The organism is Micromonospora sp. CNZ295 (genome assembly GCF_004217535.1).
Genome location: NZ_SHKZ01000001.1, coordinates 2172767 through 2284329 on the forward strand (window position 1 = coordinate 2172767; position 111563 = coordinate 2284329).

The following is a 111563-nucleotide window of genomic DNA, read 5'->3' on the forward strand; positions in this document are numbered from 1 at the left end:
TGTTCACCGAGTTCGCCCTGGCCGGTGGCCTGCGCTTCGCCGACCCGTTCGACGCGAGCGCCCCGCTGACCACGCCGAGCCGGCTGGCCGTCGACGACCCGCGGGTACGCACCGCGCTCGCCGACGCCGTCCGCAAGCTGGCCGGCATCCCGCTCGACGCGCGTCTCGGTGGCGTGCAGAGCGAGCCGCGCGGCGGTGAGCGCATCCCGATCCACGGCGGGCGAGCCGAGGCCGGGGTGTTCAACATGATCATCGGGGTGTTCGAGCCGGGCGTCGGCTACCCGAAGATCCGGCACGGCACGTCGTTCCTGATGGCCGTCGAGCTGGGTCGCAGCGGGCCGTCGGGCCGGCAGATCCTGACCTACTCGCAGTCGGCCAACCCGAACTCGCCCTGGTACGCCGACCAGACCCGGCTGTACTCGGGCAAGGGCTGGGACACCATCAAGTTCACCCAGAAGCAGCTCAAGGCCGACCCGAACCTGGTCACGTACCGGGTGGGGGAGCGCCGCCGCTGACCTGACCGGCGGGGTCGGCGCGCTGCCGGCCCCGCCGCGCTCCGGGTGTCACCGGCCCGGCGGCTGGTACGTGACCGGCAGCCGGGCCGCCTCGTCGATCTCCTCCGGGGTGATCAGCGGCACGACCCGCGCCTCGGCCCCGCCCGCCGCCCGGACGGCGATGCCCAGGGCGGCGGCGGTCACGTTGTCCGGCAGCTCGCCGACCACGTAGAGGTCGTACTCGCCGAAGGCGAAGTACAGCACCTCCACCCGTCCGCCGGAGTTCTCGATGAGAGCCCGGACGATCTCGGCGCGGGACGTGCCGCCCTGCTTGCCCAGTCCCGCGATCCCCTTGGTGGTGTACGTCGCCTTGACCAGGAACTTCGCCACGCTGGCACCGCCTTCCCCCGCGTTCCCCGGGCCCGGCCGCGGGTACCCGCTTCCCGCCCGGCTACGCCTCCCGGCCGCCGGCTCAGCTCGAAGGCTCAGCTCGGCGGCCGGAGGAGGGCTCAGCTCGACTGGTCGTGGAGGGCTCAGCTCGGCTGGCCGAGGAAGGCGAGGGTGACCGCGGCGAAGAGCGGGGAGGCGAAGAGGTCGTAGTGGGTCAGCCCGGGCAGGATCGCCAGGGCGTGGCCGCCCTTGGGTCGTCCCTCGCCGGCCCAGCCGCCGTCGCGGAGCCCGCCGTCGAGCAGCTTGAAGACCTCGACGTAGTGGCTCGGCGGCGCCATGTCGGCGTCGGCGGCCACCACCAGCGTCGGCATCCGCAGGCCGCGTACCTCCTCGCTGTAGTCGAAGTCGTGCGCCATCGCCTCGCCGATCTTGTCGAGCAGCCGGGGGAAGTCCTCCGGGCGCGGCGCGACCCGCTGGTAGAGCTCGTACATCGGGGTGCCCTTCATGAACTCGGCGGCCGCGCCGGTGACCTGGCCCTGCTGCGCGAGCATCTCCGGGTAGATCGCGTCGCGGCGGATGTTCGCCGAGGCCATCACCAGGCGGCCCACCTTGTCCGGGTGCCGGACGGCGACCTGGAACGCGACGCCGCCGCCGAGGGAGTAGCCGACGACGTCCGGCTTGTCCAGCCCGAGGTGGTCGATCAGGGCCGCGACGTCGTCGGCCATCAGCGCCACGTGCAGCGGCCGGTCGACGTCGGCGGTCCGGCCGTGGCCCTGCAGGTCGACCAGGATGACCTGGTGCCGGTCGGTCAGCGTGGGCAGGATCGGCGCGAACATCTCGCCCGACCCGAGGCCGCCGTGCAGCAGGATCATCGGGCTGCCGGTGCCGTGCGTCTCGTAGTACAGGTGGACGCCGTTGACGTCGGCGTACTGTCCGGTGGTGGCGGTCTCGGCGGTCGTGGTCATGGCCATCTCCTCGGCTGTGTCGTCGGATGCTCTGGTGACCGGGCAGCCGCCGCGGACTCATCGCCGGGGCCGACACAAATTTCCGCGGGACCGGGACTGTCGGGGGCGCGGGTTAGATTGGTCCGCGTGAGTCACGTCGCCACCAGCCCATCCATCGAGTCGCTGCTGGAGCCGTACCGTCCCGAGCTGACCGGCTACTGCTACCGGATGCTGGGCTCGGCCTTCGAGGCGGAGGACGCCGTCCAGGACACCTTCGTGCGGGCCTGGCGCAGCTACGAGCGGTTCGAGGGCCGGTCGGCGCTGCGCACCTGGCTGTACCGGATCGCGACCAACGTCTGCCTCAACATGCTCGCCAGCGCGCAGCGCCGGGTGCGGCCGATGGATCTCGGCCCCGCCGGCTCCGGCGACGCCACCCACCCGGGCGAGCCGCGCCCCGACGAGATCTGGGTCGGCCCGGTGCCGGATGCCCGGGTCCTGCCGGAGGGCAGCGATCCGGCCGAGGTGATCGCCGGCCGCGAATCGGTCCGGCTGGCGTTCGTCGCCGCGCTGCAGCACCTGCCGCCACGGCAGCGGGCCGTGCTGATCCTGCGCGAGGTGCTGGCCTGGTCGGCCCAGGAGGTGGCCGACCTTCTCGGCACCTCGGTGGCCAGCGTCAACAGCGCCCTGCAGCGGGCCCGGGCCACGCTCTCTGCCACCGACACCGCCGCCGATGTGCACCAGCCGCTCGACGAGGAGCAGAAGGCGCTGCTGGCGCGCTACGTGCGCGCGTTCGAGGCGTACGACCTGAAGGCCCTCACCACGCTGCTGCACGAGGACGCGACGCTGTCCATGCCGCCGCTGCCGCTGTGGCTGCGCGGCCACGACGACATCACCGCCTGGATGGCCGGCACCGGGAGCGGTTGCCGGGGCTCCCGCCTGGTTCCGGTGGCGGCCAACGGGATGCCGGCGTTCGGGCAGTACCGGCCCAGCCTCACCGGGTCGGGGCACGACCCGTGGGCGCTGATCGTGCTGGGGATCTCAGCCGGCCGGATCGCGGCGGTCAACAACTTCCTCGACACGGCCCGCCTGTTCCCGCTGTTCGGGTTGCCCGACCGGCTCGAATAGCACGCCGGCCAGGCCGAGCAGGTCGGCGACCTCCCGCAGGTCGGCGTCGGCGCCGCGGACCACCAGCCGCCAGCCGTGCCGCCGCGCCGTCAGGCTCAGCCGGGCCAGCGCCTCCACGGTGACCAGGTCGGCGCGGGTCAGCCCGGACACGTCGCAGACCACCACGCCGGGGGCCCGGCCGCACAGCGCCTCGGCCAACTCGCCGCAGAGAGCGGGGATGTCCGCGCGGGTCGGCGTCCCACCGACGGCGAAGGTGGTCGTGAAGGTCGTCACACGGGTACGACCGCCCGTCGCCGCGGGAATCATCTGCCGCGGCGACGAGCATACCCAGCAATGATCAAGGTGCCGTGCGCTCCGACCGCAGCCGGTGGTCGGCGGCCGGCTGGCGCCGCAGGTGTACGGCCAGCAGGGTGAGCCAGAGCAGGCCGGTGACGATGGTGACCCGCTGGTAGAGGCCGGCGAGGTCGACCAGGGCGGTGGCCTGGGAGAAGCCGAGGCTGGAGACGAGGAACCCGGCGAGCACGACCAGGCCGGAGAGGGCCGAATACCCCGCCCACCCGCGCCGGCGCTGGCCGGCGAACCGGCGGGCGAGGACGAAGCAGGCCGCCACCAGCGCCGGGAAGCCGATCAGCGCCGCCGCGTCGTGCAGCGCGCCGGCGGTGCTGAGTCGAGCCGGCGCGTCCGGGGTGCCGGGTGGGTAGCCGCTGACCGGGTCGGTGGTGAAGACACCGGCGGCGATCAGACCGATCGCCCAGGCTCCGATGAGGATCGGTCCCCAGGTCGTCGCCCGGCCTGGCCGCAGCGCGCGGCGCGCGCCGACGGCGAAGGCGAGGGTGAGCAGGCCGCACACCAGGAAGGTGGCGGTCTGGGTCCAGCCGCGCTCGCCGAGGGCGAGCGAGCTGACCGCGTGCCGTAGCGGGTCGTAGTCGTCGCGGGTCGCGCCGTTGACCAGGAACGCCAGGACGAACAGCGGGCCGGCGACGACGCCGCAGCCAAGCAGGATCCGGGTGGTCCGGCTCGGGCGCGGGGCGGGGGGCGTGGCTGCGGGCAGGAGGGTGGTCGTGGTCATCGCCGGATTCCTCCTTGGGTGGGCGATGCGGATGCTGTCAACGTACGTTGACAGCACAACCCGTGTCAACCAAGGTTGACGCAATTCGGTTGGCCGTCACGTCTTCGCCGCTTCCGCCGTCAGTACGATTGCGCGCCGCCGGCGTGACGTGGCCGTCCTCACAACGACGTCTGCTGGGCGCTAAAGCGGCGGCGGAGTGTCGGTGGAGAGGACTACTCTGCCCTGCGGGCCTCGCTCCTTCGCATGTCGAGCCCACCTTCCGGCAGGGCGCGGGCTCGCCGCCACCGCTCACCCGTACGGTCGATATCCGACGTCAGGAGATTTTGTGACACAGCAACCTGTCGCGTCACCGCAACCGGCCGCGACATCGGAGAAGCTCGACGCCGCGGTGCTCAAGGTTGCCGGCGTCGTCGTGCTCGGCGCGATCATGTCGATCCTCGACGTGACGGTGGTCAGCGTCGCCCTGCCGACGTTCCAGAACGAGTTCGACGCGTCCTACGCCCGGGTGGCGTGGACGATGACCGGTTACACCCTCGCCCTGGCCACGGTCATCCCGCTCAGCGGGTGGGCCGCCGACCGGTTCGGCACCAAGCGCCTCTACATGATCGCTCTGGCGCTCTTCACGATCGGGTCCGGTCTCTGCGCCACCGCCGACACCATCGGTGAGCTGATCGCGTACCGGGTGCTGCAGGGTCTCGGCGGCGGCATGCTGATGCCGATCGGCATGGCGATCATGACGCGGGCCGCCGGCCCGCACCGGATCGGCCGGCTGATGGCCGTCCTCGGCATCCCGATGCTGCTCGGCCCGATCAGCGGCCCGATCCTCGGCGGCTGGCTGATCGACACGGCGAGCTGGCACTGGATCTTCCTGATCAACCTGCCGATCGGCGTCATCGCGTTGATCTACGCGCAGCTGGCCCTCCCGAAGGACAGCCCGGAGCCGTCGGAGTCGTTCGACTTCCTCGGCATGCTGATGCTCTCGCCCGGTCTCGCCCTGTTCCTGTACGGCGTCTCCACCCTGCCCGAGGCCGGCACCTTCGCCGACGCCGAGGTGTGGGGGCCCATGCTGGTCGGCGCCGCCCTGGTCGTGGCGTTCGTCCTCTACTCGTTCAAGCCGCAGCACCCGCTGCTCGACCTGCGGCTGTTCCGCAACCGCAGGCTGACCATCGCGGCGCTGAGCCTGTTCGTGTTCATCATCGCGTTCATGGGCGCCGGCCTGCTGTTCCCGAGCTACTTCCTGCAGGTGCGCGGCGAGTCGACCCTGCACGCCGGCCTGCTGATGGCCCCCCAGGGCCTCGGCGCCATGGTCACCATGCCGATCGCCGGCATGCTGGCCGACAAGGTGCCGGTCGGCCGCACGGTGCCGTTCGCGCTGGCGTTGATCGTCGCCGGCCTGTTCACCTTCACCCAGGTCGGCACCGACACGTCGTACGTGCTGCTCTGCGGCTCGCTGTTCGTCATGGGCCTGGGCATGGGCGGCACGATGATGCCGATCATGACCTCCGCCCTGCGGACGCTGACCGGTCACGAGGTGGCCCGCGGCTCCACGCTGGTGAACATCCTCCAGCAGATCGGCGGCTCGGTCGGTGCCGCCGTGATGTCGGTGATCCTCACCAACGAGCTGAACGACTCGCGGCCGATCCCCGGCGTGACCGACCCGCACGGCAACCCGGTCACCGAGGCCGGGCTGGCGATCGCCGCCCAGCAGCAGCCGGAGCTGGCCCAGCAGGTCCCGGATCCGTCGCTGATCGAGCGGGGGCTCGACTTCGCCGCCAACTCGTTCGCCTCGACGTACTGGGTGGCGTTCGCGCTGGTGATCGCGACCTTCATCCCGGTCGCGTTCCTGCCCAGGCGGCGCGAGCGGTCGCACCTGCTCGACGACCAGCCGGGCGAGCCCGGGGAGCAGCCGGGCGAGCCGAGGACGCCGGTCGTCGTCCACTGACCGACCGTCGGGGGCCGCCGGGACACGTCCCAGCGGCCCCCGACGCTCGTCCGAGGTCAGATACCGGGCGGCGTGTACGCGAACCTGTCCCGAACCGCCTTGTCGACCTCGTCCGGCGTCAGCACCGGTGTGACCCGGGTGTCCAGGCCGCCGGCGGCCCGGATGTCGATCGCCAATCCGGCGGCGGTCGTGTGGTCCGGCAGGTCACACAACACGTACGTGTCGTCCCCGCCGAAGCCGAAGTGGAACGACTCCATCCTCCCGCCGGCGTTCTCGACCATCTTGCGCACGACATCGGCGCGCTTGGTGCCGCCGTCCTTGCTGAGACCCTTCATACCGTCGACCGTGTAGGTCGACTTCAGCAGGAACTTCGCCATCTCGACCCCTCCCCGCACGCTCCGGCAGTCGCTCAGCGCCTGCCCTGCCGGGCGGTGTGTGCTCCGCCGCTCAACGCGTGCCGCGTTCAGCGCGTGCCCTGGCGCTGGACCCGCGCGCTGCCCTCGACCTTGGCGCGGCCGTGATCACGCTCGGTGCCCGAGGTGCCGGTCGCGGTCCGCCGGCGCCGCTGGTCCGGCCCGTGCTCGACGGGCGAGCCCTGCCGGCCCCGCGCGCCACTGCCCGGGTGCTTCCGCCCTCGCGCCGACTCACCGCCGGGATCATGCTTGTTCGGCTTGTGGCTACCCATGGCTGGCGCGTACCCGGTAGGGCCGCCGGTACGCATCCGGACCTGTCCGCGTACGCACCGATCGACACCGGGATACCGCGATATCCCGTTCCGGGACGGCGGAGTGGCCGGGCGCGTCGGTAGCGCCGAGGAGCAGGCACGGCGCCGGGGGATCGAGCCGGAGGGGGTGGAGCTGGCGCTCTTCCACGACCGCTGGGAACCCGGCGCGACGGCGGTCGGGCCGCCTCCCGGCAGGGCGTAGGGGATGCGGGGTCAGGCGGCGCCGCGCAGCCGGTCGTCCAGTGCGTCGAGGTCGGGCAGGAACCAGACGTGCCCGCCCTTGTTCGACTCGTGCACCAGCGCCCGCAACGCCGACGACTCCGCCAGGTGCGCCGAGATGTCCCCGACGATCGCGAGCCGCAGCCGGTAGTTCACGAACTTCTGCATGACCTCTCCGGCGAACCGGTTGCCGAGGGCGAAGAAGCGCGCGTCGAGCCGGCTCGCCGGCACGGCCACCACCTGCGCTCCGAGGAACGCCGACCCGATCAGGTCGAGGACGTCCTGCTCGGTGGCGATCACCGGTCCGGCCGGGTCGAGCACCAGCACCTGGGTGCCGGCCCGCTCCTGGATGTCGTCGGTCATCTGGCCATCCCTTCCGCTGTCACCCGGGCGACCCGGTCAGTCATGGCCCAGCACCCCGTCCAGCACGGAGTCGACCAGCCGCAGCAGGTCGGCCGTGACGGCCGGGTCGCCGAGGATCACCAGGGTCAGCCGGTTGCGTTCGTCGTCGTACATGGTCTGCAGGCTCAGCGGCGGTCCCAGGTCGGGTCGGGTCGCCGCCGCGGCCTGGGCGAGCGTGCCGAGCCGGTCGGCGGCGGCCCGGTCGACGCCGTCCATCCGCACGATGCTCGACACCTCGATCGACCTGCCGGCAGCGGTCGCGGCGGCCGGGTCGGCGGTGCCGGTGAACGCCGCCAGGTCGCGCGCCGCTATCCGGTACTGCTTGCCGATCCGTACCGCCCGCAGCCGCCCTGACCGGATGTAGCCGCGGACGGTCCGCACGTGCAGGCCGAGCCGCTCCGCGACCTGCTCGACCGAGTACATGTCATTCCCCATCGTTCCTTAAGCGTAGCCGATAGGGAAACTTAGGGAATGGTGGGTGGGTCCGAGCGACGGTCAGAGGTGCCGCTCCGGAGAGCGGGGAGGGGAGTCCGGGGGCCGGCCGGGAGCGCCGCGGACACCCGCCCGGACCGGCCAGGCCGGACAGCGGCATCGCGCCGCCATCGCGGCGGCGACCCGTCCCGGACATGGCGATGCCACCGGCACCGCGGTATCCGGTCGTTCCGGACACCGCGGTGCCGCCGGCATCGTGAGGTCATCCGACTACCCGTGCGTCTGATCCCGGGTACGTGCAGGTCGGGGCGCCCGAGCACCGGGACCCCGAGGTCAGGGAAGTCGAGCTGAACTGTCGGGCCGTCGGCTCACTCCTGGCCGGGGGCCTCCTCGCCCTCCAGCAGCCGGGCCAGGCCGGTCGCGCCGGGGCCGATCCGCTTGACCTGGTCGTTGAAGATCATGTGGATGGTGCCGTCGACGTCCATCGCGAGGCTGGCGTGCCCGTCGTACTCCTCGCCGACCGGGTAGAGCTGGCCGGCCGTCGGCGCGTCGAGGCTGTCGAACCACTTCTTCTGACCGATACACAGCGACGGATCGAGCCGTACGCCGATGCGGGCGTAGTCGCGGCCGGGGCCGCTCACCGGCACGGCCAGTCCACCGAACTCGGTGAGGAACGCGCGGGCGGCGGCGTGCATGGTGAACCCCTCGGGGGCGAGGGACGATTCCCACTCGCCGACGTCCACCCGCCGGCGGGGGTTCCACCCCGCCGCCTTGAGCGCCTGGGTCACCCGCGGTGGCAGGTCCCGGTCGTCGGGCCTCACAGCGCCTCCCTGAGATCGAATGCGTTCCGCAACGAGATACAACTGTTGCAGCACGGGTTGTGGCTGCCATGGGCGGGGTTGCCCGGCGCGCGGATCCGGGCCGAGCCGATGGCGCCACCGCGCGGGTCGATGCCCCGGTCCAGCAGCCGGGACAGCGACTGCGGCAACGCGCAGTTGCCGTGCCAGGGCGCGCGCAGGTTCTGCGGCACGCTGTCGAGCACCCGGGCCACCTCCCGGTGGTGCGGGTAGATGTTGTTCGGGTGGTCGCTCACCGACACCGCCGTGTGCCGGCCGTCCGGCGTGGTGACCGCCTCGGCGGTGCCGTTGGTCCGCCCGTTGGCCTGCTGCCGGTCGGCCTCCCGCCGGGCCCGCCAGGACGCCTGCCGGGCCGGGGACGCGTTGCGGGTGGGCCTGGAGTCCGGGTCACCCCGCCGCCGGCGCTTGACCTTCTTGACCGGGCGGACCCACTCCCGGGCGAACTTCGCGGCGAGCTTGCCGCCCCGGTTCCTAGCCACTGATCAACCGCCAGACGCACTCCTGGATCAGGTTGCCGACGATGGTGCGTGCGATCGTCTGGAAGACCGGGATCTCCAGCAGCGACGCGCCGAACGTCGGGGCCGCGGTGGCGATCGCCTGGGCGATCTGGATCGCCAGGATGGTCAGCTGCACGATCACGGCGATCTTCAGGGCCAGCACGATCGCGGCGCAGATGATCAGCCCCGCGCCGCCGATCACCGAACCGTCGATGTTGCTGAGCAGACTCGCGAGCGGGCTCTCCTCGCCGGACCACCAGTCGCGGAACGCGTCGATGTCCTTGCCCTCGTTGCCGCCCAGCACCGCGGCGGCGGAGGCGCCGGCCCCGTCCACGAAGCCGGCGATGTCGTTGCTGAAGTCGACCCAGGCCTGCCCCAGCTCGAAGAGCTTCTCCTCGTCCGAGGCGGGCCACGTGTAGCCGAGGATGTCGAGCAGCGTGATCAGCTCGCCCGGCAGCTGCATGCCCATGCCGTCACCCCCCGAGCCGGCCCAGGATCCCGTTGAACAGGTCGGTGTTGTCGGCCTCGTTCGCTTCGTGGGACTGCGCCATCGCGGACAGGTCCTCGCCGGCGAAGCCGATCTCCTCGAGCGCCTCGGCGAGCACCTCGAAGACGAAGCCCGACGCCTCCTCGTACGCGACCCCGAGGATCGAGCCCGTCTCGTCGTCGCCGAACACCGGCCCGATCGCGGCGACCCGGGCCTGAAAGGCGGTGAGCCGGTCGGCGAAGCTGGTGGCCGCCGACCCCATCCCCTCGGCGGCGGAGGCGAGCGCCTCCGGGTCGATCTGCACCGCCGTCACCCGCCCCGGCGGCCGAGCCGGTCCTGCGCGGCGGCCAGCCCGCTGACGAACATGCTGAACTGTCGCGCGGCGTCCTGCTGGATCGTCGTCAACTGCCGGCCGAGCTCGCCGAGGTCGACCGGGCCGGCGGCGCTCGGCGCCGACTGCTGAAGATCCTCCAGCGCGGCATTGACCGCGGCGACGATGTGCTCGGTCAGGGTCGCGAGGTCGAGCCGCAGCAGCCGCGGATCGACCTCGAGCGCGGCGACCCGGCCGGGCAGCTCGGTGCGGACGCGGACCATGCCGTCCGCCGCCTCGCCGTGCCCCTCGACCGGGGACGCGTCCTGGTCCTGCATGGCGGACTGGTAGGCGCTCAGCGCGCGTAGCGTGTCCGACAGTGTCTTGTCCATTCCGGACGGATCGGTCGACGTCACGGTCAGCCCCCGGTATCCACACGACTACGTCGCAGTGATCCTAGGGCACAGCCGCCAGGCCCATCGATGCCCGTCGCGCCGCCGGCGGCCGGTCGCCGGTCCGGTCCCAACCGGTGTACGCGACCCGCAGCGCCCGGTGCGGCGGAAACTCCAGCGCGTCCTGTCGCACCGTTCGACTACCGTCCGGAGGGTCATGGAGCCGCGGCGGGGCGAGGCGATCATCGGGCGGGAGCATCCCGCCGGTCTGCTGCGCGCCGACCTCGACCGGGCGCTGGCCAGCCACGGCGGTCTCGTCCTGGTGACCGGCGAACCGGGCATCGGCAAGACGACGCTGGTCACCGCCCTGGCCGACGAGGCCCGGCAGCGCGGCGCACTGGTCCTCGGCGCCGCCTGCTGGGATTCCGACAGCGCACCCGGCTACTGGCCCTGGGTCCAGGTCGTCCGTGGCCTGCGCCGCGCACCGGAGGCCTGGGCGCAGGCGCGGGCCGCGGCGGAGCCCGGCCTCACCGCCCTGCTCGGCGAGACGCCGTCACGGTCCGCCGGCGGTCAGCCCGGCGTGGCCGGCGCTGAGACGTTTGTGCTCGGCGACGGTCAGCCGGGTGCGGCCGGCCGCGATTCCGGTGCGGTCGGCGGCGGTCAGGCGGGCGTGGACGGCGGCGAGTCGGGTGTGGACGGCGAGGAGGAGGCGTTCGCCCTCTACGACGCGGTCACCACCGCGCTCGTCACGGTCTCGCAGCGCCGCCCGGTCGTGGTCGTCCTCGACGACCTGCACTGGGCCGACCCGGCCTCGATGCGGCTGCTGGGGTTCGTCGCGCAGCACACCTGGTTCGAGCGGCTGCTGCTCGTCGGCACCTACCGCGACGCCGAGGTCGAGGCGGTCGACCATCCGCTGCGCCCGCTGCTGATGCCGATGACGGCCAAGGCCAGCACCGTCACGCTCACCGGCCTCAGCCGGGACGAGGTGGGTGCGCTGATGGCGCGTACGGCCGGGCGCGAGCCGGACGAGGCCCTGGTCGACGAGGTGCATCGACGCACCGGCGGCAACCCGTTCTTCGTCGAGCAGACCGCCCGGCTGTGGCGGGTGAACGGCAGCGTCGATCTGATCGCACCCGGCGTGCGGGAGGCGGTGCGCCGCCGCCTCGCCCAGCTTCCCGGCCCGGTCGCCGAGGCACTCACCGCCGCCGCGGTGCTGGGCCGGGAATTCCACCGGTCCGTCCTCGCCGCGTGCACGGGCACGCCCGCGGCGCAGGTCGACCGGCTCCTCGACCGCGCGGTCACCGCCCGGCTGGTGGTCGCCCGCGCCGGCGGGCGGTTCGCGTTCGCCCACGACCTGGTGCGCGAGACGCTCTACGACGGGCTGGACGACGCGGAGCGCCGGAGCCGGCACGCGACGGTGGTCCGGGCCGCTGACCGCGAGCCGGCGCTCGGCGAGCGGCTGATCCCCGCCGACCTGGCCCGCCACGCCTGGCTCGGCGCCGGTGAGCTGGATCCGTCCCGGGCCGCCGATCTGCTGCTGGCCGCCGCCCGGAACGCCAGCGGGCGACTCGCCGTCGAGGAGGCTGCGGTCCACTTCCGCCGGGCACTGGACGTCGCCGAGGACCCGGCCCAACGGGTCAAGATCATGGTGGAGCTGGCCGGGCAGTGCTTCCACACCGGTGGGCAGGAGGAGGCGCGCAAGCTCCTCGCCGAGGCGGCCGACCTGGCCCGGACGCTGGAGGATCCGGCGGTGCTGGCCCGTGTCGCCCTCACCCTGCACCGCCAGCATTCGACGCCCGCCGGGCACCTGACGAACGCGGGCGAACTGCTCCGCGAGGCGTACCGGCGGCTGATCGGGGAGCCCGCGGACGGGGCACCGACGGGCGCGCTGGTGACCGACCTGATCACCGCCACCGAGACGCTCGCCCGCCTCGGGCGGGACGACGAGGCGCTCACCTTCAGCCTGTGGGCGCGGCACGACACGACGTGGGGGCTGGGCACCGCCGCCGACCGCGCCAAGCTCTGCGCCGAGATCCGTGAGGTCGCCCGCCGGGTCGGCGACCGCGAGACCGAGCTGTGGGCCACCTCGCTGCGCTGGGTCGCCCTCCTGGAGTTGGGCGACCCGAGCTACCTGCACGAGCATGCCGCCTTCGTCACCGGGAGCCAGGGCGCCGGCGCGGCCCGGCACCACATGGCGGCCGCCATCGACGGCGGCATCATCGCCGCCTTCCGGGGCGATTTCGCGGCGGCCGACGCCTGCTTCGCGGAGCTGGACCTGACCGACTTCGGCGACTCCGACCACGCCTACATCGGGCATCACCTGCGCTGGTCGCGGCTGCTGCTGCAGGGCCGCTTCGACCCGGCCGACGCACTGCTCGACGAGCTGGGCCGGGGTGCGCACACCCATCTCGAACTGATCCGGGCCCTGACCGCCGCCGAGCGCGGCGACCGGGACGCAGCCGTCCGGCTCACCGCCGGGATCGAGGCGGCCGGTGCCCGGTACCCGGCACCGGTGTCGTCGCTCTGGCTGCGGCTGCGGGCGCAGGTCGCCGCCCTGACCGGCGACGAGGAGCGCTGCGCCGAGGCGCGCGCGGCGTTGACGCCGTACCGGGGGCAGTGGCTGGCGGCGCTGTTCGGCTGCGACCTCGCCGGGCCGGTCGACCACTGGCTGGCCGTCGTCGACGCGGCCCAACAACGGTGGGACGACGCGGTCGCCGGTTTCACCGCGGCCCGCGAGTCCGCCGACCGGCTGGGCGCCCGGCCCTGGTCGCTGTTCGCCCGCGCCGGCCTGGTGGCGGCGCTGACCGGCCGGGGCCGGCCCGGCGACGCGGCCACCGCCGCCGCGCTGCGCGCCGACACGGTACGCGAGGCCGCCGCGCTCGGCATGACCCAGTTGCCGCACCGCCTCGGGGCGGTCCAGCCGTCCCCGACCCCGGCAACCGCCCCCGGCGGGTCTGCTGGCGCGACCGTTTCCGACGGGCTCGCGGGCCTGACCGCCTCCGGCGGGTCTGCTGGCGCGACCGTTTCCGGCGCACCTGCTCACGCGACCACCTCAGGCGGGTCCGCTGGCGGAACCGCCTCCGGCGGGCCTGCTGGCGCGACCGTTTCCGGCGGGCCCGCTGGCGTAGCCGCCTCCGCCGGGCCTGCCGGTGCGACCACTTCCGGCGGCGTGACCGGCACCGCGGCCGAGCAGCCGGCCGCGTACGAGTTCCGCCGCGACGGCGCCGTGTGGAAGCTGGTCTACGGCGGTGTGACCGCGCACCTGCCGGACGCCAAGGGCCTGCACGACCTGCGTCTGCTGCTGAGCCGGCCCGGCGTCGACGTCGCCGCCGTCGAGCTGCTCGACCCGGCCGCCGGGCCGGAACTGGCCGCCGCGTACCGGCTCGGCGCCGACCCGGTGCTGGACGACGAGGCGAAGGCCCGCTACCGGCGCCACCTGGAGCGGCTGGACGACGAGATCGACCGCGCCGCCGCCCGGGGCGACGATCGCCGCGTGGCCACCCTGGACGCGGAGCGGGTCGCCCTCCTCGACGAACTGCGCGCGGCGGCCGGCCTGGCGGGCCGTGGCCGGCGCCTCGGCGACCAGGCCGAGCGCGCCCGCAAGGCGGTGACCGCCCGGATCCGGGACACGCTGCGTCGCCTCGACGAGCGGCATCCGAGCCTCGCCGCCCACCTACGCGAGTCGCTCTCCACCGGCAGCAACTGCCGCTACGCCCCACCCACCCCCCTGCCCTGGCACCTGTAACCCACCCCACCACCCGCCCGCCGGGCCGGCGGGCGGCGTTGACCATGAAGTTCTGGCGGCGACACGCCGGGCCGGGACGCCATAACTTCTTGATCAACTTGGGCTGGGTCAGGACCCGGGCCGGCCCCCGGCCAGGGCCGGGGGCCGGGTGGGTGAATGGGTTAGCGGCGGTTGTAGCGGTACATGGTCAGGGTGCCGAAGACGACCACGAAGCCGGCGCTCCACAGCAGCAGCCACATGGTGTTCGTCGGGTCCGAGGAGCCGGACATCGCCGAACGGACCGCCGCCACCAGGTGGGTGATCGGGTTGACCTTCACGAACGCCTGCAACCAGCCCGGCATGGTGGCCGGCTCGACGAAGACGTTGCTGAGGAAGGTCAGCGGGAACAGCACCATCATGCTGACCCCCATCACCGACTTCTCGCTGCGCAGGGTCAGGCCGAAGAACGTCCACACCCAGGAGAACGCGAACGAGAAGACCACCAGCAGCCCGATCCCGGCGACCACGCCGAGCACCCCGCCGTCCGGGCGGAAGCCCAGCACCAGCCCGACGCCGAGGATGACCACGGCGGCGAGGATGTACCGCAGCACGTCCCCGAAGATCATCCCGACCAGGGCCGCCGGCCGCCACACCGGCAGGGTGCGGATCCGGTCGAAGACGCCCTTCTCGATGTCGTTGTTGAGCCCGACACCGGTGTACATGGTGATCATCACGACGCTGGTGACCATGATGCCGGGCAGGAAGAACTGCAGGTAGTCACGCGGGCTGTCGGCGAGGGCACCGCCGAACAGGTACGTGAACATCAGCACCATGATGATCGGGAACGCCGTCACGTCGAACAGCTGCTCGGGCACGTGCTTGATCTTCAACATGGCCCGCCAGCCGAACGTCAGCGACGCCGACAGGGCACTCGGCCTCGGCGGTCGTGCTCCGGGCGCGAGGACGGTCGCCAGCGCCTCGGCGGACGGGACGTAGACCGACGGCGGGCGCGCGGTCGTCGTGGTGGCGGTGTCGCTCATCGGGCTGCCTCCAGCTGCTCGTCCCGCTCGTCGGCCGGGGTGGCGGGGTGGTCGGTCAGGGCCAGGAAGACCTCGTCCAGGCTCGGCTGGCCGAGGGAGAAGTCGTCGACGACGATGCCGGCGCGGACCAGGTCGGCCAGGGCGCGGGCAGCCTGCTCGCTGGCCGCCAGGTCGGAGCCCTCGCCGCCGACCCGCGCGGTCAGCGCGACCGGGTCGGGCTCGAGCTGCACCGGTACGCCGAGCGCGCTGGTCAGCACCTTCTCGGCCGCCGGTCGCTGCCCGGCGTCACGCAGGCGCAGGTGGACGGTGCCGGAGCCGACCGACGACTTCAGCTCGCCCGGGGTGCCCTCCGCGATCACCCGGCCGTGGTCGACCACCGCGATGCGACCGGCGAGCTGGTCGGCCTCGTCCAGGTACTGCGTGGTCAGCAGCACCGTGGTGCCGTGCGCGACGACCGCCCGGACGATCTCCCACACCTGGTTGCGACTGCGCGGGTCCAGCCCGGTCGTCGGCTCGTCCAGGAAAAGCAGATCCGGCGTGTTGAGGATGCTCGCCGCGATGTCGAGGCGTCGCCGCATGCCGCCGGAGTATTTCTTGACCTGCCGCTCGGTCGCCTCGGTCAGCCCGAACGCGGACAGCAGGCTCTCCGCCCGCTCCCGCGCGGCCGGCTTGCGCAGCCCGAGCAGCCGGCCCAGGAGCACCAGGTTCTCCATCCCGGTCAGGTCCTCGTCGACCGAGGCGTACTGGCCGGTCAGGCTCACCCGGGAGCGGACCGCGTCGGCGTCGCCGACCACGTCGTGGCCGAACACGCGGGCCCGCCCGCCGTCCGGGCGCAGCAGCGTCGCCAGCACCCGTACGGCGGTGGTCTTGCCCGCGCCGTTGGGGCCGAGCACGCCGTAGACGGTGCCCGCCGGGACCTGCAGGTCGAGGCCGTCGAGCGCCTTGGTCGTGCCGAATGTCTTGCGCAGGCCTTCGGCCTCCACGGCCAGGCCGGTGGTGCGCGTACTCATGATCTCTACCTTTCCTCGGGTGTCTCAGCAGGCGTACGGGCGGGCCCCGCGGCCCTCCCGCAGTGCCAGGCCCCACCAGGCGAGCTGGTCGAGCAGGACGGCGGCGTCCCGGCCGAGCCGGTCCTCGGCGAGCGGGGTGGGCCCGCCGCAGAGCAGGTCGACGCCGACGATGTCCCGGACGGTCGTCGCGTGCAGCGCGGTGAAGACCGTGCGGAGCTGGTCCACCGCGTGCAGACCCAGGGAACCGCACCCGTACGACACGAAACCGACCGGCTTCGCCTGCCACTCGTCGTACGCGTAGTCGATCGCCTGTTTCAACGACGCCGGGAAGCTGTGGTTGTACTCGGGCGTGACCACGACGAAAGCCTCCGCCCGACCCACCGCCGTCGTGAAGGACCGCATGGCCGGTGTCGCCTCCGCCGGCCAGGTGGCCGGGAAGTCGTAGTCGGCCAGGTCGAGGACGGTCACCGCGAGCTCGCCCCGCTGCCGGGCCCGTTCGACGAACCAGCGTGCGACCTCCGCGCCGGCCCGCCCCTCCCGGGTGCTGCCGACGATCACGGCGACGTGCAGCGGCGTCATGGCGTCCTCCCTTCACCCAGGAGGCGCCAGACGGCCCGCCAGATCCGATCTGGCGGCCGGCCTGTCGGGGGCGGGTGCTCCACTGGGCGGGTGGACGGGATGCGCATCGTGCCGTGGCAGCTCGACGACCTCGACCTGCTGCGGCAGCTCAACGCGCCGGAGATCCGGCGGCACACCGGCGGGCCGGAGACCGACGAGCAGGTGGTGGCCCGCAACGACCGGTACGCGCGGTTCGCCGGCACCGGCGGCGGCTGCATGTACGCGATCGTGCTGCCCGACGGGACGAAGGCCGGCAGCGTGGGCTACTGGGAGCGGGAGTGGCGCGGCGAGCAGGTCTACGAGCTGGGGTGGGCGGTGCTGGCCGCGTACCAGGGGAGGGGGCTGGCCACCGCCGCGGTGCGCGCGGTGCTCGACGTGGCCGGCGCCCGGCGGACCCGTCGCCATGCGCACGCCTACCCGTCGGTCGACAACCACGCCTCCAACGCGGTCTGCCGGCGGGCCGGGTTCGTGCTGCTCGGGCCGACGGACTTCGAGTACCCGCCGGGCAGCGTGATGCGGGTCAACGACTGGCGGGCCGACCTCAGCGGCGAAGGGTCTTCCGCAGGTGGACGGCGTAGCGGCCGTTGATGTTCTCGCGTTCCGTCTCGACGTAGCCCAGGCGCTCGTAGCGCGCGATGTTGGCGAGCATCTTCTCGTTGGTGTAGAGCCGCAGTGCGGGGAGGCCGAGCGCGCGGGCCCGGTCCTCGGCGAAGGCCAGCAGGCGCCGGCCCAGGCCCCGACCCTGGGCCGCCGGGCTGACCGCGACGTTCTCGACGAGCAGGACGCCGTCCTCGGGGACGAGCACGATGAGGCCCTCGACCGGGTTCGGGACCCACACCCGGCCCGCCGCGATGAGCGCGGCGTAGTCGGCGCTCATCGGCAGCGGCGGCACGCCGATCACCTCGATCCACGGGGTGTACGCGGCGCTGACCACGGCCTCGACCGCGGTGCGGTCGGCCGGGACGGCAGGACGGATCATCAGGCAATGATGCTCCGGTGGCCGGTGGCCGGTGGCCGGTGGCCGGTGGCCGGTGGCCGGTGGCCGGTGGCCGGCGGCCGGCGGCGGGAAAGCCGGTGCGGACCGCTCGGCCCGCACCGGTCGGCGCGGCGGCGGGTCAGGCCGGGATGTAGTCGAACGTGTCCGGGTTCGGGCCCTGCCGGCCGGCCTCCCCCTTGTCCAGGGCCGTGATCCGCTCCATCGTCGCGTCGTCCAGCTCGAAGTCGAAGATCTGGAAGTTCTCCTCGATCCGCTTCGGCGTGACGGACTTCGGGAAGACGATGTCGCCGCGCTGCACGTGCCAGCGCAGCACCACCTGCGCCACCGTCCGCCCCAGCTCGTCGGCGATGTCGACCAGAGTCGGGTCGCCCAGCACCCGGCCCTGCGCGATCGGCGCCCACGCCTCGGTCAGGATGCCGTGCGCCCGGTCGTACGCGCGCACCTCCTCGTTGCCGAAGTACGGGTGCGCCTCGATCTGGTTGACCGCCGGCACCGTCCCCGTCTCGGCGGCCAGCCGCTCCAGGTGCGGCACCTGGAAGTTCGACACCCCGATCGAGCGGGCCCGGCCGTCGCCGCGGAACTCTTCGAGGGTCTTCCAGGTCGACACGAAGTCCCCGCCGTACCGGGTGGGCAGCGGCCAGTGGATGAGGAAGAGGTCGACGTAGTCGGTCTTCAGCTCGGTCAGCGTGGACTCGAACGCCCGGCGCGCGTCGTCCGGCCGGTGGAAGGGGTTGTTCAGCTTGCTGGTGATGAAGACCTCGCCGCGATCCAGCCCCGATTCGCGGACGGCCTGACCCACCTCGGCCTCGTTGCCGTACATCTGGGCGGTGTCGATGTGCCGGTAGCCCACGTCCAGCGCGTGCCGCACCGCCCGCACCGTCTCCGCGGGCGGGACCTGGAACACCCCGAAGCCGAGTTGCGGGATGGTGTTGCCGTCGTTCAGGGCGATGGCGGGTACCGTGTTGGCCACTGCGGCTCCTCACACCGTTGTCGGGGGGCGTCACGACGGTAGCGCTTTCCCGGCCGTGACGCGGTCACCGGAAGTCCCGTACCCGGCCGGGGACGGTTCCTCACCACCGGCCGCACCCGGGATGGACGTCCCGCACCGTGCCGGCGCCAGCCCCCGCCCCGGCGGAGCGCGGGACCGCGGCGAGGCCAGGCGGGGCCGCGGCGGCGGTCAGCCGGCCAGCTCGGCGGGCACCAGGTGCCGGACGAGGTCCTCGTCCGGCCGGTATGCGCTCGCGCTGTGGATCCACTCGTCCGGGATGCCCGGCCGGTAGAAGCGCACCCAGTCGACGTCCGCCTTCAGGTCGGGGGCGGGGGTGTCGGAGGTCCAGCTGGGGTAGGCGTTCACGCCCCACTGCAGCCGCTCGGGCAGATCGGCACGGTCGTAGCGGGCGCCCACCCGCCAGCTCTGCCCGGGCAACCGGTAGCGGCTCACCACCGCGCCGCCGGCCCGGGCGAGCGCCAGGTCGACCCAGCCGGGGGCGCCGGGCAGCAGCCGCAGCCGCGACTGGCCGTCACGGGTGCTCTTGACCTCGAGCTGCGGCTGGCCGCCCACGCCGGTGCCGGTGGTGATGAAGACCCAGTCGTTGCGGTCGGAGCCAGCGCCACCCGGTCAGGTCCGGGCCGTCGAACTCGAAACCGTCCACCTCGACCGGTGCGCTGACCGGCGGCTCATTCTCGGCCTGCGGGGTGGCGGCGGTGCTCGGCCCGCAGGCGCTGAGCAGCAGCGCCGCGCAGGCGGCACCCACGGCGAGTCGTGGCGACACGGAGGGCTCCCTTCGTCGGTCGAGAAGGGAACCTTCTGGGCCGACGCGGCGGTTCGCGGCCGGGCGGCACCCGTGGCCGAACCGTTACGCCGCCAGGTCGGCGAGCGCCCGCACCGAGCGCCAGTTGCGGGTGGTCGCCACGACGCCGAGGTGCTTCTCCAGGTAGGCGTTGGTGAACTTCGACCGGCCGTAGCCGCCGTCGGGGTAGTGCAGGAACACCTCCCGCCCGGTGACGGTGAACGCCACGTTCTCGCCGCCGGGCACGGTGAGCCCGGTGACCGCCGACGCCGCCGGCGCGGTGGCGAGGAAGGTCACGTGCAGCTTCGTCGGATCGTCCTCGCGGTCGGCGTACGGGTTGCCGCCGGCCAGGGCCGCCAGCTCGCGACCGCTGCGGACCAGCACGGGCACGGTGACCGCCAGCTCGGCGAGGGCCCGCTCGATGCCTCGGGCGAGGGCTTCCGCGTCGCGGACGCCGCTGTTGAACACCACGTTCCCGCTCTGCAGGTACGTCTTCACGTCCGTGTGCCCGAGGTCGGCGACGACGCGGCGCAGGTCGGCCATGCCGACCCGGACGCCCCCGACGTTGACCCCGCGCAGTAGCGCCACCCAGCGCGTCATGCCCTTCTCCCTCCGCCGCCGGAGCAGGCCGTTCGGCCCTCCGCCTCGGCTGAACAGTCCTTTGATTCGTCCACAGTGTGAACCAGGATGGCCGGAACATCCGGCGCACGGGGGTGCGGGAAGCCGGATAACCGCAGGGGAAGGACGTGGCACATCGTGGTGCCTTTCTCAGGTAGGAGGTTGCTCGCCGCCATCGCGGCCAGCACCCTCCTGGGAACGGTGGCGCTGGCAAGCCCGGCGCTGGCGGACCCGAACAACAACTCGGTCAAGAAGCTGACCAAGGCGGTGACGGTGAAGGGGGTGCTCAAGCACCTCGACGCCTTCCAGGGCATCGCGAACGCCAACAACAGCACGCGCGCCTCCGGAAGCCCGGGTTACGACGCGAGCGCCGACTACGTGGCCGGGCTGTTGAAAAAGGCCGGTTACCAGGTGACGCGGCAGCCGTTCGACTTCCCGTTCTTCGAGGAGTTCGGCTCGTCGTTCGCCCAGGTGGCGCCGAATCCGACCACGTACTCCGACGGGGTCGACTACCTGCTGATGAGCTACTCCGGCGACGGGGTCGGGCAGGGTCAGGTCGTCCCGATCGACCTCAACCTCACGCCGCCGCGCGCCTCGACGTCGGGCTGCGAGGCCGGTGACTTCGCCGGCGTCGACGTGGTCGGCAAGATCGCTCTGATGCAGCGCGGTAGCTGCGACTTCGGGGTCAAGGCCACCAACGCCGCGGCTGCCGGCGCGGTCGGCGCGATCATCATGAACCAGGGCAACGGTACGCCGGAGGCCAACGTCGACCGCTACGAGCTCTTCGGCGGCACCCTCAGCGGGCCCGTCAGCATCCCGACGGTCTCGGTGTCGTACTACCTCGGCGAGCAGTTCGCGGCGACGCCGGGGCTGGTGGTCCGCATCGAGGCCGACACCATCTCGGAGGTCCGCAGCACCGAGAACGTGTTCGCCCAGACCCGCAACGGCCGCACCGACAACGTGGTCATGGCCGGGGCGCACCTGGACTCGGATCCCGCGGGACCGGGCTACAACGACAACGGCACCGGCAGCGCCGCCCTGCTCGAGGTCGCGCTGCAGATGGCGAAGGTGAAGCCGAACAACGCGGTCCGCTTCGCCTGGTGGGGCGCGGAGGAGGCCGGCCTGTTCGGCAGCCAGTACTACGTGGACAGCCTGTCCGAGCGGCAGGTCGCCGACATCGCCCTCTACCTCAACTTCGACATGATCGGCTCGCCGAACTACGTCTTCGGGGTGTACGACGGCGACGACTCGGCGAACGAGGGCTCCGGCCCGGGCCCGGAGGGCTCGGCACAGGTCGAGAAGGTGTTCGAGGACTTCTTCGCCTCCCGTGACCTGCCGACCGTCCCGGCCGATTTCACCGGCCGCTCGGACTACGGAGCGTTCATCGACGTCGGTATCCCGTCCGGCGGTCTCTTCACCGGCGCGGAGGGCCGCAAGACGGCCGCCGAGGCCGAGCTGTTCGGTGGTGTGGTGGGGGAGTCCTACGACCCCTGCTACCACCAGGCGTGTGACAGCCGTACGCCGGTCGCCGACGGTGGCGACGCCGCACTGTACGGAGCGCTGGACGCCGAGTACGACCTGCACGGCAACGTCAACGTCTTCGCGCTCGACGTCAACGCCGACGCGGTCGCCGCCGCGGTGATCACGTTCGCGTTCGACACCTCGACCGTGAACGGCGTGCGGTCCCCGGGCAAGTCGCACGGCAAGGCCGGCGGCAGGCACGCGCACGGACCGGCCTCGGCGTAGTCCAGCCGTTCCACCGATCGGGTCGGGCCCCTCCTCGGGCCCGGCCCGATCGCTCTTCCCTGGCCGTCAGCGCGGGCAGGCCGGCTTGCACGCTAGTACGTAACTTCGTATTATCGACGCATGGCGGAGATCGAAGAGCGGTTGGCGGCCCTGGAGGCGCAGGTCGCCGCCCTGGCCGAGCAGATCGCCGGCGGCCCGCCCGTCGCGCCGGCACCGGCCGACGAGGTCTTCTGGGCGCTCGAAGGGCTCAAGCAGCGCCTCCCGGCCGGGAGCGACGGCGCCGTCCTCTACACCGGGGCGGTCCGCCTCCAGGGGCAGCACCACGACTGGCAGTACGCGCTGTTCGTCGACGACGTGCTCGCCGCCGACTGGACGGAGCTGGCCGCCACCCTGTCCGCACTGGGCCACCCGGTGCGGCTGCGGCTGCTGCGCGAGGTGCTCGGCGGCCGGCACGCCACGGCCGAACTGGCCGAGATCGAAGGACTGGGCACCACCGGACAGCTCCACCACCACCTGCGCCAGCTCACCGCCGCCGGCTGGCTGCGCAGCGCCGGGCGGGGCCGGCACACCGTGCCCGCCGACCGGGTCGTCCCGCTGCTGGCCATCCTCACCGCGGCCCGCCGCTGAGCGCCCGCCGGTGCGGGCGCCAGCCACCAGCCACCCTGACGTGCCCACCGCTCGCCACCGACGAAGGGAGCATCATGCGCAAGCCGATCGCCCTCGCCCTGGTCGTCGGCCTCGTCGCGGCGGTCGTCGCCGTCGGCCTGCTGCCCCGCCCACCCCGGCTGACCGCCCAGCAGACCGGCGACGCCGACCTGGCCGGCGCCGTCCGGGCCGCAGTGGACGACCCGCGGGGCCACCGCGGTCTCGCCGTCGCGCTCGTCGAGGACGGTCAGCTGCGCACCGCCGGGCTGGGCGACCGCGACCCGGACGGCGCGCCGGTCGAGCCGCGCACGCCGTTCGAGATCGGCTCGATCGGCAAGGCGCTCACCGGCATGCTGCTCGCCGAGCGGACCGCCGCCGGCGCCGTACGCCCCGACGAGCGGCTCGCCACCGTGCTGCCCGGCGTCGAAGGCCCGACCGGCGAGGTCACTCTCGCTGAGCTGGCCAGCCACCGCTCAGGGCTGCCTCGGCTCGCCCTCTCGGCGCCCGAGTTCGCGCGGCTGTGGTGGGCGAGCCTGACCGCCGGCAACCCGTACGCCCGCTGGGACGCCGACCGGATCGTCGCGGCCGCCGGCGACCAGGAGCCCGGTGCCGGTCGCGGCCAGGTGTCGTACTCCAACTTCGGGGTGGCGCTGCTCGGGCAGGCACTGGCCGGGCAGGCCGGCACCGGCTACCCCGAGCTGCTGAACCGGGAGGTCCTGCAACCGCTCGGCATGGCGCACACCGTGGCCGCCGGCGACGGCCTGCCGCCGGGCCGGGCTGTCGGGTCGACCGCCGGTGGCCGGGTCGCCGAGCCCTGGGTCGGCAGCGGGTACGCGCCCGCCGGCATGGGCCTCTGGTCCACCGCCGAGGATCTGGCCCGGTTGGTCGGCGCGATGCTGGCCGGCAGCGCCCCCGGCGCCGACGCGGCCACCCCCCGGTTCACCGACGACGAGCGCACCCGGGTCGGGTACGGCTGGTTCACCACCCGCCACGGCGACCGGGAGGTCGTCTGGCACAACGGCGGCACCGGCGGCTTCCGGTCGTACGTCGGGTTCGAGCGGGCCACCGGGCGAGGCGTGGTCGTGCTCGGCAACACCGACCGCGACGTGGACGACCTCGGGCTGCGGCTGCTCGGCGTACCCGAGCAGCCGACCGACGGCGAGCCACCGGCGCTACCGGACTGGGTCGGCATCGGCATCGCGGTCGTGTTCCCGGTCCTCGGCGGGTCGAGTCTGCTGTGGACGCTGCGCACGGCGCGGGACCGGCTCACGCTGGCGCCCGCCGTCGCCTGGGCGCTGCTCTACCCCGCGCTCGGTCACCGGCTGGGCGACTGGTCGGCAGTTCCCCGTTGGTACTGGCTGCTCGGCGTTGGGCTGTCCGCCGCCGCGCTCGTCCCGGCCGCGTCCCGCTGGCGCGCGCTGCCGGTCCTCGCCGGTGCGCCGCGGTGGCGCCGCCTGACCGGACTGGCCGGTTCCGTCGCCCTGGTCGCCGGGGCGGTCGCAGCCGTCGTGGCATGACGGCCGCCGAGCACGAATCAGGCCGCGAGCCCCCCGGCGAGCGCCACCCGCATCGGCCGGTGGCGTTCACCCGGCGACCGGCAGCACCACCTCGTTGCGGCGTAGGAACCACGGCCGCCACGGCAGGTCGTGCCGCGCGTACCGGACCGCCCCGACCGGGTGCAGGCGGGCCGCGGTGACCGCCCGGCCGAGCGCGGTGGCCCGCCGGTCGAACGCTGCCGCCGTGCCCCGCCCGGTGAACCGGACGGCGGCGGCGAGGTGCGCGGGCAGCTGCCGGGTACGGACCCGCGGGTCGGCCGGCTCGGGCAGGGCGGCGGGGGTGAACCCGGTGGGCAGCGCGAGCCGCACCAGCCAGCAGCCCGGCCGGTCGCTCTCCTCCTGCACCACCGGCGCGGCCGTCGGCTGTGCCTCCTGGACCACCCCCGTGCCCGGCCGCCGTCGGGACCGGTTCGCTCCGGTCAGGTACGCCGACAGCGGCCGCAGCGCGTCCCGGGCGACCCGGTCGAACTCCCCCTCGACGAGCACCTCGGCCACCAGGTGGGCGGGGTAGCGGCGCAGCTCGAAGCCGGGGTGGCGGGCCACCACGCGGTACGGCTGCTGCTGGGTCATCGCGCACTCCCGGGGGCACGTGTAACGGCAACGCTACCGTCCGTGACTACGCGTTCTCAGGAGAAGTCGCGTCCCTGCTCCGGGACCGACCGGGTGAGCCGCCAGTACTGCTTGCCGCCGGTGTCGCGGACGACCACCCCGCAGCGGGCCAGCTCGGCCCGCAACTCCTTCGCCTCCCCGTCACGGTCCTTGTCGAGGGCGCGCTGCCGCGCCCGCAGCAGCGCCTCCCCGCCCGCCGGCAGGCCGGGCAGCCCCGGCACCCAGATCCGGTACGCGTCCCGGTGCGGATCCGCGTCGGTCCACGGCCAGCCCTGGGACCGGAACGCCGCCGCGAGCCGCCCGGCCGGCAGGTCGGACTTCTCGGCGACCAACTCGCTGTCGTCCGCGCCGAGCAGCACCAGCCGCTTCCCGTCGACGAACACCGCCCGGACGTCCCGCCGCGCCACCTCCCGTTCGGGGCCATGGGGCCGGCGCAGCCGGACCCGTTCCCGGTCCACGGTGACGCTGAGCCGTTCGGCGGTGCCGAAGCCCGCCACCACCAGGCCGGCGAGCACGCCCAGCGCCACTGTGCCGACCGTCGCGTACGGCTCGGGCAGCCGGGTGGCCAGCATGAACAGCCACCGGAACGGCACCCATTCCTGCTCGACGAGCCAGCCGGAGGCGGCCACGAGCGCCCAGCCGGCCGCCGCCCCGACCGCCGGGAAGCCGCCCCACAGCACCGCCAGCTCCGCCCGACCGCCGTTCACGACGGCAGGGGCGTTCAGGCCGTCCATCCTCACGCCACCTCACGCCGCATCGTGCGCAGCAGACCGGCAGCCAGCGGCAGGACCATCCAGACCAGCAGCGACACGGCGAGCCGGGCCCACTGGTCACCGGTGACGTCGGGGGTGAACAGCGGCTCCATCGTCCGGCCGGTGTCCAGCCAGCCGGCCGGGCCGCGCAGCGGGCGGATCATCTCGCCGAGCACCGACCAGAGGGTCGGCAGGAGCAGGTAGGCCACGATCGCCAGCGGGGTGTTGAGCAGCAGCAGGCCGAAGCCGGCCCCCATCAGCACGTTGGTGACCTGGACGACGGCGGCGTGCAGGACCAGGGTCCCCTCGATCCGCCAGGTGCCGGCCCCACCGGTCGCGCCGGCGATCGCGGTGCCGGCCGCCGCGGTGGCCAGGCTGGTCACCGTCGAGGCGGCGGCCGCCAGGACGAGAGCGGCGAGCTTCGCGACGATCACCCGTTCCCGGCGGGGGACCAGCGCGAACGTGGTCAGCGCGGCGCGCTGCGACCACTCGGCGGTGATCGACAGGATGCCCAGCACCGGCAGCAACAGCCCCACCGGCAGCAGCGACGCGGTGAAGAACGCGCCGAAGGTCTGCTCGGCGTCGGGCGCCCAGATCAGCTGGACGGCGGCCAGGACGGCGGTGCCGAGCCCGATGGCGACCAGCAGCCAGAACCCGGCCCGGGTGTCGGCGAGCTTGCGCAGCTCCACGCCGGTGAGCCGGAGCAGCGACGGCCCGGGCACCTGCCGAGCCGGGCGGAAGCTGTCGGCCGGTGCCGGGTTGCCGGCTGCGGTCGCGGCGGTGCTGGTCATCGGGCGGCCTCCACTGGCGTCGAGTTGGTGGTGAGGGAGAGGAAGAGCTGCTCCAGGCCGCTGCCCTCGGCGGGGCGCAGCTCGCTGAGCGGTACGCCCGCGTCGGCCGCCGCCTGGCCGACCGCCTCCGGGGCGGCCGGCACCAGCACCGACCCGTCGGTGCCGGCGGTCGCCGCGAGCCCGGCGGCGTCCAGGGCGCGGCGCAGCGCCGCGCCGTCCCGCGCCCGGACCAGCGTCCGGTCACCGGCGAGCAGCTCCTCCTTGCCGCCCTGGGCCACGATCCGGCCGCCCCCGATGACCACCAGCCGGTCCGCGACCGCCTCCACCTCGCGCAGCAGGTGGGAGGAGAGCAGCACGGTGCCGCCCCGGTCGGCGAAGTCGCGCAGCAGGCCGCGCATCCAGAAGATCCCCTCCGGGTCCAGGCCGTTGGCCGGCTCGTCGAGGATCAGCACGCGGGGGTCGCCCAGCAGGGCGTGCGCCAGGCCGAGCCGCTGCCGCATGCCGAGCGAGTACGCCCGCACCCGGCGCTTCGCGGCCGTGCCGTCCAGCCCGACCAGGTCCAGCCTGGCCGCCACCTCCCGCCGGTCCACGCCCATCGTGGCGGCCGCCACGGCCAGCGCCTCCCGGCCGGTACGCCCGGCGTGCTGGGCCGACGCGTCGAGCAGCACCCCGACCTCCCGGCCCGGGTTGGGCAGCTGCCGGTACGGCCGGCCGAGCACGGTGGCGGCGCCACCGCTGGGCGGCGTGAGCCCGCAGATCATCCGCATGGTGGTGGACTTGCCGGCGCCGTTCGGCCCCAGGAACCCGGTCACGGTGCCCGGCTCGCAGCGGAACGACACGTCGTCGACGGCGGTGTGCCGCCCGTACCGTTTGGTCAGGTGTTCGACGCTGATCATGCGGTCCAGGCTGCCCGCGCCGCCCGGCGGCCGGCAGCGGCCGGCGGTCGCCGACCGGTCGACCAAGGTCGCCGCCGCCCGTCGACTTTGGTAGCTGGCCGGGCGCTCCGCCGGCTGCCTAGGCTGGTGGGGTGACCAGCACCGCCGTACCGGAACATCCCTGGCTGCTGCCGGGTTCGCTGGCCACCGGCGGACGGCCCGGCCGTGGCCCCCGCCGCACCACCCGGGACTGGGTGGTCGACGTGATCGCGTTCCTGCTCTCCCTCGGCTGGGTGCTCTGGGCCACCGCGGACGCCCTCTCGCCCGACCCGCAGGCCGCGGTGCCGCTGGAGCCGCGCTGGCTGGTGGCCGTCGACGCGGTGCTCGGGCTCGCCTGCTGCGCGCTGCTCTGGGTACGCCGCCGCTGGCCGCTCGCGTTGGCCGTCGCGACCCTGCCGCTGACCGCGTTCTCGATGGCGGGCGCGGTCCCGCTGCTGATCATCTACTTCACGGTCGTGGTGCACTGCCGCACGGCCGCCGCGCTCGCGGTCACCGCCGGCGGCCTGCTGACCAATTTCGCCTTCTCCTACCTCCGCCCGGATCCCGACCTGTCGTTCTGGCAGAACACGGTGTGGGGCGTGGCCATCGCGGCCACCGTGCTGGCGTGGGGGATGTTCGTCCGGGCCCGCCGGCAGCTGGTCGTCTCGCTGCGCGAGCGCGCCGAGCGGGCCGAGGCCGAGCAGCAGCTCCGGGTGGCGCAGGCCCGGCAGCTGGAGCGCACCCGCATCGCCCGGGAGATGCACGACGTGCTCGCACACCGGATCTCCCTGCTCAGCCTGCACGCCGGAGCGCTGGAGTTCCGCCCGGACGCCCCGGCGGAGGAGGTGGCGCGGGCCGCCGCGGTGATCCGCGCCAGCGCCCACTCCGCCCTGGCGGACCTGCGGGAGGTGATCGGCGTCCTGCGCGCGGAGAACCCGCCCGCCGACGGCCCGGAGCGCCCCCAGCCGACCCTGGCCGACGTGCCGGCGCTGATCGAGGAGTCCCGCACGGCGGGGGTCCGGGTGGACACCGTCGACCGGGTCGCCGCCCCGGACCGGGTGCCCGCGGCGGTCGGGCGCAGCGCGTACCGGATCGTGCAGGAGGGGCTGACCAACGCCCGCAAGCACGCGGCCGGCGCCTCGGTCGCCGTCGAGCTGGCCGGCGCGCCGGGCGACGGCCTGGCCGTGGAGATCCGCAACCGCTGGCCGGTCGGCGGCACCGTGGCGCCGGACCTGCCCGGCACCGGCACCGGCCTGGTCGGCATCGCCGAACGGGTCAACCTGGCCGGCGGCCGGCTGGTGTACGGGCGGGACGACTCCGGCGACTTCCGGCTCGCCGCGTGGCTGCCGTGGCCGGCGTGACGCCGCCGTCGGAGCCGGACGGCGCGGCGGGTCCGGTCCGGGTGCTCATCGTCGACGACGACCCCCTGGTCCGGGCGGCGCTGTCGATGATCCTCGGCGGCGCCCCCGACCTGACCGTGGTGGGTGAGGCCGCCGACGGCTCGGAGGTCCCCGACGCCGTCGCGACGTACGCGCCGGACGTCGTGCTGATGGACATCCGGATGCCCCGGCTCGACGGGCTGGCCGCGACCGAGGCGCTGCGGGCCGCGCCCGACCCGCCCGAGGTGCTCGTGCTGACCACGTTCGACGCGGACGAGCAGGTGTTGCGGGCGCTGCGCGCCGGGGCGGCCGGTTTCCTGCTCAAGGACACCGCGCCCGCCGAGATCGTCCGGGCCGTCAAACGGGTCGCGGCGGGGGAGGCCACCCTGTCCCCGACGGTCACCCGGCAGCTCATCGCGCACGTCACCGGCGCCGGCGGCGCGGATCCGCGCCGGGACCGGGCCCGGCGCCAGCTCGCCACGCTCAGCGAGCGGGAGCGGGAGGTCGCCGTCGCGCTCGGCCAGGGCCGCAGCAACGCCGAGATCGCCGCCGAGCTGTTCATGAGCGTGGCCACCGCCAAGGCGTACGTGTCGCGGCTGCTGGTGAAGCTGGAGCTGAACAACCGGGTCCAGGTGGCGCTGCTGGTCCACGACGCCGGCCTGGCCTGATCGCGAATACTCTCACCGCTGATACCTCCAGCGCTGGAAGTATCAGCGGTGAGAGCATGGCGGCTTCATGGGTCGGACCCGGGAACTCGCCGCGTTCGGCGATGCTGCAACGGGTGGCGCGGGGCGCCCGGGCGTTCGCCGCTGATGCTCGGTGCGGGGTGGCCGCCAACGGGGTCCAGGCGGTGTCGCCGGAGGACCTGCTGATCGGGTACCGGGATTGAACCTTCCGGCGGCGGGGGACGTACTCCCGGCCGAGGATGTGGTGCGGCGCGTCAGCCGCGCCGCTACCGGAGCTGCGGGAGGCCTACCGTGCGAGTTGGTGAGCAGTCGACGGATCCCATCGACCAGGTGCTGGGTGAGGTGCCGGTGCCGGTGCCGCTGACCCCCGAGGACGTCCGGCTCGCGGTCCGGGCGGTCGTCGTCCACGCCGCCGAGGAGTGGCCCTCCGGGCCGCTGTGCCGCAACGACGGCGCGACCTACCCGTGCCGCCTGCACCGCTGGGGTCGGCGGGTCCTGGAGACACACGGCCTCAACGAGCGGCAGATCGACGCTCTGATCCGGCACGGCAACCCGTTCGTGCACGTGCCGTTCCCGTTCACGATCAACGGGCCCGCGCCGGCCCGCACCCCGGCGCCGGCCCGTCCCCCGGTGCCGGCCCGCACCCCGGCGCCGGCCCGACCCGCGTATCCCGCCCGGGGCCAGGTGGCCTCCCGGGTGGTCGCGCCCGGCGCGCGGCCCGCGGTCCGGCCCACCGCTCCGGGCCGTACGGCTCCGGCGGCCACCCCGCGCTGGCCCCGGGCGAGCTGAGGCGGAGGTACGTCCGCGCGGCCCGGCGAGACGACGCCGACCCGGGTCGGGGATTTCCCCACCCCGGACCGGGTCGGCGTCGCCGTCGTCGACGGTTCAGTCCAGGCGGGCGTTGGTGCGGTTGCCCACCCCGCAGTTCGGTGCCGACCAGACGGTCGTGTTGGCCGTGTTGTCGCGGTTGTTCTCCCGGCGCGAGTCCACGTGGACGTGGTCGCCGTGGCCGGGCGCGCCGGGCCCGAGGATGCCGCTGAAACCGCGGTTGCGGGCGTCGCGGGCCACGTCGCACAGCGAGCGGCTGCGCGACACCACGTCGGCGGCGGTGCCGTAGAGGTGCTGGCTGTCCCGCGCCCCGCCGACCTGGTTGTTGCAGGCCCGGCTGCGGAAGCCGCTGGTCACGTAGAGCGGGCGGTCACCGAGGCTGCGGCGTAGCGCCTCCAGCTTCCACATGGTGCGCAGGGCGTTCTGCCGCGTCTCGGCGGCGGAGAGCGGCCCCCCGGTCCAGCCGCCCCGGCCGCAGCCGTCGTCCAGCTCGCTCCAGCTGAAGTGCCGGGGCGTGCAGTCGTTGTCCTGCAACTCGTAGATCTTGCGGTACGTCTGCGGGCCGGCGATGCCGTCGACCCGCAACCCGTACGCCGACTGGAAGCGCCGGACCGCGGCGGCGGTCTTCGGCCCGTACCGGCCGTCGAGTTCGACGATGTCGCGGTTGCCGGCCCACCCGGCCACGCGGAGTTGCAGCTGGCGGACGTCGTCGCCGGACCGCCCTTGGTAGAGGTTGCGGTGCCAGGTGTAGCAGGCGTCGGCGTGGGCGGCCGGTGCGGCGACCACGGAGGCGATCGCGGCCCCGGGCAGCGCCAGGGCGAACGCGACGGCGGCCCGCTTCAGGGTCTTCATGCGCACAGAAGTCCTCCCGATAGGAGTGCGAATGGGATTTGGGACATCGACCGGGACGTCCCGCTATTTCCACCCTGACACTGATCCGTCGCTTAGGAGGGGACTAACGAGAATTGTCCTCAGATTCCGCGCAGGCCGGGTCGTACCTGGGAATTGGGGCCATTTGTAAACCGCCCATCCGTTCCCGGACGAGCGCAGTGGTGCGGGAATGGAGCGGAACGTCGCTTCCCGGCACACCGTGGGTGATGTTCCCGCCGCGCCCGGAGCCGGTAACGTCAGCGCCGCCGGTGAGGGGAGGTGGACGCGTGGCGCGTGGCGGCGTCTTCTGTGTCGAGGGCCAGTGGCACCGGGACCTCAACGAGCGCGGCTCCGTCCTGCCCACCCTGGAGCTGCTGGAGCGCCTGGGGAAGATCCGCTTCATCCACAAGGACGCGGCGACCCGGGACGAGCTGTTCTACTTCGTCGACCGCTGGCTGCTCAAGCAGTACGCCGACTACCGGGTCGGGTTCTTCGCGATGCACGGCGAGCCGAGCCGGCTCTGCCTCACCGACTGGGAGTCGGTGCCGCTGGCCGACGTGGCGGAGCGGATGGCCGGCCGCTGCGAGGGACGGCGTCTCTATTTCGGCAGCTGTTCGGTGCTGCGCGCCTCCGACGCGGTTCTGCGCACCTTCCTGGAAACCACCGGAGCGGCTCTGATCTGCGGTTTTACCCGCGAGGTCGACTGGGTCGAATCGGCGGCCTTCGAAACTGTTCTGCTCGACGTGTTGGCCAACGGGCAGCGGCACAACGCCGCCGAACTCCGGATGGGTTCGGCGCACTGGGCGCCGCTCGCCTCGTACCTCGGCTTCCGGGTGATCTACGCCAACGGCCGGGCCTGGCGCCCGTCGGTCCGGCCCCGGGTTCCCACTCAACCGGGGGGCCGCGCTGCGGTGACGCCGGAGCGCTGACAGAATCGGCCGGTGGCACGCAGCATCGCGACGAACACCCGGGTCGACCGGGCCGAGCTGATCGAGTTCCTTCGCCCCCGGCACCGGGTCGTGCTGTTGACGACCCGCGCCGACGGGCGCCCGCAGTCGTCCCCGGTCTCGGCGGGGGTGGACGCCGAGGGCCGGCTGGTCATCTCCACCTACCCCGAGCGGGCGAAGGTCGCCAACATCCGCCGCGACCCGCGGGTCTCCGCGTGCGTGCTCTCCGACGGCTGGAACGGCCCGTGGGTGCAGGTCGACGGCACCGCCGAGGTGCTGGACCTGCCGGCGGCCCTGGAGCCGCTGGTGGAGTACTACCGCAGCATCTCCGGCGAGCACCCGGACTGGGACGAGTACCGCGCGGCCATGGTCCGCCAGGGCAAGTCGCTGATCCGGGTCACCGTCTCCGCGTGGGGTCCGGTCGCCACCGGCGGCTTCCCCGCCCGCCTCGCCGACTGACGCACGCGGGCCGGGCCGCGACCGCCGAGGCGGCGCGGGGCCGGCCCGCGACCCCGCCGGTCAGTACGCGACGGCGAACCGGGCGTTCTCGTGGCGCGGGTTCTCGATCTCGTCGACCACCGCCACCGCCAGGTCCTCGTAGGTCAACACCGAGCGGCCCTCGTGATCGGTGACCGGCTGGTCGCCGCCGGTCCGGTAGCGGCCCGTGCGCTCACCCGGGTGGAACTCCAGCGGCGGCGGCGACACGTACGTCCAGCGCACCCCGTCGGCTGACGAGCGGTAGTAGTCCAGCGCCTCGGCCTGCCCGAGCGCCGCGTCCCGGTACTCGTCGGGGAAGTCCGGCTCGTCCAGGTAGCGGGTGCCCTTCGGGGTGAGCAGGGTGGCGCCGCCGCCGATGTGGATCACGCGGGGCGGGTCCGGCACGTCGCGCAGCGCCACCACCAGGGCCCGCGCCGCGGCGAGCCAGAGGCCGTGCTCACCGCCGCCGATCGCCACCACCAGCGCGTCCGCCTCCGGCGCCAGCTCGCGTACGCTCCGCTCGCTGGTCGCGTCGCCGGTGACGACCCGCACGCCGGCCGGGAAGTACGAGGTGGCCTCCGGCCGGCGCACCGCGGCGGTGACCCGGTGCCCGCGGTTGAACGCCTCGGTGGTCACCCGGGAACCCGCGGTCCCGCCCGCCCCGAACACGACGATGTTGCTCACGTCCCCAGGCTATGGACGGCACGTCCGCCCCGCCGGGGAACGCGTCAGTCCACCAGGGCCGAGTAGACCAGCTGGCGCAGCTGCGGCCGGATCGGCCAGGTGCTCGACGGCAGCAGCTGGGTGAAGAACAGCGCGGTGATCTCCTCGGCCGGGTCCACCCAGAAGGCCGTGCTCGCCACCCCGCCCCAGTAGTACTCGCCGACGCTGCTCGGCACCCGGGACGGGATCGGGTCCTCCACGACCGCGAAGCCGAGCCCGAAGCCGATGCCCTCCAGCGTCGTCTCGGCGAATCCGCCGGTGGACAGCGTGTCCAGGTCCTGCCCGCCGGGCAGGTGGTTGCGGGTCATGAAGCGCACCGTGCGGGAGCCGAGCAGGCGTACCCCGTCCAACTCGCCGCCGCGCAGCAGCAGCTGGGTGAACCGGTGGTAGTCCGCGGCGCTGGAGACCAGGCCGCCGCCGCCGGAGAGCAGGTTCGGCTTCTCGAACGCCATGGCGCCCAGCTTGTCGTACCGGAACGCCCGGCCGGTGCGCGGGTCGGGCGCGTACAGGGCGGCGAGCCGGTCGGCGGCGTCGCCCTGCACCCACCAGTGGGTGTCGGTCATGCCGAGCGGGCGGAAGATCCGGTCGGCGAAGAACTCGTCCAGGCTCTGCCCGGAGACCACCTCGACCAGCCGGCCGAGCACGTCGGTGGCGACCGAGTAGCCCCAGGCGGTGCCCGGCTGGAAGAGCAGCGGCAGCTCGCCGAAGGCGGCGCAGGCGGTGGCCAGGTCGACGTCGGCCGGCGGGTACAGGTCGTACCCGGCGGCCCGGTAGAGGCCGTCGACCACCGAGGTCTGCATGAAGCCGTACGTCAGGCCGGCGGTGTGGGTGAGCAGGTGCCAGACCCGGATCGGCTCGACCGCCGGCACCGTGTACGGCTTGAGCGTCGACCCCTTGGCGTAGACCCGGACGTCGGCGAACTCCGGCAGCCAGCGGCTGATCGGGTCGGTCAGCTCGAACCGGCCCTCCTCCCAGAGCATCATCGCGGCGACGGAGGTGACCGGCTTGGTCATCGAGTAGATCCGCCAGAGCGTGTCCGCCGCCACCGGCGCCCCGGCCTCGACGTCCCGCAGCCCGTACGCCGAGGAGTGCGCCACCTCGCCGCGGCGGGTGACCACCACCTGGAAGCCGGCGAGCCGGCCGTCGTCGACGTACCTGCCGAAGTGCTCGTCGATCCGCGCCAGGCGGGCCGGGTCGAAGCCGATCTGGTCCGGGTCGATGCTGCGTGCCACGCTCACAACGGCGAACCTACCTGTCGGTACGCGGTCGCCGGAAGAGCGGCCGGCCACACCTGTCGGTGCCGGTCGGTAGCCTGTGGCGATGCCGGAGCTGACCGAGGAGACCACCTTCCGCGACGAGGACTGGTACGGCGAGGAGCTCACCGACCGGCACTTCGTCGGCTGCCACTTCGAACGGGTCGACCTCACCGAGGCGCTCACCCGGGGCGCCGTCTTCACCGGCTGCACGTTCGGCAACGTCCGCTTCAACGCCTCGCGGCACGTCGACTCGGCGTTCACCCGGTGCGTGTTCCGTCGCTGCAATCTCTTCGAGGCCGAGTTCACCGGCTGCAAGCTGGTCGGCAGCACCTTCGACCAGTGCGACCTGCGACCGCTGGCCGTCGTCGGCGGGGACTGGTCGTTCGTCGCGCTTCCCGGCGCCGATCTGCGCGGGGTGCGCTTCGCCGACGTCCGGATGCGCGAGGTCGACCTGACCGGCGCCGACCTGACCGGGGCCACGGTCAGCGCCGTCGACCTCTCCGGCGCCCAACTGCACCGCGCCAAGCTCGCCCGCGCCGACCTGCGCGGCAGCGACCTGACCGCCCTCGACCCGACCGAGGTCGAGCGGGCCGGTGCCGTCATCGACGCGGAGCAGGCGGTGGTGATCGCGCAGGCGCTCGGCTTCCAGATCGGCTGACGTGACTACGCCCTGCTCAGTGGAGGGTGCCCAGGTGGAAACGCTACCACCGGGTAACGAAGTGGACACACCGGACGCTGCCGGGTGGCGGAAGACCCCCTCCGGTGCAAACGTGAGACCGCTCACGACGGTGTAACGTTTCCGCCGGCTTGGGCGCTGCGGGCGTTGGGGAGTGGAGGGTCGGTGCCGGAGGAAGACCTCACGCGGACGGACGCCCGTGGGCCACGGCACGGCACCACGCGACGCCGGTCATCGATCGCGGGGCAGACCCGCGGTGTGCTCCGTCGGCTGGCCCGCGCCCAGCGGCGCCGGCGTTGGGCGCTGGAGGGGGCGGCGGCGCTCGCCTGCCTGGTGGCGGTCGCCTGGTACCTGCACGCCGACGACGATCCGGCGCCGGAGGTGCCGGGCCCCGGCAGCGTTCCGGCCGGGGTCGGACGGCCGAGTCCCGGCGGCGACGGACGCGACCCGGCCTCCGCGCCGGCCTCGCCCGGCCTGCGGCCCCGGCAGCGGCCGCCGAGCCCGTCGCCCACACCGGTCACACCGTCGCCGCAGCCGTCGCCGACGCTCACCCTCGCCCGCGCCGAGGTGCCGGCCGAAGTGGACCTGACCGCCACGGGCAGCCGGGACTGGGTCCACTGGGGATTCGACGGCGACGCCTCGACGGTTCGCAAGCGCGGTGGTTCGGGCGAGATCCGCGACGACGGCGGCCGGGGCCGCCGCGGCTCCTGGGACGGCAACCAGGAGACCTTCCGGTGGCGCGACGGCACCCCGGTGCGGTCCACCCGGGGCAGCCCGCACGGGGCGTTCACCTGCGGCGTCGGCAGCGGCTTCGCCCTCACCGTCGCCGGCAGCGGCGAACCGCGGACCGTGCGCGTGTACGCCGGGACCTGGCGGGCGAAGGGCCGTCTCGACGTCCGGCTGTCCACCGGCGGCCCGGTCCGCACGATGCGCCTGGAGGATCCGCACACCAGCCGGTCCGCCGAGTTCACGATCCGCTTCCAGGCCCAGCGTGGCGCGCGGCTCGTGCTCACCTGGACCACCGAGCACACCTTCACCGACGACTGCGCCGGGGTCACCCTCCAGGCGGTGGCGCTGCGCTGACCGGCAACGCCGGCGCCGACCGGGGTAGCGTGGTGCCGGCAGGTCGACTGGGGACGGGAGTTTCGATGGCGACGGGGGAACAGGTGCTGGACAGCCCGCAGGGCTGGGTCGCCGAGCACATCCGGCGGTACGTGGAGTCCGACGGCGCCGACGGGCACGAGTGGCGTCCCGGCGTGTTCACGCTGCTGCTGACCACCCGGGGACGGCGCAGCGGGGCACTGCGGCGCACCGCGCTCATCTACGGCCGCGACGGCGACGCGTACCTGGTGGTGGCCTCGCAGGGCGGCGCGCCGGAGCACCCCGCGTGGTACCTGAACCTGCTCGACGACCCGCGGGTCGAGGTGCAGGTCGGCGCCGAGCGGTTCACCGCCCGGGCGCGTACCGCGACCCCGGAGGAGAAGCCGCGCATGTGGGCCACGATGGCGTCGATCTGGCCCGCGTACGACGACTACCAGGCCAGGACCGACCGGGAGATCCCGGTGGTGGTCCTGGAACGTGCCTGACCGGCAGCCGACCAGGGGAGGTTCCATGCCCGCGTTCGCCGTCGCCCACCTGCGTACGCCGACGTTCGACCACGAGGACGTCCACCACTATCTGGAGCGCATCCAGGCCACCCTGGACCCGTTCGGTGGGCGGTTCCGGGTGCACGGCCCGCGGGTCGACGTCATCGAGGGGGAGTGGCCCGGCACGATCGTCATCATCGAGTTCCCCGACCGGGACGCGGCCCGGGCCTGGTACGACTCCCCGGCGTACCAGGAGATCCTGCCGCTGCGGACCCGGCACATCGAGGGCTCGGCCATCATCGTCGACGGGGTACCGGCCGACTACGACGCCGCCCGTACGGCCGCGTACCTGCGTACCCGCGCCACCGGCTGAGCGCCGCCGGCTCGCTGTCGAGAGGGGCCCCTGGTACAACGCCCGGCGTTGACAAGGGGCCCGTCCTCCACCGACTCAGCAGGCGATGGGCTTCACCCAGGAGCACTCGCGGTCCTCGGGGCCCGGCGGCTCGGGCAGCGTCCGCGGTGCGACACGGGCGCCCGCGGTGTCCTTCGCGGTGTACGACGCCAGCGCCACCGCGATCTGGTCCTCCAGCCCCTTCACCGACGAGGCCAGGTAGTTGTTGAGCAGGATCGAGAAGGCCAGCACCCGGCCGTCGGCGTCGGTGACGTAGCCGGACAGGCTGGAGACGCCGGTCAGGCTGCCCGTCTTGGCGTGCACGTTGCCCGCGGCGGGGGTGGCGCGCATCCGGCTGCGCAGCGTGCCGCCGACGAAGCGTTCCGCCTCGCCGGCGATCGGCAGGGCCGCGTACCAGGCGGGGAACCAGGGCTCCGAGCGGACGGCGGTGAGCAGGTCGACGAACTCGGTCGCCGGCACCAGGTTGCGCCGGGAGAGCCCGGAGCCGTCCCGCTGCCGGAAGGTCGCCGGGTCCATGCCGGCGCCGGCCACGTACCCGTTGATCGCCGCGATCCCCGCCGACCAGGTGCCGGAGCCCGCGAGCACCCGGCCGATCTCCTTGGTGAGCACCTCGGCGTGCCCGTTGTTGGAGAGCTTGAGGAACGGCACCATCAGCTCCGCCAGGGTCATCGAGTCGTGCCGGGCCACCTCGGTCGCGTCGGTCGGCGTGGGCTTGCCGAGGTCCGTCCGGCCCAGCACCCGTACGCCGTGCCTGCGCAGCGCCGAGCGGAAGACGTCGGCCGCGTACCCGGTGGGCTCCCAGACCGTGACCCAGTCGCTGGCCGGCGCGTCCCCGACGGCGATCTGGCCGGTGACCACGACGGTGTTGTCGCCGTGGGCGCGCTCGAAGGAGAGCGTGGTCTCGCCCTCGGCGACGGTGGTCGCCCGGTTGTCGAACCGCAGGTAGCCGGTCGCCGGGGTGGTGCTGATCGTCGGCTTGGCGCCGGCCGTCGCGCCCGGGGCGGCGCGGACGATGACCGTGCCGGCGTCGTAGTCGGTGTCCGGCGCGACGGTCAGCGCGGAGACCTGCGCCGCGTAGTAGTACGGCTCGTCGTCCCAGGTCCAGTCCGGACCGAGCCGGGTGTCGTCGTAGCGGGTGTCGTCGGCGACCAGCTTCCCGGTCACCACGCGGACGCCGGCGGCGGCGACGCGGGCGGCCAGCGCGTCGTAGTCGGCGGCCAGCATCGTCGGGTCGCCGCCGCCGCGGAGGTAGAGGTTTCCGGTGAGGACGCCGCCCCGGCGCGGCCCACCGGCGTGCACGCCGGTGCGGAAGCGGTGGTCCGGCCCGAGCAGTTCCAGGGCGGCGGCCGAGGTCAGCAGCTTGGTGTTGGAGGCGGGGACGAGTCGGCGGTCGCCGTTGCGGTGGTAGACCGTCTCGCCGGTGGCGGCGTCCTTGACCACGACGGAGGCCTGCGCGCCGGCGAGGCGCGAGTCGGCCAGGATCGCGTCGATGGTGGCGTCCAGCCGGGTCGCGGCGGCGGTCGGCGACTCGGCGGTGGCGGTGGGCGCGCCGGCGGTGGCCGCGGCGGCGACGAGCGCCACCAGTGCGAGCGCCCGGGGGAAGAGGCGACGGTCCATGCGGTGATGCTGTCACGGAGATATCTGCCAGAAAAGACCGGAGACCGAAGAAAATCTTCGGACGCCTAGCACGGTGGCCGCAACGGCTGTGCCGCTTCGCCGGATTTCATCCGATCGGGTACGCGCCGGCGGCCCGGTTTGACGGCGGCCCGGGCAGGGGGCACCGTAGGCGTGAGGGGTCCGGTCGCGGGCCCCGAGCCACGACGGCGGTTTCCGGCCGTCCCGGCTCCCCGGCCCCGTCGACGGCCGGTCGTGAATCCAGGAGGAATCCCGCCATGCTCACCATGACCGACAACGCCGTGCTGGTGATCCGAGACCTCGCCAACCAGCAGGACGTCGCGGAGGACGGCGGCGTGCGGATCGCCGCTGACCCGGACGCGGGCTCGCTCACCGTCGAACTCGTCGAGCGGCCCCTGGCGGGTGACCAGGTGGTCGACAACCAGGGTGCCCGGATCTTCCTCGACTCGGACGCCGCCGAACTGCTCGGGGACGCCTCCGTCGACGCTTCCGTCGACGACGAGGGCATCGTGCAGTTCGGCTTCACCGAGAAGCAGTGAGCGGCGCTCAGCCGGCGCGCCGGGCAGCTCCGCCCCGGTGGGGCCGGGCGGCTCGGCCGGCGTTCGGCTGACCGCCCCGCCACGGTTCCGGCCGGGCCTCCCGGGCCGGGGCGCACAGCGTGGCCAGCACGTGGGCGAGATGGTGCGAGGTGCACCACGCTGCCCAACTGCTGGTGGAGCCCGCCCCGCCGGCCCGCCGGGCACGCCGCACGATCTCGTGGTCGCCCCAGGAGAAGGCGGCGCCCGCCGCCGGCCAGTGCGGCGCCGCGACGAGGGTGCGGCACAGGTCGGCGAACCGGTCGTCACCCCGGCCGCCACGGCGGGACCAGCGGTAGATCCACCAGGCCCCGTCGGCCGTGTAGCGCATCGTGGGCAACCGGTCGCCCACCGGGTCGTCGTCCCGCGTCGCCGGGTGGACCCCGTAGTCGCCGTAGCCGACGCCGAGGTCCGCCAACTCCTGCCAGAGCAACCAGTCCCAGCGGTCGAGGCGCACCGGCTCGTCGGTCGGGAGACGGGACAGGGCGGGCGGCATACCGCCCGCCGCCACGCTGACCGAGCGCCACGCGTGCCGGCGGGCCCAGTCCAGCAGCCGGCGGACCCGGGGCTCCACCAACCGCAGGTCGGCCCGGCAGCACACGTCCCCGGCGTCGACCAGCAGGTCGCACTGCTCCGGCACGAGTCGCGTCCACCGCCAGATCCGTTCCACCGCCGCGGTCGCCGCGTCCGGCCCCGCCCGGTCCGTGCCGAGCCGCAGCCGGACCAGCGCGCGCTGCGCGTGGGCCCGGGCCGCCGCGCCGTGGGCGACGAGCCGCCGCTCACTCTCCGCGAGCCCGATCACCGGCACCAGGGGTACGCCCCAGCGCGCCAGCTCCGCCTCCGGGCTGTCCGGCAGTGCGGACACGTCGACCGCCGGGAGCAACCCGGCCGGCAACCTGCGCAGGGCTTCCCCGGTGGCGGAATCCGCGAGGGACACGTCGACGACCGGGGCGAGCAGTGGCGCCAGAGCCGGGTCGAGGTGGCTGAGCGCCTCCAGCTCAGCACGCCGGTTGGCGAGTATGGGGCGGTAGACCGGTTCCGCCTCCCGGCCCCCGTGGGCGGGCACCATACTTCAGCCTACGCACGTCATTCGCGCCGGTCCCTGCGTTCCGCCGCGCCCGGTCGTTTCTCCGCAGGTCAGACGGGTTGGACGGCCACTTCCTGTCATGGATCGGACACTTCCGGCCGGCCGGCGGCCCGGCGCCGCCCGCCGGTGAGCGGCACGGCACCGGGCCGACGGGATGTCAGTCGTCGTCGCGGCCGTGGTCGTCATCGTCGTCGTCACGGTCGTCGTCATCGTCATCGTCGTCGTGGTCGTCGCGGCCATCGTCGTCGTGGTCGTCGTCCTGCTCGTGCCGGAGCACGGCACCGGTCTCCCGGTCGACGTCGATCTCGTGCTCGACCCCGCCGGCCAGGATCTCCACGTCCCACACCGGCCGGCCGTGCTCCGACTCGGCCTCGACATCGACCACCCGGCCGCCGCCGACCGCCGCGAGCGCGATCTCGCGGGCCCGCTGCTGGTCGATCGCCCCGGTCGCCGCGCCATCGGAGGCGCCGCTGCCCGGGGTGGCGCTGTCGTCCGGCGTGGCGCTGTCGTCCGGGCTGGCGGCCGTGGTCGGCGCGCCGACCGCCACGGGAGTCCCCCGGACCGGCCGGTCGTCCGCCGCCGCGACGCCCAGGGTGGCCCCGATCGTCGCGAGCACCGCCGCGCCGCCGATCGACGCCAGGATCAGGGGTTGACGCTTCATCTCAGATCACCTCTGCCTCGGTTGGGGAATCTCCCCGACGCCAATGAGGATCGGCGCGAGACGGATAGCGGCACGCTGCGCCGACCCTAAGGCCGCCTTAAGAACCGGCGCCGCCGGCCGAAGCGTGATCAGTTGATGCCGAGCCGGGCGCGAGGGACGTTCCGGACCGGCTGGGCATCATCCGTACGGCGCGCGGCCCGCCGGTGACGTCAGGCGGTCGCCGGGCCGAGGTCGAGGCGGACCTCCGCGCCGCCCCGCGGGCCGGCTCCCAGCTCCAGGTCCCCGCCGGCGGCCTGCGCGGCCCGGCGGGCGATGTCCAGGCCGAGCCCGGTCGAGCCGGCGTGGCTGGCGCCGCGGCCGAGCGTCCCGGGCGGCATGCCGGGGCCTTCGTCGGCCACCGTCAGCCGCACGCGTCCCGCCTCGACGCCGAGCCGGACGGTGAACGCGGTTCCGTCCGGGGTGTGCGCGAAGACGTTCCCGAGCAGGGCGTCCACCGCCGCCGTCAGCTCGTCGGCGGGTACGTCGACCGGCAGCGGGCCCGGCGCCAGGTCGAGGGTGACCGCCCGCCCGGTGTCCTCGGCGAGCACCGACCAGAACGCCACCCGCTCGGCCACCACCGCCGCGGCGTCGCAGGACGGCGGTCCCGCCGACTGCCGCCAGCGGGCCTGCTGGATCAGGCCGGTGACCGCCCGTTCCAGGCCGTCGACCGCCGCCGTCATCCGCGTCGAGTCCTGCGGGTCGCGCAACGACTCCGCCTCCAGCCGCAGCGCGGTGAGCGGCGTACGGAGCCGGTGCGACAGGTCGGCGACCGCCTCGCGCTCCTGGACCAGCAGGTCCTGGATCCGGCCGGCCAGGTGGTTGAGCGCACCGGCGACCTCGCGGAGCTCGGCCGGCCCGTCCGGGGTGACCCGGGCGTCCAGTTCGCCGTTCGCCAGCCGGTGCGAGACCGTGGAGAGTCCGGTGATCGGCCGGACCAGGGTGCGGGCCAGCAGGTCGGCGAGCACGAGACCGAGCAGCACCAGCAGCACGCCGAGCAGCGCCAGCACGAGCCAGGCCCGGTTCACCCCGTGGGCCAGTTCGGCCTTCGGGATGACCGTGCGGATCACGCCGGTGCCGTCCGGGCGCCCGACCGCGATCACCACCTCCCGGCCCTGCTCCGTCTCCGCGGTGAGGCTCTGCCCCCGTTCGGCCAGCGCCACGGCGGGCGTACGGGGGGCGTCGGCGCCGAGCACGGTGCCGTCGGGCAGGAAGACCGTGACCGGCCGGCCCGAGTCGACGGCGAGCCGCTCGACGGTCAGCCGGATGGTGGTGGCGTCGGCGGTGCCGACCACCGTCACCAGGCTCGCGGCGTCGGCGGTGGCGCGTACGGTGGCCCGGTCCTCGGCGACGTTCCGCAGCAGCAGCGCCAGCGGCACCAGGAAGGCGACCAGGATCAGGATGCTGACCGCGGCCACCAGGAGGGTCAGCCGCGCCCTCACGCGGTCGACCCCGGCGGTTCGAGCCGGACCCCCACCCCGCGCACGGTGTGCAGGTAGCGCGGCTCCTGGGCGGTCTCCCCGAGCTTGCGCCGCAGCCAGGACAGGTGCACGTCGACGGTCTTGTCGGCGCCCCCGTACGGGACCTGCCACACCTCGGCGAGCAGTTCGCGCTTGGTCACCACCTGGCCGGGCCGGACGGCCAGATGATGCAGCAGGTCGAACTCCCGTGGGGTCAGCTCCACCGGCGCGCCGTCGAGGGTCACCTGACGGGACCGGGGGTCGATCCGCAGGCCGCCGACGACCACCGTCGCGTCCTCTCCGGCGGCCGCGGAGGCGCCGCGCCGCAGCACGGCCCGGATCCGCGCGTCGAGCTGCGCGGCGGTGAACGGTTTGACCACGTAGTCGTCGGCGCCCGCGTCGAGCACCCGGACGATCTCGGTCTCGTCGTCGCGGGCCGTGGCCACGATGACCGGCACGGAGCTGACCGCCCGCAACATCCGCAGCAGTTCGCGTCCGTCCAGGTCGGGCAGGCCCAGGTCGAGCACGACGAGGTCGGGCCGGTCGTCGAGCGCGTCCTGCAGCCCGGTCATCGCCGTCGACGCGGCCGCCACCGCGTGCCCGCGGTCGCGCAGCGCCCGCAGCAGCGGCGTACGGATGGCGAGGTCGTCCTCGATGAGCAGCAGGCGGGCCACCCTTGGCAGGCTAGCCGGCAGCACCGGTCGACGCCGACGACGTTAACCCTCCCTTAGCATCGGCATGAGCTGCGCCCAACCTCACGTGGGGGATAGTCGGACCATGCCCCGCCGCACCCTCCTCGTCGCCGCCGGGTGGTTGGCCGCCGTCGCCGTCGCCACCCTGATCGGGCTCGCCGCCGTCCGGCTGGTGGGCGACAGCATCGCCGGCACGCCGGGTGGGGTGCGCAGCCAGGAGGAGATCGAGCGGGCGCTGGCCGCTCCGACGCCCACCGATGGCCCAGGCCCCGGGCCCTCGTCGACGTCGACGTCCCCCGCACCCGCCCCCACCGCGTCGGCCGGCGTACGTCGTTCCTTCGCCACCACCGGCGGCAGCGCGGTGGCCGAGTGCGTCCCCGGCGGTGTGCGGCTGGTCTCCTGGTCACCGGCGCCCGGGCACCGGGTGGTGGACGTCGATCGCGGACCCGACGACGACGTGGAGATCGAGTTCACCGGGCCGGCCGGGCGGTCCGAGCTGAAGCTGCGCTGCGTTGGCGGCCAACCGGTCGCCGAGGCCGACGACGACTGACCGGCGGCGGGCCCGGGAGCCAAGGGTGGCGAGCCGAGCGCGGGCGCCGACCGGCGGGCAACGAGCGCACGGCGCCGCCCGACTCGTGGTCGGAACGTCGCCGCGCTCTGGCCGTCTCCCACCACCGCAGCCGTACGGCGGTACGCCAGCGGGGACCTGGCTCGACCGAACATCGGTCCAGTCGAGCACTCGATCCCCCTTCCGAGCCCGGGCAAACCCTCGAACCGTGGGAAATTCCACGATCTGCGAGTCCCGGCGTGGCGCGGGGCGGCAGCGGGTAAGGAACGCGGCATGGAGCATTTCACGATCGCGACCGTCGCCGAGAAGAGCCCGGACTTCCGGCGGGTGCTGTGGACGGGCAAGAACACCCAGCTGGTCATCATGACCATCCCGCCCGGTGGGGAGATCGGCGAGGAGGTCCACGAGGACATCGACCAGATCCTCACCTTCGTCAGCGGTACCGGGGAGGCCCGGGTCGCCGGCGAGAAGCGCGAGATCGCCCAGGGCGACCTGGTCGTGGTGCCCGCCGGCACCAAGCACAACTTCGTCAACACCGGCCCCAACCCGCTGGTGCTCTACACGGTCTACGGCCCGCCCGAGCACGCCGACCAGGTGGTCCACCGCACGAAGGAGGAGGCGGACGCGGCCGAGGCCGCCGGCGAGGACGAGCCGCCCACCTCCTGACGCCCGGCAGCCGGGCCAGCGGGCCCGGCGGCCGGCAGTCGTCGCCGGCCCTACTGTCGGTGGGTCGCCCGCGTCCGCCAGTCGTCGAGGCGGGTACCGGCGATGCGGGCGCCGTCGGCGGGGACGAGCGAACGTTCAGCCGGGGTGGCACCGAAATACCGGGCGCCGGAGTCACTCACCACCGAACGAGGATCCTGCTGGGCGGCGAGGAAGGATCGTCCCAGTTCGTCGAGGCGGAACTGCTCCGGTCCACCGACCTCGACCACGGCGTTCGTCGGCGCGCCGACCACGACCTCGGCCACCGCGGCCGCGACGTCGTCCGCTGCCATCGGTTGGATGAGCACCGGCGCGAGGTGCACGGTGTCGCCGTCCGTGGCAGCGTCGATGATGCCCTGAAGGAACTCGAAGAACTGGGTGGCGTGCACCAGCGAGTACGGGAGTCCGGACGCGGTGATGAGCTTCTCCTGGGCGACCTTCGCCCGCATGTAGCCGCTGTCCGGAAGCCGTTCGGAGCCCACGACGGAGAGCGCCACGTAGTGACCCACCCCGGCGTCCGCGGCGGCGGCAAGGAGGGTGCGCGTGGACGTCTCGAAGAACTCCAGTGCGGCGCTGCCCTCGAGCGACGGCGAGTTCGACACGTCGACGACGGCGTCGGCGCCGGCGAGCGCCTCCGCCACTCCCTCGCCGGTCAGTGTGTTCACGCCGGTCGCCGGCGACGCCGGCACCGCCTCGCCCTGGGCACCGAGCATCTGCACGAGCTTGGAGCCGATGAGCCCGCTACCGCCGATGACGACGATCTTCATGATCGAGCCACTCCCTGTCCGCCCTGGTTGATTCGTGCCGCAACCAGTAAGACGGAGACCCTGTGCTTGACGCAGGAAGATTCACGGGTGTGCCAGCGAATTCCGACCACGGGGTCCGGTCCGAGTGGCGCTCCGGCGGTCAGGCCGGCAGCACCGGCAGGCCGGCCACGTCCACCGTCGCCGGGTACTTGAGGCCGGCGCCGGTGTTGAGCACCACCACCCGCTCACCGGCCCGGATCCAGCCGCCGGCCCGCAGCTGCCGGGCCGCGGTCAGGCAGGCCGCGCCCTCCGGGCACAGCAGCAGCCCCTCGCGCTCGGCGAAGCGGCGCAGGTCGGCGAGCAGTTCCGCGTCCTCCACCGCGACCGCGGTGCCCCCACTCTCCCGCAGCGCGGCCAGGATCAGCTCGTCGCCGAACGGGGCCGGCACGGTGATGCCGAACGCCACGGTGTGCGCGTCCGGCCACGGCTCGGCCCGTTCCGCCCCGGCGGCGAACGCCCGGACGACCGGGGCGCAGCCGGTGGACTGCACCGCGACCAGGCGGGGCAACCGGTCCTCGATCCAGCCCAGCGCGCGCAGCTCGTGCAGCGCCTTGTGGATGCCGATGAGGCCGACACCGCCGCCGGTCGGGTAGATGATCACGTCGGGCACCTGCCAGCCGAGCTGCTCGACGATTTCGTACCCCATGGTCTTCTTGCCCTCGAGCCGGTACGGCTCGCGCAGCGTGCCGGCGTCGAAGACCGCTCCCTGCGCGTCGGCGACCAGTTGCGCGACGTGCCGGCCGGCGTCGCCGATCAGCCCGTCGACCAGCCGCAGGTCCACCCCGGCCGCGACGCACTCCCGGCGGCAGATGGCGGGCGCGTCGACCGGCATGGCGATCATCGCGCGCAGCCCGGCGCGGGTGGCGTAGGTGGCCCAGGCGGCGCCCGCGTTGCCGTTGGTCGGCATCGCGATCCGCTCGACGCCCAGTTCCCGGGCACGGCTGACGCCCACGGCCGCTCCGCGCGCCTTGAACGAGCCGGTCGGGGTCAACCCCTCGTCCTTGACCAGCAGGTCCGGGACGCCGATCTCCGCGCCGTACGCCGGGGCGCGCCACAGCGGCGTCCAGCCCTCGCCCAACGTGGTGACGTGCCCGGGGTCGGCCACCGGCAGCAGCTCCCGGTAGCGCCAGAGGTCCGCCGGCCGCAACCCGAACCGTTCCGGGGTGATCACCTCGGCCACCGCCGCCAGGTCGTAGCGCGCCAGCAGCGGGGACCCGCAGCCGCACAGGTTCTGAGGCTTGCCGGCGTCGTGCTCCTGTCCGCAGCGCGGGCACTCCAGGTGGGTCAGGTACACGGTGCTCCTCGGGTGCGTCGGCGGTCGGTCAGCTCGTGTCGATGCTCTGCCACTGCCGGCTGCGCCGGCCCGGTTCGTAGACCGAGTCCAGGCGCTTGGCCACCACGCCCGGCAACCCCTGTTCCCGTGCCGTGCGCAGGGCCTCGGCGCCGGTGCCGGGAAACCAGGGCGGAGTCTGCCAGTGCGGGCCCGCGAGGGCCAGCCCGTCGAGCAGTTCGCGGCGCTGCGCGTACGGCAGGTCGGTGCTGGTCACGCCCTCCAGCCAGAGCAGGTCGAACAGCAGGAACTGCGCGTCGGCGGTGGCCCGCCCGCCGCGCGCCGGGCGGACCCGGCCGGCGCGGTCGATGCGGACCAGCACGCCGTCGAGCACGGCCTCCGTCGGCGCCAGCGTCTCGGCCAGGTCCCGCAGCCAGGGGTACGTCCCGGTGATCTCCTCGTCCGTGCCGGACAGCAGCCGAAGCCGGCCCCCCGAGACGTACGCGACCGCCCGCACGCCGTCCCAGCGCAGCTCGTACCCCCACTCGTGCTCGTCGCGCGGCACCCGTCGCGCGGGGGTGGGCAGCATCGGGCGGACCAGGTCGGGCATGCTCGTCCAGCCCTCGGGCGGCGGGTCGGTGCGGCGTACCATCCAGTCCCGCCCGTCGCGGCCGCCGGTGGCGAAGAGCACGTACCGGCCGCTGGTCCGCTCCCCGTGCAGGGTCACGATCACCTCGTCGTCGCGCCACTTCTCGCAGTGGTAGGTGCCCCGGTCGTGGACGGTCATCCGGCCGCCGCCGTACTCGCCGGCCGGGATCTCGCCGGAGAAGTCGAGGTACTCCATCGGGTGGTCCTCGGTGTGCACCGCGAGGTGGTTGCGGCCGGTGTCGCGCGGCAGCCCGCGCGGCACGGCCCAGGAGGCGAGGACGCCGTCGTGCTCCAGCCGCAGGTCCCAGTGCAGGCTGCGGGCGTGGTGCTGCTGGATGACGAAGCGGGCGCCGTCCGGACCGCCGGGCTCCGGGGCCTGCTCCGGCACCGGTTCGGGGGTACGCGCGGCGTCCCGCTTGCGCCGGTACTCCTCAAGCCGGTCGGCCACATCCGCATTCTCCGGCACCGGGGCGGATCCCGCCCGGGGTCGGGCCCGGTCGGGCGGTGTCACCGGGTTGGCCGGTGTGCGAGGGCGGATCACGGGTAGAACCGTAGGTATGGACCTGGACCAGCCCACCGTCCTGCTCCCCGGCGAGGTGCGGATGCCCCTGCTCGGCTTCGGCACGTGGCAGATCGCCGGCCCGGCCGCGGCCGATGCGGTGCTGGCCGCCCTCGACGCGGGTTACCGGCACATCGACACCGCCACCATGTACGGCAACGAGGAGGAGGTCGGCCGGGCGATCGCCGAGAGCGGGCTGCGCCGGGAGGACGTCTTCATCACCACGAAGCTGCCGCCGGAGCGGGTCGGTCGGGAACGCGAGACGATCGAGGCGAGCCTGCGGGCGCTCGGGACCGACCGCGTGGACCTGTGGCTGGTGCACTGGCCGCCGTCGAGTCCGGGCGACAGCATCCCGGTGTGGCGGGAACTGCTCGCCGCCCGCGACGAGGGCCTGGTTCGCGCGGTCGGGGTGAGCAACTACAGCACGGCGCAGATCGACGAGCTGATCCAGTCCACCGAGGAGAACCCGGCGGTCAACCAGATCCGGTGGAGTCCCTTCCTGTACGACCGGCAGCGGCACCGTGAGCACCGGGACCGGGGGGTCGTGCTGGAGGGGTACAGCCCGTTCAAGACCAGTGACCTGGCGAATCCGGTGCTGACCCGGATCGCGGCGGCGCACGACGTCTCGCCGGCCCAGGTGGTCCTGCGCTGGCACATCGACCACGAGATCGTGGTGATCCCGAAGAGCGTCACGCCGGACCGGATCCGCGCCAACGCCGACGTCTTCGACTTCTCGCTGACCGCCGAGGAGATGCGCGACATCGACGCGCTCGGCTCCGCCTGACCCGTCCCCGCCGCCGGGTCCGGTGGCGGACGCGGGCCGTCGATGGCGAAAACCTTCAGGTTGGAGAAACCCGCCGAAGGGTATCGACATTGACGAAGATGACAGGGTAGCGTCACGGCCATTAATCGATCCTCATCCCTTTATGGAGGACGCCATGGCCCCTGCCCGTCCCGTCCGTCTGCGCCGCCGAGGTGTCCTCGGCGTGCCGGCCCTGGTGGCCGCCGCGGTCGCCGTGGCCGCCCGGCCGTCCCCCGCCGCCGCGGCCCCGGCCGCGTCGAGCCCCGAGTGCCTCGCCGACCTGATCCAGGCCGACGCCGACCTGCTCCGGGAGTCCTGATGGCCACGATTCCCTGGTTGGTGGACGTCCTGCGCGGTGCCGGCGTACAGGTGGTGACCCACGGAGACTGGCTCAACCGCATGCGGCCGGGAAGCTTCAGCCCGATCGGCGTGCTCTGGCACCACACCGCCGCCACCTCGAGCGCCAGCAACCCCCACCCGGCGCTCAACGTCTGCATCAACGGCCGACCCGACCTGGCCGGCCCGCTCTGCCAGGCGCTGGTCGACTACCACGGCGTCTTCCACGTCATCTCCGCCGGCCGGTGCAACCACGCCGGCTCCGCCCGGGCGAGCGGTCCGATCCCCGCCGGTGACGGCAACACGATGCTCATCGGCTGGGAGATCGACTACAACGGCGTCAACCAGCAGATGACGTCGGCGCAGTACAACGCCTCCGTCGCGGCCACCGCCGCCGTGCTCAAGCAGTTGGGCAAGGACTCCAGCTACGCCCGCGGCCACCGGGAGACCAGCACCACCGGCAAGATCGACCCGTCCTTCATCGACCTCAACGTGATGCGCTCCGACGTGGCGGCGAAGATGGCCGGTGGCGGCGGCGGGACGTGGAGCCAGATCGTCGACAACAGCACCGCCGGCCGGTTCACCGCCAGCGCGAACTGGGGCACCTCGTCGTACTCCGCCCAGCGCTACGGCGCCGACTACCGCTTCGCCGACCCGGTCGCCGCCAGCGACGCGGCCTGGTACAAGTTCAACGTCCCGGCCACCGCGAACTACCGGGTGGACGCCTGGTGGCCGGCGGTGTCCGGCTACAACGCCACCACCCCGTACATCGTCGCGACCACGACCGGCAACCAGACGGTCTACGTCGACCAGCGGGCCAACGGCGGGGCGTGGCGCACCCTCGGCACCTTCGCCCTGCCGGCCGGCGACGCCAACCGGGTGGCGGTCAGCCGGTGGAGCGGCTCCACCGGTTACGTCATCGCCGACGCCGTCCGGCTCACCCGGGTCTGACCGCAGCGCCGGCGCCAGGTCCGCGCCGGACCCTGGTCCGCGGGCGGCGGCGGTCCTCGATCGGGGGCGGCCGCCGCCCGCATGGCATGATCGGCCATCGCTCGGGGGCGCCCGCCAACCGGAGGCGGGCGGGCGAGCGCGGAGGAATCGGACTCCTGGCGCCTCGTCGGGCCCGCCGGAGACCGGGATCCGGCGGCGCGGCCCGACGACGGGGAGGGGTCATGGAACTCACCGGTGTGGACACACTGCTGGTCGTGCCCTTCGACGCGCGGGCGGCGGTGGCCACGTTCCTGCACGAGATGCGGCAGCGGTGGCCGGACGCGGTGATCGGGTTCGACGACGGTGCGGGCGGCACCGTCGCCGACCCGACGGAGATCGCCGCGTTCCCGGCGCGTGGTGAGGTGACCATCGCCCGGGACGGCATGATGGACGAGCACTGGGCGGAGCACGGGTACGCCCCGATGCCCGACGGTGCGGGCCCGGTGGCGCTCTTCTACCAGCTCCACCGGAACCTGGTGGTGCGGGTCGACGTCGCGGGCGCAGGTGGCCTGGGCGACGGTCCACTCTCCGGGTGGACCGATGTGGAGCTCGCTCTGCCGGAGGCGACCGCGCTGACCCTGGTCACGCCTGCCCCACCGGAGAGCGACGACTTCTGCGACATCGTCCTGACCCGGTTGCGGGAGGCGCTGGGCTATCGGAGCGCGGTGCCGTGAACCAACCAGCTAGGAGCCGGTGCGCCGGTTGGGCCTGTAGTTGAGGGCTGCAGCGCGGCAATCCCGTGCCGCCCTGCTGCGGTCACGTCGATGAGTCCGCGTCGCTCCGGTGGGGGTGGGCCTGGACCGGCCCACCCCCACCGGAGGTGATCATCATTGCGTCAGGACCGGGTGCAGGCCGCTCCGTTGAGGGTGAAGCTGGTCGGGGAGGAGTACGCCCCGCTCAGCGTGCCCTGGTAGCCGAAGCTGGCGGTGCCGCTCGGCGGGATCGTGCCGTTCCAGCTCAGGTTCCGTGCGGTCACCGACGAGCCGCTCTGGCTGACGGTGGCATTCCACGAATTGGTGATCGTCTGCCCGGCGGGCAGCGAGTACGCCAGGGTCCAGCCGTTGATCGTGCTCGACCCGCGGTTGGTGATCCGGACGTCGGCGGTGAAGCCGGTGCCCCACGAGTTCGGCGTGTACGTCACCGCGCACCCGCTGCCACCCGGCGGCGGCGTGGACGGCGGGGGAGTCGACGGCGGCGGGGTGGACGGCGGCGGGGTGGTCGGGTTACCACCGCCGTTGACCGAGGCGGAGAAGTTGGTCACCGCCAGGCCGGTGCCGCCCTGCCACGGCTCGAAGCCGGCCTGGATGCTGGTCAGGTACCAGGAGTTGGTGATCGCCCCGCGGTTGCGGACGTCGTTGATGAAGTCCAGCACGCTGAAGCTGAGGCTGGAGATCGCCGACGGCGCGACGTACGAGACGACGTTGTTGGAGCCGTTGCTGCCGCGCCAGACCTCCCAGGTCCGGCCGGCGAGGTTCGCCGAGCCGACCACGGAGCCGATGGGCTGGATCGGGCCCTGGCGGTTGAGCCAGATCATGATCTCCATCTGGTTCACCCCGTCCCGCTTGGGCGTGGGGTCGAGCCAGATGTCGTACGAGGCGTTGTAGGTCGCCCCGCTGACGTACCGGTAGGTGATGCTGCTGTTCGCGCTGCTGATCTGGCTGACCTGGATGGGCAGGTTGGTGCCGGGGGAGCAGTTCGTGTAGTGGCAGCCGAGGAAGATCGACGGGTACGCGGTCGGCGCCCCGTTGGTGGGGTTGCTGCCGTCCTGCCTGGTGATCTCGAAGCCGGTGTCGGTCACGTTGATGCACTGCTGGGCACTGGTGCCCCAGCGGTTGTTCTGCACGACGTACCGGCCCTGGATGGTGGTCGAGCCGTACTGTTCGCAGATCTGGGTGTCGGCGGAGGCGGTGCCGCCGAAGGCCACGGCGACGATCGACCCGGCGGCCAGCAGGGTCGCGGCCGCGAGGGCCCGAAGTGGACGTCTCATGCTGCTCCTTCACGCGCCGACGCCGGGACGGCGCCGGACGGGTAGGTGGGGGGTCGGGGCAGTTACGGGAGCGCTCCCACGCTTAGTCGACACATTTGCATTTCTGAAACCCTGGCGCAACAAGATGACGGTATTGAGGTGATAAGTGAGGTTGATCACGTGAGCGACGCGCGGCCCGCAGGTGATCGTCCGGGCAACGCGCGCGGCGCCGCGAAGGGGTGCCCCGAGGAGACCGATCGACTCTGGTGTGTACCGATTGCGCCGAGTAGTGTCTTGCCTCCAACGCGTGCCGAACCCCTCCGGAGGCGTACACCACCATGGGTGGCTCCCCCCTGCGCATCCTCGTCGTCGGCGCGGGCATCGCCGGCCTCGCCGTGGCCCGGGCGCTACGGATGGCGGGCTTCCGGCCGGACGTCACCGAGAAGCTCCCCGCGGGCGAACTTCCGGACACCGGCCTGTACCTACCGGGCAACGCGGCCCGGGCCCTGCGCCGGCTCGACCTGGACGGGCCGGTCCGTCCGCTCGGCCAGGTGGTCCACCGCCAGCACTTCCTGGACGCCGACGGCGTACCGCTCTGCGAGGTGGACCTCGACGCGCTGTGGGCCGGCGTCGGCGAGTGCCGGGCGCTGCTCCGCGCCGAACTGCACCGCGTCCTGCTCACCGGCGCCGGCGGCGCGGTCCGGCACGGCGCCGAGGTCCGCACGATCGACCTGCTGCCGAACCGCGTCGGCGTCACCTTCGTCGACGGCACCGCCACCGAGTACGACCTGGTGATCGGCGCCGACGGCCCGCGCTCGTCGATCCGGGCCCTCGCCGCGCTCGGCGGCCCGCCCCGCCCCACCGGGCAGGTCGTCTACCGGGCGGTGGTGCGCGACGGCCCGCCCGTCACCGAGTGGACCGCGCTGCTCGGGCAGAAGGCCGGCTTCCTCGTGGTCCCGATCGGGGCCGGCCGGCTGCACTGTTACGCGGACGAGACCGGAAACGTCGCACCGGACGACCCGGTGGCCCGGCTCCGGGAGCTGTTCGGCCACTACGGCGGGCCGGTGCCCGACGTGCTGGCCTGCCTGGAGCACGCATACGTCGGCGTCACCGACGAGGTCGAACTGGGCCGCTGGTACCGGGGACGGGTGCTGCTGGTCGGTGACGCCGCCCACGCCACCGCGCCGACCCTCTCGCAGGGCGCGGCCATGGCCCTGGAGGACGCCGTCGTGCTCGCCGAGTCGCTCAAGGCGGCCAGCAGCGTCGACGCGGCCCTGACGGCGTACGAGAGCCGCCGCCGCCCGCGTACCCGATGGGTGCGGGACCGGACCCGGGACCGCAACCGGACCCGGGACGTGCCGCCGGCGCTGCGCGACCCGCTGCTGCGCGGGCGCGGCGGCCGCATCTTCGGCGAGCACTACCGGCTGCTGCTGGGGCCGCTGTGACACCCGCCGGGGCGGGCCGCCGGGTGCGCGGGACGGGCCGGGCGGCGCGGGCGCGACAGGCTACCCGACCACCCCACGCGGCGCGGCCACCTGCCGGGGACTATCCTCCTTGCGGATGACGGCCCGCTGAAAGATCGCGTGCCGAGCGGGACAACCCAGAACCGGAGGCCACTCGTGACCACCGTCGCACCCAAGCCGGTCGTGACCCGGCCCTGGCCGGTCCGAGAGCCGGTCAAGGGGTCGGCCATCGCGCGGCTGCTGCGTACCACGGACGCGAAGCAGATCGGGATCATGTACATGGTCACGGCGTTCGCGTTCTTCATGATCGGTGGCGTGATGGCCCTGATCATGCGGGCCGAGCTGGCCCGGCCCGGGCTGCAGTTCCTGTCGCCCGAGCAGTTCAACCAGCTCTTCACCATGCACGGCACGATCATGCTGCTGTTCTTCGCGACGCCGATCGTGTTCGCCTTCGCCAACTACATCGTGCCGATCCAGATCGGCGCGCCGGACGTCTCGTTCCCGCGGCTGAACAGCTTCGCCTACTGGCTCTACCTGTTCGGCGGGTCGCTGGCGACGCTGGGCTTCATCACGCCGGGCGGCGCCGCCGACTTCGGCTGGTTCGCCTACGCGCCGCTGAGCAACGTTGAGCACTCGCCGGGCGTCGGGGCCAACATGTGGGTCATCGGCCTGGTCATCTCCGGTCTGGGCACCATCCTCGGCGCGGTCAACATGATCACCACGATCCTGACCCTGCGCGCCCCGGGCATGACCATGTTCCGGATGCCGATCTTCACCTGGAACATCCTGGTCACCAGCCTCTTGGTGATCCTGATCTTCCCGCTGCTGGCCGCCGCGCTGCTCGCGCTCGCCGCCGACCGGCTCATCGGCGCCCACGTGTACGACCCGGCGACCGGCGGGCCGATGCTCTACCAGCACCTGTTCTGGTTCTTCGGGCACCCCGAGGTGTACGTCGTCGCGCTGCCCTTCTTCGGCATCATCAGCGAGATCATCCCGGTCTTCTCCCGTAAGCCGATCTTCGGCTACAAGGGCCTGGTCGCCGCGACGATCTCCATCGCCGCCCTGTCGATGAGCGTCTGGGCGCACCACATGTTCGCCACCGGTCAGGTGCTGCTGCCGTTCTTCAGCTTCCTGAGCTTCCTCATCGCCGTCCCGACCGGCATGAAGTTCTTCAACTGGATCGGCACCATGTGGCGGGGCCAGATCAGCTTCGAGTCCCCGATGCTGTGGTCGATCGGCTTCCTGGTGACGTTCCTCTTCGGCGGCCTCACCGGTGTGCTGCTGGCCAGCCCGCCGCTGGACTTCCACGTCTCCGACACCTACTTCGTGGTGGCCCACTTCCACTACGTGCTGTTCGGCACGATCGTGTTCGCCGTCTTCGCCGGCATCTACTTCTGGTTCCCGAAGATGTTCGGCCGGATGCTCGACGAGCGGCTCGCCAAGGTGCACTTCTGGCTGACCATGGTCGGCTTCCACACCACGTTCCTGGTGCAGCACTGGCTGGGCAACGAGGGCATGCCGCGGCGGTACGCCGACTACCTGCCGGGCGACGGCTTCACCGCGCTGAACACGGTCTCCACGATCGGCGCGTTCATCACCGGTATCTCCACGCTGCCCTTCATCTACAACTGCTGGAAGTCGTACAAGGCCGGCCCGGTGGTCGAGGTCGAGGACCCCTGGGGTCACGGCAACTCGCTGGAGTGGGCGACCAGCTCGCCGCCTCCGCTGCGGAACTTCGACCGGATGCCGCGGATCCGCTCCGAGCGGCCGGCCTTCGACTACAAGTTCCCCGAGCTGGCCGCCGGCGGCCAGTCGCTGGCCGGCCCGCCCGAGGGCGGCGCGAAGCCGCTGACCAGCGAGTCCGACGGTGGCGCGAGCTACCAGGAGGACGTGGCGAGCGACATCGACCGCCGCTGACGACCCGGCACCACGTGAGACGGGCGCCGCACCGGGGAGAACCCGGATGCGGCGCCCGTCGCCGTTCGTCATCCCGCCCGTGTCGCCAGCTCCGACGTACGGACGGGACCGCTCAGCGGGCGGTCGCGTACGTGGCGCAGCCGATCAGCTCGAGCGACACCTGGAGGCGTTCCAGGCTGATGTTCCTCTCGATCGTGTCCTCCGGGGTGTGGTACGGCGGCTCCAGCAGCGCCGGGCTCTCCTCACCGCGCCAGGAGAAGTTGGCGCTGGCGATACCGACCTCCTGGAACGACTGGTGGTCGCTGGCGCCGCGCTGCGTCACCGGCGAGAGCCGCGGGTCGTAGCCGAGGCGGCCGGCCGCCGCCGCCACCTCGTCCGTGGCCCGGTTGGCCTGGCCGGTGAACGAGAGCAGCCAGTAGCGGGTCGCCGGGTCCCAACTGGTGGCGACCATGTCGTTCTGGTAGACCGCGAGGAACCGGTCCCGCTCCCCCTGCGGAAGCTGCCGGACGTGGTAGCGGGAGCCGACCAGTCCCTGCTCCTCCGAGCCCCAGAGGGCGAACCGGAGGGTGGCGTCGACCGGGATCGCCCTCAGCACGCGAGCCAGCTCGAGGCAGAGGACCGTGCCGGAGCCGTCGTCGTTGGCGCCGGGAGCGCCGATCACCGTGTCGTAGTGCGCGCTGACCATCACCACCGGGCCCCCGGCACCCGAGCGCCCCACCCGTTCGGCGATGACGTTGTTGGAGGTCAGGTTGCGGTGCGCGGTGGTGGAGACGCTCAACGAGAGCCGACCGGCGGCGAGCAGCCCCCGGAGCCGCTCCTTCTGTGCCTGGGCCACCCCGACCACCGGGATCGGCACCGGCGCGGACGCCGAGCCGGGCAGCGTCGGCGCGAACGCCCCGGTCCGCCGGGGCGGTACGCCGTCCGCCGCGAGGAACACGACGGCGGCGGCACCGCGGGCCAGCGCCGTGGCGACCAGCTGCTCGCGCCGCGCCGCCACGTAGTCGACGAGCACGATCCGGCCGGTGACGTCCGCGGGGTAGTCCTCGGGCGCCCCCGCGCCCACGTCCACCACGTCGCCGCTGACCGTGGTGTCCAGGGCGGCGTGCGGGGAGGCACCGGCCTGCCAGTGCAGGTCGGTGGGGAGGCCGGCGGGCGAGGCGAGCTGGGCGAGGAACTTGTCCGCCACGGCGAACGGCTCCAGGCGGGTGTCGTACCCGAGGTGGTCCAGCTCCTTGGCGATGTAGTCGGCGGCGCGACGCTCGGAGGCCGTGCCGCCGATGCGCGGGCCGATGTCCACGCTGAGGGCGCGCAGGTGCGACAGCGCCCGCTCGGCGGACACCTGCGCGATCACCTTCCGGTCGTCGGGGGTGAGGGCCGGCATCCGGTAGGCGCCGGGCCGCTGGTCGGTGACCGCCCAGGCGGGGGCGGGAAGGGCCACCGTGGCGGCGCCACCGAGGGCGATGGTCAGCATCCGCCGCCGGTTGACGGTGGCGCGGGCCGGTCCGGGTGTGGGTGCAGCGGGTTGTCCGCGGTACGAGGCCATGGATCCTCCTGTTGGGGTGCGCAGCCCGGCGAACGGTGGTGACCGGGCTCACTGATCTTGAACGTATCCACTCTTCGTGGACAGTCCAAGCCCCGACCGGCCGGTCGTCCGAGACCGCGCAGCCGCCCTGACCGGCCGGTCAGACGGGAGCGAGCTCCGGCTCCGGAGCGGGCACCGTGGCGTCGGTGACCCGGCGGCGGCGCAGCTCCACCGGGACCACCGCCAGGGCGACCAGGCCGCCGATCACACCGGTCACGGCGAAGCCCCAGGCCGCCGCGGACGCGTCGATGACCGCCCCGGCCAGCGGGGCGCCGACCGCGATGCCGACCGTGATCGCCGAGGCGTGCAGGCCCATCGCCTCGCCGCGGGCGTCGGCGGGAGCCAGCCGGCTGACCGCGTCCGAGGTGGCGGCGAGGGTCGGGGCGCAGAGCAGACCGGCCGGGATCAGCGCCAGGCAGAGCAGCCACCAGCTCGCTCCGCCCAGCCCCACCGGGATCGTGGCGAGGCTCAGCACCGCCATCAGCGCCAGCGGCGACCAGGACCGGGTGGCCGCACCGTACGCGAAGCCGCCGACCAGCGAGGCGACCGCCCACATGGCGAGCACCGCACCGGTGAAGCTGACGTCGCCGTTCTCCCGCAGCATCGCGATCACCGCCACGTCGGTGCCGCCGAGCACGAGGGTGGCGGAGGTGCTGACGGCGAGCACCGCGAGCAGCCGGGGCGTGAGCCACTCCCGCCGCGGCACCTTGCGGCGCGGGCCGGTCGGCTCGCCGGCGCCCCGGACCGGGGGGTTGAGCAGGAAGAGCCCGACGCCGGCGGCGACGATGCCGGCGCCCACCAGGTAGAGGGTGGTGCGGGCGGAGATGGCGGTGACGGCGGCGGTGGCGAGAGCCGGGCCGATCATGAACGACAGCTCCACCGACATCGAGTCCAGCGCGTACGCCGGCCGGCGGCGCTCCGCCGGCACCATGGCGGCGATCGACTGGCGGATCACCGAGAAGATCGGCAGCGCCAGCGAACCGGCGAGGAAGGCTGCCGGCAGGAGCAGCGGGTACGGCAGCACCGGCGCGGTGGACCAGAACACCGCCTCGGCGACGCCGGTCAGCACGAGCACCGGGCGCAGGCCGCGCCGGTCGACCAGGCGACCCAGCAGCGGACCGCCGATGGCCGCGCCGACCGTGATCGCGGCGCCGACCAGCCCGGCTGCGCCGTACCCCCGGCCGAGGTCCTGGACGACGTAGAACGTCAGGGTCACTCCGGTCGCGGTGAGCGGGACGCGGGCGAGGATCGCCACGAGCAGCAGCGACCGGAGACCGGGCAGGGCGAGCGCCGTCCGGTAAGGCTTCAAGTTCACGTAGGTCCGTACCTCCGCCGGACATCCTCGACCCGGGGTACGGCACCCGCCAACCGATCAGCGCCTCATGCGGTCCTGATCACAGGCTCCCCGTGGGTGGTGACCCCGGCGCCCTCCAACGCCCGCAGCGCCACGTCGGTGGTGTCCGGCGCGACAGCGGCCGTCAGGTCCAGCAGCACCGTGGTGTCGAACCCCTCGCGGGCCGCGTCGAGGGCGGTGGCCCGCACGCAGTGGTCGGTCGCGATGCCGACGATCTCCAACCGGTCCACCCCGTGCCGCCGCAGCCAGTCGGCCAGGCACTCCCCGTCGTCGGTGTGCCCCTCGAAACCGGAGTACGCGGCGGCGTGCTCGCCCTTGTGGAAGATCGCCTCGATCCGGTCGGTGGCCAACTCCGGGTGGAACTCCGAGCCCGGGGTGCCCACCACGCAGTGCGGGGGCCACGAGTCGATGAAGTCCGGCGGATCGCCGAAGTGCGAGCCCGGGTCGATGTGGTAGTCCTTCGTCGCGACCACATGGTCCCAGCGGTCCGGTTCGGCGGCGAGCAGCCGGCTGACGCCCGCCGCGACCCCGGCCCCACCGGCGACGGCCAGGGAGCCGCCCTCGCAGAAGTCGTTCTGCACGTCCACGATGATCAACGCGTTGCCCATGTGCTGCCCTTTCAGTCGGCCGGCACGACGGTGACCGGAATGGCCGGATCGCCGGCGGAAAGCTTCAGCCCCTCCCAGGGGATCGAGATCAGGCACTGCCGCAGGTGCTCCCGCGACTCGTCCAGCGCGGGCAGCGCCACCGGCTCGCCGCCGACCACGTACGACCGCTGCAGCAGCCGGTCGTTCGGCTGCCGGTCCGGGACGCCCTGCGGCACGATGACCTCCTCGGTGGCGGTGCCGGTCGGCTTGTGCCGGCGGACCGCCACCTTGCGCCCGCCGATGGTGGCCTTGCGCTCCGAGCGCTTGACGACGGCGCGGCCCTCGACCTCGACCAGCTTGTAGACCAGACCGGCGGTGGGCGCGCCGGAGCCGGTCACCACGGCGGTGCCCGCGCCGTACATGTCCACCGGCTCGGCGGCGAGCGCGGCGATCGCGTACTCGTCCAGGTCGCCGGAGACGATGATCTTCGTTTCGGTGGCGCCGAGCGAATCCAGCAGCTCGCGCGACTGCTGCGCCATGACCGCCAGGTCGCCGGAGTCGATCCGGACGGCTCGCAGGTCCGGCCCGGCCACCGCGATGGCGTTGCGGATGCCCTGGCTGATGTCGTACGTGTCGACCAGCAGCGTGGTCTGCTTGCCCAGCGTGGCCACCTGCGAGGCGAACGCCGCCCGCTCGTCGTCGTGCAGCAGGGTGAACGCGTGCGCCGCGGTGCCCGCGGTGGGGATGCCGTAGCGCTTCCCGGCGGCCAGGTTGGAGGTGAACCGGAACCCGGCCAGGTACGCCGCCCGGGCCGCCGCGACCGCCGCCTCCTCGTGCGCCCGCCGGGACCCCATCTCGATCAGGGCGCGCCCGCGGGCCGCGGTGACCATCCGCGCGGCCGCCGCGGCGACGGCACAGTCGTGATTGAGGACCGACAGCACCAGCGTCTCGAGCACCACGCACTCGGCGAACGTGCCCGAGACGGTGAGGATCGGCGAGCCGGGGAAGAACAGCTCACCCTCGGCGTACCCGTCGACGTCGCCGGTGAAGCGGTAGTTGGCGAGCCACTCCGCGGCCGTGTCGTCGACCACGCCGGTGCGCCGCAGGAAGTCCACCTCGTCCACGTCGAACCGGAAGTCCCGGATCAGCTCCACCAGCCGGCCGGTGCCGGCGACGACGCCGTAGCGGCGCCCGGTGGGCAGCCGGCGGCTGAACGCCTCGAACACGCAGCGCCGGTCCGCGGTCCCGTCGCGCAGGGCGGCACTGACCATGGTCAGCTCGTAGTGGTCGGTCAGCAGCGCGGGACGAAGGGTGCTCACCGCCTCAGCCTAGAACCTGCCCGACGGCACGTTCCGCCCGCGCCGGGACTTCGCGCCCGCCCTACCCCGCGCCGGGATCCCCGCCCTCGTGGCCCGGGATCGCCCGCAGCGCCGCACCCAGCTCCGCCCGCCCGGCGACGCCGAGCTTGCTGTAGATGCGCTGGAGGTGGTTCTCGACGGTGCGTGCGGACAGGTAGAGCTGCTCGGCGATCGCCCGGCTGGTGGCGCCGGTCGCGGCCAGCCGGGCCACCTGCCACTCCCGGTGGGTCAGCGTCGGCGTACCCGCCTGCAGCGCCGGCGTGTGGACCTGGCCACATCGCCCGAGCAGCGTGGCCAGCCGCTCCCGGGCGCGGCCCGCCAGCGGCGAGCGCCGCTGCCGCAGCAGGTGCAGCGCCGTCGCGGTGGCCTCGGCGGCCCAGACGGTGAGGTCGTGCTCCGCGAAGTTGTCGGCGACGGCGAGCAGTTCCTCGGCGGCGCCGTCGACGACCGCCCGGGCGTGCCGGGCCAGCAGCGGCGGCAGCACCCCGTCGACCTGCTCGGAGAGCTCGCTCAGGCGCTGGGCGACCGTGCGCCGGCTCCCGTCCGAGCAGGTCGGCCCGACCGGGGCGGTGGCCTGGTCGAGCCGGACCAGGTCGTGCAGCACGTGCACCTCGTGCCCGGCGAACCCGTCGGCGCGCAGCCGCTCGGCCAGCTCGGTGAGGTGCTTGACCGCGCCCGGCTGGTCGCCGCCGGCCGCGAGGACCGCCCCCCGGGCCTGCTCCAGCCACGGGTACAGCACCGCCATGCCGCGCGCGTGGGTGCGGTCCGCCTCGGCCATCGCCTCGGCCGCCTGCTCGGCGTCGCCGCGCAACGCCGCCGCCTGGGCCCGCTCGGCCTGGGCCAGGCCGGCGTAGACGCGACTGGTGGCGAGCACCGCACACGCGCCGAGACTGGTCCGCAGCGCGTTGTCGGTCTCGCCGCGCAGCCGGGCCGCGTACGCCTGGAGGATCGCCAGGTAGCCGGTGCCGAGCCGGAAGTCCCCGGCGCCGGCCAGGTCGGCGAACTCGTCGGCCACGATGGCGTCGATGCCGACCAGGTCGCCGGCCAGGGCCAGCCGGGTGCCCCGGGCGAGCTCCAGCGCGAGTTGCAGGTACGGCATGTCGGCCCGCCAGTGGGCGGCGGCCCCCTGCACCAGGTCGATCGCGGCGGCGCTGCGGCGCAGCTGGCCCTGCACGGTGTGCAGGTACGCGATGGTGCACCGGGCCAGCTCGCGCGAGGCGACGCTGGCGGCGGGCCGGTCCAGCACGGTCTGCCCGAGCCGGAGCGCGGTCGTGGTGTCCAACCGGTGCAGCCGCATGATCGCCTCGAAGGCGAGGAGACGGGCCTGCGCGGCCGAGTCCCGCAGCTTCGTGGCCTGCGCCGCGATCTCGTCCACCGTGGACTCCCGGCTGAGGCCCCAGTAGCTGACCATCCCGCGTACGGTGAGCCACCGGCTGCGCCGCCGGTCGTCGCCCAGGTCGGCGGCGACCGCGTCGAGCACCTCGATGGCCTCGTCCGGGCGGTCGGCGAACATCAGGATGGTGGCCAGCAGCTCGGCGGCGTCGAACCCGCCGCCGGCGTCGAGCGCCGCGCGGGCCAACCGGGTCGCCAGCGGCACGTCGTAGCGGGTGAACGCCTGGACGGCGGCGCCGAGCAGCATCCGCTCGTCCTGGGCGGTGCCCGACTCCAGCCGCCAGACGGCCACCCGCAGCAGGTCGTCGCGGCGGCGGGTACCGACCTTCTCGTGCAGCTGGGCGAGGTGCGCCTGGAGTCGGCGGGTGCGGCTGACCGGGCACTGCCGACGGATCACCTCGCCGTAGAGCGGGTGGGCCAGGCGTACGTCGAGCCGGCGGTCGTCGCGGACCACGGTGATCAGGCCGCGCTCCTCGGCGGTCTCCACGTCCGCCGGCTCCACCGCCTGCTGGAGCAGGTGCAGGCCGAGCGGCTCGCCGAACGCGGCCAGCTCCACCGCCGAGCGCACCCCCGGGGTGAGCTGGCCGATCCGCGTGTCGATCAGGTCGGTGAGGCTCGGCGCCAGCTCCAGCCGGCCGGTCCACTTCCACACGCCGTACGTGCTGGTCAGCTCGCCGCTGAGGGAGGCGGCGTGGACCAGTTCGCGCAGCAGCAGCGGGTTGCCGGTGGAGAGCCGCCACAGCCGGTCGGCGGATCCCGCGTCGACCGGGCCCTCCAGGATCGCGGCGAGGAGCCCGGCGGTGTCGTCCGGGTCCATCGGGCTCAGCTCGGCGTGGTCCACCAGGTCGTCGGTCCAGAGTGCCCGGATCGGCAGCGGTATCTGCTCGCCGTTGCGCAGGGTGCCGACCACGATCGCGTTCTCCGACCGGGCGACGAGGTGCACCAGCGCGGCGGACGGCGGATCCAGCAGGTGCGCGTCGTCGACGGCGAGCACGATGCGGCGGCCGGCCGCCTGCTGCTGCAGCACGTCCACCGCCCAGCGCAGGATGCCGGCCGGTGACAGGCCCTGCGGCTGGTCGGCCGGCAGCACCTGGACCAGCCCGCCGAAGGGCAACGCCGCGGTGGTGGCGCTGGCGGCGACGATCCAGACCGCGTACCGGTCGCGGGGCAGTGCCTCCACCCCCTCCCGGAGGAGGCGGCTCTTGCCGATCCCGGCACTGCCGCTGAAGAAGAGCCCCCGCCCTTCGACACCGGTCACCGCCGCCGACAGGCGGTTGAGCTCGTGGGTACGGCCGACGAATCTCCACCGACTCATCTGGGCAGCATATCGACGCGATTCCGTATGTGCGTAGACCGTCACGCACCGAAGTTGAGTAACCCGGTCATTACCCGTGAGTACACCGGGTGTTCCGACCGTGTCCCGGTCCCGCCGTACGCTTCCGGCAGCCGGGTAGCAACCGGAGGTTCCACGTGGCCGGCACCGCCGACCACCAGCACTGGGAGGCCGCCTGTGACGCCGGGTCCACTCCCCGCGGTCGACATGTCGGGTGAGCCGGCCGGCAACGCCGACCTGCCGCACGGCCGGCCGCTGCCGGCCCGGGCGGGCACGCCGGCGCCGGGCGCGGAGGAGCCGCTCGGCGTGGTCGCGGCCGGCCCCGCGGGCGCCGGTCGACCCGAGCTGCTCGCCGCCCTGCTCCGGCTGGATCCCGCCATGCTCGCGGTGCCGGCCGGCAGCTGGCTGGTGGTCCGTCACGCCCGCGCCGCCGGCCGGGCCGCCTACGTGCCCGGCTACCGGCAGCCGCACTCGTACGGCGCTGACCGCCTCGCCGCCGGTCCGGCGCTCGCCCGGCCGCCGCGCCGGGTCGAGCTGGGCGTCCCGGAGCCGCTGCTGCGGCACTTCGCGCTGGTCGACACGCCGGACACCGGCGCCCTCGGCGCGGCCGGCGGGCGGGTTCTGCTGGACGCGGCGCGCCGGGCCGGCGCGGTGCTGTTCGTGATCGCCGCCGACCAGGCGTTCACGGCGGCCGAGCTGCACCTGCTCGGCGCTCTCGCCGGGGCGCGGGTCGAGGTCATCTTCGCCGTGACCCCGAGCGCCGGCGGCTGGGCACCGCCGGACGGCCCGCCGACGGAGGACACGGGGGCGTCCGTCCGCGCGGCTGACGCCGGGTCCACCGGGACGACGCCGCCGGTCGACCCCGTGGACCCGGCCGCCGTCGCCGTGGCGGCGCACCGCGCCGCGCTGCTCGCCGCCGTTCCCGGCCTCGCCGCCGCCCGCTGGTACCCGGTCGGCCCGGACGGCGTCGACGACCTGCGGCGGGGCCTGGTGGGCTGGGCCGCCGACGAGGGGCTGCGCCGCGGCAGCGCCACCCCGCCGGTGCTGCCCGGCCAGCACGGCCGGGTTCCGGTGCTGCCCGAGCCGGGCGCCTGGGCCGACCAGCTCGAGCGGCAGGCCCGCCTGGCCGCCCGGCGGATCCGGCAGCACCTGGCGCTGGAGCTGGCCAACACCCATTTGCGGGTCGTGCAGGAGATCGTCTTCGGCGTCGGCTGCGCCGGCCTGCCGCAGCTGCTGGACCGCGAGATGGAGGCACTGTCGCTGCTCGCGACCGCGGAGTGCAACGAGGCCGTCCACGCCCTCATCGACGAGGCGGCGGGCCGCGTGTTCGGCGCGCCCGTGGCGGCCGGCGTCCGCCGGCGCATCGCCAACGCCGTGCACTGGGGTCTCACCGACCATCCCGCCGGCGAGGAACTGGACCGGGTGCTCCTGGTGACCAGCACCGGCGGGGTCGCCGGGCTGAGCGGTGCCGGCGCGATCGACGCGCTGACCGGCTATCCCGGCGCCGTGCGGGACGAGGTGCTCCCGCCGCTGGCGGTCGCCCTCTCCGGTGGCTGCTGGCAGCACTGGCGTACGCCGGGCAACGACGACCCGAACGTCGCCCGGGCGTGGGCTCAGCGGGCGTTGCGGGAGGTCGAGCTGGAGCTGACCCGCGAGGTGTCCCGGCGCTTCGAGGTGATCCGGCTCTCGTTGGGCGTGGTGCTCGCCGATGCGGTCGACCACGGCATCCTCCTCGCCTGAGGTCGGGATGGCCGGCACCGCCGCCGGCGACGGCGGCGCGGATCCGCGCCGGGCCGGCGTTCCGGTTCCTCGGTTCGCCGGATCCGGTGGCACGATGGGGGGCATGGCGGCTCCGCAGGTTGCACCGGTCGAGACGCCGGACACCGACGAGGTGCCGGCTGCCGATCGGCCGTGGGTGACGATCGTGTGGGACGACCCGGTCAACCTGATGACGTACGTGACCTGGGTCTTCCAGAAGCTCTTCGGCTACAGCCGGGAGAAGGCGGAGCAGCTGATGCTGGACGTGCACCACAAGGGCAAGGCGGTCGTCTCGACCGGCGCGCGGGAACGGATGGAGCACGACGCGTCGCAGCTGCACGCGTACGGCCTCTGGGCGACGGTGGACCGGGCGTGAACGAGCGAGCGTCATGAGCATGTTCCGGCGCCAGGGTGACCGCTACGTGGCCACGTTCGCCGTGGACGAGGTCCGGGTCCTGCGCAAGGTCGCCTCCGAGGTCGTCGGCCTGCTCACCGACGGGTTCGACCACGCCGACCCGGTGGTCGTGCGGCTCTTCCCCGAGGCCTACCCGGACGACGCGGCGGGCACCGCCGAGTTCCGCCGGTACACCGAGGGCGACCTGAAGACGGCGAAGATCGACCAGGCGGGGGCGATCCTCGCGGCGCTGCCCAGCGAGGCCGGCGGGGAGGTACGGCTCGACGCCGAGGCGGCCGAGGCGTGGCTGCGGGCGCTCAACGACGCCCGGCTGGCGATGGGGGTGCGGCTGGAGATCAAGGACGGCACCGACCTCGGCGCCGAGCTGGACGACGCGGTGGCCGAGGACCCGACATCCAGCCGGGTGTTCCAGCTTTCGGTCTACGCGTACCTGGGCTATCTGCAGGAATCCCTGCTCAACGCCCTGATCGACTGATCCGTGACAGCCGCCACCTCGCCGGTCCGCGCGGGCAGCGCTAGGCTTGTCGGCGTGCTGAGCATCGACCGGTCGATCGTTGACGCGATCGTCGCCCACGCTCGTCGGGACCACCCCGACGAGGCGTGCGGCGTGGTCGCCGGTCCGGCCGGCAGCGACACGCCGACTCGGCACATCCCGATGGAGAACGCCGCCCGCTCCATGACGTTCTACGAGTTCGACTCGATGGAGCAGCTCCGGGTGTGGCGGGAGATGGACGACCGGGACGAGGAGCCCGTCGTCATCTACCACTCGCACACCGCGACCGAGGCGTACCCGTCGCGCACCGACATCTCCTTCGCCGGTGAGCCCAACGCGCACTACCTGCTCGTCTCCACCCGTGAGCCCGACACCGAGGAGATCCGCTCGTTCCGGATCGTCGACGGCGTGGTGACCGAGGAGCCGGTCCGCATCCTGGACGCCGGGGTGGACCAGCACGCCGTGCAGTCCTACATGTTCGGGCAGAGCCCGGCGACGGTCGACTACGAGTGTTCCGGCCGCTGATCCAGCGCCGTCACACCCGCACCCGTTCCGTCACCATCTCGGCACACCCGATCAAGGAGCACCGCATCATGGCCATCGAGGTTCGTATCCCCACCATCCTGCGCAGCTACACCGGCGGCACGAAGGTCGTCGAGGGCACCGGCGACACGCTGGGCGACCTGCTCACCGACCTGGACAGCCGGCACGCCGGCCTGAAGGCACGGCTGGTCACCGACACCGGCGCCCTGCACCGCTTCGTCAACGTCTACGTCAACGACGAGGACGTGCGCTTCCTCGGCGCGCTGGACGCCAAGCTCAACGACGGCGACAGCGTGACGATCCTGCCGGCCGTCGCCGGCGGCGCGTTCGGCTTCGCCGCGGCCGCGGCGATCGCCCAGCACAGCGCCGCCGCGGCCGCCGGCCGGCGCGCGTCGGCCTCCGCTCGCTGAGGGCGGGCCACCGTGGCGAGGTACGACAGCCTGCTGGACGCCTCCGGCGGCACGCCCCTGGTCGGGCTGCCCCGGCTCTCGCCGACGGTGCCCGACGGGGCACCGCCGGTGCGGCTGTGGGCGAAGCTGGAGGACCGGAACCCGACCGGCAGCATCAAGGATCGGGCCGCCCTGTTCATGGTCCGGGCCGCCGAGGAGTCCGGCCGGCTCCGGCCGGGGGCCACGATCCTGGAGCCGACCAGCGGCAACACCGGCATCTCGCTGGCCATGGTGGCGAAGCTGCGCGGCTACCGCCTGGTCTGCGTGATGCCCGAGAACGTCTCCACCGAGCGGGTCCAACTGCTCCGCATGTACGGCGCGGAGATCATCTTCTCGCCCTCGGCGGGCGGCTCGAACCAGGCGGTGGCCACGGCCAAGCAGATCGCCGCCGAGCACCCCGACTGGGTGATGCTCTACCAGTACGGCAACGACGCGAACGCCCGTGCCCACTACGAGACCACCGGTCCCGAGCTGCTGCACGACCTGCCCACGATCACCCACTTCGTGGCCGGGCTCGGCACCACGGGCACGCTGATGGGCACCGGCCGGTACCTGCGCGAGAAGGTCGACGGCATCCAGGTCGTCGCGGCCGAGCCGCGCTACGGCGAGTTGGTCTACGGGCTGCGCAACATCGACGAGGGGTACGTCCCGGAGCTGTACGACGCGAGCGTGCTCACCCGGCGCTTCTCCGTCGGCACCCGGGACGCCGTCCTGCGTACCCGGCAGCTGGTCGAGGTGGAGGGCATCTTCGCGGGCTTCTCCACCGGGGCGATCCTGCACGCCGCCCTGGCGGTGGCGCACGAGGCGGTCCGGGAGGGGCGCCGCGCCGACGTGGCCTTCGTGGTCGCCGACGGTGGCTGGAAATACCTGTCGACCGGGGCGTACGGCGGCACCCTCGCCGACGCCGAGGAGGCCCTGGAAGGTCAGCTCTGGGCCTGACCGCGACCGGGAGTGTGTGTCACGTTCGTGACATCTTCCCGTGGATGATTCATGGGTTCGCGTGACCGAGCGTAGGCTGCGCAGCGTGGCGTACGCGTCGGTGGAGATCATGCTTCGTGGAGCGACGGCCGGCGCGGACACTACGCATCGTGACAGCGAGACGACTCGATGCGACTGACGGTCCTGGGCTGTGCCGGAAGCTTTCCCGGCCCGGAGGCCCCCTGCTCGGCCTACCTGGTCGAGGCCGAGGGATTCCGGCTCCTGGTCGACTTCGGGCCCGGGTCGCTGTCCACCCTGCAGCGGTACGTGGGCCTGCACGCCCCGGACGCCATCCTCCTCACCCACCTGCACTGCGACCACATCCTCGACGCCGTGTCGTACGTGGTCGTGCGCCGGTACGCCCCCGACGGCCCGCACCCGCCACTGCCGGTGTACGCCCCGTCCGGCGCGCCGGACCGGCTCGCCGCCGCGTACGGCCAGGAGGAGGCCACCGTCGAGGACGTGTACCAGTTCTACGCGCTCGAACCGGGGACCTTCCCGATCGGCCCGCTGACCGTCAGCGTCGACCGGGTCAACCACCCGGTCGAGACGTACGGGGTGCGGCTGGAGCACGGCGGCCGGGTGCTCTGCTACTCGTCGGACACCGCGCCGTGCGACGCCCTGCTCCGGCTGGCCCAGGACGCCGACGTGTTCCTCTGCGAGGCGAGCTACCTCGACGGCGTCGACAACCCACCGGACCTGCACCTGACCGGCCGGGAGGCCGGCGAGGCGGCCACCAAGGCGGGTGTCGGCCGGCTCCTGCTGACCCACCTCGTCGCGGCCTGGGGCAGCGAGGCACACACCGTCGCGTCCGCCGCCGGCGCGTACCCGGGCCCGCTCGAGGTGGTCCGGCCGGGCGCGACCTACGACATCTGACCCCACCCCGGGGCGCTTCGATCAGGGCACCACATAGGGTGCAGGCATGGCGCGACCTGACGGGCGGCTGCCCGACCAACTCCGACCGGTGACCCTGACCCGAGGCTGGAGCACCCACCCCGAAGGCTCCGTGCTGGTGGAGTTCGGCGGGACGCGGGTGCTGTGCACGGCGAGCGTCACCGAAGGGGTGCCGCGCTGGCGCAAGGGCTCCGGGCTCGGCTGGGTCACCGCCGAGTACGCGATGCTGCCCCGTGCCACCAACACCCGCTCCGACCGGGAGAGCGTACGGGGCAAGATCGGCGGCCGGACGCACGAGATCTCCCGCCTGATCGGCCGCAGCCTGCGGGCCTCGATCGACCTCAAGGCGCTGGGCGAGAACTCCATCGTGCTCGACTGCGACGTGCTCCAGGCCGACGGCGGCACCCGCACCGCGGCGATCACCGGCGCGTACGTCGCCCTGCACGACGCGGTGAGCTGGCTCGCCGCCCGCAAGGCCCTGACCGGCCGGCCGGAGGCGGTGATGCACCGCTCGGTGGCGGCGGTCAGCGTCGGTGTCATCGCCGGCGAGCCACGGCTGGACCTCAGCTACGAGGAGGACGTGGCCGCCGAGGTCGACATGAACGTGGTCTGCACCGGCACCGGCGAGTTCGTCGAGGTGCAGGGCACCGGTGAGGCGGGCGTCTTCGCCCGCGACCAGCTCGACGCGCTGCTCGACCTGGCGGTCGCCGGCTGCGTGGAACTGGCCGAAGCCCAGCGGAAGGCTCTCGCGTGAACAAGATCCTGCTCGCCAGCCGGAACCGGAAGAAGCTCATCGAGCTGCAGCGCATCCTCGACGGGGCGCTGGGCGCGCACCGGGTCGCGCTGTTGGGTCTGGACGACGTCGAGGAGTACCCGGAGCTGCCGGAGACCGGCCTGACCTTCGGCGAGAACGCGCTGATCAAGGCGCGGGAGGGCTGCCGCCGCACCGGCCTGCCCACCGTCGCCGACGACTCCGGGCTGGCCGTTGACGCGCTCAACGGGATGCCGGGCGTGTTCAGCGCGCGGTGGGCCGGCCGGCACGGCGACGACCGCGCGAACCTGCAGCTGGTGCTCGACCAGGTCGCCGACGTGCCGGACGAGCACCGGGGCGCCTCGTTCGTCTGCACGGTGGCGCTGGTGCTGCCCGGCGGCAAGGAACACCTGGTCGACGGCCGGCAGCCCGGTCGCCTGCTGCGGGCGCCGCGCGGCGAGGGCGGCTTCGGCTACGACCCGATCTTCCTGGGCGACGGGCAGGACCGCACGAACGCCGAGCTGACGCCGGCGGAGAAGGACGCGATCAGCCACCGTGGCAAGGCGCTCCGCGACCTGGCCAAGTTGGTCGCGAAGGTCCTCCCGCCGGCCTGACCAGCGACCGGGAACGGCCGACGACCGCGCGTCGTCGGCCGTTCCGCGTACCTCAGGCGAGGGTGCCGACCTCGCTCTCGATCGCGGCCCGCAGTCCGGGGCCGGCGACCACCGCGCGGGCGGCCTCCAGCACCGGGGCGAGGAAGACGTCGGGGCCCGGCTCGCCGGCGGCCTCGCCCAGCGCCGCGATCGCCGCGCGGCCCGCCGGCGACGGGGTCAGCGGTGCCCGCAGCTGGAGCCCGCGCACCGCGGCCAGCAGCTCCACCGCGAGCAGGCTGGTCAGGTTGTCCAGGACGGTGCGCAGCTTCTTGGTCGCCGCCCAGCCCATTGACACGTGGTCCTCCTGCATGCCACTCGTGGGCAGCGAGTCCACCGAGGCGGGCGCGGCCAGGCGGCGGTTCTCCGCGACGATGCCGGCCGCCGTGTACTGGGCGATCATCAGACCCGAGTTGACCCCGGCGTCGGGGGAGAGGAACGCCGGCAGGTCGCGGGACCGGGTCACGTCGAGCAGCCGGTCGACCCGCCGTTCGGCGATCGCGCCGACCTCGGCGGCGGCGACGGCCAGGAAGTCGGCGGCGAAGCCCAGCGGCGCGCCGTGGAAGTTGCCGGTCGACTCGACCCGCCCGTCCGGCAGCACCACCGGGTTGTCCACCACCGAGATCAGCTCCCGGCCGGCCACCTGGCGGACGAAGTCCAGGGTGTCCCGGGCCGCGCCGGCGACCTGCGGCGCGCACCGCATCGAGTACGCGTCCTGCACCGCGTGCGCCAGGTCGTCGCGGTGCGAGTCCATCACCGGCGAGTTCTGCAGCAGCCGGTGGATGTTCGCCGCCGAGGCGGTCTGGCCGGGGTGCGGGCGGATCGCGTGCAGCTCGGGCAGGAACGGCCGCTCGGACCCGAGCATCGCCTCGATGGCCAGGGCGGCGGTGACGTCGGCCATCGTGAACAGGTGCGCGGCGTCGTGGGCGGCCAGCAGCAGCATGCCGAGCATGCCGTCGGTGCCGTTGATCAGTGCCAGCCCCTCCTTGGCGGCCAGCTCGACCGGCGCGAGCCCGGCCCGGCGCAGCGCCTCGCCGGCGGGGATCCGTTCGCCGGCCGGCCCCAGCACCCAGCCCTCGCCGAGCAGCACCATCGCGCAGTGCGCCAGCGGCGCCAGGTCGCCGGAGGCACCCAGCGACCCGTGCTCGGGCACCCACGGGGTGACGTCGCGGTTGAGCAGGTCCACCAGCGCCTCGGCGACCAGCGGGCGGACTCCGGAGCGGCCGAGCGCGAGGGAGCGTACGCGCAGCAGCATCATCGCCCGGACCACCTCACGCGGCATGGGCGCGCCCACACCGGCGGCGTGCGAGCGGATCAGCGCGTGCTGGAGCTCGGCGCGCCGCTCGGGGGCCACGAAGGTGTTCGCGAGGGCGCCGAAGCCGGTGCTGACGCCGTAGACCGGCCGGCCGGCCGCCTCGATGCCGTCCACGATGGATCGGCTGGTGGCCATCGCGTCGATCGCGGCCGGATCGAGGACGACCTTGGCGTTGCCGCGGGCCACGGCGAGCACGTCGCCGGCGGAGATCCCGGTGGGCTGGATGACTACGGTGCTCATTGCGGTACTCCGTTGTGCAGGACCTGGCGGATCAGTGGCACCCCCGGCCGGTAGGCCAGGTGCAGGTGGGACGGCGCGTCGAGGATCATCAGGTCGGCGCGCGCGCCGGGCGCCAGCCGTCCCACGTCGGTGCGGCGCAGCGCCGCCGCCCCGCCGGCGGTCGCGGCCCACACGGCCTCCGCCGGGGTCATCCGCATCTCGCGTACGGCGAGCGCGATACAGAACGGCATCGACGACGTGTACGACGAACCGGGGTTGCAGTCGGTGGCCAGCGCCACGGTGACGCCCGCGTCGAGCAGCCGCCGCGCGTCCGGGTACGGCGACCGGGTGGAGAACTCGGCGCCGGGCAGCAGGGTCGCGACGGTGGTCGTCGCCGAGCCGGAAACCCAGTCCGTCGTGGTCGACGCCAGCGCGTCGACGTCGGCGTCGGTGAGGTGCGTGCAGTGGTCCACGCTGGCCGCGCCCAGCTCCACACCGAGCTGCACGCCGGGACCGGGGCCGAGCTGGTTGGCGTGCACCCGCACGCCCAGCCCGACCGCCTGACCACAGGCGAGGATCGCCCGGGCGTGGTCCACGTCGAACGCGCCCCGCTCGCAGAACACGTCGATCCAGCGGGCGTACGGTGCGGCGGCGGCGAGCATCGGTCCGCAGACCATGCCGACGTAGTCGTCGGGCCGGTCGGCGTACTCGGCGGGGACGACGTGCGCGCCGAGGAACGTGGTGTCCTCGGTGAAGTCGGCGGCGATCCGCAGTGAGCGGGCCTCGTCGGCGACGGTGAGGCCGTACCCGCTCTTGATCTCGATGGTGGTGGTGCCCTGCCGCAGCGCCTCGCCGCGCAGCCGGCGCACGGTGGCGCGCAGGTCCTCGTCGGAGGCGGCGCGGGTGGCGCCGACGGTGGTGCGGATCCCGCCGCCGGTGTACGGCTCGCCGGCCATCCGGGCGGCGAACTCGGCGGCCCGGTCTCCGGCGAAGACCAGGTGGGCGTGGCTGTCCACGAAGCCGGGCAGCACGGCTGCCCCCGCGGCGTCGATCCGCCGGTCGGCGGCCGGCGCGTCGCGCGCCGTGCCGACCCAGGCGACCACCCCGTCCTCGACCAGCAGGGCGGCGTTTCGCCGCAGGCCCAGCGGCCCCGGCCCGCCGGGCGAGTTGGTCACCAGCTCCCCGATGTTGTCGACCAGCAGGCTGCCGGTGCTGCGCAGGCTCGGCCGCGCCGGGCCGCCCGGCCGCTCCGGGAAGCCGGTCATGAGATCACCTCCGCGATGGCGGCGTGCAGCTCGGTCGGGACGTCGACGCTCTGGTGGTGGCCGTCGCGCACGACCACCCGGCCGTCCACCACGACCTGGGTCACGTCGGCCGCGGTGGCCGCGAAGAAGGCCCCGGTCGCGGGTACCCCGGCGGTCCGGGCGCTGTCCAGGCGTACGGTCACCAGATCCGCCCGGTCGCCCACGGCGAGCCGGCCGGCGTCGCCCCAGCCGAGCGCGGCGTGCCCGGCGACGGTGGCGGCGGTGACCAGCTCGTCGGGGGCGAAGTGGCCCCGGCGGCGGGTACGCAGCCGCTCGTCCAGCTCCACCGCGCGCGCCTCCTCGAAGAGGTCGACCACCGCGTGGCTGTCGCTGCCGAGGCTGAGCGGGCTGCCCGCCTCGGTCATCCGGCGCACCGGCCCGATCCCGTCGGCGAGGTCCCGCTCGGTGGTGGGGCAGAGGCAGACGCCGGTGCGGCTGTCCCCGAGCAGCGTCACGTCGGCGCTGGTCGGGTGGGTGGCGTGGACGGCGGTGGTGTGCCGGCCGAGGACGCCGCGGTCGGCCAGCAGGCGGGTCGGGGTGCAGCCGTGCACAGCCCGGCACGCGTCGTTCTCGGCCGGCTGCTCGGAGAGGTGCACGTGCAGCGGCACACCCCGGCGGTCCGCCCAGCCGGCCACGGTGGCCAGCTGCTCGGCCGGCACCGCGCGGACCGAGTGGATCGCCGCGCCGACCCGCGCGTGCCCGTCGCCCGGCGCGAACCCGTCCACCCGCTCGGCCCAGCGCAGCGCGTCGCCGTCGCTGAACCGGGTCTGCGGCCCGACCAGCGGCTCGCCGTCCACGGTGGCGGTCAGGTAACAGGTGTCCAGCAACGTGATCCGGATGCCGGCGTGCGCGGCCGCCTCGACCAGCGCCGCGCTCATGGCGTTCGGGTCCGCGTACGGGGTGCCGCCCGGGCCGTGGTGGAGGTAGTGGAACTCACCGACGCAGGTGATGCCGGCCAGCGCCATCTCCGCGTACGCGGCTCGGGCCAGCGCCAGGTAGCGGTCCGGGTCCAGCCGGGCCGCGACCTCGTACATCTGCTCACGCCAGGTCCAGAAGTCGCCGCGCCCGCCGTGGGTGCGGCCACGCAGCGCCCGGTGGAACGCGTGCGAGTGGGCGTTGGCGAGCCCCGGCAGGGTGAGCCCGGGCAGGCGGACGGCGTCGTGCAGCACCTCCACCTCGGCGGGCGGCTGGCTCCCGGCGGTCAGCGGCGTGACCCCCGTGATCCGCCCGCCGCCAGTCTCGATCAGCACGTCGGGCGTTGGCTCGGCGTGATCGGGAAGCCACGCGTACTCGGCGAGCCAGCGGGTGGTGGTCATCGCTTCTGCTCCCTTTGGAGCTGAGTCGTTCGTGACATCACCCGATCATGTCGGCGTTGCGTCGTCTGCGTAATCAGCTCCAAAGCTTTTGCGCAGGCACCTGCCGGCCGCACCGGACCGCGGGCGGTCACCGGCATGCCAGCTCCTCCAGCACGCGGGCCAGCGCGGCCACGCCGGCCGCGCAGTCCTGGTCGGTCGCCGCCTCGGCGGGGGAGTGCGACACCCCGGTCGGGTTCCGCACGAAGAGCATCGCGGTGGGCAGGTGCCCGGCCAGCACGCCAGCGTCGTGACCCGCCCCGGTCGGCAGCACGGGCGCGTCGAGCAGCGCGGCGAGCCGGTCGGCCAGCCCACCGTCGAACGCGACCAGCGGCGTCGCCGACTCCTCGGTCAGCGTCACCGCCGTGCCGTCGCGCCGGGCCCGCTCGGCGGCCTTCCCGTGGACCGCCTCGACGAGACCGGTCAGGGTCTCCGGCTCGGCGGCGCGGGCGTCCAGCCAGCCGGTCACCTTCGACGGGATCGCGTTGGTGGCGTTCGGCTCCACGGCGACCCGGCCGACCGTGGCGTGCGCGCCCCGCAGCCGGGCCTCCTTGTTGGCGGCCAGCACCGTGAACGCGTAGGTGAGCATCGGGTCCCGGCGGTCGGCCATCCGGGTCGTACCCGCGTGGTTGCCCTCGCCGGTGAAGTCGAAGCGCCAGCGGCCGTGCGGCCAGATCGCGCTGGCGACCGCGACCGGCGCGTCCCGCTCGACGAGCGCGCGGCCCTGCTCGACGTGCAGCTCCACGAAGGCCGCGAAGCGGCCGAGCAGCTCCGGCCGGGCGCCCGCCGGCCGGTCACCCAGCGCCTCGGCGAGGCTCACCCCGGTCAGGTCGCGCAGCCCGGCCGCGCGGTCGACGTCCAGCGCGCCGGTGAGCAGGCGCGAGCCCAGGCACGGTACGCCGAACCGCGCGCCCTCCTCCTCGACGAAGGCCGCCACCGCGATCGGCCGGACCGGCGTGCGGCCGGCCGCACGCAGCTCGTCCACCGCGAGGAGGGCGCTGACGATGCCGAGCGGGCCGTCGTACGCCCCGCCGTGCGGCACCGAGTCGAAGTGGCTGCCGGTCAGCACCGCCTGCCCGGCCCGCGGGTCGCCCCACCAGGCGAACAGGTTGCCGTTGCCGTCGTCGGTCACCGGCATGCCGCGCCGGTCGGCCTGGGCCCGGAACCACGACCGCAGCTCCAGCTCCGGGTCGGTGAGCGCGTACCGCAGGTACCCGCCGCTGCGCTCGTCCCGGCCGACCGGGGCGATCTCGTCCCACAGCGCCCGGAACCGGGCGGGCAGGTCGCTCACGCCGGCCCCTCGGCCATGGGGACCCGGACGCCGGTGCGCTCGGCGACCTCGCGGGCGGCGTCGTAGCCCGCGTCGACGTGGCGGATCACGCCCATCGCCGGGTCGTTGGTGAGCACCCGCTCGATCTTCTGCCCGGCCAGCGCGCTGCCGTCGGCGACGCAGACCTGGCCGGCGTGGATGGACCGGCCGATCCCCACCCCACCGCCGTGGTGGATGGACACCCAGGAGGCGCCGCTGGCGGTGTTGACCAGCGCGTTGAGCAGCGGCCAGTCGGCGATCGCGTCGGAGCCGTCGGCCATCGCCTCGGTCTCCCGGTACGGGCTGGCGACGCTGCCGCAGTCCAGGTGGTCGCGGCCGATCACCACCGGCGCGGACAGCTCGCCGGCGGCGACCATCTCGTTGAACCGGACGCCGGCCTGGTCCCGCTCGCCGTAGCCGAGCCAGCAGATCCGCGCCGGCAGGCCCTGGAACGCGACCCGCTCGCCGGCCATCCGGATCCACCGGGCCAGGGACTCGTTCTCCGGGAACAGGTCGAGGATCGCCCGGTCGGTGGCGGCGATGTCGGCCGGGTCGCCGGAGAGTGCCGCCCACCGGAACGGGCCCTTGCCCTCGCAGAACAGCGGCCGGATGTACGCGGGCACGAAGCCCGGGAAGTCGAAGGCGCGCTCGTACCCGCCCAGCTTCGCCTCACCGCGGATCGAGTTGCCGTAGTCGAAGACCTCGGCGCCCGCGTCGAGGAAGCCGACCATCGCCTCGACGTGCTTCGCCATCGAGGCGCGGGCGCGGTCGGTGAACTCGGCCGGCTTCGCCGCGGCGTAGTCCCGCGCGTCGGCCGGCTCGACCCCCTCCGGCAGGTACGACAGCGGGTCGTGCGCGCTGGTCTGGTCGGTGACGATGTCGATCTCGACGCCGCGCGCCAGCAGTTCCGGGAAGACGGTCGCCGCGTTGCCGACCACGCCGACGCTCAGCGCCCGCCGGTCGCGCTTCGCGGCGAGCGCCCGCTGCACCGCGTCGTCGAGCGAGTCGGCGATCTCGTCCAGGTAGCGGTCGTGCACCCGGCGCTCCAGCCGGCTGCGGTCCACGTCCACGATGAGGCAGGCGCCGCCGTTCATGGTGACGGCGAGGGGCTGCGCCCCGCCCATCCCGCCGCACCCGCCGGTCAGCGTCAGCGTGCCCGCCAGGGTTGCGCCGAAGCGCTTCGCGGCCACCGCCGCGAACGTCTCGTACGTGCCCTGGAGGATGCCCTGGGTGCCGATGTAGATCCAGGAGCCCGCCGTCATCTGCCCGTACATGGTCAGGCCGAGCTGTTCGAGACGGCGGAACTCCGGCCAGGTCGCCCAGTCGCCCACCAGGTTCGAGTTGGCCAGCAGCACCCGGGGCGCCCACTCGTGGGTCCGCAACACCCCGACCGGGCGGCCGGACTGCACCAGCATCGTCTCGTCGTCACGCAGGTCGGTCAGCGTCCGCACCAGGGCGTGGTACGACGGCCAGTCCCGCGCGGCCTTCCCGGTGCCGCCGTAGACCACCAGGTCCTCGGGGCGCTCGGCCACCTCCGGGTCGAGGTTGTTCATCAGCATCCGCAGGGCGGCCTCCTGCGGCCAGCCACGGGCGGTGCGCTCCGGGCCGCGTGCGGCCCGGACCGGCCCGGCGCCGCGGACTGCTTGGTGGGGCTGCGTCACGGGAATCTCCTCCTAACCGAGGAACAACTGACGACGGACGGCGGAGGCTTCGAACGCCTCCAGCCGGCGTTGGGTCTCGGCGGGCGCGGCGTCGCAGATCGCCTGGAGCAGCACCATGGCCAGGGTCATCGGGGCGGTGTGCAGGTCGAACACGAGCTGCGCGCCGACGGCGGCGGGCAACACCACGTCGGCGTGCTCGCCGGCCGGGCTGACCGGCGAGTCGGTGATGGCGACGACGGTCAGGCCCGCGTCGCGGGCCTCGCTCAGGGCGTCCAGGGTCTCCCGGGGGTAGCGGGGCAGCACGAACGCGAGCAGCGCGGTCGCGCCGGCCTGGGCCGCCTGCTCGAGCCGGTCGGTGAGCAGGGTGCCGCCGTCGTCGAGGACCCGCACGTCCGGGTGCACCTTGGCGGCGAAGTACGCGAAGTACGCGGCCAGCGGCGCGGCGGCCCGCAGGCCGAGCACCGGCAGTGGGCGGCTGGCCGCGAGCAGCCGGCCGCTGTCCGCGATCCGCTCCCGGTCGGCGAGCTGGTCGGCGAGCCGGTCCAGGTTCCCGATCTCGGCGCGTACCGCCTGCTGGAGCTCGTTGCCCGCGTCGGCCCGACCGCCGGGTGCGGCGACGGTCAGCTCGCGGAGGCGGCGCCGCAGGGCGGGGTAGCCGTCGTGGCCGAGCGCCATCGCGAACCGGGTCACCGACGGCTGGCTCACGCCGGCCAGCTCGGCCACCTCGGCCGCCGACAGGTACGCGACGGTCGGCCCGTGCTGGACGAGGCAGTGCGCGATGCGGCGCTGGGTGGGCGTGAGCCGGACGCCCTGGAACAGGTCCAGCACGGCTTCATTCACGAGCCGAGCCTATGCATGAAACTATTCACAGCACAAGGTGGCGTACCCGATCCACACGCCGCGAGTGCGCGGCACCGCCCATCTCGCGCCGCCGACAGGGGAGTGAGTCAGGGTCGGGGTGGCCCGGCGAAGAGGAAGTCCATGACGGCCGGGCCGAAGATCGCGCTGAGCGTGGGCGTGTGGCCGCCATCCTTGATGTGCCACAGCGCGACCCGGGTGGCGTCGCGGCAGCCGACGGAGTAGATCGTCACTCCGGTCTCCGCCCCGGGTAGCTGGGGCTCGAGGTCCAGCGGCGGGGCTGAGGTGTCGGCCTCCGGTGTGCAGCCGTTGATCCGCCGCCAGGTGGCGAGCGTGGTGCCGACCGACGGGTACGGGTGGCCGCCGTTCGTGCCGCCGCCGAACTTGATGGTCGGGTCGGCGGTGCCGTGGATCTGCAGGACGCTGACCGGCCGCTGCGGCGTGCACAGCGACGTCTCGTCGTCGACGGCGCCGGCGAGCGAGACGATCGCGGTGATCCGCATCGAGCGTTCGCAGGCCATCCGGTAAGCCATGAAGCCGCCGTTGGAGTGGCCGACCAGGTAGACCCGCGCGGCGTCGACCGAGTACGCCGACGTCACGGTGTCGAGGAGCCGGTCGAGGTACGCCGCGTCGTCCACCCCGCTGTCGTAGAAGTCGCAGCACGCTTCGGTCGCATTCCAGAACCTCTTGCCGTCCCGGTCGGTGGTGCCGTCCGGAATGGCGTAGAGGAAACCGCGGCGGTCCGACTCGGGGGTGAGGTTGAAGTACCGCTCCTGCTGGACGGCGCTGGACCCGTAGCCGTGCAACAACACGACGAGGGGCGCCTTTGTGGCGGGGTCGTACCCGGCCGGCACGTGCAGCTGGAACGGCCGGCCGTCCTGGTCGATGGTTCCGGTGGTGCCCGGCGCGACCGGGGCGTGCCAGGCAGCTACCGGGTCGGCTGCGGCATCGGCGCCATCCGGCCCACAGCCGACCAGAAGCGGAAGTGTGAATGCGGCAGCCAGCCAGCGTCTGAACCCCACGGCAAGCAATCTTGCCGGGCCGGTCCAACGTTGACCAAGCCGACGGTCAAGGGGCGGCGCCCCATCGCTACTATCCACACCGTGACCTCCGGGGAGGGTGGGGTAATGCAGCCAGGAAGTCCGTTCCGGTTCCTCGAGACCCTGGGGTCGTGTCAGGTGGGCAAGGCCTGGTCGGCCGTCGATTCCCAGGGCCGGTCCGTCACGGTTGCCGTCCTGGACCCGGCCGTCGCCGCCGACCAGCGCTGGCGGGAAGCTTTCGCCGTCACCGCGAAAGCCCTCAAGGGCCCCGATGGGCGGCCGCGCTACCTGCAGGCCGACTTCGCCGCCTCGGCACCCTGGGTCACCTACGCGACCGGCGGCGGGGCCAGCGCCGAACAGGTCTTCATCGCGCTCGGCCTGGAGTACCGTCCGACCTCGCCACCCGAGCAGACCCAACCCGGTGCGGCGCCCGCCGACAGCGAGCCGAACCCGACCGACACCGCCCAGGGGGCTCCGCAGGACGTCCAACCCACGTCGGGCGCGGCGTGGCCGACATCGGCGCCACCGTCTCCGGTATCGGTTCCTCCCTCACCCGTATCGGTTCCTCCCTCGTCCGCCCCGGAGACGCCGTCGTCGTGGGACCAGCCGTACCCGAACAGCTATCCGCAACTGAGGTCGGCCGTGCGGGCGCGGCCGCGGCGGACCGGCCTGTGGATCGGTGTCGCGGTCGCGGTGGTCGTGGCGCTCGGTGCGGGCATCGGCATCTTCGCGTGGGGGTCCGGCGACGAGGCGCCCGACGCGGCCACATCGAACCCGTCCCCCACCGCGGCCGTGTCACGCAGTCCGGAGCCGATCGCCTTTCCCACCGGCGCGCCCCGCAGCCCTGGTGTAGAGCCGCCGAAGCCGGGCTCCTGGCCGGCCGAGCCACAGTTCGGCGACGTCGACCGGGTCAAGGAGGAGAACCCGGCCGGCTTCGGTTTCACGTTCAAGGTGCCCGAGTCCTGGGCCTGCGACGCACGCCAGCGGGGTCCCGGCTTCGCCCGGCATGTCTGCGGCATCTCCCGGCCGGGTCAGCCGGAGGTCGGCGGGGAGATCATCATCCGGAACTGTCCGTCACCCTGTGGTGAAGAGGTGCGGGCCGCGTACCGGCGGGCCGAGGACGCGTGGGGCCTGCAGTGGATCGAGGCAGGAAACGCGACCTTCGTCGAGACCCCGCAGCTCAACGGGAAGCCTCGATACGGCGTGGTGGTGATCGGCTGGTGGCAGAGCAACCCCGACGACGCGATCGACCGCCAGATCGTCATTCGCATGACCGCCGAGGGCGCGCAGGTCAGCGAGGTGCGTAAGGTGATCAACGGTATCCGGACCACCCTGTCCTTCTGATCCGCCCGGCCCGTCGGCGACCGGGTGCGTCGGGGGCATCGCCCGCGGCCGGTGCTCTGTAATATGCGATGCTCCTGCGCGGTCGACAGCGAGCTGAGCGGCGTCGCCGTTCGTTGTTCCGGATTGTTAGGGAAGGGTCGGGATGGATCCCAGAGTGCCGGCGCGATCCGCGACGTGGAGTCCCACGGTCAGCGTCGTCGTCCCGACAGTCAGCAAGCCGGGACTTCGCCGGGCCGTCGAGTCCGTCCTCGCGCAGACGTATCCGGTGACCGAGGTCCACGTGGTGGTCAACTCGGACGGCGACGTGGACATCCCTGACGATCCCCGCGTTCGACTGATCAGGTACCTGGAGCGCCGGAACGGCAACGCCGCCCGAATGGCCGGTGTCCGCAGGTGCACTGGAGAACTGGTGGCGTTCCTGGACGACGACGACATCTGGGATCCGGCGAAGATCGAGCGCCAGATCCGGGATGTCGCCGAGGCCGGTCTCGCCGCGTCGTCGACGTGGATCTCGTCCACCAAAGTCACGGTGCAATTTGACGACACGTCCGAAATCTGGCCCCGTGCGCCGTACGACCCCAGCCGCAGCCTGGAAAACAACCTGCTGCGGCGGCACCGGGTCCGGCGTGGGCAGGCGTTCCTCCCGTCCTCGACGCTGCTCTTTCCGCGGTCGCTTCCGAGCATCGTGCCGCTGGATGAGGAGTTGAGCCTGCACCAGGACCTGACCTGGCTTCTCACCCTCTCCCGCAACCTGCCCGGGCTGGTGGTCCGGCAACTGAACGACCCCCTGGTGACGTACGACGCGACCGGTGCCGGCGTCTCCCGGTCCATCTCGCTGACCAGGGAGCTTGCCTGGGCGCGGGAGTACCTCGGACCGGCGACCCGCAGGGACCGGGGCGACTACTACCTCGGGTCGGTCATGACGTACGCCCGCCGCGAGGGGGCGGTGGGTGGGATGCTCCGGGTCCTCTGGGAAGGGCTGCGGGTCGGGCGACCGGGCGCGCAGGCCATGGGCTACACGTGTGGGGCCATCGCCGGGGGACTCGTCAGCGCCGTGGCGAGCGGTGTGCGGGAGCCGCGGCGACGCCGCGCGGAGGCCGCTGCGGGTGCGGAAGCACGCCGGTGGGCCCGACCGTAACGGTGGGGACCAGCTCGTCGACCGCAGCACCCGCTCGTACCGATTGGCTGGTAGCCCTCAGCGCGGGCCTGCCGGTGGTTTGTCTCGCTCTGCTGCCCAAGACCTTCTTGTCGGCCGATCCGCCGTGGCACGTAGGGATCGCCATCTCGGTTTTCGGACCGTCGAGCTGGATGATCGCACTCGTCGCAGCCTTCGTCGTGCTGGTGGCGAAGACCTGGCGGCGGCTTCAATGGCTGGCGGTCCTGGTGTCGGCGATCGGCACGCTGGCCCTGTGCATCGGCATCGGTGTTGAGGTACGCGGGGGTGCCTCCACCCGGGAGCTGGTCGGGGCGGCGCAATACCTGTCCGCACCCGTCGCCTACGCGGTGGGATGTCTGCTCGCCATGCATCGGGCCGCCGGCCCGGCGCTCCGGCTGGCCTCCGCCGGGGTCATCATCGCCCAGTTCGGCTGCGCGGCTCTCCAGCGACTCGGCGTACCGCTCAACCCGATGGGGACCGCCGAGGCGGCCCGCTTCCTCGGTGAGCGGACCAACGGAACCCTGAACCATCCGGGCAACCTCGCGAAGGCCGTCGTGCTGGTGCTTGCCCTCTACTACCTCACCACTGGCCCGGACAGCCGGATCGGCTTCGGCCGGTTCCAGCTTCCGGCCATCGTCGCCCGGTACGGGATTCCCGCCGCCGCCCTCACGACGACCGCGCTGACCGGCACCCGGACCGGGATGTTGGCGGCCCTCATGCTGGTCGTCGTGTACGAACTGGTGCAGCGGAGGCGCCTCACGGCCCAGTCGGGCACCGGCCGCGGAAGCCGCGAGACCGTCATCGGGTTCGTGCTGCTCGGTATCGGCCTGCTCGCGGCGGCCCCGGTGTTCCTGGCCCGGATGATCGCCGACCCGTCCGGCGGCTCGCGGGCGCAGCTGCTGTCCAGCGCGGTGGAGTTCCTGGCCAGGGAACCGTGGTGGGGCATCGGCGCCAACAGTTACGTGGAGGTCGTCGGCCGGGTCGATTCGCTCGTGGCGACCGGGGTGCCGGTTCACAACGGCTTCCTGTTCGCCGCCGTCGAACTCGGCATACCGGGCGCCGTTTTCCTCTTCGCACCGGCGTCCGCCCTGGCCGCGCTGTGCGTGTGGCGGGGTGTCTTCCGGCCGCCCTTCACCTCCGCGTTCTGCCTCACCTTCACGGTGGCCTATTTCGGGATGGCGGCCACCACGTACGGCGTCCTGGCCGAGTCCATGCTGCCGCTGTGGTTCCTTGTCGTGGGAGTAGCGACCGTGCGGGTGATCTCCGACGTGGGACGCGAGAACGACCAGCGACGCGAAGACCGCGACGGCGATGCCTCGACACCCCTGAGGCGGGCAGGCGCGGATGGGGGAAGGGAAGATCTCGCGGGCGACGCGGAGGGGCGGCCCCACCCGGTCGCTTCAGGCGGCCACGCTCAGGGTCCGTCGCGGCCGAACCTGCGCGGGGTGTTGGGCGGAGCCTCGGCTCTGGCCGCCTCCCGCATTGCCGGCAGCGGTCTGCAGGCAGTGGTGATGGTGCTGTTGGCACGTCAGGTGGACCCGGAAGGCTTCGGTGCCTTCGGCGGCTACTTCGGCGCGGTGGCCTTCCTGACCATCGTCGCGGACGCGGGCGTCTCGACGGCCCTCCTCCGTTGGCGGGCTCTCGGTAGCGATGTCGCCGTCAGCGCGGGCCTGCGCCTGAACATCCTCACCACGATCGGTGGCCTGGTCATCGCCGCGGCGATCGGTCTGGCCCTCACCGCCGGCACCATGGCCCCGTGGGTCGCCGTGCTTCTCGCGGTCGGCTGGATGGTGGACAAGAACGTCGAGACGGTGTTGTCGCTCGCGATCGCCGACGGCCGGATGGGGCAGGCGGTCGTCTCCATCCTGGGCCGGAAGGCCGTGCAGGTCGCGATCTTCGTGACCGCCCTCGGGCTCGGTGGCGGGCCCTTCGCGTCGCTCGCGTACGGCGTGGTGGCCGCGTCGGTGCTGGGGCAGATCCACGTGCGGGCCCTGGTGCGGATCTCCCGCCGCGTCGCTGCCGCTGAGGTGTGGCGAGCGATGCTGGACTCGCGGGCGTACCTGGTGAGCAACGTGTCCGCACAGGCGCGGGTCCTTGACGCGACGGTGGTCTCGCTGGTCGCGCCGGGTACCGGCGCGGGCCTGTACGCCGGCGCCACTCGCATCTTCTCCCCGTTCGTGTCGATTCCGTCCGCACTCAGCGCGGTGCTCGTACCGCAATCGGCGACCGCGCAGGCCGGTGAGTCACGGCGGCTCTTCTGGCGGATGAACCTCGCCGTGGTGGTCGCGACCGGTGCGCTCAGTGCCGTCGGCGTCGTCGCCGCGCCGTGGTTGGCGGAGGTGTTGTTCGGAGAGGTCTATTCAGGAGCAGGTGTCGTGATCGCCGTGATGCTCGCCGGGGTGCCCTCGTTCTGCGCGAGTTCGCCCTGCGGTGCCGTGCTGCAAGGGGCCGGCCGGGGCGCACTGGTGGCGAAGGTCGGTGTAGCGAGTGCGGTCACCCTGCTCGGCGCGGTGGCCGCCGGCGCGGTGCTGTTCGGTGCGGTCGGCGCAGCCGCGGCGGTCTCCCTGACCTACCTCCTCAAACACGCGGCGCTGCTCGTCCTCGGTGATATCGCGTTGCGGAGCGGCCGGGCGGTTCCGGCCGTGCCGGAGACGGCCGTGCGACCGACCTCGGCGGCGTGACCGATGAGCATTCCGAATGGTGAGGGGCAATTGAAGACGGTAGCCATTGTTGTGTCCTACAACTCATCCCGGGACCTGCCCATGAGCCTGGGGAGCCTGCGTGAGGTACCCGTCGCAGACATCGTGGTGGTGGACAATTCGTCGTCCGACGACAGCGTCCAGGTTGCGGCGCGGTACACCCCGCACGTCATCCGGTCGGCCAACGTTGGGTTCGGCAAGGCGATAAATCTGGCGGTGGAGAGCTTTCCCGACGCGGACGCCTACCTGCTGCTCAACCCGGACGCCGCGCTCACGCCCGCCTCGTACGCCGAACTCTCGCGGGTGCTCTCCGGCGACGCGAGGATCGGCGTGGTCGCCCCCCAGATGCGGTACGCGGACGGCGAGCCCGGCATTTCGGCGGGCCCGGAGGTGAGCCTGGCCAAGGAGTGGCTGGCGGCGACACGGGTCGACGACCTGGTGCCGGGCCGCGTCAAGCAGGCGCTCGTGAAGTCCCGGCTCCTCCGCCGCCGGATGCCCATGCTGGATTACCTCGACAAGGCTGGGTCGGCACCGGAGGCGGACGTGGCCTGGGTGTCCGGGTTCTGCATGCTGGTACGAGCCGCCGCGCTTCGCGCTGTCGACGGCTTCGATCCGTCCTTCTTCCTCTACTTCGAGGATGTCGACCTCTGCAAGCGCCTGCGCGGTGCCGGATGGCGCGTCGTATCGGTCGGGACCGCGTGGGCCGAGCATCGGGAGAGCACGAGCACCGGCGCGGTCGGCAAGAACCGGCTGTACCGCTCGGGCTTGATTACTTACTGTGACAAATATGGCACCGCGGTGGACAGACTGTCGGCCCGTGCTCTGAGGAGATTCCCCCTGTGAAGATACTCTTCGTCGCCCCCTGGATTCCGTCGAAGATCCGCCCGCGAAGCCTGGCCCTGCTCGAAATTCTCGCCAAGGATCACCAGATCCGTTTCCTCGGCTTGACCAGTTCCGAGGAGGAGGTGCGACAGGCTGAGGAACTGCCCGTCGAGTCCGTCGTACTGGTGCCGCGTAACCGGATCTCGTCGATGCTCCGCTGTGGGTTGGCGCTGCCGACCCGCACGTCGCTCCAGCAGGCCTACGCGGACGTGCCCCGACTGTCGACCGCGCTCGCCAGTGAGCTCCGGCAGTGGCGGCCCGACGTCGTGCATCTCAACGTCTTCCGGACGGTGCACCTGGTGGAGCGGTGCGCACCGGTGCCGGTGATCGTCGATCTCGACGAGTTCCGCAGTGAGTACTACACCCAACTCGCCCAGACCGCGGGCCAGCCGTGGAAGCTGGTGGGCAAGATCGAGGCGCCCCGGATGGAGGCACGGGAGAACACCCTGGTGGCGAACGGTGTGCCGCTGATGGTGTCGGCACCGTTCGGACCGGGCGAGGAGCGGCCGAACACCTACGTCGTCCGGAGCCCGTACGACCACCCGGAGGGTACGACCGCGCGGGCGACGGAGCCGCGGGTGCTCTTCGTCGGGCGGCTGACCTACGAGGCCAACGTCAACGGGTTGCTGTGGTTCCTCAAGAACTGCTGGCCGGAGGTGCGGAAGCTGGTGCCCGACGCCGTGCTCGACATCGTCGGGACCAACCCGCCCGCCTCCGTACAAGCCTTCCGCGGTCCGGGCGTCGAGATCCACGCCAACGTTCCCGACGTCGCTCCCTACTACCCGCGGGCCGCGGCGGCCATCGTTCCGGTCTGGCGCGGTACGGGCGTGCAGATGAAGCTGATCCAGGCCTTGGCGGCAGCGGTACCCACGGTGACCACGCCGGAGGTTTCCCGCCGAGCGGGGGTACGGCACGACCACGAGGTCGTGGTGGGGGCGGACGCGCGGAGCTGGGTGAGCGAACTGCGCAGCCTGCTCCTCGACCCGGCCAGAGGCCAGCGGCTCGCCGCCGCCGGCAAGCGGTGGGCGCTGGATTACCACAGCTCGAACGCCGTGCGGGAACAGCTGGCCGCGGCGTACGCAGCCGTCCGGCCGAGCCCTGGCCAGTCCCACCGGTAGCCTGCCGCGCCACACCCCAGCTCGTCCCGTACCCGGCGGGCAGCTCGACCCAGTGGAGAGGATTCATGGAGCCTCACGGTGCCGTCCGGCGCGGCGGGCACGACCGCATGTTCGTGCTCGACGGCTTGCGCCTGATCTCTGCCCTGATGGTCGTCCTGTACCACCTGCTGCACGGTGAGGGCGTGCGCGACCGCGCCTGGGCGGCGTCGACCAAGGAACTCTTCCCTGGGCTCGCCGACGTGGCGGCGTACGGCTGGCTCGGTGTCGAGATGTTCTTTCTCATCAGCGGCTTCGTCATCTGCCTGAGCAGCTGGGGCCGCAGCGTCGGCGAGTTCGCCGTCGCCCGCGTCGTGCGGCTCTATCCCGCGTACTGGTTCGCGGTCGTGGCGACCACCGGGGTCCTCGCCCTGTTCCCGGTCTTCGCCACGCACCTGGACTGGACGCACGTTCTGGCCAACATGACGATGCTCCAGTCGCTCATGAACGTCCCCGACGTCGAGCAGGCCTACTGGACGCTCCCCGTGGAGTTGCTCTTCTACCTGCTGTTCGCCCTGGTGGTGGTGGCTCGCGGGGTGACCGTCCGGCGCGTCGTCGCCTTCTGCGTGTTGTGGACGCTGGCCTCGCTGTTCGCCCCGTTGGTCAACAACTCCGCGGTCTTCATCCTTCTCGGGCGCAATTACGCCCAGTACTTCGTCGCGGGAATCGCTTTCTATCTCATCTACCGGTTCGGGGCGAACGCCGCCCTGTGGGCCATCGTCGGGTTCTCGTGGATCATCGCGATCTCGCGCCTGTGGGCCGAGCTCGACACGTACACCACCAGCGAGTTCCTGCCCGCGGCGGCGTGCGTGACGGCCTTCTTCGTCGTCATGGCCCTGATCGCGAACGGAGTGTTCGACCGCATCCGGTGGCGGTGGCTCACCACCGCCGGCGCCCTCACCTACCCGCTGTACCTGCTGCACGAGCAGATCGGCCTGACGGTCATCGCCGCGGCCCGGCCGTACCTCCCCGCGTGGGTGCTGTTGGGAGCGACGATCGCCGGGCTGCTGCTGCTCGCATACCTCGTCCACCGGCTGGTCGAACGCCCGGCCGCCAAACGCCTGCGGCGAGCCCTCCGCCAGTCGCTCGACAGCATGCGCGCGGCGGACGCGGCGCCTGCCGTGCCCGCTCAGCGTGCGTCCGTGCCGCTCGAGTCTTTACCCACGGCCGTCGGCGGGTCGAGTGACGAGGAGGCCGTCAACGGCCGTCACGGACCAGCTGAGCAATCGTCCGTCGCGCGACGCTGAAGCCCAGCCGGTCGGGACGGACGTCGTCGTCCGGGAACAGGGAGGCGGTGGCGGCGTTCACGTGCCGGTCGTGAATGACCGGCAGGCGTCGTAGTCCGGCAGCAGCCCCGCCTCGCGTGCCTCAGCCAAGGTTGGCGCGGCCGCGTCCCGGGCCGACAGCTGCGGCGACGCCGCGGGCCAGTCGATCGCCAGCTCCGGATCGAGGGGATGCACGGCGTGCTCGCGGCCGGGGTTGTAGGTGGTGGAGCAGAGGTAGCCGAGGGTGGCGTCGTCGGTCAACGCGCAGAAGCCGTGTCCCAGGCCTTCGCTGAGGTAGAGAGCGCGCCGGTCGACGTCGTCGAGCGGGACCGCCTCCCACCGACCGAAGGTCGGTGAGCCCACCCGGACGTCCACCACCAGGTCGACGACCGCCCCGCGTACGCAGGTGACGTACTTGGCCTGGCCGGGCGGGACGTCGGCGAAGTGGATACCGCGGACCACCCCACGTGCGGAGACCGATAGGTTGCCCTGAGCGGGTCGGAACGGACGTCCCACTGCGGCGGCGAGGTGGTCGAAGCGGTACCACTCCAGGAACAGCCCACGCGGATCGCCGTGCTGCTCGGGGGTGATCTCCCAGGCTCCCTCGATGCTCAACTCGCGGATCTTCACCAGGTCACCGCCGTACCGTACTTCTCGTCCAGCAGTCCGAGCAGGTAGTCGCCGTACCCGCTCTTGATGAGTGCCTCAGCCAGCGTCCGCAGCTGCGCGTCGTCGATCAGCCCCGTCCGCCAGGCGACCTCCTCGATGCAGCCGATCTTCATGCCCTGGCGTTCCTCGATCACCCGGACGAACTCCGCGGCCTGCATCATCGACGTGAACGTACCGGTGTCCAGCCAGGCGGTGCCCCGATCCAGCACGGTCACCGACAGCTCACCGGTGGACAGGTACGCCTCGTTCACCGCAGTGATCTCCAGCTCGCCCCGTGCGCTGGGCTTGAGACCACGGGCGATCTCGACCACCCGGTTGTCGTAGAAGTACAGGCCCGGCACCGCGTACCGGGACCTCGGCTTCTCGGGCTTCTCCTCGATCGAGAGCACCCGGCCGTCGGCGTCGAACTCGACCACGCCGTACGCCGCCGGGTCGGCCACCGGGTAGGCGAAGATTCGGCCTCCGGCCGGATCGCCCTGGGCGGCGAGCTGCCGGCCCAGGCCGGCACCGTGGAAGATGTTGTCCCCCAGGATCAGTGCCACCGCCTCGTCACCGATGAAATCGGCGCCCAGCAGGAAGGCCTGCGCGATGCCCTCCGGGCGGGCCTGGGTGGCGTACTCGAGGCGCAGGCCCCACTGGCTGCCATCACCGAGCAGCCGCCGGAACTGGTCCTGGTCCTCCGGGGTGGTGAGCACCAGGATCTCCCGCACCCCGGCCATCATCAGCGTGGAGAGCGGGTAGTAGACCATCGGCTTGTCGTAGACCGGCATCAGTTGCTTGGACACTGCACGAGTGGTCGGCCAGAGTCGGGAACCGGTGCCACCCGCAAGAAGGATTCCACGCACGCGGGGAGACTACCCGCATCGGAGCGCGCCCGAGCCCCTGGTCACCCCTGCTCTCCCAGCGCCTCGCGTACACTTCTCAACCCGTGAGGATCCTCGTCACCGGCGGTGCCGGTTTCATCGGGTCGGAGTACGTGCGGATGCTCCTCGGTGTGCCCGGTGGCAGCATGGCGGGCGTGCCCGCGCTCGACCCGGCCGGCGTCACCGTGCTCGACGCTCTGACCTACTCCGGCAACCGGGTCAACCTGGCGCCGGTGTCCGATGACCCCCGGCTGCGGTTCGTGCACGGTGACATCCGCGACGCTGCCCTGGTCGACGAGGTCGTCGCCGGTCACGACGTGATCGTGCACTTCGCCGCCGAATCGCACGTCGATCGTTCCATCGCCGGCGCGGCTCCGTTCGTCACCACCAACGTACTGGGGACGCAGACCCTGCTCGACGCCGCGCTGCGGCACGGGACCTCCCGGTTCGTCCACGTCTCCACCGACGAGGTGTACGGGTCCATCGACGAGGGCTCGTGGACCGAGGAATGGCCGCTGTCGCCGAACTCGCCGTACTCGGCCTCGAAGGCCGGGTCGGACCTGCTGGCGCTCGCCTACCACCGCACCCACGGCATGGACGTGGTGGTCACCCGCTGCTCGAACAACTACGGGCCGTGCCAGTTCCCGGAGAAGATCATCCCCCTGTTCGTCACCAACCTGCTCGACGGCGGCACGGTGCCGCTGTACGGCGACGGAGGCAACATCCGGGACTGGCTGCACGTGCACGACCACTGCCGGGGCATCGCCCTGGTGCAGCTCAAGGGCCGCGCCGGCGAGGTCTACAACATCGGCGGGGGCACCGAGCTGACCAACAAGGAGCTCACCGGAAAGCTGCTAGCGGCCTGCGACGCCGGCTGGGACCGGGTCGTGCCGGTGACCGACCGGAAGGGCCACGACCGCCGGTACTCGCTGGACATCGGAAAGATCAGCGCCGAGCTCGGGTACGCCCCGAGCATCGACCTGGAGCGCGGCCTCGCCCAGACGGTGCGGTGGTACCGGGACAACCGTTCCTGGTGGGAGCCACTCAAGACCGCCTCGCCCGTCGCCGGATGAGCCGGCTGCTGGTCACCGGCGCCGCTGGAATGCTGGGGCGGGACCTGCTGACCGTCCTGGCCTCCCGCGCAGACCTGTCCGTCACGGCCACCACCCGCGCGGAGCTGGATGTCACGGACGCGGAGGCGGTGCGGGCCGCCGTCACCGGGCATGACCTCGTCATCAACACCGCCGCGTGGACCGATGTGGACGGGGCCGAGACCCAGGAGAAGGCCGCAACAGCCGTCAACGGTGCGGCCGTCGCCCACCTGGCCGCAGCCTGCGCCACGACCGGCGCCCGCATGATCCACGTCTCCACCGACTACGTCTTCCGGGGCGACGCGGTCGCGCCGTATCCGGAGGACGCACCCACCGCACCGATCAACGCGTACGGGCGCAGCAAGCTCGCCGGGGAGCAGGCCGTGACCCGGCTGCTGCCCGAGGCCGGGTACGTCGTCCGCACCGCCTGGCTGTACGGGGAACACGGGCCCAACTTCGTCGCGACGATGCTGCGGTTGGCCGACGAACGGCAGTACCTCGACGTGGTGGACGACCAGCGGGGGCAACCCACCTGGTCCTACGCCCTGGCGGAGCAGCTCGTCGCGCTGGCGGACGCCGCGCTCGCCGGCCGCGCGGCACCCGGCGTCTACCACGGCACCGCGTCCGGGGAGACCACCTGGTTCGGCCTCGCCCGCGCCGTGTTCGCCCTGCGTGGTCTCGATCCCGAACGCGTCCGCCCGACCACCAGCGACCGCTACCGTCGGCCGGCCCCACGTCCGGCATACAGCGTCCTGGCGCACGGACGCTGGACGGCGGCGGGCCTCCCGCCGTTGGGGGACTGGCGTCCGGCCCTCACCGAGGCGTTGGGCCGGCGCTGACCTATCGGCCGCTCAACGGCCTCCACCGCGGAACACCTCGGTGACCGTACGCAGCACCACCTTGACGTCCAGCCACAGCGACCAGTTCTCGATGTAGTAGTTGTCGAACCGCGCCCGGTCGGAGATCGGCGTGTCACCTCGTAGACCGCTGACCTGTGCGAGTCCGGTGAGCCCGACGGGCGCCCGGTGGCGTGCCGCGTAGTTCGGGTACTCCGCCGAGAACTTCTCGACGAAGTAGGGGCGCTCGGGGCGTGGACCGACCACGCTCATGTCGCCGCGCAGGATGTTCCACAGCTGGGGCAGTTCGTCCAGCGACGTGCGGCGCATGAACCGCCCGATCGGACCGACCCGCTTGTCGTGGGCGATCGACCAGTTCGTCTGGGACTCCTGCTCGTTCACCGGCCGCATCGACCGGAATTTGATGACGTTGAAGGGCTTGCCGTACCGGCCGATCCGTTCCTGGTGGAAGAAGATGCCGCGGCCGCCGTCGACGAACGTGGCGATGGCGCACAGCAGCAGCACCGGGCTCAGCACGGTCAGCGCGACCATGGCGAACACCACATCGGACGCCCGCTTGATGGCCCACCGCGGGCCGGAGAGCGACGTGTCGCCGATCTTGACGATCGGAATGGCACCGATGTGATCGGGGTAGCCGCCGTGGGAGCGGGAGCCCCACAGGCGCGGAACCGCCCACAGGTCGCAGTGCGAGCTGCGCGGTCGTAGCAGGGTCTCCATGAGGGCGGCCTCGGGGCAGTCCGGGTCGGCGATGACCAGGACCTCGCACTCCAGCAGCCGGATCAGGTGTTCGAGGTCGTCGAGGGTGCCGCTCAACGGAAGCGCGCCGGTGCCCTCCCGAGCCGGGACGTCGACGCACCCGACGAACCGCAGGCCGTACTGCGGGTAGCGCCGCAGCAGCCGGGCGAGTTCGAGCCCGATCGGCCCGCTGCCGATGATGATGGCGTTGTGCTCCACCCACCGGCGCTTACGTACGAGCTTGGTGAGCGACCTGCTGATCGTCCGGCCGACGATCACCAGCCCCGCCGACAGGGCCACGCCCCGCATGAACCCGCCGACGTACTCCACCGAGGAGTGCCGCTCCGCCGCGATGATCGCCACGATCGCGGCGGACGCCAGCAGCCGCCCGCCGATGCTGGGCAGTTCGTCGAGGATGCTCACGTGCCGACGGGCCCGGTAGAGCCCGCCGGCCGCGAAGATGGCCACCGTGAGGGCTGCGTTGGCCAGCGTCCCGCGCCAGTAGTTCTGGGTCAGCAGCAGCGGTGCGAGCAGCGCGGCCACGTCGATGGGCAGCGTCATCATCCAGGCGCGCACCCAGCTCGTCCGGGACGAGGCGCGGGACTTGGCGTACGGCAGGACCGCGGTGGTGTCGAGACCGGAGCTACCCGCCGGCATGGTCTCCGTCTCGCCCGTCAACGGAGCGGAGGAAGGCTCGGCCCGCAGCCCGTCAGCGGAGCCCTGCTGCCACTCGCCGTTGAACTGCGGCGCTGGCGCAGCCGGATGCGTCGTCGCCGGGTGGCTGGACATGGTGGATCCTCCCCGTGAAAGGCCCTGATGATGCGTGACGACTCATCGGGCGTCCGCAGGATATGGCCGGGCCGGGGTGACCGCCATAGCCGGGAAGTCACTTCACATTCCTACTTTGCGGCAGACAGGATCTCCGGCACCGCGTCGCGACGGACCGCGTCGTAGAAGGGCTCGACATCCTTGCTGGGGAACACGACGCTCTCGCTGCCGACCCGACCGGTGCCCTTCGTCGGGCTGGTCATGAAAGTCAGGTTCCCGCCACGCAGACCCCGCAGGTCCTTCGCCATGTCGAACAGCGACATCTTCTCGTCCACCGAAACCGCGCTCGACGTGGCCTTGATGAACGAGTTGAGCCGGCTCGGGTTCGTGACGATGCCGCCGGAGACGGCCTTGTCGAGGATCGCCTTGATCACCTGCTGCTGGTGTCGGATGCGGGCGAAGTCGCCGTCGGCGAACTGCTTGCGCTGCCGCGAGTAGTCCAGCGCCGCCTCACCGTCCAGCCGCTGCACGCCCTTCTGGAAGGTGCGCTGCGGGGGGTGGATCGAGGTGAACGTCTTCTCCACGTCGACCTCGATGCCGTCGAGCGCGTCGATGATCTCCTTGAAACCCGCGAAGTCGATGATCATGACGTGGTTGATCCGGACCTTGGTGAACGACTCCACGGTCTGCACCATGAGCGGCACGCCACCCCACGCGTACGCAGCATTGATCTTCGCGTTGCGCCCGCCGTGGCCGTCCTTCGAGCGGGGGACGTTGACCCAGGTGTCGCGCGGGACCGAGATGAGCTGTGCGCTCGACCGGTCCTTCGGGATGTGGGCCACGATGATGGTGTCGGTGCGGGATCCGCCGGTGCTCTCCGGGTCCCGGGAGTCGCTGCCCAGGATCAGGATGTTCATGGCATCCTTCGCGACCGCCTGCGGCCGGGTCTCCTCCGGCACATCGTCGAAGGCGTCCACGCGTTCGATCCCGGACTCCACCGACCGCAGGTACAGGCCACCCGCGATCATGCCGCCGCCGCCGATCAGCGCCAGCACGAGGAAGCTGATGAGCAGGACCTTCTGCCAGCGCGGGCGCCGCTTGCGGGGCTCGCCGCTCGGCTCCTGGTCCCGGTCGAAGTCGAGAATCTCGGTCTCCGGCTCCGCGTACGACTCGCGATTTGGCATGGCGTGATGCTACTGAGCCGCCCGCGCGGCCGCGTACCCCCATCCGGGCCGGGCCGGGTGGACGTCATGAATGAATGCTTTCATCCCATCGGGCCGACCGGGCCTGGTAGAACGCACCCGTGGACCGAATCAAGCTCCGGCGGGCGCTCGCCCGCACCCGGCTCGCCCCGGTCGCCACCTTCCCCAAACGCCTGCGCACCGTCGCCCGCTACGACGCGAAGGTGCTTCGGGCCTCGGCGCGCTGGCTGATCCGGTCCCGCGAACATCACAACTACACGTACGACCTGACCCCGCTCAGCCGCAACCACCTCGCCTGGTTCGTCAGCGTCGTCTGCGCGGTCCCGGTCCGGCAGGTGCGCGCGTACCTCGACGAGATCGAGTCGGACGACAACCTGCGGCAGCACCTCCAGCAGACGACCGCCGGGTCCGCGCGCCGCGGTCTCGCCGACAAGCAGATCCGGTACGCCCGCCGCATCGGGTGGTACGCCATCGTGCGCGCGACCAAGCCGAAGCACGTGGTGGAGACCGGCGTCGACAAGGGGCTCGGCAGTGTCGTGCTCGCCGCCGCACTGCTGCGCAACGGCGCCGAGGGGCACCCGGGCCGGCTCACCTCCCTGGACATCAACCCGGAGGCCGGCTACCTGGCCCGGGCGGCACCCTGGTCGCAGGTCGTCGACCTGGTCATCGGCGACTCCGTCGCCTCCATCGCGGCCCTGGACCGCCCGGTCGACCTCTTCCTGCACGACAGCGACCACCGCGCCGCGCACGAGCGGCGCGAGTTCGACGCGATCGAGCCGAAGCTCGCCCCCGGTGCCGTCCTGCTCACCGACAACGTGACGATCACCGACGTCCTCGCCCAGCACGCCGAGCGCACCCGCCGGCGGTTCCTCGCCTACCGCGAGACGCCCGCCGACCACTGGTACCCGGGGGACGGCATCGGCGTGGCATGGTAGGCCGGTGCGACTGACCTCGATCCACACGTACCCGGTCAAGGGGTGTCACCGGCTCGACCACGACGACGCCCGGGTGCTGCCCTGGGGCCTGGCCGGCGACCGGCGCTGGATGGTCGTCGACGCCGCGGGCGTCGGGATCACGCAGCGCGAGGTGGCCGGCCTCGTCGCGCTGCGCGCGGAGGCCCGCGACGGCGGCCTCGTCCTGCGCGCCGCCGGCCACCCCGACCTCGACGTCGCGGAGCCGACCGGCGGCGACCCGGTTTCCGTGCGCACCTTCCGCAGCCGGAAGATCCCCGTCCCCGCGCTGCCCGCCGGGCCGGCCGCCGACGCCTGGGCCAGCACCCTCCTCGGCCGCCCGGTCCGTCTGGTGTGGCTGGCCCGGCCGACCCGCCACATTCCCGCCGGCGAGCGGGAGCACGACCCGGGCGACCAGGTCAGCTTCGCCGACGCCTACCCGCTGCTCCTCACCAGCACCGCCTCCCTCGACACGCTCAACGGTTGGCTCGCCGACGCCGGGGAACCACCGGTGCCGATGGCGCGCTTCCGTCCCAACCTCGTCGTCGACGGCGCACCGGCCTGGGCCGAGGACGCGTGGGCCGGGCGGCCGCTGCGTGTCGGCGGCGTCCGCTTCCGCGCCGCCGGCCCGTGCGACCGGTGCGTGGTCACCACCACCGACCAGGAGACGGGGGTACGCGGCAAGGAGCCGCTGCGCACGCTCGGCCGCTACCGCAACGTGCGGCAGAAGCTCCTGTTCGGACTGCACCTCGTACCCGTCGACGGCGGCCGGGTGGCGGTCGGCGACGAGGTGCTCGTCGGGGCGTGACGCCGGTTTAGCTTTCCCTTAGCGCTCTTGTCCGGCAGCTCGCCCGTGCGGCAGCATCGACCGCCGTGACCGACGCCCGTCTCGACGACCCGTCCGGCACCGGAGGACCGGTCCGCCGGTTCCGGCGCGGCCGCTGGCTCGCCGCCGTGGGGGGCGCGGCGCTGCTCGCCGGTGCCCTCGGCCTGGCGCTCGCCCTGCGGGCCAGCGCCCCCGCCTGCGCCGCCGCCGGGCTGCCCGCGGCCGCCGCGCCACCCACGGCCGGGGTGACGAACAAGGGCAAGGCGACGTTCTACGACTCGCAGGGCGCCGGCGGCAACTGCTCCTACCCGGCGGCCCCGGCCGACCGGCTCTACGTCGCGCTCGGCCCGAGCGAGTACGCCGCCGGCGCCGCCTGCGGCGGACACCTCGACGTCACCGGGCCGAAGGGCACCGTCCGGGTGCTCGTCATGGACCAGTGCCCCGAGTGCGCCCCCGGGCACATCGACCTGTCCAAGGAGGCGTTCGCCCGGATCGCCGACCCCGTCCAGGGCATCGTCCCGGTCACCTACCGCGCGGTCGCGGACCCGCGGCTGCGCGGCCCGCTCGCCTTCCGGATGAAGGAAGGCTCGTCGCAGTGGTGGTTCGCCGTCCTGGTCGCCGACCACGGAAACCCGCTGCGCGCCGTCGAGGTACGCCAGGACGGCCGGTGGCGGGCGGCGGACCGGCAGGACTACAACTACTGGGTCATCGCCTCCGGCGCCGGCCCCGGGCCGTACACCATCCGGGTCACCGACAACCGCGGCCACCGGGTCACCGCCACCGGGATCCGGCTGGTGCCGGGCCAGGTCCAGCGCGCCGGCGTCCGGATGTACGGCGGCACCACGACGGCCCGCTCCCCGGTCCCGTCCCGCCGCCCCTCGACCCCGCCGCCGGCGACGGCCAGCGCCGCACCGACCCCGTCCGCGGTGTCCGCCACGACCGGGGATCCGGCGGTCGCTCCCGCGGCCGTCGCCTCCGCCCCGGCGCCGGGCTGCGCGGACTGACCCGCATCGCGCGTCGTCGCGCCCCGCCGACCTAGGCGCCGGTCAGGTCCAGCCACATGAGGATCTCGTCCCGGTCGTCCCCCGGGGCGACCCGGAGCGCTCCGGGCAGCCGCCCGACCTCGCGGTAGCCCAGGCGCCGGTAGAAACCGTCCAGGCCCAGCCCGTCCCGGACGGTGACCTGGAGCGCGTCGAGCCCCATCCGGCGGGCGGTCCGCTCCGCCTCGCGCATCAGGTCGAGGCCGTAGCCGTGGCCCTGCGCGGCCGGGTGGACCATCACCCGGGTCAGCACCCGGTAGTGGGTCTTCAGATGGAACCGGTTGTCCGTGAAGATCGCCATGGCGACCGGCCGCTCGCCTGCGAAGCCGAGCAGCAGCCGGTCCGGGCCGTCGGCGATCCCGGCGAGCGTCGGGTCGGCGATCGTGCGGACCTTGGCGGCGGTCACCGGCGCGACGAAGCCCACCGCACCGCCGGCGTTGCTGACGTCCGTCCAGAGCGCGACGATCTCCTCGCGCAGCTCGGGCGTCAGGTCGGGGTCGAGGACGAAGCGCAGGTTCACGCCGGCCATCCTGGCGGTCGGACCATCCCCGCTGCCCGTGATCGTGACACGCCCGACACATCTGTCGGGGCGGAGAAGTAGGGCCGGCGGGACTCGAACCCGCACTGGTGCGGACCTAAACCGCATGCCTCCTGCCAGTTGGGCTACGGCCCCAGCACCACTTACGTGGTGGTCTCCGGATCGTAGACCACCACTCAGTCCAGGCCCAGGTCGCGGCGGAGCTTGGCGACGTGGCCGGTGGCCTTGACGTTGTAGAGCGCCCGTTCGATCTTGCCGTCGGCGTCGATGACGAAGGTCGACCGGATCACCCCGGTGACCGTCTTGCCGTACAGCTGCTTCTCGCCGTACGCCCCGTACGCGGTGAGCACCGCCTTGTCCGGGTCGGAGACGAGCGGGAAGGTGATGGCGTCGCGCTCGCGGAACTTCGCCAGTTTCTCCCGCTTGTCCGGGGAGATGCCGACGACCTCGTAGCCGGCGGCCTGGAGCGAGGCGAGCGAGTCGCGGAAGTCGCAGGCCTGCTTGGTGCAGCCGGGGGTCATCGCGGCCGGGTACGCGTACAGGACGACCTTGCGGCCGCGCAGGTCGGCCAGCGAGAGCGTGTCGCCGGAGTCGGTCGGGAGGCTGAACTCGGGGGCGGGATCGCCGGGGGAGAGGCGGGCGTGCGCGGTCATGCCCCCGACACTACCGCCGCCCCACCCGCCCCGCGCCGGCCCACCGCGCCGGCGCGGACCGTCGTGATCGAGATCATCCTTCTTGCCAGTCATTGGCAACAGAGAGGTGATCCCAATAGGCTGACCCTGCCGGCGTGGACGGACCCGCCGACCGTGGGAGGTCACGTGGAAACCCTGGCGATGCACATCTCGAACGGGATCATCAACGGTCCCGTGGCCGCGGTCTTCGCGGCGATCGCGCTGGCCGCGATGACGGTCGCCGTGCTCCGCGGCCGGCAGGACCTGGACGACCGCCTGGCGCCGATGGCCGGCCTGGTCGCCGCGTTCATCTTCGCCGTGCAGATGCTGAACTTCCCGATCTTCACCGCCGGGGTCAGCGGCCACCTGCTCGGCGGCGCGCTGGCCGCGCTGCTGGTCGGCCCGTGGGTCGGCGCGCTCTGCGTGGCGGTGGTGCTGGTCGTGCAGGCGCTGGTCTTCGGCGACGGCGGTGTGGCGATGCTCGGTCTCAACATCACCAACATGGCGGTCATCGGCACCGCCGCCGCGTACCTGCTGATCGCCGCGCTGCTGCGCGTCCTGCCGCGTACGCCGGCCGGCCTCGCGGTCACCGCGTTCGTCTCCGCGCTGGTCAGCGTCGTGGTGGCGGCGATGGGCTTCGTCCTGCAGTACCAGCTCGGCGGCACCGTCGACCTCGGCGGCAACCTGGCCGGCCTGGCCGGCACGATGGCCGTCTCCCACCTGCTGATCGGCATCGGCGAGGGCCTGATCACCGCGACCACCGTGGTGACGGTCGCGAAGGTCCGGCCCGATCTGGTGTACGCGCTGCGCTCTCTCAAGCCGGCCGCGCCGGCGTCCGTCCCGGTTGTCGGAGGTGTCCGGTGAAGAAGCGGTCCTGGGGTTTCCTCGTCGGCGGGCTGCTGGTCGCCCTGCTGCTCGCCGGCGTGGTGAGCAACTTCGCGTCGTCGCACCCGGACGGGCTGGACTCGTCGCTGCGGGAGGGCTGCACGTTCGACGCCGAGGACAACATCACCGGCGGCAGCTGCCCGGCGCAGGAGGCGAAGGAGCACGAGATCGGCGGCCCGCTGGCCGACTACGGCATCTCCGGCGTCGACAACGAGTTCCTCTCCACCGGCCTCTCCGGCGTCCTGGGCGTACTGCTGACGTTCGCCGTGGCCGGCGGCGGGTTCTGGCTGGTCCGCCGCCGGGACGCGCGGGCCGCCGCGGCCGAGGCCCCGCAGCCGGCTCCGACCGGCCGGGACTCCTGACGGGTACGACGATGGGCGCCGGGCACGCCCACGTGCTCTACCAGGGGTCCGGCTCGCCGGTGCACCGGCTCCCGCCGGAGGTGAAGATCGCCGCGATGGTGGCGTTCACCCTCGCCGTGGTGGCCACCCCCCGCGAGGCGCTCTGGGCGTTCGGCGGGTACGCCGTGCTGGTCGCGGTCGTCGCCGGGGTGGCCCGGGTCGGAGCGGGTTGGCTGCTGCGCCGGTCGCTGATCGAGCTGCCGTTCGTGCTGTTCGCGTTCGCCCTGCCGTTCCTCGGCGCGGGCGAGCGGGTCGCGGTGCTCGGCCTGCGGCTGTCCGAGGACGGGCTGTACGGCGCGTGGAACATCCTGGCCAAGGGCACCCTCGGCGTCCTGGCGTCGCTGCTGCTCGCCGCGACCACGACCACCCGGGACCTGATCGTCGGGCTGGACCGGCTGCGCTGCCCGCAGGTGCTCACCCAGATCGCCACGTTCATGCTCCGCTACCTGGAGGTGCTGGTCGGGGAGGCCCGGCGGATGCGGGTGGCCCGCCTGTCCCGGGGCGACGACCCGCGTTTCGTGTGGCAGTTGCGCGGCTTCGCCGCCGGGGTCGGTGCCCTGTTCCTGCGCGCGTACGAGCGGGGGGAGCGGGTGTACCTGGCGATGCTGTCGCGGGGCTACACCGGGCGGATGCCCGTGGTGTGGCAGGGCGCGGGTGCGGCCACGGCCGGCGAGTGGCTGGTCGGGGCGGCCGTGCCGGTGCTGGCGGCCGGCGTCGCCGTCGCCGCTCTCGCCCTGACATGATCGGAGACGTGCAGCCGGAGACTCCCAGCCTCGACGTCCGTGGTGTGCGGTACGCGTACCCGGACGGGCACGTGGCGCTGCACGGCGTCGACCTGACGGTGCCGCGCGGCGACCGGGTGGCGCTGCTCGGCCCGAACGGGGCCGGGAAGACCACGCTGGTGCTGCACCTCAACGGCATCCTCACCCCGACCGAGGGGAGCGTGACCGTCGGCGGGCTGACGGTCAACCCGGACCGGGCCACCCTGGCCGAGATCCGCCGCCGGGTCGGCATCGTCTTCCAGGATCCGGACGACCAGCTCTTCCTGCCCACCGTCGCCGAGGACGTGGCGTTCGGCCCGGCCAACCTGGGGCTGCGCGGTGCCGAGCTGGCGGCCCGGGTGGACGAGGCGCTCGCCGCGGTCGGCATGGGCGAGCACCGGGACCGGGCGCCGCACCACCTGTCGTTCGGGCAGCGCCGGCGGGTGGCGGTGGCGACCGTGCTCGCCATGCGCCCGGAGATCCTGGTGCTCGACGAGCCCTCCTCCAACCTCGACCCGGCCGCCCGCCGGGAGCTGGCCGAGATCCTGCGCGGGCTGCCGGTGACCCTGTTGATGGTCACCCACGACCTGCCGTACGCGCTGGAGCTGTGCGACCGCTCGGTCATCCTGGACGCCGGCCGGATCGTAGCCGACGCCCCAACCCCGGATCTCCTGTCCGACGAGGCCCTCCTGACCCGCCACCGCCTCGAACTCCCCTACGGCTTCACCCCCCGCCCCGCCCCGCGCTGACCCCCGACACCCGTGTCGATCATGGAGTCATGGTGCCCGAGTGGAGCCCTTTTCGTTGCTTTCATCCCCCAGCACAACTCCATGATCGACGGAGGTGGGGCGGGGGGAGCGGGAGGTGGCGTGGAGGCGGAGGACGCCGGCTGCCAGGGCACCGGCTCCGGTGATCAGGGCAGCGGCCACCAGGATCCGGGCGGTCGTCGCGGGCCAGGGCACCGGGGCCACCGAGCGGGCGAACACGGCCACGTTGGCGACGCCGGCGAACAGGGCGAGGCAGGCTCCGGCGAGCGCCACCGCGAAGTCGGCCGCCGGCCGGCGGGCCAGCGCGTACCACCCGGCGGCGATCGCGCCGAGCCCGGTCAGCAGCGGCCACACCTGGCCGCCGAGCAGTCCCGCCAGCAGCGCACCGACACCGTCCGCCCCGGCGTCCAACTCGCGCCCCAGGGCGTACCCGACGGCCGCGACGCCACCCGCCATCAGCAGCACGCCGACCGCGGCCAGCGCTCGCGCGCCGGGCACCGACGCGGCCGGGAGCAGCCCCAGCGCCCCGACCGCCAGCAGGCCGAGGGTGGCGACCACCCACCAGGTGTACGCGTCCGGCGGCGGCACCCAGTCGAGCGTGCCGCGGACCTCCAGCAGCTCGTCGTCGACCCGCAGCGGCACCGTCCAGTCCCGGACCCGGTGCTCCCGGTCCGGTGCGGCCCGCACCTGCGGCGGCGGCGCGGACTCGCGCCACAGCGCCCGCTGGTCGTGCCACCGGACGGTGGTCGAGTCGTCGACCCGCCGCCAGTCCGGCGGTGCGGCCGGATCCGCCTCGGCGGGGATCCGGGTGTCCCCGGCGAGGGTGCGGTTCAGGTACGTCGCGGGGGAGCGCCGGTTCTCGTACACCCCGTCCGGGCCGACCCGCAGGTACGGCTCGCCGGAGTACCCGATCACCTCGACCGGCCGGTCCCCAATGTTGGTCAGCTCCAGTCGCGCACCGGCCTCCACCGTGCGTACCGCCAGGCCGGCCCGGGCCGGCGTGACGGCGGTGACCTCGGTGCGGTAGTCGGTGGCGTCGGGGGCGTCGGCGCCGTGCGCCGCGGCCGGCGCGGCCAGCGCGAGCGTCGCGGTGAGGGCGACGGCGAGCACCGCGCCGGAGCGGACGAGCAGGGTACGGATCAACTCGCGGCCTCCACCGCCGCCCGGATGCCCTCCGGGGAGCGGTCGGCGACCGGCTTGCCGTCGACCAGGATGGTCGGCGTGCCGGTGATGTTCGCCCGGCTGGCCTCCTCGGTGACGTGCTCGGTCCACGCCTTGTACGTGCCGTCGCGCACGCAGGAGCCGAAGCTGTCCCGGTCGAGCCCGACCTCCACCCCGATGTCGATGAGCTGGTCGTCGCTGAGCTGGGCGCCCCCCTCGGGCGGCTGCCGCTCGAACAGCACCTCGGTGAACTCGCGGAACTTCCCGCCCGCCGCGGCGCAGCCGGCGGCGGCGGACGAGCGGGTCGAGTAGTCGGTGGTGGAGAAGCGGTTGAGGTAGGCGACCGGGTGGAAGACCACCCGGGCCTTGCCCTCGTCGGCGAGCTGGTCGATGGTCTCGCCGCTGACCTGCTGGAACTGCTTGCAGGCCGGGCAGAGGTAGTCCTCGTACAGGTCGATGGTGACCGGTCCGGAGCCGAACACGATGCCGGTGCCGGCGTCGTTGGCGCCCGGCGGCGCGGTGAACTCGTCGGAGCGCTGGCTGGAGTAGACGCTCCAGCCGATGCCGCCGGCGATCAGCAGCACGACGACGGCCGCCACCGACACCCACAGCGTCCGCTTGCGCCGCCGTTCGCGGGCCAGCTGCTCGCGGACGACCCGGGCGGCGTCCTTGCGTCCCTTCCGACTACTCATCCTCGTCCTCCACGGCCGGTTCGCCCGTCAGCCAGCCGTCCACCGAGAACGGGGTGCGGGGCCAGATCAGCAGGAACCCGGCCAGCGCCAGGAATCCCAGGTCCCGGAGGATCTCCGGGAGGTAGCTCGGGGTCTGTCCCTCGGCGAGCTGGCCGCCGCTGCCGAAGCAGCCGCAGTCGATGGCCAGGCCGCGCGACCAGGCCGAGACGATGCCGGCGATGAAGACCACCAGCAGCGCCGCGGAGACCCCGGCGGTCAGTCGCGTCGCGAGCCCGAGCAGCAGGAGTACGCCGAGCGCCAGCTCGGCGAACGGCAGCGCGGCGCCGATCGCGGTCGCCACCTCGTACGGGAAGATCTGGTACGCGTTGACCGCCCGACCGGAGGCGGCCAGGTCACCGACCTTGGACGCGCCGGCGAGCAGCCACACCGCGGCCAGCCCGAGCCGGGCGGCGATGCCGAGCCAGGGGCGTACGGCGGGCCAGCGAAGGGTCCGGGTGCTCGGTGCGGTCACGCTCATTTGTCGCTCCCCGTCGGGCGGAAGTTCCCGGCCCGCGGCCGGTGTCGCGGTACCGGCGTCGCGGAGCTGCCCTCGGTCACGGCCCTACCCGGCCAGGGCCCCGTCGACCGCCTCGACCAGGTCGGCGCGGGCCCGGGCCACCCGGGACCGGATGGTGCCCACCGGCACCCCCTCGACGGCGGCGGCCTCCGCGTACGACAGGCCGAGCAGTTGGGTGAGCACGAACGCGCCGCGCCGCTCGGCGGGCAGCCGGCGCAGCAGGTCGGCGGCGCCGAGCTGGCCGGCCGGGTCCGGGTGCGGCCGGTCGGTCCACGCGTCGGCGGCGAGCCGGGCGTCGAGCCGGCGACGCCGCACCACCGTGCGCAGATGGTCGGCGCAGGCCCGGCGGGCGATGCCGAGCAGCCACGTCCGCGCCGAGGAACGGCCCACGAAGCCGGGCAGGGCCCGGAACGCCCGCAGGTACGTCTCCTGGGTCAGGTCGTCCGCGGTCTCCGGATCGACGAGCGCAGCCACGAAGCGCCACACCTCGGCCTGGGTTAGCCGGACGAACGCGGCCTGGGCGACCGGATCCCCGTCGCGGGCGGCGAGCGCCCATTCGGTGGCGCGGGCAGGCCCGTCCACACCGGCGGCCGGGCCGGCGGGTGCGGTGTCGCGCGGAGCGGGGATCACGACAAGCCAGGTTACGCCGCGCAAACTCCGGCGGGAGGGTCCTTCGTCCCTTCATGGCCTGCGCCACGTCGGGAACTTTTTCCCTGCGCCGGCCGACTACCCGCTCATGAACTGCGACGACGTCCGCGAGGCGCTGTCGGCGCGGCTGGACGGGGAGGACCCGCAGGCGACGCCGGCGGTGCTCGACGCGCACACCGACAGCTGCCCGGCGTGCCGGGCCTGGCTGGCCCGCGCCGAGCGGGTGACCCGGCTGGTCCGGGTCCGGCCGGTGGCCGTGCCGGACCTGACCGCTCCGGTCCTCGCGGCGGTCGCCGCCGACGCCGCCCGGACCGCCCCGGCGGCCGCGCGGCGGGCCCGCCGCCAGTTGCTGCGGGTGGCCGTCGCGGTGGCCGCCGTCGCCCAGCTGGCGATCGCGCTGCCGATCCTGCTGGCCGGTCTGGGCATGGCCGAGGATCCGCACCTCAGCCGCGAGATGGCCTCGTTCGACGTGGCGCTGGCCGTCGGGTTCGCGCTGGCCGCCTGGCGGCCGGAGCGCGCCCGCGCGTTCGTACCGGTGGCGCTGGTGCTCGCGCTCTGCCTGGCCGGCACCAGCGTCGTCGACATCGCCAACTCGACCACGGCCCTGGCACACGAGGTCGGTCACCTCGCCGCCGTGGTGCAGGCGGGACTGCTGTGGGCCCTGGGCCGCACGAGCGACGAGCCCGGGCGGCCGTTCCCGCCGCTGGTCGCCGCGGGGCGCGGATGAGCGCCAGCCGTCGTGGGTTTCGTGCCGGCGCGACCCGGGCTGGGCACGACCGACCGCTCTGGGCGAGCATGACCGGCATGACTGCCGCCCTCCGCCGCTGGCTCGCCCGGTTCGCCACCGCCGCCGGCCTCCTGGTCGTCCTCGTCGCCCTGCTGGTCGCCCCCGCCGGCCCCGCCAGCGCCCACGCGGTGCTGGTGAGCAGTAGCCCGGCCTCCTCCGCGGTGGTGCCGAACCCGCCCTCCGAGGTCGTCCTCACGTTCAGCGAGTCGGTGCGCAAGGTGCCGGGCAAGATCCGGGTGATCGCGCCGGACGGTTCGCGGGCCGACCGGGGCGAACCCTCCTTCGAGGGCACTGTCGTCGTCATCCCGGTCGACCCGGGCGGTGACCAGGGCACCTACCTGGTGAGCTACCGGGTGATCTCGGCCGACAGCCACCCGGTCTCGGGCGCGTTCACGTACTCGGTCGGGGCGCCGTCGACCCCGCCGGTCGACAGCGGCGACGACAGCCGCGCCGACCCGGTCGTCGCCAACGGGATCAAGATCGCCAAGTACGTCGGCTACGCCGGTCTGCTGCTCCTGGTCGGCCCGGCGCTGGTGCTCGCGGCGCTCTGGCCGCGCCGGCTGTCCCGCCGCGGTCCCGCCCGGCTGGCGTGGACGGGCCTCGGGCTGGTGGCGCTGTCCACGCTGGCGACGCTCTGGTTCCAGGTGCCCTACACCAACGGCGGGGGCGTCACCGACGTCACCGGCGAGGCCTTCAGCACGGTGCTGGGCAGCGCCTTCGGCGCCGCCCACCTGGTCCGGCTCGGACTGCTCGCGGCGGCGGCGTTCCTGCTCCGCCCGTTGCTGGCCGGGCCGGTCGGCCGGACGGATCAGGTGATCCTGGGTGTTCTCGGCGGCGCGGCGCTGCTGACCTGGCCGCTGTCCGGGCACCCGGCGGCCTCGCCGGCTCCCGCGGTCTCCGTGGTCGTCGACGCGGTGCACCTGGGCAGCATGGCGGTCTGGCTCGGCGGGCTGGTGATGCTGGTCGGCTTCCTGCTCCGCCGCGCCGACGAGCGGGAGCTGGCGGCCATCCTGCCGATCTGGTCCCGCTGGGCGGCCCTGGCGGTGTCCGCGCTGCTGCTCGCCGGGATCGTGCAGGCGCTGATCGAGGTGGCCACTCCGGCCGCCCTCGTCGACACCACCTACGGCCGACTCGTGCTCGGCAAGATCGGGCTGTTCGCGTTGGTGATCGCCGTGGCCGCGTACTCCCGGGCGCTGGTGCGCCGGCGCACCGCGGCCGGTCGGCCCACGCCGATGCGGCGGGCCGTCCTGGCCGAGCTGGCGATCACCGCGGTGGTCCTCGGCCTGACGGCCGCCCTGGTGCAGACCACCCCGGCCCGCACCGCCGCCGCCGACACCGCCGGGGCCGGCGCCGGCTACTTCTCGACCACGCTGACCAGTTCGCTGGGCTCCCTCCAGGTGGAGATGGACCCGGCGAAGCGGGGCAGCAACACGGTCCACTTCTACGCGTACACGCCGGACAACCGGCCGCAGGCGGTGCAGGAGTGGCGGGCCACCGTCGCGCTGCCGTCCGCCGGTATCGAACCCATCGAGGTGCCGCTGCTGCCGCTGACCGACAACCACGCCACCGGTGAGATCAACCTGCCGGCGTCGGGGGAGTGGCAGCTGCGCGTCACGGCCCGTACGTCCGACATCGACCAGGCCACGGTGACCGCCACCGTGCCCGTCCGTTAGGGAAAGGTTCTCCATCCATGATCCGTCTCCGGCGTACCGCAGCCGCCGCCGCGACCCTCGCCCTCGGTGCCGTCACCGCCGCCGTCTTCGGCTTCGCCGCTCCCGCGTCGGCGCACGTGAGCGTCAACCCGAAGGAGGCGACCCAGGGCGGCTACGGCCGGTTCGCCTTCCGGGTGCCGAACGAGAGCGACACGGCGTCCACCACGAAGGTGGAGGTGTTCCTGCCGGAGAACGCGCCGGTCGGCTCGGTCTCCACCATGCCGGTCCCGGGCTGGACGGTGGCGGTGGAGAAGCGCACCCTCGACCAGCCCGTCGAGGTGCACGGCAGCCAGCTCACCGAGGTCGTGTCGAAGCTGACCTGGACCGCCGGCGCGGACGCGGCGATCAAGCCGGGCACCTTCCAGGAGTTCCCGGTCTCGATGGGCCCGCTGCCCGAGGTCGACCAGATGGTCTTCAAGTCGCTGCAGACGTACTCCGACGGCAACGTCGTGCGCTGGATCGAGGAGCCGACGGCCGGCGGTGCGGAGCCGGACAGCCCGGCGCCGGTCCTCAAGCTGACCGCCGCCGCCCCGTCGGCCACCCCGGGGGCGGACTCGGCGGCCGGTGGCGAGGCCGGCGATGACGACGAGGCCGAGGACACCGGCCTGGCCGTCGGTCTCGGCATCGCCGGCCTGGTCGCCGGCCTCGGTGGCCTGGCGCTCGGTGGGCTGGCCTTCGCCCGTACCCGCCGGGAGGTCGCGCCGAAGGCGTGACGCGACGCCGCTCCTGACCGGCCCGTCGGACGTGTTCCGGCGGGCCGGCGCCTTTCCGCGGACCGGTGCCGTGGATATCCCCTGATCGGCCGGTCCGGATCGGTAAGGTCGGCCGGGTGTCCGGCTACGGAGGGGGACGAAGCCAATGCGGATGGTGCGGGTGCTCGCCGGGGCGCTGCTGCTGATCACCGGGATTCCGGCGTTGCTCGCCGGCGTCGCGCTCGGTACGGACCTGACCCTGGATCTGCGCGCCGAGGTGCGGGCGGGCTGGGCGGCCCCGGTCACCGCCGGCCTGCTGGCCGGTGGGGTGCTGCTCGTCGTGGCGGCCCTGGCCCTGCTGCTGCGGCCGGTACGCCCGCGCGAGGTGGTCTTCGTGGTGGAGCCGGACCAGGTGCCCGTCCTTGCCGGCCGGCTGGGGGTGACCTCGCTGAGCGGTCTCGGCGCCCCCGCCGAGCGGGACGGCGAGCCGGCCGTGCCGCCCGCCCGCCAACTGGTGTCGGTCGGTGCTCCGCTCGACCGGCCCCGCCCCGCGATCGGCCCGGTGCCGGCCGGCCGACCCGGCCCGCCGGGGCGTCCGGCGACCCTGGCCGACCTGCTCGATCCGCCGACCGGGGCGCCGGGTGGGCCCGCGACGCCGCGCCGAGGTGGCACGCCGCTGCGCCCGTCCGAGGTGGACCTGTCGCTCGCCTGGCCGCCCACCGCGCCACCGCGGACCGCCCCGCCGACCCCGGCGGTCTCGTCCCGGCCGGAGCCCGACCGGCCGGCGGAGGCCGCGGCACCGGTCGTCGCGCCGACGCCCCCGGTTCTCGCGCCGACGCCGCCGCCCGCCGCGCCGACGTCGCCGCCTGCCGCTCCGACGGAGGCCGCGTCGCCGCCGGTCAGGTCCGTCCGGGGGCCGGCGTCGCGGCCGGGACGCGCGGTGCGGCGAGAGCCTCCCGCCCACCGGTTGCGACCGGCCGCCCCGGTCGATCCGGCCCCCTGACCGCAGATCGTGGACAGTTTCCGTTTCGAACGAACGGAAACTGTCCAAGATCGCGCAAGGGAGCGGACGGGCGCGCGGCCCGGACGCGGACGGCCCTCCGTGCTGCCGACACGGAGGGCCGTCCGCACCGGGGGATCGGTGCTACCGAAGCATCGCTTGTGGTAGTTGAGACCAGATTAGCGCTGTAGTGGGCTACTCGGGAAGAGTGTCCGGTTGGACCCGTCCGGTGCGTACTGGCAGGGCCACCAGCAACAGCAGGCTGAGCAGCACGTACACGTTGTGGATCAGGAAGTCGCCGACCGAGTCGGTGCGCACCTGGGCTGTGCCCCATTCCTGGAACGAGACCACCCCGTACACGATGATCGCGGTCATGACGACGGCGAGCGCCAGCAGCGCTCGGCGCCGGCGCCCCGCGGTGCCCAGGGCCGCGTCCACGAGCAGCACCACCGCCGGAACGAACCAGTAGATGTGGTGTGTCCAGGTGATCGGGCTGACCAGCGCGCCGACCAGGCCGGTGAGGGTGAGGCCGGCGAGCGCGTCCCCGGCGCGGGCGGCGCGTGCCGCCCGCCACAGCCCGTAGCTGGCCACCACGGCGACCAGCGCCAGCCACAGCAACCGGTCCGGCTCCGTGGTCAGGCGGCTGAGCAACCCGAACAGTGACTGGTTGCCGATGTAGTCGGTGCGGCCGACCCGGTCGGTGGCCCACAGCTCGTGCGTCCAGAAGCGCCAGGAGTCGCGGGGCGCGAAGGCCGCCGCGAGCAGGGTCGCGCCGGCCGCGGTCGCGCTCGCCACCGCCGCCGCCCGCCACCGCCGGCAGGCCAGCAGGTAGACGATGAAGATGCCCGGGAAGAGCTTGAGCGCCGCCGCCAGCCCGACCCCCACGCCGGCCCAGCGCCCGTTGCGGGGTACGGCGAACAGCAGGTCGGCGAGGATGAGCACCACCAGCAGCATGTTGATCTGCCCGAAGGTGATCGTCTCCCGGGTGCTCTCCACCGCGAGCACCAGCAGCACCGCCACCGTCAGCGTCAACACCCGGGGCAGGTGGTGCCGGGCGATCACCGGGTCGACCAGCCAGCGGGTGGTGACCACGACCCCGAGCACGGTGAGGATCGAGAAGATCCACACGGTGGTGCCCACCTTGAACAGGGCGAACGGCCACAGCAACAGGGCGCTGAACGGCGGGTAGGTGAAGTACAGCTCGCCCTGCACCCGGTCGGGCTGGACGTAGTCGTAGAGCGGGTTGCCCGCCCGCCACCAGTCCATCGCCGACATGTAGATCTTGAGGTCGAAGAACCTGTGGTTCAGGTTGGGCAGGTAGAGCGCCGGCAGCACCGCCGCGAGCGCCAGCACACCGATGATCCGACGCACCGTACGGCCACCGTTGTCGTCCTCGGTGACGGCGGGTGCGGCGGGTTCGGCTGGCACGGGGAAACCCTAGCGGTCATCACCCGGTGCGGTGCGCGGCACGCGGGCCGCTGGGCTGCGCGTAGGCTGTGCCGGTGGCAGATCTTCTCGTCTGGATCGACTGTGAGATGACCGGCCTCGACCTCGGCCGGGACAAACTGATCGAGGTCGCCGCGCTCGTCACCGACCCGGATCTCAAGGTGCTCGGCGAGGGTGTGGACGTGGTGATCCACGCCGACGACGCGGCCCTGGACGCGATGCCGGAGATCGTGGCGACGATGCACGCCAAGTCCGGGCTGACCGACGAGGTCCGGCGCTCGACCGTCACGCTCGCCGAGGCGGAGGACCTGGTCCTCGACTACGTCACCAGCCACGTGAAGGATCCCCGCACCGCCCCGCTGTGCGGCAACTCGATCGCCACCGACCGTGGCTTCATCACCCGGGACATGCCGCGGCTGGACAACCACCTGCACTACCGGATGATCGACGTCTCGTCGATCAAGGAGCTCTGCCGGCGCTGGTACCCGCGCGTGTACTTCGGCCAGCCGCAGAAGGGCCTGGCACACCGGGCGCTGGCCGACATCCGCGAGAGCATCCGGGAACTGGAGTACTACCGGCGCACCATCTTCGTACCGCTGCCCGGGCCGGACGTGGACAGCGCCAAGGCCGTCGCCGCGCAGCTCTGACCGCGCACCCGGAACCCGCTGGACGCGGCCGGCGGAGATGGCGCTATCATTGGTCCGCACCGCCCGGGGCGACCCGGCGCGGCGGCATGGTGGCTGTAGCTCAGTTGGCAGAGCACCGGGTTGTGGTCCCGGTTGTCGTGGGTTCGATTCCCATCAGTCACCCAGGAAGTGGATCTCCTCCACGACAAGTCAGGCCCCCTCTGCCGAGGGGGCCTGACGCGTAGTCGGGGGAGGTGGGGGCTCCTCCCCGAGGGGAGGGCGCACCGACTCCCCGTTTGTCTCCATGTCTTTTTCTTTGCGGCATCGCTGCCGCGCTGGCTGGGCTTTGTCGCAAAGAAAGAGACATAAGGACAGCCATGGTCATCTACGCAACCCCCGAACTGACCGACCGGGACCGTGTCGTGCTGGGGGAGATCCACGAGATGCGCCGCGATCTGGCGGATGCGCTCCGCACTCCGCGGCGATGGACCGGTGGGCTGCGGAGAACGATGCTCGCCCGGGCGATCCTCGGATCCAACAGCATCGAAGGGTATGTAGTCGCCGAGGACGATGCCGCGGCCGCGCTTGAAGACCAGGAGCCGTTGAGCGCGGACGAGCGGACCTTCGCCGAGATCCGTGGCTACCGCCAAGCGCTGGGCTATGTCCTACAGACGGCTGCCGATCCTCACTTCCGCTTCGACACGACGGTCATTCGGAGCATGCACTACATGATGCTGTCGCATGACCTGACGAAGAGCCCCGGGCAATACCGCGCGGGTCCGATCTACGTACACGACGAGCGGACCGACCGGCGGGTGTACGAGGGTGCGGACGCCTCCGACGTGCCCGGACTGATGGAGGAGTTGGCCGAACACCTGCGGTCTGAGCAACCAGCGGACGCGCTCGTCAAGGCGGCGATGGCCCACCTGAATCTCGTAATGATCCATCCGTTCCGGGATGGAAACGGCCGGATGGCTCGTGCGTTGCAGACCCTGGTCCTGTCGCGACAAGCGATCGTCGAGCCGGCGTTCTCCAGCATCGAGGAGTGGTTGGGCAGCAACGCGGAGGACTACTACCGGGTTCTCGCCGTCACCGGTCGAGGGCGGTGGAATCCAGATGGTTCCGCCGAACTGTGGGTCGCGTTCAACCTGCGGGCCCACCACATGCAGGCGCAGACGGTAGCGCGGCGGTTCCAGGAGGCCTCCGCGATCTGGATGGAACTGGAGCGCTGGTGGCTGCTGAGAAACTTCCAGAACGGGTGACCGGGATTCTCTACGAGGCGGTTCTCGGATACCGGGTGCGACGGCCGCTCTACGTCAAACTCAGCGGGTTGGAGGAACGGACCGCCACCCGCGATCTCGCCCGCCTCTCCGACGGCGGCCTGCTAGAGGCGCGCGGCGAGAGGCGCGGTCGGCACTACGTCGCCGGCGCCTCGCTTACGGAGATCCGACGACGGATCCGTGAACACCGCGCCTCGGTCGACGACCCTTACCCGGAGATGCCGGTGGCCCTGGCCAAGGCCGCATCAGATCAGTGACGACCTGACAAATCGGCTCAGGCGGTCGGGCTGGTGTCCGCATCGGGGCTCTCGGCCGCCGCCGGTTCGTACGGAAGGGCGCTGCCCTTGACGTACTCCTCCCAGCTCATGTTCCAGTCGGTCCAGCCGTTGCCGTTCTGGAGCTTCCGCTCGGTGCCCTTCACCGTGATCGGGTCACCGATGCGGGTGTTGGCGAAGAGCCACGCGCCGTTGGCCATGGAGACGTTCACGCAGCCGTGGGAGACGTTCACGTTGCCCTGCTGGCCCTCCGACCAGGGCGCGGCGTGGATGAACTCCCCGCCCCAGGTGAGCCGCTGGGCGTAGTCGATCTTCGTGCGGTAGCCGTCCTCCGGGCCCAGCTCCTCGTACGTGTCGAAGACCGTCTTGCGCAGCTTCTCGATCACGACCATGGTGCCGCTCGACGACGGGGTGGACTTCTTGCCGAGGCTGACCGGGATGGTCTTGACCATCCGGCCGTCC

117 protein-coding genes, 2 tRNA genes and 1 pseudogene (2 of these 120 running past the window's edge) are annotated in these 111563 nt (G+C 73.2%); 58 read left to right on the forward strand and 62 right to left on the reverse strand.

The annotated features are described in order from the left end of the window. Positions 1 to 515, forward strand: partial view of an acylase gene (locus EV376_RS10310; RefSeq protein WP_130322102.1) — the 3' end only. It extends 1837 nt beyond the left edge of the window; the window shows 515 of its 2352 coding nt (coding positions 1838-2352); the start codon falls outside the window, past its left edge; it ends in the stop codon at positions 513 to 515. Between the two features lie 48 nt (positions 516 to 563). On the opposite strand, the gene EV376_RS10315 is transcribed toward EV376_RS10310, so the two are convergent. Continuing rightward, on the reverse strand, positions 564 to 884 hold the full coding sequence (locus EV376_RS10315; protein WP_130322104.1) for a GYD domain-containing protein: 321 nt from the start codon (positions 882 to 884) through the stop codon (positions 564 to 566). 143 nt (positions 885 to 1027) lie between these two features. After that, on the reverse strand, positions 1028 to 1849 hold the full coding sequence (locus EV376_RS10320) for an alpha/beta fold hydrolase (RefSeq protein ID WP_207228108.1): 822 nt from the start codon (positions 1847 to 1849) through the stop codon (positions 1028 to 1030). A gap of 126 nt (positions 1850 to 1975) precedes the next feature. Here EV376_RS10320 and EV376_RS10325 point away from each other — a divergent pair, with 126 nt between their 5' ends. Then, the gene (locus EV376_RS10325) at positions 1976 to 2953 is read left to right on the forward strand and encodes a sigma-70 family RNA polymerase sigma factor (protein ID WP_130322108.1); all 978 of its coding nucleotides are present in this window, start codon (positions 1976 to 1978) and stop codon (positions 2951 to 2953) included. Here EV376_RS10325 and EV376_RS10330 read toward each other — a convergent pair. Both EV376_RS10330 and EV376_RS10335 read right to left on the reverse strand, forming a co-directional pair. After that, positions 2867 to 3226: an STAS domain-containing protein gene (locus EV376_RS10330; RefSeq protein ID WP_207228110.1), complete on the reverse strand. Its 360-nt coding sequence runs from the start codon at positions 3224 to 3226 to the stop codon at positions 2867 to 2869. The two genes, EV376_RS10325 and EV376_RS10330, sit on opposite strands and share 87 nt — an antisense overlap. Before the next feature lie 64 nt (positions 3227 to 3290). Further along, complete coding sequence (locus EV376_RS10335; RefSeq protein WP_130322112.1) at positions 3291 to 4022, reverse strand: DUF998 domain-containing protein; 732 nt, start codon at positions 4020 to 4022, stop codon at positions 3291 to 3293. A gap of 325 nt (positions 4023 to 4347) precedes the next feature. On the opposite strand from EV376_RS10335, the gene EV376_RS10340 reads away from it, so the two are divergent. Beyond that, positions 4348 to 5964 (forward strand): DHA2 family efflux MFS transporter permease subunit, encoded by a 1617-nt coding sequence (locus EV376_RS10340; protein ID WP_130322114.1) that lies wholly within the window; start codon positions 4348 to 4350, stop codon positions 5962 to 5964. Positions 5965 to 6020: 56 nt separating this feature from the next. On the opposite strand, the gene EV376_RS10345 is transcribed toward EV376_RS10340, so the two are convergent. From EV376_RS10345 to EV376_RS10380, 9 genes are all read right to left on the reverse strand, one after another. Continuing rightward, on the reverse strand, positions 6021 to 6341 hold the full coding sequence (locus EV376_RS10345; protein WP_130322116.1) for a GYD domain-containing protein: 321 nt from the start codon (positions 6339 to 6341) through the stop codon (positions 6021 to 6023). A gap of 86 nt (positions 6342 to 6427) precedes the next feature. After that, positions 6428 to 6649, reverse strand: coding sequence for a hypothetical protein (locus EV376_RS10350; protein WP_130322118.1), 222 nt, complete (start codon positions 6647 to 6649; stop codon positions 6428 to 6430). Positions 6650 to 6901: 252 nt separating this feature from the next. Further along, positions 6902 to 7270, reverse strand: coding sequence for a DUF4180 domain-containing protein (locus EV376_RS10355; protein WP_130322120.1), 369 nt, complete (start codon positions 7268 to 7270; stop codon positions 6902 to 6904). A 36-nt stretch (positions 7271 to 7306) separates the two neighbouring features. Beyond that, the gene (locus tag EV376_RS10360; RefSeq protein WP_486482579.1) at positions 7307 to 7744 is read right to left on the reverse strand and encodes a helix-turn-helix domain-containing protein; all 438 of its coding nucleotides are present in this window, start codon (positions 7742 to 7744) and stop codon (positions 7307 to 7309) included. A gap of 365 nt (positions 7745 to 8109) precedes the next feature. Continuing rightward, positions 8110 to 8562: an SUKH-3 domain-containing protein gene (locus tag EV376_RS30145; RefSeq protein ID WP_165437978.1), complete on the reverse strand. Its 453-nt coding sequence runs from the start codon at positions 8560 to 8562 to the stop codon at positions 8110 to 8112. Further along, positions 8559 to 9077: a hypothetical protein gene (locus EV376_RS30150; protein WP_165437979.1), complete on the reverse strand. Its 519-nt coding sequence runs from the start codon at positions 9075 to 9077 to the stop codon at positions 8559 to 8561. Before EV376_RS30150 ends, EV376_RS30145 begins: the two co-directional genes overlap by 4 nt. Further along, the gene (locus EV376_RS10370; RefSeq protein ID WP_130322124.1) at positions 9070 to 9564 is read right to left on the reverse strand and encodes a WXG100-like domain-containing protein; all 495 of its coding nucleotides are present in this window, start codon (positions 9562 to 9564) and stop codon (positions 9070 to 9072) included. The genes EV376_RS30150 and EV376_RS10370 overlap by 8 nt, the downstream gene beginning before the upstream one ends. 4 nt (positions 9565 to 9568) lie before the next feature. Further along, positions 9569 to 9886, reverse strand: coding sequence for a hypothetical protein (locus EV376_RS10375; RefSeq protein WP_130322126.1), 318 nt, complete (start codon positions 9884 to 9886; stop codon positions 9569 to 9571). A gap of 5 nt (positions 9887 to 9891) precedes the next feature. After that, on the reverse strand, positions 9892 to 10284 hold the full coding sequence (locus EV376_RS10380; RefSeq protein WP_130322128.1) for a YbaB/EbfC family nucleoid-associated protein: 393 nt from the start codon (positions 10282 to 10284) through the stop codon (positions 9892 to 9894). Between the two features lie 217 nt (positions 10285 to 10501). Here EV376_RS10380 and EV376_RS10385 point away from each other — a divergent pair, with 217 nt between their 5' ends. Then, positions 10502 to 14029 (forward strand): AAA family ATPase, encoded by a 3528-nt coding sequence (locus tag EV376_RS10385; protein ID WP_130322130.1) that lies wholly within the window; start codon positions 10502 to 10504, stop codon positions 14027 to 14029. Between the two features lie 161 nt (positions 14030 to 14190). Here the strand turns inward: EV376_RS10385 and EV376_RS10390 are convergent, their stop codons facing one another. From EV376_RS10390 to EV376_RS10400, 3 genes are read right to left on the reverse strand one after another with little or no spacing between them, the layout of a single operon-like run. Further along, positions 14191 to 15048, reverse strand: coding sequence for an ABC transporter permease (locus EV376_RS10390; protein WP_130322132.1), 858 nt, complete (start codon positions 15046 to 15048; stop codon positions 14191 to 14193). Further along, positions 15045 to 16058 carry an ATP-binding cassette domain-containing protein gene (locus EV376_RS10395; RefSeq protein ID WP_130322134.1) on the reverse strand — a complete coding sequence of 338 codons (1014 nt, stop codon included), beginning with the start codon at positions 16056 to 16058 and terminating at the stop codon, positions 15045 to 15047. Before EV376_RS10395 ends, EV376_RS10390 begins: the two co-directional genes overlap by 4 nt. 24 nt (positions 16059 to 16082) lie before the next feature. After that, on the reverse strand, positions 16083 to 16637 hold the full coding sequence (locus EV376_RS10400; protein ID WP_130322135.1) for an NAD(P)H-dependent oxidoreductase: 555 nt from the start codon (positions 16635 to 16637) through the stop codon (positions 16083 to 16085). Between the two features lie 99 nt (positions 16638 to 16736). Here EV376_RS10400 and EV376_RS10405 point away from each other — a divergent pair, with 99 nt between their 5' ends. Further along, complete coding sequence (locus EV376_RS10405; protein WP_130322137.1) at positions 16737 to 17264, forward strand: GNAT family N-acetyltransferase; 528 nt, start codon at positions 16737 to 16739, stop codon at positions 17262 to 17264. On the opposite strand, the gene EV376_RS10410 is transcribed toward EV376_RS10405, so the two are convergent. From EV376_RS10410 to EV376_RS10425, 5 genes are all read right to left on the reverse strand, one after another. After that, entirely contained in the window at positions 17218 to 17655 is a 438-nt protein-coding gene (locus tag EV376_RS10410) for a GNAT family N-acetyltransferase (protein ID WP_130322139.1), read from the reverse strand. The two genes, EV376_RS10405 and EV376_RS10410, sit on opposite strands and share 47 nt — an antisense overlap. A 136-nt stretch (positions 17656 to 17791) precedes the next feature. After that, a complete protein-coding gene (locus EV376_RS10415) occupies positions 17792 to 18643 on the reverse strand; it encodes an aldo/keto reductase (RefSeq protein WP_130322141.1) in 852 nt (283 codons plus the stop codon). Between the two features lie 207 nt (positions 18644 to 18850). Further along, positions 18851 to 19234 carry a hypothetical protein gene (locus EV376_RS10420; protein ID WP_130322143.1) on the reverse strand — a complete coding sequence of 128 codons (384 nt, stop codon included), beginning with the start codon at positions 19232 to 19234 and terminating at the stop codon, positions 18851 to 18853. Continuing rightward, on the reverse strand, positions 19194 to 19445 hold the full coding sequence (locus EV376_RS30155; protein WP_165437980.1) for a hypothetical protein: 252 nt from the start codon (positions 19443 to 19445) through the stop codon (positions 19194 to 19196). The genes EV376_RS10420 and EV376_RS30155 overlap by 41 nt, the downstream gene beginning before the upstream one ends. Before the next feature lie 84 nt (positions 19446 to 19529). Further along, the gene (locus EV376_RS10425) at positions 19530 to 20063 is read right to left on the reverse strand and encodes a DUF1697 domain-containing protein (protein WP_130322145.1); all 534 of its coding nucleotides are present in this window, start codon (positions 20061 to 20063) and stop codon (positions 19530 to 19532) included. A gap of 180 nt (positions 20064 to 20243) precedes the next feature. On the opposite strand from EV376_RS10425, the gene EV376_RS10430 reads away from it, so the two are divergent. The 3 genes from EV376_RS10430 to EV376_RS10440 all read left to right on the forward strand — a co-directional run bounded on the left by EV376_RS10430 (position 20244) and on the right by EV376_RS10440 (position 23989). Then, on the forward strand, positions 20244 to 21827 hold the full coding sequence (locus EV376_RS10430; protein WP_207228114.1) for a M28 family peptidase: 1584 nt from the start codon (positions 20244 to 20246) through the stop codon (positions 21825 to 21827). Positions 21828 to 21947: 120 nt separating this feature from the next. Then, the gene (locus EV376_RS10435) at positions 21948 to 22454 is read left to right on the forward strand and encodes a winged helix-turn-helix domain-containing protein (RefSeq protein ID WP_130322149.1); all 507 of its coding nucleotides are present in this window, start codon (positions 21948 to 21950) and stop codon (positions 22452 to 22454) included. A gap of 74 nt (positions 22455 to 22528) precedes the next feature. Next, on the forward strand, positions 22529 to 23989 hold the full coding sequence (locus EV376_RS10440) for a serine hydrolase domain-containing protein (protein WP_130322151.1): 1461 nt from the start codon (positions 22529 to 22531) through the stop codon (positions 23987 to 23989). A 66-nt stretch (positions 23990 to 24055) separates the two neighbouring features. Here EV376_RS10440 and EV376_RS10445 read toward each other — a convergent pair whose 3' ends face one another. Genes EV376_RS10445 through EV376_RS10460 form a run of 4 tightly spaced genes read right to left on the reverse strand, consistent with a single transcriptional unit; the run spans position 24056 to position 27076 of the window. Then, positions 24056 to 24598, reverse strand: coding sequence for an SOUL family heme-binding protein (locus EV376_RS10445; protein ID WP_130322153.1), 543 nt, complete (start codon positions 24596 to 24598; stop codon positions 24056 to 24058). Between the two features lie 56 nt (positions 24599 to 24654). After that, positions 24655 to 25371, reverse strand: coding sequence for a YqeB family protein (locus EV376_RS10450; protein ID WP_130322155.1), 717 nt, complete (start codon positions 25369 to 25371; stop codon positions 24655 to 24657). Between the two features lie 2 nt (positions 25372 to 25373). Next, positions 25374 to 26180, reverse strand: a complete 807-nt coding sequence (locus EV376_RS10455; protein ID WP_486482580.1) for an ABC transporter permease — start codon at positions 26178 to 26180, stop codon at positions 25374 to 25376. Then, complete coding sequence (locus EV376_RS10460; protein WP_130322157.1) at positions 26177 to 27076, reverse strand: ATP-binding cassette domain-containing protein; 900 nt, start codon at positions 27074 to 27076, stop codon at positions 26177 to 26179. The genes EV376_RS10455 and EV376_RS10460 overlap by 4 nt, the downstream gene beginning before the upstream one ends. A 131-nt stretch (positions 27077 to 27207) precedes the next feature. Between EV376_RS10460 and EV376_RS10465 the strand changes: the two genes are divergently transcribed. The 3 genes from EV376_RS10465 (at position 27208) to EV376_RS10475 (ending at position 29948) form a co-directional block, all read left to right on the forward strand. Further along, complete coding sequence (locus EV376_RS10465) at positions 27208 to 28455, forward strand: histidine kinase (RefSeq protein ID WP_130322159.1); 1248 nt, start codon at positions 27208 to 27210, stop codon at positions 28453 to 28455. Beyond that, a complete protein-coding gene (locus EV376_RS10470) occupies positions 28434 to 29141 on the forward strand; it encodes a response regulator transcription factor (RefSeq protein ID WP_130322161.1) in 708 nt (235 codons plus the stop codon). The genes EV376_RS10465 and EV376_RS10470 overlap by 22 nt, the downstream gene beginning before the upstream one ends. A 309-nt stretch (positions 29142 to 29450) precedes the next feature. Further along, positions 29451 to 29948, forward strand: coding sequence for a hypothetical protein (locus tag EV376_RS10475; RefSeq protein ID WP_130322163.1), 498 nt, complete (start codon positions 29451 to 29453; stop codon positions 29946 to 29948). Positions 29949 to 30044: 96 nt separating this feature from the next. Here EV376_RS10475 and EV376_RS10480 read toward each other — a convergent pair whose 3' ends face one another. Further along, positions 30045 to 30845, reverse strand: coding sequence for a M15 family metallopeptidase (locus EV376_RS10480; RefSeq protein ID WP_130322165.1), 801 nt, complete (start codon positions 30843 to 30845; stop codon positions 30045 to 30047). A 299-nt stretch (positions 30846 to 31144) separates the two neighbouring features. On the opposite strand from EV376_RS10480, the gene EV376_RS10485 reads away from it, so the two are divergent. Both EV376_RS10485 and EV376_RS10490 read left to right on the forward strand, forming a co-directional pair. Continuing rightward, positions 31145 to 31786, forward strand: coding sequence for a DUF6642 family protein (locus tag EV376_RS10485; protein WP_130322167.1), 642 nt, complete (start codon positions 31145 to 31147; stop codon positions 31784 to 31786). 12 nt (positions 31787 to 31798) lie between these two features. Further along, the gene (locus EV376_RS10490; RefSeq protein ID WP_130322169.1) at positions 31799 to 32263 is read left to right on the forward strand and encodes a PPOX class F420-dependent oxidoreductase; all 465 of its coding nucleotides are present in this window, start codon (positions 31799 to 31801) and stop codon (positions 32261 to 32263) included. A 60-nt stretch (positions 32264 to 32323) separates the two neighbouring features. Here the strand turns inward: EV376_RS10490 and EV376_RS10495 are convergent, their stop codons facing one another. After that, on the reverse strand, positions 32324 to 32965 hold the full coding sequence (locus EV376_RS10495) for an NAD(P)H-binding protein (protein ID WP_130322171.1): 642 nt from the start codon (positions 32963 to 32965) through the stop codon (positions 32324 to 32326). 44 nt (positions 32966 to 33009) lie between these two features. Beyond that, positions 33010 to 34242 carry a serine hydrolase domain-containing protein gene (locus EV376_RS10500; protein WP_130322173.1) on the reverse strand — a complete coding sequence of 411 codons (1233 nt, stop codon included), beginning with the start codon at positions 34240 to 34242 and terminating at the stop codon, positions 33010 to 33012. An 82-nt stretch (positions 34243 to 34324) separates the two neighbouring features. On the opposite strand from EV376_RS10500, the gene EV376_RS10505 reads away from it, so the two are divergent. The 4 genes from EV376_RS10505 (at position 34325) to EV376_RS10520 (ending at position 36895) form a co-directional block, all read left to right on the forward strand. After that, positions 34325 to 34918, forward strand: coding sequence for a pentapeptide repeat-containing protein (locus tag EV376_RS10505; RefSeq protein WP_130322175.1), 594 nt, complete (start codon positions 34325 to 34327; stop codon positions 34916 to 34918). A gap of 276 nt (positions 34919 to 35194) precedes the next feature. Next, on the forward strand, positions 35195 to 36019 hold the full coding sequence (locus EV376_RS10510) for a hypothetical protein (protein WP_486482581.1): 825 nt from the start codon (positions 35195 to 35197) through the stop codon (positions 36017 to 36019). A 65-nt stretch (positions 36020 to 36084) separates the two neighbouring features. Next, the gene (locus EV376_RS10515; protein ID WP_130322177.1) at positions 36085 to 36522 is read left to right on the forward strand and encodes a nitroreductase family deazaflavin-dependent oxidoreductase; all 438 of its coding nucleotides are present in this window, start codon (positions 36085 to 36087) and stop codon (positions 36520 to 36522) included. 25 nt (positions 36523 to 36547) lie between these two features. Further along, on the forward strand, positions 36548 to 36895 hold the full coding sequence (locus tag EV376_RS10520) for a DUF1330 domain-containing protein (RefSeq protein ID WP_130322179.1): 348 nt from the start codon (positions 36548 to 36550) through the stop codon (positions 36893 to 36895). Positions 36896 to 36970: 75 nt separating this feature from the next. Here the strand turns inward: EV376_RS10520 and dacB are convergent, their stop codons facing one another. Further along, positions 36971 to 38551, reverse strand: a complete 1581-nt coding sequence (gene dacB / locus EV376_RS10525; RefSeq protein ID WP_130322181.1) for a D-alanyl-D-alanine carboxypeptidase/D-alanyl-D-alanine endopeptidase — start codon at positions 38549 to 38551, stop codon at positions 36971 to 36973. A 275-nt stretch (positions 38552 to 38826) separates the two neighbouring features. Between dacB and EV376_RS10530 the strand changes: the two genes are divergently transcribed. Next, positions 38827 to 39108, forward strand: coding sequence for an iron-sulfur cluster assembly accessory protein (locus tag EV376_RS10530; RefSeq protein WP_130322183.1), 282 nt, complete (start codon positions 38827 to 38829; stop codon positions 39106 to 39108). A 7-nt stretch (positions 39109 to 39115) separates the two neighbouring features. Here EV376_RS10530 and EV376_RS10535 read toward each other — a convergent pair whose 3' ends face one another. The 4 genes from EV376_RS10535 to EV376_RS10550 all read right to left on the reverse strand — a co-directional run bounded on the left by EV376_RS10535 (position 39116) and on the right by EV376_RS10550 (position 43062). Further along, complete coding sequence (locus tag EV376_RS10535; RefSeq protein ID WP_207228118.1) at positions 39116 to 40213, reverse strand: beta family protein; 1098 nt, start codon at positions 40211 to 40213, stop codon at positions 39116 to 39118. A gap of 175 nt (positions 40214 to 40388) precedes the next feature. Beyond that, entirely contained in the window at positions 40389 to 40892 is a 504-nt protein-coding gene (locus tag EV376_RS10540) for a PepSY domain-containing protein (protein WP_130322185.1), read from the reverse strand. 209 nt (positions 40893 to 41101) lie between these two features. Beyond that, entirely contained in the window at positions 41102 to 42370 is a 1269-nt protein-coding gene (locus tag EV376_RS10545; RefSeq protein WP_130322187.1) for a sensor histidine kinase, read from the reverse strand. Continuing rightward, the gene (locus EV376_RS10550) at positions 42367 to 43062 is read right to left on the reverse strand and encodes a response regulator transcription factor (RefSeq protein ID WP_130322189.1); all 696 of its coding nucleotides are present in this window, start codon (positions 43060 to 43062) and stop codon (positions 42367 to 42369) included. Before EV376_RS10550 ends, EV376_RS10545 begins: the two co-directional genes overlap by 4 nt. A 103-nt stretch (positions 43063 to 43165) precedes the next feature. Here EV376_RS10550 and EV376_RS10555 point away from each other — a divergent pair, with 103 nt between their 5' ends. Together EV376_RS10555 and EV376_RS10560 are read left to right on the forward strand one after the other, a co-directional pair. Beyond that, entirely contained in the window at positions 43166 to 43630 is a 465-nt protein-coding gene (locus EV376_RS10555) for a septum formation initiator (protein WP_130322191.1), read from the forward strand. Positions 43631 to 43921: 291 nt separating this feature from the next. Continuing rightward, positions 43922 to 44314 carry a cupin domain-containing protein gene (locus EV376_RS10560; protein ID WP_130322193.1) on the forward strand — a complete coding sequence of 131 codons (393 nt, stop codon included), beginning with the start codon at positions 43922 to 43924 and terminating at the stop codon, positions 44312 to 44314. A 50-nt stretch (positions 44315 to 44364) separates the two neighbouring features. Here the strand turns inward: EV376_RS10560 and EV376_RS10565 are convergent, their stop codons facing one another. The 3 genes from EV376_RS10565 to EV376_RS10575 form a co-directional block, all read right to left on the reverse strand. Next, a complete protein-coding gene (locus EV376_RS10565) occupies positions 44365 to 45117 on the reverse strand; it encodes an SDR family oxidoreductase (RefSeq protein ID WP_130322195.1) in 753 nt (250 codons plus the stop codon). Between the two features lie 139 nt (positions 45118 to 45256). Continuing rightward, entirely contained in the window at positions 45257 to 46450 is a 1194-nt protein-coding gene (locus EV376_RS10570; protein ID WP_130322197.1) for a threonine synthase, read from the reverse strand. Between the two features lie 28 nt (positions 46451 to 46478). Beyond that, positions 46479 to 47522 (reverse strand): DNA polymerase ligase N-terminal domain-containing protein, encoded by a 1044-nt coding sequence (locus EV376_RS10575; protein WP_130322199.1) that lies wholly within the window; start codon positions 47520 to 47522, stop codon positions 46479 to 46481. Between the two features lie 109 nt (positions 47523 to 47631). Between EV376_RS10575 and EV376_RS10580 the strand changes: the two genes are divergently transcribed. The 4 genes from EV376_RS10580 to EV376_RS10595 all read left to right on the forward strand — a co-directional run bounded on the left by EV376_RS10580 (position 47632) and on the right by EV376_RS10595 (position 50435). Then, positions 47632 to 48417 (forward strand): aldo/keto reductase family protein, encoded by a 786-nt coding sequence (locus tag EV376_RS10580; RefSeq protein ID WP_130322201.1) that lies wholly within the window; start codon positions 47632 to 47634, stop codon positions 48415 to 48417. A 154-nt stretch (positions 48418 to 48571) separates the two neighbouring features. Beyond that, a complete protein-coding gene (locus EV376_RS10585) occupies positions 48572 to 48754 on the forward strand; it encodes a hypothetical protein (RefSeq protein WP_130322203.1) in 183 nt (60 codons plus the stop codon). Beyond that, a complete protein-coding gene (locus EV376_RS10590) occupies positions 48754 to 49722 on the forward strand; it encodes a golvesin C-terminal-like domain-containing protein (protein WP_130322205.1) in 969 nt (322 codons plus the stop codon). Before EV376_RS10585 ends, EV376_RS10590 begins: the two co-directional genes overlap by 1 nt. A gap of 221 nt (positions 49723 to 49943) precedes the next feature. After that, positions 49944 to 50435: a hypothetical protein gene (locus EV376_RS10595; protein ID WP_130322207.1), complete on the forward strand. Its 492-nt coding sequence runs from the start codon at positions 49944 to 49946 to the stop codon at positions 50433 to 50435. A gap of 161 nt (positions 50436 to 50596) precedes the next feature. Here EV376_RS10595 and EV376_RS10600 read toward each other — a convergent pair whose 3' ends face one another. Then, entirely contained in the window at positions 50597 to 51748 is a 1152-nt protein-coding gene (locus tag EV376_RS10600; RefSeq protein WP_130322209.1) for a glycoside hydrolase family 12 protein, read from the reverse strand. A gap of 317 nt (positions 51749 to 52065) precedes the next feature. On the opposite strand from EV376_RS10600, the gene EV376_RS10605 reads away from it, so the two are divergent. Both EV376_RS10605 and ctaD read left to right on the forward strand, forming a co-directional pair. Then, positions 52066 to 53172, forward strand: a complete 1107-nt coding sequence (locus EV376_RS10605; protein WP_130322211.1) for an FAD-dependent monooxygenase — start codon at positions 52066 to 52068, stop codon at positions 53170 to 53172. 174 nt (positions 53173 to 53346) lie between these two features. Continuing rightward, positions 53347 to 55107: an aa3-type cytochrome oxidase subunit I gene (ctaD, locus tag EV376_RS10610; RefSeq protein ID WP_130322213.1), complete on the forward strand. Its 1761-nt coding sequence runs from the start codon at positions 53347 to 53349 to the stop codon at positions 55105 to 55107. Between the two features lie 112 nt (positions 55108 to 55219). Here the strand turns inward: ctaD and EV376_RS10615 are convergent, their stop codons facing one another. The 5 genes from EV376_RS10615 to EV376_RS10635 all read right to left on the reverse strand — a co-directional run bounded on the left by EV376_RS10615 (position 55220) and on the right by EV376_RS10635 (position 62695). Continuing rightward, complete coding sequence (locus EV376_RS10615; protein ID WP_130322215.1) at positions 55220 to 56650, reverse strand: M28 family peptidase; 1431 nt, start codon at positions 56648 to 56650, stop codon at positions 55220 to 55222. A gap of 139 nt (positions 56651 to 56789) precedes the next feature. Further along, positions 56790 to 58004 (reverse strand): MFS transporter, encoded by a 1215-nt coding sequence (locus EV376_RS10620; RefSeq protein WP_130322217.1) that lies wholly within the window; start codon positions 58002 to 58004, stop codon positions 56790 to 56792. Between the two features lie 65 nt (positions 58005 to 58069). Further along, the gene (locus EV376_RS10625; protein ID WP_130322219.1) at positions 58070 to 58651 is read right to left on the reverse strand and encodes an isochorismatase family protein; all 582 of its coding nucleotides are present in this window, start codon (positions 58649 to 58651) and stop codon (positions 58070 to 58072) included. An 11-nt stretch (positions 58652 to 58662) separates the two neighbouring features. Beyond that, on the reverse strand, positions 58663 to 59949 hold the full coding sequence (locus EV376_RS10630; RefSeq protein WP_130322221.1) for a nicotinate phosphoribosyltransferase: 1287 nt from the start codon (positions 59947 to 59949) through the stop codon (positions 58663 to 58665). A 61-nt stretch (positions 59950 to 60010) separates the two neighbouring features. Then, positions 60011 to 62695: a LuxR family transcriptional regulator gene (locus tag EV376_RS10635; protein WP_130322223.1), complete on the reverse strand. Its 2685-nt coding sequence runs from the start codon at positions 62693 to 62695 to the stop codon at positions 60011 to 60013. 195 nt (positions 62696 to 62890) lie between these two features. Here EV376_RS10635 and EV376_RS10640 point away from each other — a divergent pair, with 195 nt between their 5' ends. The 9 genes from EV376_RS10640 (at position 62891) to rdgB (ending at position 69608) form a co-directional block, all read left to right on the forward strand. Then, on the forward strand, positions 62891 to 64453 hold the full coding sequence (locus EV376_RS10640; protein ID WP_130322225.1) for a P-loop NTPase family protein: 1563 nt from the start codon (positions 62891 to 62893) through the stop codon (positions 64451 to 64453). Between the two features lie 103 nt (positions 64454 to 64556). Next, the gene (gene clpS / locus EV376_RS10645) at positions 64557 to 64847 is read left to right on the forward strand and encodes an ATP-dependent Clp protease adapter ClpS (protein WP_130322227.1); all 291 of its coding nucleotides are present in this window, start codon (positions 64557 to 64559) and stop codon (positions 64845 to 64847) included. Positions 64848 to 64860: 13 nt separating this feature from the next. Then, on the forward strand, positions 64861 to 65361 hold the full coding sequence (locus EV376_RS10650; protein WP_130322229.1) for a DUF2017 domain-containing protein: 501 nt from the start codon (positions 64861 to 64863) through the stop codon (positions 65359 to 65361). Positions 65362 to 65415: 54 nt separating this feature from the next. Continuing rightward, positions 65416 to 65904, forward strand: coding sequence for a M67 family metallopeptidase (locus EV376_RS10655; protein ID WP_130322231.1), 489 nt, complete (start codon positions 65416 to 65418; stop codon positions 65902 to 65904). A 68-nt stretch (positions 65905 to 65972) separates the two neighbouring features. Beyond that, positions 65973 to 66332 carry a MoaD family protein gene (locus tag EV376_RS10660; protein WP_130322233.1) on the forward strand — a complete coding sequence of 120 codons (360 nt, stop codon included), beginning with the start codon at positions 65973 to 65975 and terminating at the stop codon, positions 66330 to 66332. Positions 66333 to 66344: 12 nt separating this feature from the next. Then, on the forward strand, positions 66345 to 67310 hold the full coding sequence (locus EV376_RS10665) for a pyridoxal-phosphate dependent enzyme (protein WP_130322235.1): 966 nt from the start codon (positions 66345 to 66347) through the stop codon (positions 67308 to 67310). Positions 67311 to 67478: 168 nt separating this feature from the next. Beyond that, the gene (locus EV376_RS10670) at positions 67479 to 68225 is read left to right on the forward strand and encodes an MBL fold metallo-hydrolase (protein WP_130322237.1); all 747 of its coding nucleotides are present in this window, start codon (positions 67479 to 67481) and stop codon (positions 68223 to 68225) included. Between the two features lie 46 nt (positions 68226 to 68271). Next, the gene (rph, locus tag EV376_RS10675; protein ID WP_130322239.1) at positions 68272 to 68997 is read left to right on the forward strand and encodes a ribonuclease PH; all 726 of its coding nucleotides are present in this window, start codon (positions 68272 to 68274) and stop codon (positions 68995 to 68997) included. After that, positions 68994 to 69608 carry an RdgB/HAM1 family non-canonical purine NTP pyrophosphatase gene (gene rdgB, locus EV376_RS10680; protein WP_130322241.1) on the forward strand — a complete coding sequence of 205 codons (615 nt, stop codon included), beginning with the start codon at positions 68994 to 68996 and terminating at the stop codon, positions 69606 to 69608. The genes rph and rdgB overlap by 4 nt, the downstream gene beginning before the upstream one ends. Positions 69609 to 69660: 52 nt before the next feature. Here rdgB and hutH read toward each other — a convergent pair whose 3' ends face one another. The 7 genes from hutH to EV376_RS30160 form a co-directional block, all read right to left on the reverse strand. After that, entirely contained in the window at positions 69661 to 71199 is a 1539-nt protein-coding gene (hutH, locus tag EV376_RS10685; RefSeq protein ID WP_130322243.1) for a histidine ammonia-lyase, read from the reverse strand. Then, entirely contained in the window at positions 71196 to 72443 is a 1248-nt protein-coding gene (gene hutI, locus EV376_RS10690; protein WP_130322245.1) for an imidazolonepropionase, read from the reverse strand. Before hutI ends, hutH begins: the two co-directional genes overlap by 4 nt. Beyond that, positions 72440 to 73798 (reverse strand): formimidoylglutamate deiminase, encoded by a 1359-nt coding sequence (locus EV376_RS10695; RefSeq protein ID WP_130322247.1) that lies wholly within the window; start codon positions 73796 to 73798, stop codon positions 72440 to 72442. The genes hutI and EV376_RS10695 overlap by 4 nt, the downstream gene beginning before the upstream one ends. A gap of 127 nt (positions 73799 to 73925) precedes the next feature. Further along, positions 73926 to 75125: an allantoate amidohydrolase gene (locus EV376_RS10700; RefSeq protein ID WP_130322249.1), complete on the reverse strand. Its 1200-nt coding sequence runs from the start codon at positions 75123 to 75125 to the stop codon at positions 73926 to 73928. Then, positions 75122 to 76804 (reverse strand): urocanate hydratase, encoded by a 1683-nt coding sequence (hutU, locus tag EV376_RS10705; protein WP_130322251.1) that lies wholly within the window; start codon positions 76802 to 76804, stop codon positions 75122 to 75124. The genes EV376_RS10700 and hutU overlap by 4 nt, the downstream gene beginning before the upstream one ends. A gap of 12 nt (positions 76805 to 76816) precedes the next feature. Next, positions 76817 to 77644 carry a MurR/RpiR family transcriptional regulator gene (locus tag EV376_RS10710; RefSeq protein WP_130322253.1) on the reverse strand — a complete coding sequence of 276 codons (828 nt, stop codon included), beginning with the start codon at positions 77642 to 77644 and terminating at the stop codon, positions 76817 to 76819. Between the two features lie 107 nt (positions 77645 to 77751). Then, entirely contained in the window at positions 77752 to 78516 is a 765-nt protein-coding gene (locus EV376_RS30160) for a CE1 family esterase (RefSeq protein WP_486482582.1), read from the reverse strand. Between EV376_RS30160 and EV376_RS30165 the strand changes: the two genes are divergently transcribed. From EV376_RS30165 to EV376_RS10745, 6 genes are all read left to right on the forward strand, one after another. Beyond that, positions 78517 to 80046, forward strand: a complete 1530-nt coding sequence (locus EV376_RS30165; RefSeq protein WP_165437982.1) for a hypothetical protein — start codon at positions 78517 to 78519, stop codon at positions 80044 to 80046. 154 nt (positions 80047 to 80200) lie between these two features. Beyond that, entirely contained in the window at positions 80201 to 81184 is a 984-nt protein-coding gene (locus EV376_RS10725; RefSeq protein WP_165437983.1) for a glycosyltransferase family 2 protein, read from the forward strand. 170 nt (positions 81185 to 81354) lie between these two features. Continuing rightward, a complete protein-coding gene (locus EV376_RS10730) occupies positions 81355 to 83883 on the forward strand; it encodes an O-antigen ligase family protein (protein ID WP_130322261.1) in 2529 nt (842 codons plus the stop codon). Positions 83884 to 83886: 3 nt separating this feature from the next. Further along, positions 83887 to 84744: a glycosyltransferase family 2 protein gene (locus EV376_RS10735; protein ID WP_130322263.1), complete on the forward strand. Its 858-nt coding sequence runs from the start codon at positions 83887 to 83889 to the stop codon at positions 84742 to 84744. Beyond that, on the forward strand, positions 84741 to 85901 hold the full coding sequence (locus EV376_RS10740) for a glycosyltransferase family 4 protein (RefSeq protein ID WP_130322265.1): 1161 nt from the start codon (positions 84741 to 84743) through the stop codon (positions 85899 to 85901). Before EV376_RS10735 ends, EV376_RS10740 begins: the two co-directional genes overlap by 4 nt. A 65-nt stretch (positions 85902 to 85966) precedes the next feature. Further along, entirely contained in the window at positions 85967 to 87184 is a 1218-nt protein-coding gene (locus EV376_RS10745) for an acyltransferase family protein (protein ID WP_130322267.1), read from the forward strand. A gap of 57 nt (positions 87185 to 87241) precedes the next feature. On the opposite strand, the gene EV376_RS10750 is transcribed toward EV376_RS10745, so the two are convergent. Both EV376_RS10750 and rfbA read right to left on the reverse strand, forming a co-directional pair. Beyond that, the gene (locus EV376_RS10750; protein ID WP_130322269.1) at positions 87242 to 87832 is read right to left on the reverse strand and encodes a dTDP-4-dehydrorhamnose 3,5-epimerase family protein; all 591 of its coding nucleotides are present in this window, start codon (positions 87830 to 87832) and stop codon (positions 87242 to 87244) included. Beyond that, the gene (gene rfbA / locus EV376_RS10755; RefSeq protein ID WP_130322271.1) at positions 87829 to 88716 is read right to left on the reverse strand and encodes a glucose-1-phosphate thymidylyltransferase RfbA; all 888 of its coding nucleotides are present in this window, start codon (positions 88714 to 88716) and stop codon (positions 87829 to 87831) included. The genes EV376_RS10750 and rfbA overlap by 4 nt, the downstream gene beginning before the upstream one ends. An 83-nt stretch (positions 88717 to 88799) precedes the next feature. Here rfbA and rfbB point away from each other — a divergent pair, with 83 nt between their 5' ends. Both rfbB and rfbD read left to right on the forward strand, forming a co-directional pair. Next, positions 88800 to 89807, forward strand: a complete 1008-nt coding sequence (rfbB, locus tag EV376_RS10760; RefSeq protein WP_130322273.1) for a dTDP-glucose 4,6-dehydratase — start codon at positions 88800 to 88802, stop codon at positions 89805 to 89807. Further along, on the forward strand, positions 89804 to 90664 hold the full coding sequence (gene rfbD / locus EV376_RS10765) for a dTDP-4-dehydrorhamnose reductase (protein WP_130322275.1): 861 nt from the start codon (positions 89804 to 89806) through the stop codon (positions 90662 to 90664). Before rfbB ends, rfbD begins: the two co-directional genes overlap by 4 nt. A gap of 12 nt (positions 90665 to 90676) precedes the next feature. Here rfbD and EV376_RS10770 read toward each other — a convergent pair whose 3' ends face one another. Further along, entirely contained in the window at positions 90677 to 92074 is a 1398-nt protein-coding gene (locus EV376_RS10770) for a sugar transferase (RefSeq protein ID WP_130328606.1), read from the reverse strand. A gap of 242 nt (positions 92075 to 92316) precedes the next feature. Beyond that, positions 92317 to 93369, reverse strand: coding sequence for an LCP family protein (locus EV376_RS10775; protein ID WP_130322277.1), 1053 nt, complete (start codon positions 93367 to 93369; stop codon positions 92317 to 92319). 119 nt (positions 93370 to 93488) lie between these two features. On the opposite strand from EV376_RS10775, the gene EV376_RS10780 reads away from it, so the two are divergent. The 3 genes from EV376_RS10780 (at position 93489) to EV376_RS10790 (ending at position 96167) form a co-directional block, all read left to right on the forward strand. After that, a complete protein-coding gene (locus tag EV376_RS10780) occupies positions 93489 to 94322 on the forward strand; it encodes a class I SAM-dependent methyltransferase (RefSeq protein ID WP_130322279.1) in 834 nt (277 codons plus the stop codon). Between the two features lie 4 nt (positions 94323 to 94326). Continuing rightward, the gene (locus EV376_RS10785; RefSeq protein ID WP_130322281.1) at positions 94327 to 95145 is read left to right on the forward strand and encodes an MOSC domain-containing protein; all 819 of its coding nucleotides are present in this window, start codon (positions 94327 to 94329) and stop codon (positions 95143 to 95145) included. 65 nt (positions 95146 to 95210) lie between these two features. Beyond that, positions 95211 to 96167, forward strand: a complete 957-nt coding sequence (locus EV376_RS10790; RefSeq protein ID WP_130322283.1) for an expansin EXLX1 family cellulose-binding protein — start codon at positions 95211 to 95213, stop codon at positions 96165 to 96167. Positions 96168 to 96198: 31 nt separating this feature from the next. Here EV376_RS10790 and EV376_RS10795 read toward each other — a convergent pair whose 3' ends face one another. From EV376_RS10795 to bcp, 3 genes are all read right to left on the reverse strand, one after another. Then, on the reverse strand, positions 96199 to 96723 hold the full coding sequence (locus EV376_RS10795) for a GNAT family N-acetyltransferase (protein WP_130322285.1): 525 nt from the start codon (positions 96721 to 96723) through the stop codon (positions 96199 to 96201). Between the two features lie 78 nt (positions 96724 to 96801). Then, positions 96802 to 96876: transfer RNA gene (locus EV376_RS10800), tRNA-Leu, on the reverse strand. Between the two features lie 41 nt (positions 96877 to 96917). Next, positions 96918 to 97394 (reverse strand): thioredoxin-dependent thiol peroxidase, encoded by a 477-nt coding sequence (bcp, locus tag EV376_RS10805; RefSeq protein WP_130322287.1) that lies wholly within the window; start codon positions 97392 to 97394, stop codon positions 96918 to 96920. Positions 97395 to 97559: 165 nt separating this feature from the next. Here bcp and EV376_RS10810 point away from each other — a divergent pair, with 165 nt between their 5' ends. Genes EV376_RS10810 through EV376_RS10825 form a run of 4 tightly spaced genes read left to right on the forward strand, consistent with a single transcriptional unit; the run spans position 97560 to position 100208 of the window. Beyond that, positions 97560 to 98276, forward strand: a complete 717-nt coding sequence (locus EV376_RS10810) for an energy-coupling factor ABC transporter permease (protein ID WP_130322289.1) — start codon at positions 97560 to 97562, stop codon at positions 98274 to 98276. Beyond that, positions 98273 to 98659: a PDGLE domain-containing protein gene (locus EV376_RS10815; protein ID WP_130322291.1), complete on the forward strand. Its 387-nt coding sequence runs from the start codon at positions 98273 to 98275 to the stop codon at positions 98657 to 98659. Before EV376_RS10810 ends, EV376_RS10815 begins: the two co-directional genes overlap by 4 nt. Positions 98660 to 98670: 11 nt before the next feature. Beyond that, complete coding sequence (cbiQ, locus tag EV376_RS10820; protein WP_130322293.1) at positions 98671 to 99441, forward strand: cobalt ECF transporter T component CbiQ; 771 nt, start codon at positions 98671 to 98673, stop codon at positions 99439 to 99441. Continuing rightward, positions 99438 to 100208 (forward strand): ABC transporter ATP-binding protein, encoded by a 771-nt coding sequence (locus tag EV376_RS10825; protein WP_130322295.1) that lies wholly within the window; start codon positions 99438 to 99440, stop codon positions 100206 to 100208. The genes cbiQ and EV376_RS10825 overlap by 4 nt, the downstream gene beginning before the upstream one ends. Positions 100209 to 100235: 27 nt before the next feature. Here the strand turns inward: EV376_RS10825 and EV376_RS10830 are convergent, their stop codons facing one another. The 4 genes from EV376_RS10830 to EV376_RS10845 form a co-directional block, all read right to left on the reverse strand. Further along, entirely contained in the window at positions 100236 to 101369 is a 1134-nt protein-coding gene (locus EV376_RS10830; protein WP_486482583.1) for a hypothetical protein, read from the reverse strand. Further along, complete coding sequence (locus EV376_RS10835; protein WP_130322297.1) at positions 101366 to 102079, reverse strand: thioredoxin domain-containing protein; 714 nt, start codon at positions 102077 to 102079, stop codon at positions 101366 to 101368. Before EV376_RS10835 ends, EV376_RS10830 begins: the two co-directional genes overlap by 4 nt. Continuing rightward, the gene (locus EV376_RS10840) at positions 102072 to 102596 is read right to left on the reverse strand and encodes a MauE/DoxX family redox-associated membrane protein (protein ID WP_130322299.1); all 525 of its coding nucleotides are present in this window, start codon (positions 102594 to 102596) and stop codon (positions 102072 to 102074) included. Before EV376_RS10840 ends, EV376_RS10835 begins: the two co-directional genes overlap by 8 nt. Before the next feature lie 84 nt (positions 102597 to 102680). After that, the gene (locus EV376_RS10845) at positions 102681 to 103265 is read right to left on the reverse strand and encodes a sigma-70 family RNA polymerase sigma factor (protein WP_130322301.1); all 585 of its coding nucleotides are present in this window, start codon (positions 103263 to 103265) and stop codon (positions 102681 to 102683) included. 106 nt (positions 103266 to 103371) lie between these two features. On the opposite strand from EV376_RS10845, the gene EV376_RS10850 reads away from it, so the two are divergent. The 4 genes and pseudogenes from EV376_RS10850 to EV376_RS10865 all read left to right on the forward strand — a co-directional run. Beyond that, entirely contained in the window at positions 103372 to 104010 is a 639-nt protein-coding gene (locus EV376_RS10850) for a zf-HC2 domain-containing protein (RefSeq protein WP_130322303.1), read from the forward strand. A 68-nt stretch (positions 104011 to 104078) separates the two neighbouring features. Next, complete coding sequence (locus EV376_RS10855; protein WP_130322305.1) at positions 104079 to 105743, forward strand: copper resistance protein CopC; 1665 nt, start codon at positions 104079 to 104081, stop codon at positions 105741 to 105743. A 17-nt stretch (positions 105744 to 105760) separates the two neighbouring features. Beyond that, a complete protein-coding gene (locus EV376_RS10860; RefSeq protein WP_130322307.1) occupies positions 105761 to 106495 on the forward strand; it encodes a YcnI family protein in 735 nt (244 codons plus the stop codon). A gap of 145 nt (positions 106496 to 106640) precedes the next feature. Next, positions 106641 to 107162 (forward strand): annotated as a pseudogene (locus EV376_RS10865) (hypothetical protein); the annotation flags it as partial. A 507-nt stretch (positions 107163 to 107669) separates the two neighbouring features. Here the strand turns inward: EV376_RS10865 and EV376_RS10870 are convergent. Then, positions 107670 to 108902 carry a glycosyltransferase family 87 protein gene (locus EV376_RS10870; RefSeq protein ID WP_130322309.1) on the reverse strand — a complete coding sequence of 411 codons (1233 nt, stop codon included), beginning with the start codon at positions 108900 to 108902 and terminating at the stop codon, positions 107670 to 107672. Between the two features lie 68 nt (positions 108903 to 108970). Here EV376_RS10870 and orn point away from each other — a divergent pair, with 68 nt between their 5' ends. The 4 genes from orn (at position 108971) to EV376_RS30810 (ending at position 111083) form a co-directional block, all read left to right on the forward strand. Next, positions 108971 to 109567, forward strand: coding sequence for an oligoribonuclease (gene orn, locus EV376_RS10875; protein ID WP_130322311.1), 597 nt, complete (start codon positions 108971 to 108973; stop codon positions 109565 to 109567). An 89-nt stretch (positions 109568 to 109656) separates the two neighbouring features. Next, positions 109657 to 109729: transfer RNA gene (locus tag EV376_RS10880), tRNA-His, on the forward strand. A gap of 194 nt (positions 109730 to 109923) precedes the next feature. Next, positions 109924 to 110808, forward strand: a complete 885-nt coding sequence (locus EV376_RS10885) for a Fic family protein (protein WP_486482584.1) — start codon at positions 109924 to 109926, stop codon at positions 110806 to 110808. Next, on the forward strand, positions 110805 to 111083 hold the full coding sequence (locus EV376_RS30810; protein WP_486482585.1) for a hypothetical protein: 279 nt from the start codon (positions 110805 to 110807) through the stop codon (positions 111081 to 111083). The genes EV376_RS10885 and EV376_RS30810 overlap by 4 nt, the downstream gene beginning before the upstream one ends. A gap of 17 nt (positions 111084 to 111100) precedes the next feature. Here the strand turns inward: EV376_RS30810 and EV376_RS10890 are convergent, their stop codons facing one another. Beyond that, on the reverse strand, positions 111101 to 111563 hold the 3' end of the coding sequence (locus EV376_RS10890) for an Ig-like domain-containing protein (protein WP_130322313.1). Its footprint extends 797 nt past the window's final position; the window shows 463 of its 1260 coding nt (coding positions 798-1260); its start codon lies beyond the right edge, outside the window — the gene reads right to left on this strand; the stop codon is at positions 111101 to 111103.

Excerpts from the sequence above, each read along its gene's own strand:
- EV376_RS10555 (WP_130322191.1), top strand. The coding sequence starts at position 43,166 with ATGCCCCGCCGCACCCTCCTCGTCGCCGCCGGGTGGTTGGCCGCCGTC.
- EV376_RS10560 (WP_130322193.1), top strand. The coding sequence starts at position 43,922 with ATGGAGCATTTCACGATCGCGACCGTCGCCGAGAAGAGCCCGGACTTC.
- EV376_RS10835 (WP_130322297.1), bottom strand. The coding sequence starts at position 102,079 with ATGAGTAGTCGGAAGGGACGCAAGGACGCCGCCCGGGTCGTCCGCGAG.
- EV376_RS10530 (WP_130322183.1), top strand. The coding sequence starts at position 38,827 with ATGCTCACCATGACCGACAACGCCGTGCTGGTGATCCGAGACCTCGCC.
- EV376_RS10390 (WP_130322132.1), bottom strand. The coding sequence starts at position 15,048 with ATGAGCGACACCGCCACCACGACGACCGCGCGCCCGCCGTCGGTCTAC.
- EV376_RS10605 (WP_130322211.1), top strand. The coding sequence starts at position 52,066 with ATGGGTGGCTCCCCCCTGCGCATCCTCGTCGTCGGCGCGGGCATCGCC.
- EV376_RS10860 (WP_130322307.1), top strand. The coding sequence starts at position 105,761 with ATGATCCGTCTCCGGCGTACCGCAGCCGCCGCCGCGACCCTCGCCCTC.
- EV376_RS10335 (WP_130322112.1), bottom strand. The coding sequence starts at position 4,022 with ATGACCACGACCACCCTCCTGCCCGCAGCCACGCCCCCCGCCCCGCGC.
- EV376_RS10565 (WP_130322195.1), bottom strand. The coding sequence starts at position 45,117 with ATGAAGATCGTCGTCATCGGCGGTAGCGGGCTCATCGGCTCCAAGCTC.
- dacB (WP_130322181.1), bottom strand. The coding sequence starts at position 38,551 with ATGGACCGTCGCCTCTTCCCCCGGGCGCTCGCACTGGTGGCGCTCGTC.
- EV376_RS10600 (WP_130322209.1), bottom strand. The coding sequence starts at position 51,748 with ATGAGACGTCCACTTCGGGCCCTCGCGGCCGCGACCCTGCTGGCCGCC.
- EV376_RS10635 (WP_130322223.1), bottom strand. The coding sequence starts at position 62,695 with ATGAGTCGGTGGAGATTCGTCGGCCGTACCCACGAGCTCAACCGCCTG.
- EV376_RS10505 (WP_130322175.1), top strand. The coding sequence starts at position 34,325 with ATGCCGGAGCTGACCGAGGAGACCACCTTCCGCGACGAGGACTGGTAC.
- EV376_RS10825 (WP_130322295.1), top strand. The coding sequence starts at position 99,438 with ATGATCGGAGACGTGCAGCCGGAGACTCCCAGCCTCGACGTCCGTGGT.
- EV376_RS10590 (WP_130322205.1), top strand. The coding sequence starts at position 48,754 with ATGGCCACGATTCCCTGGTTGGTGGACGTCCTGCGCGGTGCCGGCGTA.
- EV376_RS10535 (WP_207228118.1), bottom strand. The coding sequence starts at position 40,213 with ATGGTGCCCGCCCACGGGGGCCGGGAGGCGGAACCGGTCTACCGCCCC.
- EV376_RS10885 (WP_486482584.1), top strand. The coding sequence starts at position 109,924 with ATGGTCATCTACGCAACCCCCGAACTGACCGACCGGGACCGTGTCGTG.
- EV376_RS10735 (WP_130322263.1), top strand. The coding sequence starts at position 83,887 with ATGAGCATTCCGAATGGTGAGGGGCAATTGAAGACGGTAGCCATTGTT.
- rfbD (WP_130322275.1), top strand. The coding sequence starts at position 89,804 with ATGAGCCGGCTGCTGGTCACCGGCGCCGCTGGAATGCTGGGGCGGGAC.
- EV376_RS10515 (WP_130322177.1), top strand. The coding sequence starts at position 36,085 with ATGGCGACGGGGGAACAGGTGCTGGACAGCCCGCAGGGCTGGGTCGCC.
- EV376_RS10695 (WP_130322247.1), bottom strand. The coding sequence starts at position 73,798 with ATGACCACCACCCGCTGGCTCGCCGAGTACGCGTGGCTTCCCGATCAC.
- clpS (WP_130322227.1), top strand. The coding sequence starts at position 64,557 with ATGGCGGCTCCGCAGGTTGCACCGGTCGAGACGCCGGACACCGACGAG.
- EV376_RS10395 (WP_130322134.1), bottom strand. The coding sequence starts at position 16,058 with ATGAGTACGCGCACCACCGGCCTGGCCGTGGAGGCCGAAGGCCTGCGC.
- EV376_RS10775 (WP_130322277.1), bottom strand. The coding sequence starts at position 93,369 with ATGCCAAATCGCGAGTCGTACGCGGAGCCGGAGACCGAGATTCTCGAC.
- EV376_RS10650 (WP_130322229.1), top strand. The coding sequence starts at position 64,861 with ATGAGCATGTTCCGGCGCCAGGGTGACCGCTACGTGGCCACGTTCGCC.
- cbiQ (WP_130322293.1), top strand. The coding sequence starts at position 98,671 with ATGGGCGCCGGGCACGCCCACGTGCTCTACCAGGGGTCCGGCTCGCCG.
- EV376_RS10745 (WP_130322267.1), top strand. The coding sequence starts at position 85,967 with ATGGAGCCTCACGGTGCCGTCCGGCGCGGCGGGCACGACCGCATGTTC.
- EV376_RS10450 (WP_130322155.1), bottom strand. The coding sequence starts at position 25,371 with ATGGACGGCCTGAACGCCCCTGCCGTCGTGAACGGCGGTCGGGCGGAG.
- EV376_RS10855 (WP_130322305.1), top strand. The coding sequence starts at position 104,079 with ATGACCGGCATGACTGCCGCCCTCCGCCGCTGGCTCGCCCGGTTCGCC.
- EV376_RS10380 (WP_130322128.1), bottom strand. The coding sequence starts at position 10,284 with ATGGACAAGACACTGTCGGACACGCTACGCGCGCTGAGCGCCTACCAG.
- bcp (WP_130322287.1), bottom strand. The coding sequence starts at position 97,394 with ATGACCGCGCACGCCCGCCTCTCCCCCGGCGATCCCGCCCCCGAGTTC.
- EV376_RS10350 (WP_130322118.1), bottom strand. The coding sequence starts at position 6,649 with ATGGGTAGCCACAAGCCGAACAAGCATGATCCCGGCGGTGAGTCGGCG.
- EV376_RS10455 (WP_486482580.1), bottom strand. The coding sequence starts at position 26,180 with ATGACCAGCACCGCCGCGACCGCAGCCGGCAACCCGGCACCGGCCGAC.
- EV376_RS10850 (WP_130322303.1), top strand. The coding sequence starts at position 103,372 with ATGAACTGCGACGACGTCCGCGAGGCGCTGTCGGCGCGGCTGGACGGG.
- hutH (WP_130322243.1), bottom strand. The coding sequence starts at position 71,199 with ATGAGCACCGTAGTCATCCAGCCCACCGGGATCTCCGCCGGCGACGTG.
- EV376_RS10400 (WP_130322135.1), bottom strand. The coding sequence starts at position 16,637 with ATGACGCCGCTGCACGTCGCCGTGATCGTCGGCAGCACCCGGGAGGGG.
- EV376_RS10670 (WP_130322237.1), top strand. The coding sequence starts at position 67,479 with ATGCGACTGACGGTCCTGGGCTGTGCCGGAAGCTTTCCCGGCCCGGAG.
- EV376_RS10440 (WP_130322151.1), top strand. The coding sequence starts at position 22,529 with ATGCGCAAGCCGATCGCCCTCGCCCTGGTCGTCGGCCTCGTCGCGGCG.
- EV376_RS10770 (WP_130328606.1), bottom strand. The coding sequence starts at position 92,074 with ATGCCGGCGGGTAGCTCCGGTCTCGACACCACCGCGGTCCTGCCGTAC.
- EV376_RS10425 (WP_130322145.1), bottom strand. The coding sequence starts at position 20,063 with ATGACGCGCTGGGTGGCGCTACTGCGCGGGGTCAACGTCGGGGGCGTC.
- EV376_RS10405 (WP_130322137.1), top strand. The coding sequence starts at position 16,737 with ATGCGCATCGTGCCGTGGCAGCTCGACGACCTCGACCTGCTGCGGCAG.
- EV376_RS10840 (WP_130322299.1), bottom strand. The coding sequence starts at position 102,596 with ATGAGCGTGACCGCACCGAGCACCCGGACCCTTCGCTGGCCCGCCGTA.
- EV376_RS10355 (WP_130322120.1), bottom strand. The coding sequence starts at position 7,270 with ATGACCGACGACATCCAGGAGCGGGCCGGCACCCAGGTGCTGGTGCTC.
- EV376_RS10435 (WP_130322149.1), top strand. The coding sequence starts at position 21,948 with ATGGCGGAGATCGAAGAGCGGTTGGCGGCCCTGGAGGCGCAGGTCGCC.
- EV376_RS10385 (WP_130322130.1), top strand. The coding sequence starts at position 10,502 with ATGGAGCCGCGGCGGGGCGAGGCGATCATCGGGCGGGAGCATCCCGCC.
- EV376_RS10370 (WP_130322124.1), bottom strand. The coding sequence starts at position 9,564 with ATGGGCATGCAGCTGCCGGGCGAGCTGATCACGCTGCTCGACATCCTC.
- rph (WP_130322239.1), top strand. The coding sequence starts at position 68,272 with ATGGCGCGACCTGACGGGCGGCTGCCCGACCAACTCCGACCGGTGACC.
- EV376_RS10460 (WP_130322157.1), bottom strand. The coding sequence starts at position 27,076 with ATGATCAGCGTCGAACACCTGACCAAACGGTACGGGCGGCACACCGCC.
- EV376_RS10730 (WP_130322261.1), top strand. The coding sequence starts at position 81,355 with ATGATCGCACTCGTCGCAGCCTTCGTCGTGCTGGTGGCGAAGACCTGG.
- EV376_RS10445 (WP_130322153.1), bottom strand. The coding sequence starts at position 24,598 with ATGACCCAGCAGCAGCCGTACCGCGTGGTGGCCCGCCACCCCGGCTTC.
- EV376_RS10320 (WP_207228108.1), bottom strand. The coding sequence starts at position 1,849 with ATGACCACGACCGCCGAGACCGCCACCACCGGACAGTACGCCGACGTC.
- EV376_RS10625 (WP_130322219.1), bottom strand. The coding sequence starts at position 58,651 with ATGGGCAACGCGTTGATCATCGTGGACGTGCAGAACGACTTCTGCGAG.
- EV376_RS10410 (WP_130322139.1), bottom strand. The coding sequence starts at position 17,655 with ATGATCCGTCCTGCCGTCCCGGCCGACCGCACCGCGGTCGAGGCCGTG.
- EV376_RS10520 (WP_130322179.1), top strand. The coding sequence starts at position 36,548 with ATGCCCGCGTTCGCCGTCGCCCACCTGCGTACGCCGACGTTCGACCAC.
- EV376_RS10595 (WP_130322207.1), top strand. The coding sequence starts at position 49,944 with ATGGAACTCACCGGTGTGGACACACTGCTGGTCGTGCCCTTCGACGCG.
- EV376_RS10345 (WP_130322116.1), bottom strand. The coding sequence starts at position 6,341 with ATGGCGAAGTTCCTGCTGAAGTCGACCTACACGGTCGACGGTATGAAG.
- EV376_RS10360 (WP_486482579.1), bottom strand. The coding sequence starts at position 7,744 with ATGGGGAATGACATGTACTCGGTCGAGCAGGTCGCGGAGCGGCTCGGC.
- EV376_RS10580 (WP_130322201.1), top strand. The coding sequence starts at position 47,632 with ATGGACCTGGACCAGCCCACCGTCCTGCTCCCCGGCGAGGTGCGGATG.
- EV376_RS10585 (WP_130322203.1), top strand. The coding sequence starts at position 48,572 with ATGGCCCCTGCCCGTCCCGTCCGTCTGCGCCGCCGAGGTGTCCTCGGC.
- EV376_RS10615 (WP_130322215.1), bottom strand. The coding sequence starts at position 56,650 with ATGGCCTCGTACCGCGGACAACCCGCTGCACCCACACCCGGACCGGCC.
- hutI (WP_130322245.1), bottom strand. The coding sequence starts at position 72,443 with ATGACCGGCTTCCCGGAGCGGCCGGGCGGCCCGGCGCGGCCGAGCCTG.
- EV376_RS10660 (WP_130322233.1), top strand. The coding sequence starts at position 65,973 with ATGGCCATCGAGGTTCGTATCCCCACCATCCTGCGCAGCTACACCGGC.
- EV376_RS10540 (WP_130322185.1), bottom strand. The coding sequence starts at position 40,892 with ATGAAGCGTCAACCCCTGATCCTGGCGTCGATCGGCGGCGCGGCGGTG.